This is a genomic window from Bradyrhizobium sp. F1.4.3 (assembly GCF_040548375.1).
Taxonomy (GTDB): Bacteria; Pseudomonadota; Alphaproteobacteria; order Rhizobiales; family Xanthobacteraceae; genus Bradyrhizobium.
The window spans coordinates 1-110,035 of the sequence record NZ_JBEPRN010000005.1 but is presented as its reverse complement, the minus strand read 5'-3'; the positions used below and the strand labels follow the sequence as shown (position 1 = coordinate 110,035).

At 63.7% G+C, this 110,035-nt stretch carries 112 protein-coding genes, 2 pseudogenes and 1 riboswitch (1 of these 115 cut by a window edge); of the genes and pseudogenes, 55 read left to right on the top strand and 59 right to left on the bottom strand.

Annotated elements, in window-relative coordinates; all coding sequences use genetic code 11:
* Both egtB and egtD read left to right on the top strand, forming a co-directional pair.
* Positions 1–1,274 carry the 3' portion of an ergothioneine biosynthesis protein EgtB gene (gene egtB / locus ABIB73_RS16965; protein WP_354225475.1) on the top strand. 25 nt of this gene lie to the left of the window's left edge, so 1,274 of the gene's 1,299 nt are visible here — the last part of the coding sequence; the start codon falls outside the window, past its left edge; the stop codon is at positions 1,272–1,274.
* Between the two features lie 50 nt (positions 1,275–1,324).
* The gene (egtD, locus tag ABIB73_RS16960) at positions 1,325–2,296 is read left to right on the top strand and encodes an L-histidine N(alpha)-methyltransferase (RefSeq protein WP_354225474.1); all 972 of its coding nucleotides are present in this window, start codon (positions 1,325–1,327) and stop codon (positions 2,294–2,296) included.
* A gap of 34 nt (positions 2,297–2,330) precedes the next feature.
* Here egtD and ABIB73_RS16955 read toward each other — a convergent pair whose 3' ends face one another.
* Entirely contained in the window at positions 2,331–3,524 is a 1,194-nt protein-coding gene (locus ABIB73_RS16955; RefSeq protein ID WP_354225473.1) for a low temperature requirement protein A, read from the bottom strand.
* Between the two features lie 41 nt (positions 3,525–3,565).
* Positions 3,566–3,802, bottom strand: coding sequence for a BolA family protein (locus tag ABIB73_RS16950; RefSeq protein ID WP_011088461.1), 237 nt, complete (start codon positions 3,800–3,802; stop codon positions 3,566–3,568).
* 194 nt (positions 3,803–3,996) lie between these two features.
* On the opposite strand from ABIB73_RS16950, the gene ABIB73_RS16945 reads away from it, so the two are divergent.
* Together ABIB73_RS16945 and ABIB73_RS16940 are read left to right on the top strand one after the other, a co-directional pair.
* Positions 3,997–4,356, top strand: a complete 360-nt coding sequence (locus ABIB73_RS16945; RefSeq protein WP_354225472.1) for a DUF427 domain-containing protein — start codon at positions 3,997–3,999, stop codon at positions 4,354–4,356.
* A 61-nt stretch (positions 4,357–4,417) separates the two neighbouring features.
* Positions 4,418–5,530, top strand: coding sequence for an alpha/beta fold hydrolase (locus tag ABIB73_RS16940; protein WP_354225471.1), 1,113 nt, complete (start codon positions 4,418–4,420; stop codon positions 5,528–5,530).
* A gap of 36 nt (positions 5,531–5,566) precedes the next feature.
* On the opposite strand, the gene ABIB73_RS16935 is transcribed toward ABIB73_RS16940, so the two are convergent.
* Positions 5,567–5,740 carry a DUF1328 domain-containing protein gene (locus ABIB73_RS16935; protein WP_083514194.1) on the bottom strand — a complete coding sequence of 58 codons (174 nt, stop codon included), beginning with the start codon at positions 5,738–5,740 and terminating at the stop codon, positions 5,567–5,569.
* Positions 5,741–5,925: 185 nt separating this feature from the next.
* On the opposite strand from ABIB73_RS16935, the gene ABIB73_RS16930 reads away from it, so the two are divergent.
* Complete coding sequence (locus ABIB73_RS16930; RefSeq protein WP_354225470.1) at positions 5,926–7,113, top strand: acyltransferase family protein; 1,188 nt, start codon at positions 5,926–5,928, stop codon at positions 7,111–7,113.
* Between the two features lie 231 nt (positions 7,114–7,344).
* Here ABIB73_RS16930 and purL read toward each other — a convergent pair whose 3' ends face one another.
* The gene (gene purL / locus ABIB73_RS16925; RefSeq protein ID WP_354225469.1) at positions 7,345–9,555 is read right to left on the bottom strand and encodes a phosphoribosylformylglycinamidine synthase subunit PurL; all 2,211 of its coding nucleotides are present in this window, start codon (positions 9,553–9,555) and stop codon (positions 7,345–7,347) included.
* A 183-nt stretch (positions 9,556–9,738) separates the two neighbouring features.
* Between purL and ABIB73_RS16920 the strand changes: the two genes are divergently transcribed.
* Together ABIB73_RS16920 and ABIB73_RS16915 are read left to right on the top strand one after the other, a co-directional pair.
* On the top strand, positions 9,739–10,218 hold the full coding sequence (locus ABIB73_RS16920; protein ID WP_354225468.1) for a PaaI family thioesterase: 480 nt from the start codon (positions 9,739–9,741) through the stop codon (positions 10,216–10,218).
* A gap of 74 nt (positions 10,219–10,292) precedes the next feature.
* Positions 10,293–11,258, top strand: a complete 966-nt coding sequence (locus ABIB73_RS16915) for a DMT family transporter (protein WP_354225467.1) — start codon at positions 10,293–10,295, stop codon at positions 11,256–11,258.
* Positions 11,259–11,261: 3 nt separating this feature from the next.
* Here ABIB73_RS16915 and ABIB73_RS16910 read toward each other — a convergent pair whose 3' ends face one another.
* Positions 11,262–12,233 carry a tripartite tricarboxylate transporter substrate binding protein BugD gene (locus ABIB73_RS16910; protein ID WP_354225466.1) on the bottom strand — a complete coding sequence of 324 codons (972 nt, stop codon included), beginning with the start codon at positions 12,231–12,233 and terminating at the stop codon, positions 11,262–11,264.
* On the bottom strand, positions 12,230–12,931 hold the full coding sequence (gene purQ / locus ABIB73_RS16905) for a phosphoribosylformylglycinamidine synthase subunit PurQ (protein WP_354225465.1): 702 nt from the start codon (positions 12,929–12,931) through the stop codon (positions 12,230–12,232). The genes ABIB73_RS16910 and purQ overlap by 4 nt, the downstream gene beginning before the upstream one ends.
* Before the next feature lie 166 nt (positions 12,932–13,097).
* On the opposite strand from purQ, the gene corA reads away from it, so the two are divergent.
* The gene (gene corA / locus ABIB73_RS16900; protein WP_354225464.1) at positions 13,098–14,114 is read left to right on the top strand and encodes a magnesium/cobalt transporter CorA; all 1,017 of its coding nucleotides are present in this window, start codon (positions 13,098–13,100) and stop codon (positions 14,112–14,114) included.
* Between the two features lie 14 nt (positions 14,115–14,128).
* On the opposite strand, the gene purS is transcribed toward corA, so the two are convergent.
* Positions 14,129–14,368: a phosphoribosylformylglycinamidine synthase subunit PurS gene (gene purS, locus ABIB73_RS16895; protein WP_148773046.1), complete on the bottom strand. Its 240-nt coding sequence runs from the start codon at positions 14,366–14,368 to the stop codon at positions 14,129–14,131.
* 13 nt (positions 14,369–14,381) lie between these two features.
* Positions 14,382–15,149: a phosphoribosylaminoimidazolesuccinocarboxamide synthase gene (gene purC / locus ABIB73_RS16890; RefSeq protein WP_008974302.1), complete on the bottom strand. Its 768-nt coding sequence runs from the start codon at positions 15,147–15,149 to the stop codon at positions 14,382–14,384.
* Positions 15,150–15,458: 309 nt separating this feature from the next.
* On the opposite strand from purC, the gene ABIB73_RS16885 reads away from it, so the two are divergent.
* A complete protein-coding gene (locus ABIB73_RS16885) occupies positions 15,459–15,782 on the top strand; it encodes a DUF1476 domain-containing protein (RefSeq protein ID WP_354225463.1) in 324 nt (107 codons plus the stop codon).
* An 81-nt stretch (positions 15,783–15,863) separates the two neighbouring features.
* Here the strand turns inward: ABIB73_RS16885 and cynS are convergent, their stop codons facing one another.
* The 7 genes from cynS to ABIB73_RS16850 form a co-directional block, all read right to left on the bottom strand.
* Positions 15,864–16,346: a cyanase gene (cynS, locus tag ABIB73_RS16880; protein ID WP_354225462.1), complete on the bottom strand. Its 483-nt coding sequence runs from the start codon at positions 16,344–16,346 to the stop codon at positions 15,864–15,866.
* A 98-nt stretch (positions 16,347–16,444) separates the two neighbouring features.
* A complete protein-coding gene (locus tag ABIB73_RS16875) occupies positions 16,445–17,377 on the bottom strand; it encodes an ABC transporter ATP-binding protein (RefSeq protein WP_354225461.1) in 933 nt (310 codons plus the stop codon).
* A 210-nt stretch (positions 17,378–17,587) separates the two neighbouring features.
* On the bottom strand, positions 17,588–18,430 hold the full coding sequence (ntrB, locus tag ABIB73_RS16870) for a nitrate ABC transporter permease (protein ID WP_354225460.1): 843 nt from the start codon (positions 18,428–18,430) through the stop codon (positions 17,588–17,590).
* A gap of 166 nt (positions 18,431–18,596) precedes the next feature.
* Positions 18,597–19,979, bottom strand: coding sequence for a CmpA/NrtA family ABC transporter substrate-binding protein (locus ABIB73_RS16865; RefSeq protein WP_354225459.1), 1,383 nt, complete (start codon positions 19,977–19,979; stop codon positions 18,597–18,599).
* Between the two features lie 120 nt (positions 19,980–20,099).
* Complete coding sequence (locus ABIB73_RS16860; RefSeq protein WP_354225458.1) at positions 20,100–20,978, bottom strand: sulfurtransferase; 879 nt, start codon at positions 20,976–20,978, stop codon at positions 20,100–20,102.
* Between the two features lie 50 nt (positions 20,979–21,028).
* Positions 21,029–22,141 (bottom strand): acyl-CoA dehydrogenase family protein, encoded by a 1,113-nt coding sequence (locus tag ABIB73_RS16855; protein WP_354225457.1) that lies wholly within the window; start codon positions 22,139–22,141, stop codon positions 21,029–21,031.
* A 36-nt stretch (positions 22,142–22,177) separates the two neighbouring features.
* Complete coding sequence (locus ABIB73_RS16850) at positions 22,178–22,720, bottom strand: OsmC family protein (RefSeq protein ID WP_354225456.1); 543 nt, start codon at positions 22,718–22,720, stop codon at positions 22,178–22,180.
* Positions 22,721–22,967: 247 nt separating this feature from the next.
* On the opposite strand from ABIB73_RS16850, the gene ABIB73_RS16845 reads away from it, so the two are divergent.
* From ABIB73_RS16845 to ABIB73_RS16825, 5 genes are all read left to right on the top strand, one after another.
* A complete protein-coding gene (locus tag ABIB73_RS16845) occupies positions 22,968–23,636 on the top strand; it encodes a TetR/AcrR family transcriptional regulator (protein WP_354225455.1) in 669 nt (222 codons plus the stop codon).
* 482 nt (positions 23,637–24,118) lie between these two features.
* A complete protein-coding gene (gene aspT, locus ABIB73_RS16840; RefSeq protein ID WP_354225928.1) occupies positions 24,119–25,801 on the top strand; it encodes an aspartate-alanine antiporter in 1,683 nt (560 codons plus the stop codon).
* A 79-nt stretch (positions 25,802–25,880) separates the two neighbouring features.
* A complete protein-coding gene (locus ABIB73_RS16835) occupies positions 25,881–27,512 on the top strand; it encodes a bifunctional aspartate transaminase/aspartate 4-decarboxylase (RefSeq protein ID WP_354225454.1) in 1,632 nt (543 codons plus the stop codon).
* Positions 27,513–27,536: 24 nt separating this feature from the next.
* Positions 27,537–29,219, top strand: a complete 1,683-nt coding sequence (aspT, locus tag ABIB73_RS16830) for an aspartate-alanine antiporter (protein ID WP_354225453.1) — start codon at positions 27,537–27,539, stop codon at positions 29,217–29,219.
* A gap of 149 nt (positions 29,220–29,368) precedes the next feature.
* Positions 29,369–30,724, top strand: coding sequence for an OprD family outer membrane porin (locus ABIB73_RS16825; protein WP_354225452.1), 1,356 nt, complete (start codon positions 29,369–29,371; stop codon positions 30,722–30,724).
* A gap of 32 nt (positions 30,725–30,756) precedes the next feature.
* Here ABIB73_RS16825 and ABIB73_RS16820 read toward each other — a convergent pair whose 3' ends face one another.
* Complete coding sequence (locus tag ABIB73_RS16820; RefSeq protein WP_354225451.1) at positions 30,757–31,965, bottom strand: TrmJ/YjtD family RNA methyltransferase; 1,209 nt, start codon at positions 31,963–31,965, stop codon at positions 30,757–30,759.
* Between the two features lie 336 nt (positions 31,966–32,301).
* Between ABIB73_RS16820 and ABIB73_RS16815 the strand changes: the two genes are divergently transcribed.
* Together ABIB73_RS16815 and ABIB73_RS16810 are read left to right on the top strand one after the other, a co-directional pair.
* Positions 32,302–33,513, top strand: a complete 1,212-nt coding sequence (locus ABIB73_RS16815; RefSeq protein WP_354225450.1) for an NADP-dependent isocitrate dehydrogenase — start codon at positions 32,302–32,304, stop codon at positions 33,511–33,513.
* A gap of 99 nt (positions 33,514–33,612) precedes the next feature.
* A complete protein-coding gene (locus tag ABIB73_RS16810; protein WP_354225449.1) occupies positions 33,613–34,143 on the top strand; it encodes a DUF3455 domain-containing protein in 531 nt (176 codons plus the stop codon).
* A gap of 18 nt (positions 34,144–34,161) precedes the next feature.
* On the opposite strand, the gene alaS is transcribed toward ABIB73_RS16810, so the two are convergent.
* Entirely contained in the window at positions 34,162–36,840 is a 2,679-nt protein-coding gene (gene alaS / locus ABIB73_RS16805) for an alanine--tRNA ligase (protein ID WP_354225448.1), read from the bottom strand.
* A gap of 222 nt (positions 36,841–37,062) precedes the next feature.
* Positions 37,063–37,151: riboswitch (glycine riboswitch) on the top strand.
* Between the two features lie 159 nt (positions 37,152–37,310).
* Between alaS and gcvT the strand changes: the two genes are divergently transcribed.
* The 3 genes from gcvT to gcvP are packed head-to-tail and all read left to right on the top strand — an operon-like array spanning position 37,311 to position 41,738.
* Positions 37,311–38,459 (top strand): glycine cleavage system aminomethyltransferase GcvT, encoded by a 1,149-nt coding sequence (gene gcvT / locus ABIB73_RS16800; RefSeq protein WP_354225447.1) that lies wholly within the window; start codon positions 37,311–37,313, stop codon positions 38,457–38,459.
* A gap of 9 nt (positions 38,460–38,468) precedes the next feature.
* Complete coding sequence (gene gcvH, locus ABIB73_RS16795) at positions 38,469–38,837, top strand: glycine cleavage system protein GcvH (protein ID WP_354225446.1); 369 nt, start codon at positions 38,469–38,471, stop codon at positions 38,835–38,837.
* An 18-nt stretch (positions 38,838–38,855) separates the two neighbouring features.
* Entirely contained in the window at positions 38,856–41,738 is a 2,883-nt protein-coding gene (gene gcvP, locus ABIB73_RS16790; RefSeq protein ID WP_354225445.1) for an aminomethyl-transferring glycine dehydrogenase, read from the top strand.
* Positions 41,739–41,868: 130 nt separating this feature from the next.
* Here gcvP and ABIB73_RS16785 read toward each other — a convergent pair whose 3' ends face one another.
* Both ABIB73_RS16785 and recA read right to left on the bottom strand, forming a co-directional pair.
* The gene (locus ABIB73_RS16785; protein ID WP_354225444.1) at positions 41,869–42,864 is read right to left on the bottom strand and encodes a hypothetical protein; all 996 of its coding nucleotides are present in this window, start codon (positions 42,862–42,864) and stop codon (positions 41,869–41,871) included.
* Between the two features lie 99 nt (positions 42,865–42,963).
* Entirely contained in the window at positions 42,964–44,052 is a 1,089-nt protein-coding gene (gene recA, locus ABIB73_RS16780; protein ID WP_354225443.1) for a recombinase RecA, read from the bottom strand.
* Positions 44,053–44,449: 397 nt separating this feature from the next.
* Here recA and ABIB73_RS16775 point away from each other — a divergent pair, with 397 nt between their 5' ends.
* Entirely contained in the window at positions 44,450–44,905 is a 456-nt protein-coding gene (locus ABIB73_RS16775; protein ID WP_354225442.1) for a hypothetical protein, read from the top strand.
* 161 nt (positions 44,906–45,066) lie between these two features.
* Here the strand turns inward: ABIB73_RS16775 and ABIB73_RS16770 are convergent.
* Positions 45,067–45,970 (bottom strand): annotated as a pseudogene (locus tag ABIB73_RS16770) (IS1 family transposase).
* Between the two features lie 378 nt (positions 45,971–46,348).
* Complete coding sequence (locus tag ABIB73_RS16765; protein ID WP_354225440.1) at positions 46,349–47,050, bottom strand: DUF5343 domain-containing protein; 702 nt, start codon at positions 47,048–47,050, stop codon at positions 46,349–46,351.
* Between the two features lie 78 nt (positions 47,051–47,128).
* Between ABIB73_RS16765 and ABIB73_RS16760 the strand changes: the two genes are divergently transcribed.
* Positions 47,129–47,326: a hypothetical protein gene (locus ABIB73_RS16760; RefSeq protein WP_354225439.1), complete on the top strand. Its 198-nt coding sequence runs from the start codon at positions 47,129–47,131 to the stop codon at positions 47,324–47,326.
* A gap of 1,749 nt (positions 47,327–49,075) precedes the next feature.
* Here the strand turns inward: ABIB73_RS16760 and ABIB73_RS16755 are convergent.
* Positions 49,076–49,306, bottom strand: coding sequence for a hypothetical protein (locus ABIB73_RS16755; RefSeq protein ID WP_354225438.1), 231 nt, complete (start codon positions 49,304–49,306; stop codon positions 49,076–49,078).
* Between the two features lie 640 nt (positions 49,307–49,946).
* Positions 49,947–50,186, bottom strand: a complete 240-nt coding sequence (locus tag ABIB73_RS16750) for a DUF2798 domain-containing protein (protein WP_354225437.1) — start codon at positions 50,184–50,186, stop codon at positions 49,947–49,949.
* Positions 50,187–51,190: 1,004 nt separating this feature from the next.
* On the opposite strand from ABIB73_RS16750, the gene ABIB73_RS16745 reads away from it, so the two are divergent.
* Entirely contained in the window at positions 51,191–51,379 is a 189-nt protein-coding gene (locus ABIB73_RS16745) for a hypothetical protein (RefSeq protein ID WP_354225436.1), read from the top strand.
* A gap of 183 nt (positions 51,380–51,562) precedes the next feature.
* Entirely contained in the window at positions 51,563–51,796 is a 234-nt protein-coding gene (locus tag ABIB73_RS16740) for a DUF6894 family protein (protein ID WP_354225435.1), read from the top strand.
* Between the two features lie 21 nt (positions 51,797–51,817).
* Here the strand turns inward: ABIB73_RS16740 and ABIB73_RS16735 are convergent, their stop codons facing one another.
* Both ABIB73_RS16735 and ABIB73_RS16730 read right to left on the bottom strand, forming a co-directional pair.
* The gene (locus tag ABIB73_RS16735; protein ID WP_354225434.1) at positions 51,818–52,072 is read right to left on the bottom strand and encodes a hypothetical protein; all 255 of its coding nucleotides are present in this window, start codon (positions 52,070–52,072) and stop codon (positions 51,818–51,820) included.
* A 100-nt stretch (positions 52,073–52,172) separates the two neighbouring features.
* The gene (locus tag ABIB73_RS16730) at positions 52,173–52,466 is read right to left on the bottom strand and encodes a hypothetical protein (RefSeq protein WP_354225433.1); all 294 of its coding nucleotides are present in this window, start codon (positions 52,464–52,466) and stop codon (positions 52,173–52,175) included.
* A 374-nt stretch (positions 52,467–52,840) separates the two neighbouring features.
* On the opposite strand from ABIB73_RS16730, the gene ABIB73_RS16725 reads away from it, so the two are divergent.
* A complete protein-coding gene (locus ABIB73_RS16725; protein WP_354225432.1) occupies positions 52,841–53,305 on the top strand; it encodes a PaaI family thioesterase in 465 nt (154 codons plus the stop codon).
* Positions 53,306–53,642: 337 nt separating this feature from the next.
* Positions 53,643–53,885, top strand: a complete 243-nt coding sequence (locus ABIB73_RS16720; RefSeq protein WP_354225431.1) for a PilZ domain-containing protein — start codon at positions 53,643–53,645, stop codon at positions 53,883–53,885.
* Positions 53,886–53,922: 37 nt separating this feature from the next.
* Here the strand turns inward: ABIB73_RS16720 and ABIB73_RS16715 are convergent, their stop codons facing one another.
* Together ABIB73_RS16715 and ABIB73_RS16710 are read right to left on the bottom strand one after the other, a co-directional pair.
* Positions 53,923–55,938 (bottom strand): pyrroloquinoline quinone-dependent dehydrogenase, encoded by a 2,016-nt coding sequence (locus ABIB73_RS16715; protein WP_354225927.1) that lies wholly within the window; start codon positions 55,936–55,938, stop codon positions 53,923–53,925.
* 33 nt (positions 55,939–55,971) lie between these two features.
* Positions 55,972–56,205: a hypothetical protein gene (locus tag ABIB73_RS16710; protein WP_354225430.1), complete on the bottom strand. Its 234-nt coding sequence runs from the start codon at positions 56,203–56,205 to the stop codon at positions 55,972–55,974.
* Between the two features lie 152 nt (positions 56,206–56,357).
* On the opposite strand from ABIB73_RS16710, the gene ABIB73_RS16705 reads away from it, so the two are divergent.
* Positions 56,358–56,762: a hypothetical protein gene (locus ABIB73_RS16705; protein ID WP_354225429.1), complete on the top strand. Its 405-nt coding sequence runs from the start codon at positions 56,358–56,360 to the stop codon at positions 56,760–56,762.
* A 114-nt stretch (positions 56,763–56,876) separates the two neighbouring features.
* Complete coding sequence (locus ABIB73_RS16700) at positions 56,877–57,206, top strand: hypothetical protein (RefSeq protein ID WP_354225428.1); 330 nt, start codon at positions 56,877–56,879, stop codon at positions 57,204–57,206.
* 56 nt (positions 57,207–57,262) lie between these two features.
* Here ABIB73_RS16700 and ABIB73_RS16695 read toward each other — a convergent pair whose 3' ends face one another.
* Both ABIB73_RS16695 and ABIB73_RS16690 read right to left on the bottom strand, forming a co-directional pair.
* The gene (locus tag ABIB73_RS16695) at positions 57,263–57,730 is read right to left on the bottom strand and encodes a DUF6691 family protein (RefSeq protein ID WP_354225427.1); all 468 of its coding nucleotides are present in this window, start codon (positions 57,728–57,730) and stop codon (positions 57,263–57,265) included.
* A 5-nt stretch (positions 57,731–57,735) separates the two neighbouring features.
* Positions 57,736–58,164, bottom strand: coding sequence for a YeeE/YedE family protein (locus tag ABIB73_RS16690; RefSeq protein WP_354225426.1), 429 nt, complete (start codon positions 58,162–58,164; stop codon positions 57,736–57,738).
* A gap of 180 nt (positions 58,165–58,344) precedes the next feature.
* Here ABIB73_RS16690 and ABIB73_RS16685 point away from each other — a divergent pair, with 180 nt between their 5' ends.
* Positions 58,345–59,544, top strand: a complete 1,200-nt coding sequence (locus ABIB73_RS16685) for a GNAT family N-acetyltransferase (protein WP_354225425.1) — start codon at positions 58,345–58,347, stop codon at positions 59,542–59,544.
* On the opposite strand, the gene ABIB73_RS16680 is transcribed toward ABIB73_RS16685, so the two are convergent.
* Positions 59,522–60,187, bottom strand: a complete 666-nt coding sequence (locus tag ABIB73_RS16680; protein WP_354225925.1) for a DsbA family oxidoreductase — start codon at positions 60,185–60,187, stop codon at positions 59,522–59,524. The two genes, ABIB73_RS16685 and ABIB73_RS16680, sit on opposite strands and share 23 nt — an antisense overlap.
* An 82-nt stretch (positions 60,188–60,269) precedes the next feature.
* The gene (locus ABIB73_RS16675) at positions 60,270–61,091 is read right to left on the bottom strand and encodes a helix-turn-helix domain-containing protein (RefSeq protein WP_354225424.1); all 822 of its coding nucleotides are present in this window, start codon (positions 61,089–61,091) and stop codon (positions 60,270–60,272) included.
* Positions 61,092–61,192: 101 nt separating this feature from the next.
* On the opposite strand from ABIB73_RS16675, the gene ABIB73_RS16670 reads away from it, so the two are divergent.
* Together ABIB73_RS16670 and ABIB73_RS16665 are read left to right on the top strand one after the other, a co-directional pair.
* The gene (locus tag ABIB73_RS16670) at positions 61,193–61,423 is read left to right on the top strand and encodes a hypothetical protein (protein ID WP_354225423.1); all 231 of its coding nucleotides are present in this window, start codon (positions 61,193–61,195) and stop codon (positions 61,421–61,423) included.
* A 36-nt stretch (positions 61,424–61,459) separates the two neighbouring features.
* The gene (locus ABIB73_RS16665; RefSeq protein WP_354225422.1) at positions 61,460–61,858 is read left to right on the top strand and encodes a hypothetical protein; all 399 of its coding nucleotides are present in this window, start codon (positions 61,460–61,462) and stop codon (positions 61,856–61,858) included.
* A 160-nt stretch (positions 61,859–62,018) separates the two neighbouring features.
* Here the strand turns inward: ABIB73_RS16665 and ABIB73_RS16660 are convergent, their stop codons facing one another.
* Together ABIB73_RS16660 and ABIB73_RS16655 are read right to left on the bottom strand one after the other, a co-directional pair.
* The gene (locus ABIB73_RS16660; RefSeq protein WP_354225421.1) at positions 62,019–62,585 is read right to left on the bottom strand and encodes an SET domain-containing protein; all 567 of its coding nucleotides are present in this window, start codon (positions 62,583–62,585) and stop codon (positions 62,019–62,021) included.
* 228 nt (positions 62,586–62,813) lie between these two features.
* Positions 62,814–63,536 carry a TetR/AcrR family transcriptional regulator gene (locus ABIB73_RS16655; RefSeq protein WP_354225420.1) on the bottom strand — a complete coding sequence of 241 codons (723 nt, stop codon included), beginning with the start codon at positions 63,534–63,536 and terminating at the stop codon, positions 62,814–62,816.
* Between the two features lie 106 nt (positions 63,537–63,642).
* On the opposite strand from ABIB73_RS16655, the gene ABIB73_RS16650 reads away from it, so the two are divergent.
* The 5 genes from ABIB73_RS16650 (at position 63,643) to ABIB73_RS16630 (ending at position 67,305) form a co-directional block, all read left to right on the top strand.
* Positions 63,643–65,040, top strand: coding sequence for a carotenoid oxygenase family protein (locus ABIB73_RS16650; protein WP_354225419.1), 1,398 nt, complete (start codon positions 63,643–63,645; stop codon positions 65,038–65,040).
* Between the two features lie 156 nt (positions 65,041–65,196).
* Entirely contained in the window at positions 65,197–65,679 is a 483-nt protein-coding gene (locus tag ABIB73_RS16645) for an MAPEG family protein (RefSeq protein ID WP_354225418.1), read from the top strand.
* A 76-nt stretch (positions 65,680–65,755) separates the two neighbouring features.
* Positions 65,756–66,331: a hypothetical protein gene (locus ABIB73_RS16640; protein WP_354225417.1), complete on the top strand. Its 576-nt coding sequence runs from the start codon at positions 65,756–65,758 to the stop codon at positions 66,329–66,331.
* Between the two features lie 13 nt (positions 66,332–66,344).
* Positions 66,345–66,902, top strand: a complete 558-nt coding sequence (locus ABIB73_RS16635; RefSeq protein ID WP_354225416.1) for an inner membrane-spanning protein YciB — start codon at positions 66,345–66,347, stop codon at positions 66,900–66,902.
* 106 nt (positions 66,903–67,008) lie between these two features.
* Positions 67,009–67,305, top strand: coding sequence for a hypothetical protein (locus ABIB73_RS16630; RefSeq protein WP_354225415.1), 297 nt, complete (start codon positions 67,009–67,011; stop codon positions 67,303–67,305).
* Between the two features lie 66 nt (positions 67,306–67,371).
* Here the strand turns inward: ABIB73_RS16630 and ABIB73_RS16625 are convergent, their stop codons facing one another.
* Positions 67,372–69,027, bottom strand: a complete 1,656-nt coding sequence (locus ABIB73_RS16625; RefSeq protein WP_354225414.1) for a fumarate hydratase — start codon at positions 69,025–69,027, stop codon at positions 67,372–67,374.
* Between the two features lie 249 nt (positions 69,028–69,276).
* Between ABIB73_RS16625 and ABIB73_RS16620 the strand changes: the two genes are divergently transcribed.
* From ABIB73_RS16620 to ABIB73_RS16610, 3 genes are all read left to right on the top strand, one after another.
* Complete coding sequence (locus ABIB73_RS16620; RefSeq protein WP_354225413.1) at positions 69,277–69,756, top strand: hypothetical protein; 480 nt, start codon at positions 69,277–69,279, stop codon at positions 69,754–69,756.
* A 133-nt stretch (positions 69,757–69,889) separates the two neighbouring features.
* Positions 69,890–70,063: a hypothetical protein gene (locus ABIB73_RS16615; protein WP_354225412.1), complete on the top strand. Its 174-nt coding sequence runs from the start codon at positions 69,890–69,892 to the stop codon at positions 70,061–70,063.
* 116 nt (positions 70,064–70,179) lie between these two features.
* Entirely contained in the window at positions 70,180–70,854 is a 675-nt protein-coding gene (locus ABIB73_RS16610; protein WP_354225411.1) for a methyltransferase family protein, read from the top strand.
* 1 nt (position 70,855) lies between these two features.
* Here the strand turns inward: ABIB73_RS16610 and ABIB73_RS16605 are convergent, their stop codons facing one another.
* Both ABIB73_RS16605 and ABIB73_RS37605 read right to left on the bottom strand, forming a co-directional pair.
* Complete coding sequence (locus ABIB73_RS16605; RefSeq protein ID WP_354225410.1) at positions 70,856–71,563, bottom strand: glutathione S-transferase; 708 nt, start codon at positions 71,561–71,563, stop codon at positions 70,856–70,858.
* A 117-nt stretch (positions 71,564–71,680) separates the two neighbouring features.
* Positions 71,681–71,886 (bottom strand): annotated as a pseudogene (locus tag ABIB73_RS37605) (lectin); the annotation flags it as partial.
* A 91-nt stretch (positions 71,887–71,977) separates the two neighbouring features.
* Between ABIB73_RS37605 and ABIB73_RS16595 the strand changes: the two are divergent.
* The 4 genes from ABIB73_RS16595 to ABIB73_RS16580 all read left to right on the top strand — a co-directional run bounded on the left by ABIB73_RS16595 (position 71,978) and on the right by ABIB73_RS16580 (position 75,665).
* Positions 71,978–73,150, top strand: a complete 1,173-nt coding sequence (locus ABIB73_RS16595) for an NrtA/SsuA/CpmA family ABC transporter substrate-binding protein (protein ID WP_354225923.1) — start codon at positions 71,978–71,980, stop codon at positions 73,148–73,150.
* 14 nt (positions 73,151–73,164) lie between these two features.
* A complete protein-coding gene (locus tag ABIB73_RS16590) occupies positions 73,165–73,989 on the top strand; it encodes an ABC transporter permease (protein WP_354225921.1) in 825 nt (274 codons plus the stop codon).
* A 20-nt stretch (positions 73,990–74,009) separates the two neighbouring features.
* On the top strand, positions 74,010–74,849 hold the full coding sequence (locus ABIB73_RS16585) for an ABC transporter ATP-binding protein (protein WP_354225409.1): 840 nt from the start codon (positions 74,010–74,012) through the stop codon (positions 74,847–74,849).
* 90 nt (positions 74,850–74,939) lie between these two features.
* Positions 74,940–75,665, top strand: coding sequence for a Crp/Fnr family transcriptional regulator (locus ABIB73_RS16580; protein WP_354225408.1), 726 nt, complete (start codon positions 74,940–74,942; stop codon positions 75,663–75,665).
* A 10-nt stretch (positions 75,666–75,675) separates the two neighbouring features.
* Here the strand turns inward: ABIB73_RS16580 and atzF are convergent, their stop codons facing one another.
* The 9 genes from atzF to flgB all read right to left on the bottom strand — a co-directional run bounded on the left by atzF (position 75,676) and on the right by flgB (position 84,695).
* Positions 75,676–77,061: an allophanate hydrolase gene (atzF, locus tag ABIB73_RS16575; RefSeq protein WP_354225407.1), complete on the bottom strand. Its 1,386-nt coding sequence runs from the start codon at positions 77,059–77,061 to the stop codon at positions 75,676–75,678.
* A gap of 167 nt (positions 77,062–77,228) precedes the next feature.
* Complete coding sequence (locus tag ABIB73_RS16570) at positions 77,229–78,221, bottom strand: Tim44 domain-containing protein (protein WP_354225406.1); 993 nt, start codon at positions 78,219–78,221, stop codon at positions 77,229–77,231.
* 273 nt (positions 78,222–78,494) lie between these two features.
* Positions 78,495–81,068 carry a cell cycle histidine kinase CckA gene (cckA, locus tag ABIB73_RS16565; protein ID WP_354225405.1) on the bottom strand — a complete coding sequence of 858 codons (2,574 nt, stop codon included), beginning with the start codon at positions 81,066–81,068 and terminating at the stop codon, positions 78,495–78,497.
* A 153-nt stretch (positions 81,069–81,221) separates the two neighbouring features.
* Positions 81,222–82,301, bottom strand: coding sequence for a flagellar biosynthesis protein FlhB (flhB, locus tag ABIB73_RS16560; RefSeq protein WP_354225404.1), 1,080 nt, complete (start codon positions 82,299–82,301; stop codon positions 81,222–81,224).
* 10 nt (positions 82,302–82,311) lie between these two features.
* A complete protein-coding gene (gene fliR / locus ABIB73_RS16555; protein WP_354225403.1) occupies positions 82,312–83,082 on the bottom strand; it encodes a flagellar biosynthetic protein FliR in 771 nt (256 codons plus the stop codon).
* A gap of 17 nt (positions 83,083–83,099) precedes the next feature.
* On the bottom strand, positions 83,100–83,363 hold the full coding sequence (gene fliQ / locus ABIB73_RS16550; RefSeq protein ID WP_007612284.1) for a flagellar biosynthesis protein FliQ: 264 nt from the start codon (positions 83,361–83,363) through the stop codon (positions 83,100–83,102).
* A 158-nt stretch (positions 83,364–83,521) separates the two neighbouring features.
* Positions 83,522–83,830 carry a flagellar hook-basal body complex protein FliE gene (fliE, locus tag ABIB73_RS16545; protein WP_354225402.1) on the bottom strand — a complete coding sequence of 103 codons (309 nt, stop codon included), beginning with the start codon at positions 83,828–83,830 and terminating at the stop codon, positions 83,522–83,524.
* 16 nt (positions 83,831–83,846) lie between these two features.
* Positions 83,847–84,272 (bottom strand): flagellar basal body rod protein FlgC, encoded by a 426-nt coding sequence (gene flgC / locus ABIB73_RS16540; protein ID WP_354225401.1) that lies wholly within the window; start codon positions 84,270–84,272, stop codon positions 83,847–83,849.
* A gap of 18 nt (positions 84,273–84,290) precedes the next feature.
* Positions 84,291–84,695: a flagellar basal body rod protein FlgB gene (gene flgB / locus ABIB73_RS16535; protein WP_354225400.1), complete on the bottom strand. Its 405-nt coding sequence runs from the start codon at positions 84,693–84,695 to the stop codon at positions 84,291–84,293.
* A gap of 349 nt (positions 84,696–85,044) precedes the next feature.
* Between flgB and ABIB73_RS16530 the strand changes: the two genes are divergently transcribed.
* Both ABIB73_RS16530 and fliP read left to right on the top strand, forming a co-directional pair.
* A complete protein-coding gene (locus ABIB73_RS16530; protein WP_354225399.1) occupies positions 85,045–86,010 on the top strand; it encodes a flagellar biosynthetic protein FliO in 966 nt (321 codons plus the stop codon).
* The gene (gene fliP / locus ABIB73_RS16525; protein ID WP_354225398.1) at positions 86,007–86,759 is read left to right on the top strand and encodes a flagellar type III secretion system pore protein FliP; all 753 of its coding nucleotides are present in this window, start codon (positions 86,007–86,009) and stop codon (positions 86,757–86,759) included. Before ABIB73_RS16530 ends, fliP begins: the two co-directional genes overlap by 4 nt.
* 63 nt (positions 86,760–86,822) lie before the next feature.
* Here fliP and ABIB73_RS16520 read toward each other — a convergent pair whose 3' ends face one another.
* The 5 genes from ABIB73_RS16520 to fliL all read right to left on the bottom strand — a co-directional run bounded on the left by ABIB73_RS16520 (position 86,823) and on the right by fliL (position 93,581).
* Positions 86,823–90,545: a tetratricopeptide repeat protein gene (locus ABIB73_RS16520; protein WP_354225397.1), complete on the bottom strand. Its 3,723-nt coding sequence runs from the start codon at positions 90,543–90,545 to the stop codon at positions 86,823–86,825.
* A 102-nt stretch (positions 90,546–90,647) separates the two neighbouring features.
* Entirely contained in the window at positions 90,648–91,406 is a 759-nt protein-coding gene (locus tag ABIB73_RS16515) for a MotE family protein (RefSeq protein WP_354225396.1), read from the bottom strand.
* Between the two features lie 9 nt (positions 91,407–91,415).
* Positions 91,416–91,862, bottom strand: coding sequence for a DUF6468 domain-containing protein (locus tag ABIB73_RS16510; RefSeq protein ID WP_354225395.1), 447 nt, complete (start codon positions 91,860–91,862; stop codon positions 91,416–91,418).
* Complete coding sequence (gene fliM, locus ABIB73_RS16505; RefSeq protein WP_354225394.1) at positions 91,859–93,061, bottom strand: flagellar motor switch protein FliM; 1,203 nt, start codon at positions 93,059–93,061, stop codon at positions 91,859–91,861. Before fliM ends, ABIB73_RS16510 begins: the two co-directional genes overlap by 4 nt.
* Positions 93,062–93,080: 19 nt before the next feature.
* Positions 93,081–93,581 (bottom strand): flagellar basal body-associated protein FliL, encoded by a 501-nt coding sequence (gene fliL / locus ABIB73_RS16500; protein ID WP_354225393.1) that lies wholly within the window; start codon positions 93,579–93,581, stop codon positions 93,081–93,083.
* 383 nt (positions 93,582–93,964) lie between these two features.
* Between fliL and flgF the strand changes: the two genes are divergently transcribed.
* From flgF to flgH, 4 genes are read left to right on the top strand one after another with little or no spacing between them, the layout of a single operon-like run.
* Entirely contained in the window at positions 93,965–94,726 is a 762-nt protein-coding gene (gene flgF / locus ABIB73_RS16495) for a flagellar basal-body rod protein FlgF (protein ID WP_354225392.1), read from the top strand.
* A gap of 16 nt (positions 94,727–94,742) precedes the next feature.
* Positions 94,743–95,531 (top strand): flagellar basal-body rod protein FlgG, encoded by a 789-nt coding sequence (gene flgG, locus ABIB73_RS16490; RefSeq protein ID WP_354225391.1) that lies wholly within the window; start codon positions 94,743–94,745, stop codon positions 95,529–95,531.
* A gap of 10 nt (positions 95,532–95,541) precedes the next feature.
* On the top strand, positions 95,542–96,681 hold the full coding sequence (flgA, locus tag ABIB73_RS16485; RefSeq protein ID WP_354225390.1) for a flagellar basal body P-ring formation chaperone FlgA: 1,140 nt from the start codon (positions 95,542–95,544) through the stop codon (positions 96,679–96,681).
* A 3-nt stretch (positions 96,682–96,684) separates the two neighbouring features.
* Complete coding sequence (gene flgH / locus ABIB73_RS16480) at positions 96,685–97,452, top strand: flagellar basal body L-ring protein FlgH (protein ID WP_354225389.1); 768 nt, start codon at positions 96,685–96,687, stop codon at positions 97,450–97,452.
* Positions 97,453–97,628: 176 nt separating this feature from the next.
* Here the strand turns inward: flgH and ABIB73_RS16475 are convergent, their stop codons facing one another.
* Positions 97,629–98,408, bottom strand: a complete 780-nt coding sequence (locus ABIB73_RS16475) for a 2-keto-4-pentenoate hydratase (protein WP_354225388.1) — start codon at positions 98,406–98,408, stop codon at positions 97,629–97,631.
* A gap of 84 nt (positions 98,409–98,492) precedes the next feature.
* Positions 98,493–99,521 (bottom strand): SDR family oxidoreductase, encoded by a 1,029-nt coding sequence (locus ABIB73_RS16470; RefSeq protein WP_354225387.1) that lies wholly within the window; start codon positions 99,519–99,521, stop codon positions 98,493–98,495.
* A gap of 95 nt (positions 99,522–99,616) precedes the next feature.
* Here ABIB73_RS16470 and ABIB73_RS16465 point away from each other — a divergent pair, with 95 nt between their 5' ends.
* Positions 99,617–100,024 (top strand): winged helix-turn-helix transcriptional regulator, encoded by a 408-nt coding sequence (locus ABIB73_RS16465; RefSeq protein ID WP_354225386.1) that lies wholly within the window; start codon positions 99,617–99,619, stop codon positions 100,022–100,024.
* A 278-nt stretch (positions 100,025–100,302) separates the two neighbouring features.
* Here the strand turns inward: ABIB73_RS16465 and dksA are convergent, their stop codons facing one another.
* Both dksA and ABIB73_RS16455 read right to left on the bottom strand, forming a co-directional pair.
* Positions 100,303–100,668 carry an RNA polymerase-binding protein DksA gene (gene dksA, locus ABIB73_RS16460; RefSeq protein ID WP_008554760.1) on the bottom strand — a complete coding sequence of 122 codons (366 nt, stop codon included), beginning with the start codon at positions 100,666–100,668 and terminating at the stop codon, positions 100,303–100,305.
* Positions 100,669–100,882: 214 nt separating this feature from the next.
* The gene (locus ABIB73_RS16455) at positions 100,883–101,494 is read right to left on the bottom strand and encodes an NAD(P)-dependent oxidoreductase (RefSeq protein ID WP_354225385.1); all 612 of its coding nucleotides are present in this window, start codon (positions 101,492–101,494) and stop codon (positions 100,883–100,885) included.
* A gap of 147 nt (positions 101,495–101,641) precedes the next feature.
* Here ABIB73_RS16455 and ABIB73_RS16450 point away from each other — a divergent pair, with 147 nt between their 5' ends.
* Positions 101,642–102,013, top strand: a complete 372-nt coding sequence (locus tag ABIB73_RS16450; protein ID WP_354225384.1) for a winged helix-turn-helix transcriptional regulator — start codon at positions 101,642–101,644, stop codon at positions 102,011–102,013.
* 62 nt (positions 102,014–102,075) lie between these two features.
* Here ABIB73_RS16450 and ABIB73_RS16445 read toward each other — a convergent pair whose 3' ends face one another.
* Positions 102,076–102,489 (bottom strand): flagellar assembly protein FliX, encoded by a 414-nt coding sequence (locus ABIB73_RS16445; RefSeq protein WP_354225383.1) that lies wholly within the window; start codon positions 102,487–102,489, stop codon positions 102,076–102,078.
* Between ABIB73_RS16445 and ABIB73_RS16440 the strand changes: the two genes are divergently transcribed.
* The 5 genes from ABIB73_RS16440 to ABIB73_RS16420 all read left to right on the top strand — a co-directional run bounded on the left by ABIB73_RS16440 (position 102,482) and on the right by ABIB73_RS16420 (position 105,285).
* A complete protein-coding gene (locus ABIB73_RS16440) occupies positions 102,482–102,652 on the top strand; it encodes a hypothetical protein (RefSeq protein ID WP_354225382.1) in 171 nt (56 codons plus the stop codon). The two genes, ABIB73_RS16445 and ABIB73_RS16440, sit on opposite strands and share 8 nt — an antisense overlap.
* Positions 102,653–102,758: 106 nt before the next feature.
* Positions 102,759–103,895: a flagellar basal body P-ring protein FlgI gene (locus tag ABIB73_RS16435; RefSeq protein WP_354225381.1), complete on the top strand. Its 1,137-nt coding sequence runs from the start codon at positions 102,759–102,761 to the stop codon at positions 103,893–103,895.
* The gene (flgJ, locus tag ABIB73_RS16430) at positions 103,895–104,257 is read left to right on the top strand and encodes a flagellar assembly peptidoglycan hydrolase FlgJ (RefSeq protein WP_354225380.1); all 363 of its coding nucleotides are present in this window, start codon (positions 103,895–103,897) and stop codon (positions 104,255–104,257) included. Before ABIB73_RS16435 ends, flgJ begins: the two co-directional genes overlap by 1 nt.
* A gap of 11 nt (positions 104,258–104,268) precedes the next feature.
* The gene (locus tag ABIB73_RS16425) at positions 104,269–104,766 is read left to right on the top strand and encodes a hypothetical protein (RefSeq protein ID WP_354225379.1); all 498 of its coding nucleotides are present in this window, start codon (positions 104,269–104,271) and stop codon (positions 104,764–104,766) included.
* 159 nt (positions 104,767–104,925) lie between these two features.
* Entirely contained in the window at positions 104,926–105,285 is a 360-nt protein-coding gene (locus ABIB73_RS16420) for a hypothetical protein (protein WP_354225378.1), read from the top strand.
* A 3-nt stretch (positions 105,286–105,288) separates the two neighbouring features.
* Here ABIB73_RS16420 and ABIB73_RS16415 read toward each other — a convergent pair whose 3' ends face one another.
* The 4 genes from ABIB73_RS16415 to ABIB73_RS16400 all read right to left on the bottom strand — a co-directional run.
* Positions 105,289–105,657, bottom strand: coding sequence for a hypothetical protein (locus ABIB73_RS16415; protein WP_354225377.1), 369 nt, complete (start codon positions 105,655–105,657; stop codon positions 105,289–105,291).
* A 12-nt stretch (positions 105,658–105,669) separates the two neighbouring features.
* On the bottom strand, positions 105,670–106,038 hold the full coding sequence (flaF, locus tag ABIB73_RS16410; RefSeq protein ID WP_354225376.1) for a flagellar biosynthesis regulator FlaF: 369 nt from the start codon (positions 106,036–106,038) through the stop codon (positions 105,670–105,672).
* Between the two features lie 293 nt (positions 106,039–106,331).
* Positions 106,332–108,572, bottom strand: a complete 2,241-nt coding sequence (locus ABIB73_RS16405; protein WP_354225375.1) for a DUF1522 domain-containing protein — start codon at positions 108,570–108,572, stop codon at positions 106,332–106,334.
* 244 nt (positions 108,573–108,816) lie between these two features.
* A partial coding sequence (locus tag ABIB73_RS16400; protein WP_354225374.1) for a DUF1522 domain-containing protein occupies positions 108,817–110,035 on the bottom strand: 1,219 nt, incomplete at its 5' end.

Genomic DNA, 110,035 nt, shown 5'->3' with positions numbered 1-110,035 from the left:
TTCTCTTGTCCTGTCTGGAGAAAAACGTGACGAAACAAGCCTCCGCCACGGCCGTTCCCCCGCTTTCATCACCGTCCTCCGACCCGGGCAACCGCGCCCAACGGCTGGAAGACGCGTTTCTCTTGGTCCGCAACGAGACCGAACGCCGGGCCGCGCCGCTGTCGCCCGAGGACCAGCAGATCCAGTCCATGCCGGATGCGAGCCCGGCGAAATGGCACCGGGCCCACACCACCTGGTTTTGGGAGCAATTCCTGCTCGGCGAGCACTGTCCGAGCTACCAGCCCTTCCACCCCGATTTCGCGTTTCTGTTCAATTCCTATTACGTCAGCGCCGGCCCACGTCATTCCCGGAATCATCGCGGTGACATCACCCGGCCGAGTGCCGATCAGGTCGGCGCCTATCGTCGACACGTCGACGCGGCGGTCGTGAAATTCTTCCGCGAGGCCGGCGCGGACAAGCTCGGAGCCATCGCGCCACTGGTCGAGGTCGGGCTCAACCATGAGCAGCAGCATCAGGAATTGATGTTTACCGACATCCTGCATGCGTTTGCGCAAAATCCGATCCCGCCGGCCTACGATCCGGACTGGCGTTTCCCGGCCTCGACGCGAACAGCTGAGGACTGGCTGACGCTGAACGAGGGCATTCATACCGTCGGCCATGTCGACGACAGCTTTCATTTCGACAACGAGAAGCCCGCGCATCGTGCTCTCATCGGCCCGGTCGGGCTTGCACGCAATCTCGTCACCAACGGCGAATGGCTCGCTTTCATGCGCGACGGCGGCTACCGGACCGCAACTCTGTGGCTGATGGACGGCTTTGCCACCGTGAACAACGAGGGCTGGGATGCTCCGGGCCATTGGCGCGAGATCGATGGCCAGTGGCACGTGATGACGCTCGCCGGCCTCAAGCCGGTCGATCCCGATGCACCGGTCTGCCACGTCAGCTACTACGAGGCCGACGCGTTCGCGCGCTGGGCCGGAAAACATCTGCCGACGGAGATGGAATGGGAGGTCGCCGCGCGCGCCGGACAGCTCAACGACGCCTTCGGCATCGTCTGGCAGTGGACCCGCAGCTCATACTCGCCCTATCCCGGCTACCGCGCGATCGAGGGCGCGCTCGGCGAGTACAACGGCAAGTTCATGGTCAACCAGCTGGTGCTGCGCGGCTCCTCGCTGGCGACGCCGGACGGTCACAGCCGCGTCACATATCGCAACTTCTTCTATCCGCACCATCGTTGGCAATTCACGGGCTTGCGGCTCGCCGATTATTACTAGTTCTCATCCGACGACAAATGCGCGCCGGACAGCGCGTTCAGGAGAGTATCATGAATGTGCACGCTAGCGCTTTGGCCGAAGCCCATCTTCCCGACGAGCAGACCACCGCCTTTGCCCGCGAGGCCATCGAGGACCTGTCGCAGCAGCCGAAAAAGCTGTCGCCGAAATATTTCTACGACGCGACCGGATCTGAGCTGTTCGAGGCGATCACGCGCCTGCCGGAATATTATCCGACACGCACCGAGCTTGCGATCCTGAAGGAGCGCGGCAGCGAGATCGCAAAAATCATTCCGGCGCATGCGGCGCTGGTCGAATTCGGCGCCGGCGCGACAACGAAGGTCCGCCTGCTGCTGAGCCATTGCAAATTCGCAGCCTATGTCCCCGTCGACATCTCCGGCGATTTCCTCAAGGCGCAGGCGAGCGGGCTCAAGCGGGACTTCTCCTCGCTCGGCATCTATCCGGTCGCAGCCGACTTCACCACGCCGTTCGAGCTGCCTAAGGCGGTCGCCTCACAGCCCAAGGTCGGCTTCTTCCCCGGCTCGACCATCGGCAATTTCGAGCCGGAGCAGGCCCAGGCCTTCCTGAAGAGCGCTCGCGCGATTCTAGGACGGGGAGCGCAAATGATCATCGGCGCCGACCTCGAAAAGGAGGAGCGCGTTCTGCACGATGCCTACAACGATACGGCCGGCGTCACCGCCCGCTTCAACCTCAACGTGCTCGTCCGCATCAACCGCGAGCTCGGCGGCAATTTCGACCTCTCCGCCTTCACCCATCGCGCGATCTACAATCGCGAGCGGCACCGCATCGAGATGCATCTGATCAGCAAGAAGAGCCAGACGGTTCGCATGCTGGGCACGAGCTTCTCATTCCGGGCCGGCGAGAGCATCCACACCGAGAACAGCTATAAATACAGCCTCGAGCGTTTCGCCGCGCTGGCGCAAGGCGCCGGCTGGCGGATGCGGGAAAGCTGGACGGATGCGGCGAAGATGTTTTCGGTGCACGCGCTGGAGGTTGCGGAGTAAGCACTCCGGCGGGCCGGCTCATTCGGCCGGCGGTTCAATGGTCTTCCGCCTCTTCCGGCTTCGATCCCAGCGACATCGACTCCCACACCGCGACCATGATCATGATCACGGTCGTCGCGATCGAGAGCCACAGCGGCGAAAGATCCGCCGCAAACCAGCTCAGCGCCAGAAGCAGGATGATGCCGATGCCGTGCGAGAGCTGGAGGAAGCCGCGGATCGAGTGCTTGAACAGGATGGTGCCGACCAGGAACACCAGCGGTCCGCCGATCGTGCTCACGATCGTCCTGACATCGGAATGTCCCGTTGGATGCTTCAGCACCAACTCGTCCGAGACCGCGGTCAGGATGATGCCGGCGACGATCGGCATGTGCAGATAGGTGTAGGCGAGCCGCGCCACCCGGCCGGACTCGGCGGCCCTCGAGATCACCTCCGAGCCGGCCTCCGCGCCCTTGTGGAAATAGATCCACCACATCGCGATGCTGCCGACCAGCGCCGAGAGGAAGGCGAGGATGTTGTTGGCGGTCCAGTCCAGCTCGGCGAAGGTCGCGCCATTGACGACGACGGCCTCACCGAGCGCGATGATGATGAAGCCGGCGCAGCGCTCGGCCATGTGGCCGCCTTCGACGGCCCAGGCCTCGACCGACGAGAACCCCAGCTTCGGCACCCAGAAGCGAACCGCCGGCGAAACGTATTCGATCGTCAACGCCACGATCCAGAACCACAGCCTCTCCTCCCCGTGCGCCAGACCGCCGAGGATCCAGAAGATTGCGGAGCCGCAGAGCCAGACCAGGATACGGATCGCGTTGTGCCGCACCTCCGTGCGCTGGCGCGGGGTTGCGAACAGCCAGAAGGCGGTGCGTCCGACCTGCATGGCCGCATAGGCGATGGCAAACCACAGGCCTCGGCCATCAAAAGCGGTCGGAATCGTCGTCGACAGCACGAGGCCGCCCAGCATCATCAGGAAGATCAGGATGCGGACCGGCGTCAGGTCGGGATTGAGCCAGTTCGTGACCCAGGCGGTGTAGACCCACACCCACCACACCGCGAGAAACAGCAGTGTGACCTCGATCGCGCCGAGCGGCGTGAAGTGGTGCAGCAACGCGTGCGAAACCTGGGTGACCGCAAAGACGATGACGAGGTCGAAGAACAGCTCGGCATTGGTGACGCGGCTGTGCTGGTTCGGCAGGATGACGCGAAACATCGCGCCGCGAGGATTGTCCGCAGCCATCGTTGTCCCCCGTCGCGCGATCAGATCAGGTGCTCGTCAGATCAGGTGCCCGGCACCCCGGTTTGCAGCGCCAGCGCGTGCAGCACGCCGCCCATCTGGCCGCGCAGCGACTGGTAGACGATCTGGTGCTGCTGGACGCGGGACTTGCCGCGGAAGGATTCCGAGATCACGGTCGCGGCATAGTGGTCGCCATCGCCGGCAAGGTCACGGATCGTCACCTCGGCATCGGGGATCGCTGCCTTGATCATCGCCTCGATATCGTGGGCGTCCATTGGCATTCGGGTCTCGCTCCTTCTCGGCTTCGAACCAGCCTCGTCGTCGAATCGCTGCCGGGGTCCCCGGACCGGCAGGGCCAAACTTAGCGTGAACGGCCTTCTACGTCACGCCTTGAGGCACTATATCCCTGATCCCATCAGGATAAAGGCACGACAAAGTGCCGCGCGCGGCAGATCGATCGAAAAGGCGTGAAATCATGAAGCTTCCAGGGCCCGACCACCCCATCACCATCACCCAAAACCCCCGCCGCGTCCGCGTCACGGCCGGCGATATCGTGCTCGCCGAGACCAGCAAGGCGCTGACCCTGAAGGAGGCCAAATATCCGGCGGTGCAATATGTGCCGCGGGAAGATGCCAATATGGCGCTGCTGGAGCGCACCGAGCGCACCACCCATTGCCCCTACAAGGGGGACGCCAGCTATTACAGCATCAAGGCCGACGGCAAGACACTCGACAACGCGATCTGGACCTACGAGACACCCTTCCCCGCGATGACGGAGATTTCCGGGCACCTCGCGTTTTATCCGGACAAGGTGAAAATCGAGGAAATGGGGTAGGCTCACGGGGTTAATGGCGCCGGGGCGATCGCGGATCGCCTCAGCCGACACAAGGCCCAAGATGCCGCGCAAGGCCGCAAGACTGATTGGGGTCTCGTTGCTGGGCGTAGCCGGCGTCCTCGTTGTGGCGGCCGCCGCCGGACTGAGTTTTCGTGCCTATCGCCAACATCTTGCTGTGGACATTCTCGCCATCCGCTCACCCAGGGGGGTGCAGGAGGGAGAGTTCGTCGACATCGGCGGCATCAAGCAATGGATTCAAATCCGCGGCGAGGATCGGGACAACCCGGTTCTCCTGTTCGTTCACGGCGGGCCCGGAGGCTCCACCTTGCCGATCTCGTCGGGCTGGCGCCCCTGGGAAAAGCATTTCACCGTCGTGCAGTGGGATCAGCGCGGCACCGGTCGCACTTATGGCGCGGCTGGAGACACGCTCGCGCCAACCATGACGTTGGAGCGGATGGCACAGGATGGCGTCGAGCTGGTCGAGTATCTGCGAACCCATCTGCACAAGGACAAAATTGTTCTGGTCGGGCATTCCTGGGGCTCGTTTCTGGGCATTCACATCGTCAAGCAGCGCCCCGATCTGTTTTATGCTTATGTCGGCACTGGACAAGTGGTCGGCAGGGTGACGTTCGAGAAGCAATTCGAGATCACGATCGCGCATCTGCAAGCGTTGGCGCAGTCCGCTGGCAACAGCGAGGCCCAAGCGGAATTGGCGCCAATCGTCGCGCGACCTCTGATCAGTCCACAAAATCGACTGGTTGCGGACAAGTGGAGCAAAGCTCTGGGGCTACCCTCCATAGAGAGCGTCCAGTTGGCGGGTCCCGTCCCACCCCCGTTCATGCCGGATTTCTCGCTGCTGGACTGGTACAACTGGCGTAAAGGCATGGCCTTCTCCGCAAAATATCTGCGCGGACGAGAGGGCCCCATGTTTAAGCGCGACGTCGCCTCGCTGGGACTCGCGTTTCCGATGCCGGTGATCTTCATCGAGGGCGATGCGGACTACAACACACCGAGTGGGCCGGCCGAACAACTCTTCAATCAGATCACGGCCCCGCATAAGGAATTTGTCTGGGTGCGCGGGGGGAGTCATTTCATTCCGTTCGATCGTCCCGACGAGTTCTTGGCGGAGCTGGTCACCCACGTGAGACCGTTCGCACGTGACCGGCCAGTCTGAGAGCCAGCACGTCATTTCAAATCTCCCGTCTGCCTGCTACGCCCTGAAGACCGTGAGCCCAAGTATCAGCAGTACCAGGAAGATCACGACGAAGACGTAGAACAGGAAGCGGGCGATGTCGGCGGAGGCGGCCGAGATGCCGGTGAACCCGAGCACACCTGCCACGATCGAGATCAGCAGGAAGATCAGCGCCCATTTCAAGATCGTCATCGTCAGCTCCGCGACAATGGCGACCGCGATCCGCGGTCCCTCACCCATTTCCGGAACGCTAACTGCGTTGTGTGGAACTGGTTCCTAAACGCACGACAGAAGGTTTTCGCGGCACAAACTGCCCTTGCTGAATCGGGTTCCCGGCGGCAGAGTCCCGCCGGGAGAGAAACGCGACCGGGGCGGCCATGATCACGATGTCACATTCTGCAACGCTGGGTGCAGAGGCTCACGCCGCGCCAAAAGCTAAGGCGCGCAATCTGTCGCTCGACCGTGCCCGCACCTTCCTGACGCTGGTGGTGCTGCTGCACCACTCTGTCATTCCCTACACCTATTTCGGCCACACCGATCCGGCGTCCTGGATCGGCTTCGACATCGTCGTGCTTGCCACCGACAGCTTCTTCATGGCGATGTTCTTCTTCCTGTCGGGCCTGTTCACCTGGCCCGGCATCGCGCGCAAGGCGCCGTCGGTCTTCCTGCGCGATCGCCTCTTGCGGCTCGGATTGCCGTTCGCGATCGCGGCCTTCACCGTCATTCCGCTCGCCTATTACGCGATCGCGCTGCGGCAGGATCCCGAACTGACCTTCGCGGCATTCTGGTGGAAGACGATCACCGTTGGCCCGTGGCCAAGCGGTCCGATCTGGTTCGTGTGGGTGCTGCTGGCATTCGACCTCACCGCCAGCTTGCTCTACCGGGTCTCCGCGCATCTGGTCGATCCGGTCAACCGCGTTTCGCTGCGCGGGTTTGACCAGCCGGCGGCATTCTGGCTGCTGCTCGTCGTCGTCACGGCCATCGTCTACGTACCGGCACTGCTCTATTTCGGCGGCAACCGATGGTTCGAGTTCGGGCCGTTCTCGGTGCAGGCAAGCCGCATCCTGCTCTACTTCGCCTATTTCTTTATCGGCGTCAGCGTCGGTGCGGCGAATTTCGATCGCGGTATCCTCAGCGCCGACGGCCAATTGCCGAAGAGCCGCTGGCTATGGCTGATCGCAACGCTGATCCCCTACTGCCTGATGTGGGGCATGATCTACGTCAAGCGCGAAATCCTCGGCAATCCCGACGTGCAGCCGCACTGGTATCAGGCAATCTACGGCACGTTCTTCGTACTGTTCTCAGGCTCGATCCTGCTCGCGATCCTCGCCTTCTTCCTGCATTCGAAGGCGCCGGCGCCGACCCTGCTCGACCGCATGCAGGCGGATGCCTATGGCATGTTCCTGGTGCATTATCCGATCGCGCTGTGGATCCAGTACGCGCTGTTCGACTACGGGTGGCCTGCGATCGTGAAGGCCGCGATCGGCTTCGTGCTCACGGTGATCCTCAGTTGGGGCCTGACGGCGGCGTTACGGAAGATTCCGGGCGCCTCGCACGTGCTGTGAGGGCGTGAACTCTCGAAGCCCGGATGGAGCCTGCCACATTCACCGCCGTCATCCTGAGCTGCGAACCTTGCGATGCATTTGCATCGCAAGGTGAAGCCTCGAAGGATGGGCCGCACGCGCTTGCAGCCCATCCTTCGAGGCGCGCAAGGGCGCGCAGCTCAGGATGACGGTTGAGCTTGCGGCAACGAAGAATCGTAGTCCGCATGGAGCCAACGGATCTGAGAAAGCGACCTACGCCGCCTTCCCGCCCATATACTCCGGCAGCCAGCGTTCAAAAGAAGCCCGCAGCGTATCGATCGCAACCGGCGCCTCGGCGGCAATCGCAATCGCATCACCGCCTGTGGTGCCGATACGCACGCAAGGCACCTCGCAGCCGCGCATCTTGGCGAGCACGCGGCCGGCTTCCGTTTCTGGCACGGTGACGAGATAGCGCGCCTGGTCCTCGCCGAACCAATAGGCCTGCGAGACGAGCGCGCCAGGTGCAGCGAGCAGCTTCGCGCCGATGCCGCTGGCCATCGCCATCTCGGCCAATGCGACCAGCAGGCCGCCATCGGAGAGATCGTGCGCGGCGGTGGCGGTGCCCGCATGGATCATGCCGCGCACACAATCGCCGTTGCGCTTCTCGGCGGCGAGATCGACCGGCGGCGGGGCGCCCTCCTCGCGACCGCAGATGTCGCGCAAATAGACGGACTGGCCGAGCCAGCCATGGGTCTCGCCGATCAGCAGGATCGCCTCGCCCTCGGCCTTGAAGGCGAGCGAGGCCGACTTGGTGAAGTCGTCGAGCAGGCCGACACCGCCGATCGAGGGCGTCGGCAAAATCGCTCGGCCGTTGGTCTCGTTGTAGAGCGAGACATTGCCGGACACGACCGGGAAGTCGAGCGTGCGGCAGGCGTCCGAAATGCCCTTCAGGCAACCGACGAACTGGCCCATGATCTCGGGCCGCTCCGGATTGCCGAAGTTGAGATTGTCGGTGATCGCGAGCGGCTTGCCGCCGACGGCCGTGATGTTGCGCCAGGCTTCCGCCACGGCCTGCATTCCGCCTTGATAGGGATCAGCCTCGCAATAGCGCGGCGTGACGTCGACGGTCAGCGCCAGTCCCTTCGGCCCGTCCTGCACACGCACGACGGCGGCATCGCCGCCGGGGCGCTGCATGGTGTTGCCGAGGATGACGTGGTCATACTGCTCCCAGACCCAGCGCTTGCTGCACATGTCGGGCGTGCCGATCAGCTTCTCCAGTGCTGCACCGACGCCCATCGGCGCCGGCACCTCGCGGGCGTGCACGATCGGCAGCGCGGCGGAGGGGACGTGCGGCCGGTCATAGAGCGGCGCCTCGTCGCCGAGCTCCTTGATCGGCAGGTCGGCCATGACGTCGCCGCCATGCTTGACCACGAAACGCTTGCTCGGCGTGGTGTAGCCGACGACGGCGAAATCGAGCCCCCACTTCTTGAAGATCGCCTCGGCTTCCTTCTCCTTCTCGGGCTTGAGCACCATGAGCATGCGCTCCTGGCTTTCCGAGAGCATCATCTCGTAGGCGCTCATGCCGGTCTCACGGGTCGGCACCGCATCGAGATCGAGGTCGACGCCGAGGTCGCCCTTGGCGCCCATCTCGACCGCCGAGCAGGTCAGGCCGGCCGCGCCCATGTCCTGGATCGCGATGACGCAGCCCTTCTCCATGATCTCGAGGCAGGCCTCGAGCAGCAGCTTCTCGGCGAAGGGATCGCCGACCTGCACGGTCGGGCGCTTCTCCTCGGACTTGTCGTCGAACTCGGCCGAGGCCATCGAGGCGCCGTGAATGCCGTCGCGGCCCGTCTTGGAGCCGAGATAGACGATCGGCATGTTCACGCCGGAGGCGGCGGCATAGAAGATCTTGTCGGTACCCGCGAGGCCGACGGCCATCGCGTTGACGAGGATGTTGCCGTCATAGCGGGTGTGGAAGCGCATCTGGCCGCCGACCGTCGGCACGCCGAAGGAATTGCCGTAGCCGCCGACGCCTGCGACCACGCCGGAGACGAGATGCCGCGTCCTGGCATGCTCCGGCGCGCCAAAACTCAGCGCGTTCAGACAGGCGATCGGACGCGCGCCCATGGTGAAGACGTCGCGCAAAATGCCGCCGACGCCGGTAGTCGCGCCCTGGTACGGCTCGATGTAGCTCGGGTGGTTGTGGCTCTCCATCTTGAAGACCACGGCCTGGCCGTCGCCGATGTCGATCACCCCGGCGTTCTCGCCCGGGCCCTGGATCACCCAGGGCGCCTTGGTCGGCAGGCCGCGCAAATGGATGCGCGAGGATTTGTACGAGCAGTGCTCGTTCCACATCGCCGAGAAGATGCCGAGCTCGGTGAAGGTCGGCTCCCGCCCGATCAGCTTCAGGATGCGCTCATACTCATCGGGCTTGAGCCCGTGGGCGGCAACCAGCTCGGGTGTGATCTTGGGTTCGTTCTTCATGGATTCGGGGCTTTCGGCGGCGGTTGGCCGTTCTTAGGAACATCGGGCGGCTTGGAAAAGCCCTTTATGGCGCATTTTCCCGCTGTCCCACGTTTTGCGGCCGAGGCGTGCGGGAACGGGAATTGCACGGCGCGGACGGATCGGATTTAAGGGCTCAAGACCCGCAATTGAAGGCCCATTTCCTTGCACGAATTGACCAAAACGGCCCCTTCCCAGCGCCCTGACCTGCATGTTGCCACCGAAGGGGAATTCAAGGGGTGGCAGACCTGGATCCGCGACAGCTTTGAGAACCATATCGGCCCCTTCTGGCACCGCCTGGAGACGGACGGCAGCGTCCGCTGCGCCTTCCGGGTCGAGAAAAAGCACCTGAACGGCTCGGGGAACGTCCATGGCGGCTGCTTCATGGCCTTCGCCGACTACTGCCTGTTCGCGATCGGCCGCAATGCGCTGAACAGCCGGGGCGTGACCGTCAATTTCGCCTGCGAATTCCTCGATGCGGGGCAAGAGGGCGATTTGATCGAGTGCACCGGCGAGGTCACCCGCGCCGGCGGCTCGCTGATCTTCCTGCGCGGGCAGATGGCCTCCGGCGAGCGCCGGCTGTTCACCTTCTCCGGCACGATCAAGCGGGTGAAGCGGAAGCCGCTCTCTCAGCCAAACGCATAGCTCGGCGCCTTCCCTTTTGGCGTCCCCTCGCCCAGAGTTGGGCAAGCGCTGTCGCGCCGGGGAGCAAGACCAAGGTGCCGCAGAGCACATCGCCGACGGGTCGCACGGCGGCTGACGTACCGACGCCGCTATCGTCCATCGCCGCCACCGGCGCGCGCAACTGGCGCGACTATGCGCTCTTGTTCGCGCTCGCCTGCTGCTGGAGCTCCACCTATCCGCTGGCCAAGCTCGCTTTGGACACGATCCCGCCGATCACCTTCATCTCGGCACGCTCGCTGATCGCGGCCGCCTTCCTGTTCGCGATCCTGTGGATGCGCGGCGTCAGGATCCCGACCGACGCAAAGGCCTGGAAGCTGTTCGCGGTCCAGCAATTGATCAACTCGACCTTTCCGTTCCTGATCATCACCTGGTCGCAGCAATATGTGCCGGCGTCGAACACGGTGGTGCTGGCCTCGACCACGCCGATCTTCGCCTTCCTGATCACCTCGCTGATCACCCGGCATGAGCCGGCGACGCTGTTGAAGCTCGCCGGCGCGACCCTCGGCCTCGCCGGCACAATCGTCATCGTCGGCCTCGATGCGCTGCGCGGCTTCGGTAGCGAGATCGTGGCCGAGATCGCGATCCTGCTTGCCACCGTCTCCTTTGCCTGCGCCACGATCTTCGGCCTGCGGCTGTCGGAGTACGACCCGATGGTGGTGGCGGCCGGCTCTCTGTTGTTCGGCGGCCTCGTGCTGCTGCCACCTTCGCTGATCATCGACCAGCCCTGGACGCTGCACCCGACGCCAACGGCGATCACAGCCACCATCGTGATGGGGATTGTCTCCAGCGCCTTGGGGCTAATGCTGTTCTACATGTGCCTGGGACGGCTAGGCACGCTGACCACCAACGCACAAGGGTACTTGCGCATCCCGATCGGCGTCGGCCTCTCCATACTGCTGCTCGGCGAGAGTGTGCCGTCGAACCTGGCGCTGGGCCTGCTGCTGGTCATGGCCGGCGTCGCCGCGATGACGGTGCCGGCGGAACGGTTGAAGCTGCGATAGCAATTACTTGGCGTCGTCCGCGAGCAGTTTCCGGTATTTCTCGACGTCGCGCGTCACGAGCTGCTGAAGCAACTCGGGCGTGTGCTCGTTGTCGTCGGGGGCAACGGTCGAGAGCTCGGCAAAACGCTTCTTCACAGCGTCGGTTTCCACCGCGGTGCGCGCGGCGGCATTCAGCTTGGCGATCACCGCCGGCGGTGTGCCCCTGGGCCCGAACAGACCATTCCAGCCCTGCGCCTCGAATTCGGGCAGGCCAGCTTCCGCCGAGGTGGGCAAATCGGGCAACGAGGCGAGCCGCACGGTCGAGCCGACCACGAGGCCCCTCACCAGCTTCTCGTTGATCGACTGCGAGACGGAGGCAGCCGCATCGCAGACGCCGTCGATTTGGCTGCCGATCGCGTCCGTCAGCGCAGGCGAAGCGCCACGATAGCCGACCAGCGTCGCGTCGATGCCCGCGGCCGTCACGAAGCTTTTGCAAATCAGGTAGTTCGACGAGCCGACGCCGGCGTGACCCAGATTGATCTTGCCGGGGTTGGCCTTGGCGTAGGCAATGAACTCTTTCAGATCCTTCGCCGGAAAATCCTTGCGTAACGCGATGATGCCGAATGTCTTCGCAACCATTCCGATCGGCGCGAAGGAGTCCGGCGTGAACGGCAGCTTTGGATAGATCGTGTAGGTCGCGGCATTCGTGCCGGCATTGCCGATCGCGATCGTATAGCCGTCAGGCTCGGCGCGGGAGGCGCGCGCGAGCGCAGTCGAGCCGCCGGCGCCCGCGACGTTCTCGATCACGATGGTCTGGCCGAGCGCCACGCCCATCTGCTCGGCGACCGTGCGCGCGATCACATCCGACGTGCCGCCGGCCGCGAACGGCACGATCATCGTGATCGGACGCTTGGGAAAATCCTGCGCGAACGCGGCGGTCGCGAACGAAAGCGCCGCGATCGCGGTGAGAGACCGCTTCAACACGAAAGAAATCACGCGGCCTTTTCCAGATGCTGGACGAGGCCGGCGAACAGGCCGCGGCCGTCGGTGCAGCCCATGATGTCTTCGACGTGGTTTTCCGGGTGCGGCATCATGCCGAGCACGTTACCCTTGTCGTTGACGAGGCCGGCGATGGAATGCGCTGCGCCGTTGATATTATGACCCTCGTCGACCACGCCATCGGCGGAACAGTAGCGATAGAGCACCCGCCCCTCGCCCTCGAGCCGCTTGATGGTCTCTTCATCCGCTTCGTAATTGCCCTCGCCATGCGCGACCGGAACACGGATCACCTGGCCGGCATTGTAGCCGCGGGTGAACGGCGTGTCGGAGCGTTCGACGCGCAGATGCACGTCGCGGCAGATGAACTTCAGCCGCGCGTTGCGCATCAGCACGCCCGGCAGCAGGCCGGATTCGCAGAGGATCTGAAAACCGTTGCAGACGCCGAGCACGAGGCCGCCCTTGGCCGCATAGTCACGCACCGCATCCATCACCGGCGCCCGCGCCGCGATCGCGCCACAGCGAAGATAATCGCCGTAGGAGAAGCCGCCGGGCACCACGACGAGATCGGTGCCGGCAGGCAGCGACGTCTCGGCGTGCCACACCATCGCCGGTTCGTTGCCCGAGATCAGCCTCAGCGCGCGCGCCATGTCGCGCTCGCGGTTGATTCCGGGAAAGACGAGGATGGCGGCTTTCATGGTTCAGGTTCCAACGGTGGCGGGAATCGGGTGGGCCAGCGGGCCAAATCGTGACGAGACATAGCCATTTGACGGGGATTTTACCAGTGCTAGCCTCGCCGGACGGCCTTGTACACAGGCCATAGCCACGGCGCTTCTGCCAACGATTTTGCCCGGGATTGAAGCCATGAATGTCCCGTCGCTGCCCACATCCCAATCCGAACCGGTGTCCGCCGAGGGCGTCGTCGCCGCCGGCGCCTATGTCGACGGCCGGCGCGTCGCTAATATCGCCATCAGCGAGGCTTCGAGCTGGCGGGCCAAGCCCGGCCATGTGGTCTGGATCGGCCTACACGAACCCGACATGGAGCTGCTCGGCGCGGTGCAGAAGCAGTTCGACCTGCACGAGCTCGCCATCGAGGACGCCAATAACGCCCATCAGCGGCCCAAGATCGAGCAGTATGGCGAGGCCCTGTTCATCGTTGCGCGCACGTCGCAATTGATCGAAGGCCGGATCGCCTTCGGCGAGACCCACATCTTCATCGGCGACGGCTATCTCGTGACGGTCCGTCACGGCGCCTCGACCTCCTACACGGCGGTGCGCGAGCGCTGCGAGAGCTGCCCGCGCGCGCTCGCCCGCGGCGAGGACTACATCCTCTATGCGATCCTCGATTTCATCGTCGACAACTACTCTCCCGTGCTCGAGAGCATTCACGAGGAAGTCGAGGAGATCGAGGACTACGTGCTCTCGAACGCCATTACCAAGGCGCAGATCGAGCGGCTGTACATGCTGCGCCGCGACCTGCTGCGGCTCCGCAACGCCATCGGCCCCCTGGTCGAAGTCTGCCGCCGGCTGGAGCATGACGAGCTGTCGATGGTGCGCCCGGCCATGCAGACCCTGTTTCGCGACGTCACCGACCACGTCCGCAACATCCAGGAGCGCATCGATTCCATGCGCGAGGTGCTGGCCTTCGCCTTCGAAGCGAGCCTGCTGGTCGGCCAGGCGCAGGAGACCGCTGTCTCCAAGAAGCTCGCCTCGTGGCTCGCGATCCTGGCCGTCCCTACCGCAGTCGCCGGCATCTACGGAATGAACTTCAAGTACATCCCGGAGCTACAGCTGGAATACGGCTACTTCATAGTGTTGGGATTGATGGCGCTCGCCTGCCTCGGATTGTACTGGCGCTTCCGCCGCGTCGGATGGCTGTGAAGCCCCCGCGCGAGTTACACGATCTCGACCCGATAATTCTCGATCACGGTGTTCGCCAGCAGCTTGTCGGCCGCGTCTTTCAACGCGGCCTCCGCCTTGGCCTTGTCGGCGCCGGCGAGCTCGATGTCGAACACCTTGCCCTGGCGGACGCTGGCGACGCCGTCGACGCCGAGCGACTTCAGCGCGCCTTCGATGGCCTTGCCCTGCGGATCGAGGATGCCCGTCTTCAAGGTAACGGTGACACGTGCCTTCACGTCGAAATCCCCTTTAGCTCTTCACCAGCACCGGGCCGGAGCCCGCCGGACGCTCGTTCTCCATGAGGATACCGAGGCGCTTGGCGACTTCGGTATAGGCTTCCAGGAGGCCGCCGAGATCCCTGCGGAAACGATCCTTGTCGAGCTTCTCGTTCGACTTGATGTCCCAGAGACGGCAGGAGTCCGGCGAGATCTCGTCGGCGACGATGATCCGCATCATCTCGTTTTCGAACAATCGCCCGCATTCCATCTTGAAGTCGACGAGGCGGATGCCGATGCCGAGGAAGAGGCCGGTGAGGAAATCGTTGACGCGGATGGCGAGCGCCATGATGTCGTCGATTTCCTGCGGCGTCGCCCAGCCGAAGGCGGTGATGTGCTCTTCCGACACCATGGGGTCGTTGAGCTGGTCGTTCTTGTAGTAGAATTCGATGATCGAGCGCGGCAGCTGCGTGCCCTCCTCGATGCCGAGCCGCTGCGACAGCGAGCCCGCGGCGACATTCCGCACCACCACTTCCAGCGGCACGATTTCGACTTCGCGAATCAACTGCTCGCGCATGTTGAGGCGGCGGATGAAATGGGTCGGCACCCCGATGTCGTTGAGGTGCTGAAACAGGTACTCCGAGATCCGGTTGTTGAGGACACCCTTGCCCTCGATCACCTGATGCTTTTTCGCATTGAACGCGGTGGCGTCATCCTTGAAGTGCTGGATCAGGGTACCGGGCTCCGGGCCTTCGTAAAGAACCTTTGCCTTGCCTTCATAAATGCGACGCCGACGGCTCATGGGGATGTACCGTGTTTTGTTGAAATCCATGTGTCTGGTGTGCTCCGGTTGACGAGAACTACGACCCACAGCGGAGCTGCCGTGAACGGCCCGGAACCCATAGAAACAGAACAGGAACCAAGCCTCAGGCAACCTATCCGATTGGCTGTCCCAGCACAATCGATCCGACCCATCCGGCGCTGAATTATACCGTCTTGCCTGCGGCTTAACGGCTCGTTGTTTTGCCGATTCGTGCCCCCTATCTAGGCATGCGCCGGGGCCGTCGCAACGAGGGCCGCCGGGTCCAGTCAGCAGGGAATTGGAACAGGCATGACCACGTTCGACAAGCGCGAGGAAGGCTTTGAGAAGAAGTTCGCCCTCGACGAGGAGCAGAAGTTCAAGGCAGAAGCCCGCCGCAACCGGCTGCTTGGCCTGTGGGCGGCCGAAAAGCTCGGCATCACCGGCGAGGCGGCCACAGCTTACGCCAAGGAGGTTGTCGCGGCCGATTTCGAGGAAGCCGGCGACGGTGACGTCCTGCGCAAGGTCGCGGCCGATTTCGCCGCCAAGAACGTCGCCGTCACCGAGCAGGCGATTCGCGCCAAGATGAACGAGCTCGCCGCGGTGGCGGTGGCCGAGGTGAAGGCGGGGAAATAGGCGAATAAATGGGCGAATAGGGAGTGGCGAATAGCGAATGGAGAACCCCATTCGCTACTCGCAATTCGCCATTCGCCCCGCTCAGCCTTCCTTGAACCCGTATTCCGGCACGTTGCCGCTGGCGCCATAGTATTTGTACGGCAGGAATTTGCCGCTCATCGTGATCTTGACGCGGTCGCCCTTCGGGTTGGGCAGGCGCTCCATCACCATGTCGAAGTCGATCGCCGACATGATGCCGTCGCCGTACTCCTCCTCGATCAGCGCCTTCCACGCTGGGCCGTTAACCATGACCAACTCGTAGAAGCGATAGATCAGCGGATCGGTCGGCGGCATCGACATGCCGCGCATCGGCGTCTCGTTGAGCATGGTGGTCTCGGACTTCGACAGGCCGAACAGTTCAGCGGCGTTCGCGGCTTGCGGCTTTGTCAATTTCATCTGGCCGAGGATCGCGCCGACGATCAGCACCTCGGAATAGCCGCCGATCTGCTCGCAGATGTGTTTCCAACTCCAGCCCTTCTCGCGCTTGATGTCGAGCAGCTTTTCAGTGAGGTCTTCGCGTTTCATGTCAGGGTCTCCTCTTGTTAAGTCTCGTCATGCCAGGGGCAGAAGTGCGAAGCACATCTACCTGCAAAATGTCCCGGGCATCCACGTTCTTGGCCGCACTAAGAAGACGTGGATGGCCGGGACAAGTCCGGCCATGACGTCTCTCTGGGCGGCACCGCCTTGGCGTCAGCCGCAATCGTGAGCCCGGGCTTGCCGATGTGAACCACGGGCACATTGCGCGGATCATGGCCCGGCTTCTCGGCCGCAAAATTCTTGCTGCGGCTGACCAGGAAATCGATGATGTGGTTGCGCAGCGCATAGTAAAGCGGATGGCGATGCAGATCGGTGCGGCCTCGATCTTTTGGTAGCGGATTTTCGACAACCTCCGCCAGCACCGCGCCGGGACCGTTGGTCATCAGGAAAATCTTGTCGGCCAGATAGATCGCCTCGTCGACGTCATGCGTGATCATGAACGCGGTCTGCCCGGTCTCCAGACAAATCCGTCGCACCTCGTCCTGCAGCGTGCCGCGCGTCAGTGCATCGAGCGCCGAGAACGGCTCGTCCATCAGCATCATCTTCGGCGTGATCGAGAGCGCACGCGCGATGCCGACGCGCTGCTTCATGCCGCCGGACAGTTCTGACGGACGCTTGTGCTCCGACCCTGTCAGGCCGACGAGATCGATGAAGGTCTGCGCATGCGCCTTGACCTTGGCGCGATCCCAACTGCGCCATTTCGAGGTCACGGCATAGGCGACGTTGCCGAGCACGGTGCGCCAAGGCAACAGCGCATGGCTCTGGAAGATCACGGCGCGGTCGAGGCTCGTGCCTGAAATCGCCTGCCCGTCGACGATGACGGCCCCCTCGCTCGGCGCATCGAGGCCGGCGAGGATGTTGAGTACGGTGGTCTTGCCGCAGCCGGAATGGCCGATCACGCAGCAAAACTCGCCACGCGCCATCGACAGCCACAAATTCTCGAACACGGCGGTCGTGCCGCCGCTTGCGCCGGGATAGCGCTTCGCGATGCCTTCGATGGAGATGAATTTGTCGATCATGGGCAGCGGCTCCGCAAGCCTGCTGCGCCCCCTCGCCCCGCTTGCGGGGAGAGGGTTGGGGTGAGGGGGAGTCTCCGCGAGGACGGCGAGAGTTGGACTCGCGGAGAGTCCCCCTCACCCGGATCGCATCTAACGATGCGATCCGACCTCTCCCCGCAAGCGGGGCGAGGTGAACTTGCGGCTGCGCCGGTGAACATCATCAGCACCACCCTACTCCGGAAACGTGACCATGCGCGTGAAGCGCGCGAGGATCTGGTCGAGCAGCATGCCGACGACCCCGATCAGCAGGATCGCGATGATGACATTGGTGATCGAGAGGTTGTTCCACTCGTTCCAGACGAAGTAGCCGATGCCGGTGCCGCCGACGAGCATTTCGGCGGCGACGATCACGAGCCAGGCGATGCCGATGGAGATGCGCATGCCGGTCAAAATCGTCGGCGCCGCCGCCGGCAGGATCACCGTGAAGGCGCGCCGGAACGTTCCGACCTCGAGCGTGCGCGCGACGTTGATCCATTCCCTGCGAACGCTGGCGACGCCAAAGACGGTGTTGAGCAGCATCGGCCAGATCGAGCAGATGAAGATCACGAAGATCGCGGAGATCGAGGAATCCTTGATGGTGTAGAGCGCGAGCGGCATCCAGGCCAGCGGCGAGATCGGCTTCAAGACCTGGATGAAGGGATCGAGCGCTTGGCTTAGCAGCGGCGACATGCCGATCAGGAAGCCGAGCGGGATGGCGACGAGCACGGCCAGGAAGTAGCCGGCGCCGACACGCGCGATCGAATAGCCGAGCTGGATGCCGAGCCCCTTGTCGTTCGGCCCGTTGTCATAGAACGGCCGCTCAAGGTGCTCCCAGAGCTTGGCGCCGACATCGAGCGGGCCGGGCATGGCGGATTTGCCCTGCGTCGCAGTGAGGCCCATCAACTTGGCGTATTCCGGGCTCATCGTGGCGATGGCGCCGGTCGAACGCGTGGCGAGATGCCAGACGCCGAGGAATGCGGCGAGCAGCACGATCGAGACGAGGCCGGCGCGGAGACGGAGGGAGGTGGTGGTCATTATGCAAGACCTCTCCGCATGTCGTCCCGGCGAAGGCCGGGACCCATAACCCCAGGGAGAAGTTTGGCGAAGACTAGTTGTTCGGTACTGCCACTTTCCGCAATCGATGAATCACGCGGTATGGGTCCCGGCCTTCGCGGGGACGACAGTGGTGAGAGAAATTCGCTCACGACGCCTTCCTGATCTTGAAGCTGGCGACGTAATCGTCCGGCTTCGCCGGATCAAAAGTCTTGCCCATCACCGCGAACGATTTGTACGCACTGGCGGGCGGCGTGAGGCCCATCTCGGTCATCAGCTTCCTGGTGTCGGTTGCGAGATACACCTGCTCGGCGACCGCCTTGTAATCGACGTCGCCCTTAATCTGGCCCCAGCGCTTCATCTGCGTCAGCATCCACACCGCAAACGACTGCCAGGGGAACGGATCGAAATCGACGCGCTTGGCATCGGTCTTCACGCCGCCGAGTCCGTCGGCATAGGTGCCAGTCAGGACCTGCTCCAGCACCGTGACCGGAGCGTTGATATAATTCGCCGGCGCGATCGCTTCCGCGATCTGCTTGCGGTTCTCCGTTTTCGACGCATAAGCGGTTGCATCGACGATGGCGCGCGTCAGCGCGGCAAAGCTGTTCGGCGCCGTCGTGATGAATTCGCGGCTCGCGGCAAAGCTACAGCAGGGATGGCCGTCCCAGATCTCCTTTGACAAGAGATGCATGAAGCCGACGCCGTCATAGATCGCGCGCTGGCAGATATTGTCCGGCGCGAGGAAGCCATCGATGTTGTCGGCACGCAGGTTCGCGACCATTTCCGGCGGCGGCACCGAGCGCAGCTGCACGTCGGTATCGGGATCGATGCCGTGCTCCGCGAGATAGTAGCGCAGCAGATAGTTGTGCATGGAGTAGTCGAAGGGGATCGCGAACTTCATGCCCTTCCAGTCCTTCGGATCGCGCTTGTCCTTGTGCTTCATCGCAAGCGTGATGCCCTGCCCGTTGATGTTTTCGATCGCGGGCACGGCAAAGGGAATCGCGTTAGCGCCGAGGCCGAGGGAGATCGCGATCGGCATCGGCGCCAGCATGTGGGCGGCGTCGTATTCCTTGTTGATGGTCTTGTCGCGGATCACGGCCCAGCCGGCGGTCTTGACCACGTCAACGTTGAGACCGTGCTTGGAATAGAACCCCAGCGGCGCCGCCATGATGATCGGCGTCGCGCAGGTGATCGGGATGAAGCCGACCTTGAGATCTTTCTTCTCGGGTGTGCCAGTCTCGGCGAACACTTCGGTCGCCGTCTTGATCGGGAAGAACTGCGACAGCGCAGCAAGTGCGGTGGACGCACCGACCGATTTCAGGAACGCGCGGCGCGCCGCGTCCTGCGGAAACATCGCCCGCATGACGGCGGAGGCAACCACGCCCTCGTAACGCTTCTCCTCGCTCTCGACCGGCTCGCAGCGCAACGACAATTCCGCATGCTCATGCTCCGCCGCCGAGCGATGCTGCCCGCACGCACAGCCAGCTTGAAGATTGCGGTCGGCATCGAACGGATCGTCGAACGTGGACATGTTGCTGCGCCCCTTTGTCACACCTCTCGCGACGGGCTTCGCTGCCCGTCGCGACAGGTCAAAATTCCTTCGTGGCCCGGCTACACCTTGCGCAGCTGGACTACGGGAAGCATGCAGATTCTATGCCGCCTTGCCTGTTACCTGGGCAGCCACCGGCAGCCCCTGCTCAATCGGCAGCGAGGGATCGCGTGACCATTCGTTCCAGGAGCCGAAATACATCCGGACGTCCTTCACGCCGGCGTTCTTGAGCGCCAGGAACGTGTTCGAGGCACGCGCCCCCTTGAAGCAGTAGAGATAGACCGGCGTGGTCGTCGAGATGCCGACGGTGGCGCATTCCGCCAAGATCTCGTCCTTGGACTTGAAGCGCGGGCCTTCGGCGGTCGGCTTCATCATGCGGTACCATTCCAGCCAGACAGCGCCGGGGATGCGGCCTTTGCGCGGGCAGAAATCCTTGCCGTAGGGCGACGAGCTGTCGCCGATCCACTCGTCGACGTCGCGCACGTCGAGGATCGCGATGCCGGGCTTGCCGACGGCGCCTAACATGGTTTTCGCGTCGATCAGGATGTCGCCGGCTTCCGGCACGATCGAGAAAGAGGCCTTGGCCGGCGCCGGGACATCCTTCGTCACCGGGAAGCCCGCGGCCGACCACGCATCGAACCCGCCATGCAGCACCTTGATCTTGGGATAGCCGAGCATGGTGAGCAGGTAGTAGCCGCGGCAGGACTGCCCGAAGCCGGAGTTCATCGACTGTTCGTAAATCACAGCCGTTTCCTTGCCGGAAAGGCCGGCACCGCCGAAGGCGTCGGCGAACTTGGTCTTCAGCTCGGCCATTCCTTCGGGCGTCGAGGTCGCGAGAAACGTGAAAATCTCATGGACGTTGACGGCGTTGGGGAGATGCCCGGCGGCGTAGGCGTCGGGGTTGCGGGTGTCGACGATGACACACGGTTCGGTCTTCAAGAGATCGGCAAGTTCGACGGCAGTAATCAGGACGTCAGTCATGGCAGCCTCTCCGTTGAGGTTTGGGGTCTTCGGGGTGGACTCGCAAAAACTCAGGCGTCGGCGAGCATCTTGCGCAACTGCTTGGTGGCAGGCGTGACGATCGCGACGAAATAGGCCTCGCGCAGGCGCCGCTGCACGCGGTGACTCTTGAGGTAGCCGCGCGCGCCACAATGCAGCATCGCCGCATGCGCCGCCGCGACGCCGGCTTCGCCCGCGCGCAAGCGCAGCGCGATCACCTTGCGCCAGTAGGTCTCCTCTTCATTGTAGGGATCGCGCGCCAGCGCCATGGTCTCCGCCTCGAGCTCGGCGGCGAGGTCGCGGAAATGCACCGGCTGCTGCGGCAGATAGCGGTTGACGTGGCCGAGGGAACCATCGACCTCGTCCATGATGTTGATGCAGTCCCGGATGAGGCCAAGCGCCATGCCGGCCTGGAGCAGGATGAAGCCCGCGCGGATCTTCTTCACGAACGGACCGGCGGGATCGGCGAGGATCAGCTCATCCGGCACGAAGACATCGCGGAACTGCACGCCATACGTGCCGGTGCCGTCCATGGCGAGGAACGGCTTGCACGGCGTCAGCGTGATCGCGGGGTCGGAGCAGTCGGCCAGGAACATCACCAGGCCAGGCTCATCTTCCCTCTCGAAGATGGTGCCGAAATAATGGTCGGGGCCGAGATTGGAGACCCAGGGCAGCGCGCCGCGAACGATGTAGCCGCCATCGACCTTGCGTCCCTTCAATTTGAGCTTCTCGATGCCGAAAAAGCTCTTCATCGGATTGGACAGTCCGGTGCCGCCGAGCAGCCTGCCGGTCGAGAAAGCATCGCCAAAACGCTTTGCCAGTTTCATATTGGTCGAGTTGGCGGCGTACCAGACCAGCGTGTTCTGGCACCAGGCCATGAAGGCCGTGGCGCCACAGACCTCGCCGATCGCCGCCATCGCCTGGATCGCGCAGCGCAGATCCGCAGGCCCTTCATGGGGCATGTGACTGCCCCAGGCGCCGACCTCGCCGAATTTTCGCAACACCTCGGCCGGATAGACCGAGCCGGCATCGATGCCGGCGGCGAGCGGCGCGAGCTGCTCCCGCGCGATCCGCGCCACCTCGCCTGCAATGGACGGTGCGGTCTGATCTAAAGCTTCGACCCGCGATAAAGCCAGTGAACCCATGATCGTCTCCCGCACCCTTGTCCTGATTGCCGTCTGCTAGATGCCGACCTCGAGATTGATCGGGCGGGTGAAGGTGTTGGCGACCGGCGACCATTTCTTCACATGGGCGACCAGCGCGTTGATGTCGTCCTGCGAGACCCCCTCGCACGCCATGTCGACCTTGACGCGCACGTCGGTGAAGCCGACCGGCTTGTCGGAGACATCGCCGGTGCCCCAGACCGCGGTGATGTTGAGGTCGCCTTCGAGCTCGAGCTCGAGCTTGTTGACGATCCAGCCACGATGCACGGCGTTGGCGTGCAGTCCGACCGCAAGGCAGGAGCCGAGCGCGGCGAGCGAGGCTTCCGACGGATTGGGCGCGGTGTCGTCGCCCAGAAGGCCCGGCGGCTCGTCGACGATATACGGCTGTAGGTTGCGGATGTAGTTGGCGTGGCGGAATTTTCCTTCCGCGACCGTCTTGCACTTCAAGGTCTTGACGACCTTCGGATTGGCCTTGCCGTTGGCGATCAGTTGCTCGAGGCCATTCTTGTCGATGGGTGCAAGGCAACCCGTCAGCACCGTTTTTTGAACGACGGCAGTCATCAGTTTTCTCCCTGGCAGCCGAGGAAATCGGCAGGATACCGAACGGTCTGTTTCCTTGCACGGAGCATGCCAGATGAGGCCAAAATCAAAATGCGAAGCATTGGAGCCGCTTAGCCGGCGCTGCCTGCGGATTGCTCAGCCGCCTCCTGCTCAAAGGCGATGCAGATGCGCTTTGCCGTGCGAATCTTTTCAGCGCGGAACAGATGCGGCTTGCTGATGCGGCGCGGCTGCGGGTAAGTTTGGACTCATGGCCAAGTCCTTACTCAACAAGACGTCGTCAAAGAAGAACTCTCATTCGCCGCACGCCGGCATGGGCGAAGACGAATCCGCGCGAGGGCGTTTGCTCAACGCCGCGACGCATCTGTTCTGCAAGAACGGAATCAACGCCACCGGTATCGATGCGATCATCGAGGAAGCCGGCACCGCGAAGACCACGCTCTACAAATTGTTCGGCTCCAAAACCAATCTCGTCAATGCTGTGCTGGAGAGCGAAGGCAAGCAGTGGCGCGAATGGTTCATCGGCGCGATGGAAGCAGGCGGCGGCGACGCGCAAACGAAACTGACGCGCATCTTTCCGGCGCTGAAGAGCTGGTTTGCGGAGGAGCGCTTCTACGGCTGCCCCTTCATCAATGCGGTCGGCGAGCACGACAAGGACGCGAAGCAATTCCGCAACATCGCGATGAAGCACAAGAAGATCGTGCTCGGCCACATCGAGAAGCTCGCCGGCGAGTTGGGCTCGGCGGAGCCCGTGGTGCTCGCGCATCAGCTCGGTCTCTTGATCGACGGGGCGATCGTCGCGGCGATGGTCTCGCGCGATCCGGGCGTGGCCGATACGGCGGCGCTCGCGGCAACTCCCCTGCTCAGCCAGTCGAAGGCGAAGAAGAAGCGCGCGGCGGATCAGCTTGAGGCGGTGTGATCTCGTCTCGATTGTCCCACCGGCTATGCCTGCAATTGCGATCAGCAAAGTGGCGCCTTCGACCAGGCACCGCTCCTCTTGCCCCCAATCGAACAAAGCGAACTGGATCTGGGCTGGCACAAACTGCACATTACAACCATTCGCGTTGATCTATGGTCAGCAGGAGCGACCTACGTGAAAGCGCGCTGAAGGCAAGGGTGGCGCTTTGATCCGTAGCGGACTGAGGGAACCGGTCCGGATACAAAAGCCATCCGCTCGTTGACGCGGCAAAAGCGCGTTCATCCGCGGATGAGGCCCTTGCCACGGCTCGGCAACTGGAGGATGCTTTAGTCGAAGTAGAAATACCGAACTGTTGCATTCGATAAAAATGGAACAGTCTGCGGCGAAAGTCGTGGCCAGACAAGAAAGTCTGGTTCGGCGCGAGGTGAGATCAGGCGACACGTCGACAAGCAAGTGGCGAAACAGCAACTGCTCGGGAGGCGATAGTGGACTGGCTTGTGAGCACGTTGCGGGCCTACCCTGAACTGGCGATTTTCTTTGCGCTCGCCATCGGATTCTGGATCGGACCGGTAAAGGTTGCCGGCTTTAGTCTGGGAAACGTCACCGCGACACTCCTTGCCGCTGTTGTCATCGGGCAGTTGGCGATCACGATATCGCCCAACGTCAAATCAGTCTTCTTCCTGCTGTTTCTGTTTGCGGTGGGTTACGGAGTGGGTCCGCAGTTCTTTCAGGGGCTTGCCCGGGAAGGGCCGAGGCAAATCGGCTTTGCCGTCATCGTGCTGGCGTTTTGCCTGGTTGTGCCGCTGATCTGCGCAAAGCTCGCCGGGCTGGATCTCGGCTATGCCGCCGGTCTTTACGCAGGCTCGCAGACGATCTCGGCCTCGATCGGTGTCGCTACAGATCAGATCATGCGGCTCGGGCTGCCAGCCGAGCAGGCCAAGGCGTTCGCGGACAAGATTCCGATCGGTTACGCCGTGACTTACATCTATGGAACGATCGGTTCCGCGCTCGTGCTCGCAAAACTCGGCCCGTGGCTGCTTGGCATCGATCTCCCCAAAGCCTGCGCCGACTATGAGAAGCAACTGGGCGCCGGCGGCACCGGCGAAGATGTCATGTCGGCGCGGCGAAACTGGGAAGTGCGCGCCTATCTGCTGGAGCCGGATATGCCCGTCGTGGGCAAGACGGTGGCGCAAGCCGAAGCAAGCGAGACCAAGGGACGACTTCTTGTCGAGCGCATCCGCCGCGGCAACGAGATCCTGGAATGGAAACCCGATCTGGTTTTGCAGGCCGGCGATATTGTCGCTGTCGCAGGACGGCGCGACCTGCTCGTCAACCTGATCACGGAGCGCGCCCGGGAGGTCGACGACAAGGCTCTGCTCGACGTTCCCGTTGAAGTGACCGACGTGTTCGTGACGAATAAGGAGGTCAACGGCAGGACACTCGCGGAGCTGAGCACGCGGCCGTCGGCCCACGGCGTGTTCCTGCGCAAGATCATGCGCAACATGATCGAGATCCCGATCCTTCCCGGCACCGAAATCCACCGCGGCGATATTCTCACCCTGGTCGGCAGCAGATCCGGTGTGGATGCCGCTGCGAAAGACATCGGTTACGCCGACCGGCAGGTCGAAGCCACCGACATTGCCTTCCTCGGCGCCGGCATCCTCGTCGGCGGCCTGATCGGCGCTCTCAACTATAAATGGGGCAGCGTTCCGATTGGACTTTCGACCAGCGGCGGTGCGCTGCTCTCCGGGTTGATCCTCGGCTGGCTGCGTACCATCCATCCGACATTCGGTCGCATCCCGGGTCCCGCGCTTGCGCTGATGAACACGCTCGGGCTCAACATTTTCATTGCCGTGGTGGGCATCTCGTCCGGGCCAGGCTTCGTTGCCGGCCTGAAAGAGGTCGGCCTCAGCCTCTTTGTCTGGGGCATCGTGGCGACCTCCGTTCCGCTCATCATCGCCGTCTATCTGGGGCATTACGTCTTCAAGTTCCATCCGGCCATCCTGTTCGGCGCCTGCGCCGGGGTGCGCACAACCACGGCGGCACTCGGCATGATTCAGGAAGCCGCGAAAAGCAAGGTACCGGCGCTGGGCTACGGCATGCCCTACGCCATAGGCAATACGCTGCTGACCATCTTCGGCATGGCCATCGTGCTGATGATGTGACGGCACACTGACGTCGGCCGCCTGTCGCGGCCTCTTCAACACCGCGGCGGTGGTCGCCAGCGGAGCGGCGGAGAATGTCATGACGAATGTCGATTACGCCCAATTCGACAAGATGAGCCCGTTCGAGATCAAGGATGGCTTGATCAAGTTCGCAAAGGCGACGTCCGCCAAATCCGCCCAGGCCCTGCTCAACGCCGGCCGAGGCAATCCGAACTGGATCGCGACGGCACCACGCGAGGCGTTCTTCCTGTTTGGCCAATTTGCACTCACCGAAGCGCGCCGGGCGATGGACGATCCCCAGGCCGGCCTCGCCGGCATGCCGCAACCAGGCGGCGCGGCGGGACGGCTCACAGCCTGGCTGTCAAAGCATCCGGATGCGCCGGGAGCCGAGTTCCTCGGCCGCGCCGTCGATTTCAGCGTCAAGACTTTCGGGTTCGACGCGGACGCCTTTGTCTATGAAATGACCGACTCGATCATCGGCGACAACTATCCGGTACCCGACCGGATGCTGGTTCACGCCGAGCAGGTTGTTCACCGCTACCTGATGTGGGCGATGTGCGGCGACAAGCCGCCGCCGGGCGAGTTCAAGCTCTACGCGGTCGAGGGCGGAACTGCCGCCATGTGTTACATTTTCAAATCGATGATGGCGAACCGGATTCTCAAGAAGGGCGATACGATCGCCTTGGGCACGCCGATCTTCACGCCCTACATGGAAATCGCCGAACTCGAGGACTACGCCTTCAAGGCCGTGCATGTGAAGGCGGTCCAGGAGAATCGCTTCCAATATCCCGACGAGGAACTCAAGAAGCTCGAAGACCCCGCGATCAAGGCCTTCTTCGTCTGCAATCCCGGAAACCCGACCTCGATGGCGATGGATGCGGACACGCGCAAGAAGCTGGTCGACCTGATCAAGAACAAGCGGCCCGACCTGATCCTTCTGACCGACGACGTCTACGGAACGTTCGTGCCGGGATTCCGCTCGCTGATGGCGGACCTGCCGCACAACACCATCGGCGTCTATTCCTATTCGAAATATTTCGGCTGCACCGGCTGGCGGCTGGGGGTCATCGCGCTGCACGAGAATCATCTGCTCGACGAGATGATCGCAAAATTGCCCGAGAAGGATTTGGCGGCCCTCGATAAGCGCTACGGCTCGATCACGCTCACGCCCCGCGAACTCAAGATGATCGATCGGATCGTCGCCGACAGCCGCGACGTTGCACTGAACCACACCGCAGGCCTCTCGCTGCCGCAGCAGGTGATGATGACGTTCTTCTCGCTCAGCGAATTGATGGACGCCAAGAAGGTCTATCAAAAGGCCTGCATGGAGATCTGTCACCACCGGGTAGCGGCGCTGCTGGAGGGACTGCCACTGGATGTCCAGCCGAATCCCAACTTCGCTTATTATTACGGCACGATCGATTTCGAGTTCTGGCTGCGCAAATATGTCGGCGAAGAGATGGTGCAATGGCTGAAGAAGAACGTTCACCCGCTCGATCTCGTCTACAAGCTGGCCGAGGACCACGCCGTGGTGCTGCTCAACGGCGGCGGCTTCGATGCGCCAAACTGGAGCGTGCGGGTGTCGTTCGCCAACCTGGCCGACGATACCTATGACGACATCGGCAGGGCCGTACGCGCGGTCGCGCGCGGCTATGTCGAGTCCTACCGGGCACAGGGTGGAAAAGTAGGCGGGATCAAGTTCGGCCGCTGACGGCAAGGCACTGGGGGGGACATAATGGACTGGTTCATCGCGCAACTGCGTGAGCGTCCCGAGCTTGCGTTTTTCGTGACGATCACGCTCGGCTACGCGATCGGCCGCCTGCGCATCGGCTCCTTCACACTCGGCGCCGTGACAGGTGTGCTGCTTGCCGGAGTCCTGGTCGGACAGCTTGGGATTACGCTGCCCGGCGCGATCAAGCAGATCTTCTTCCTGCTGTTCCTGTTCTCGATCGGATATCGCACCGGTCCGCAATTCTTCCAGGGCCTGAAGAAGGACGGTCTCGCGCAGGCGGGGCTGGCGGCCATCTTTTCCTGCGTCGCGCTGGGTTTGACATACGCCGCGGCGCGGATCCTGGGCTACGATGCGGGCACCGCAGTCGGTCTGCTCGCAGGCACCTTCACGGAGTCTGCGACGCTCGGTACGGGAACGGACGCCATATCGCACCTGGCCATGGACGAGGCCGCCCGCACGGCGCTCGCCAACAAGATCCCCGTTGCGTTCGCGGTCACCTATCTCGTCGGCGTCATCGCGGCGACCTGGTTCCTGTCGCAGATGGGACCACGCATTCTCGGTGTCGATCTTGCGGCCGAGTGCCGGACCTATGAAGCGGCCATGGCCGGCGGTGCAACCCCTGCGAACCAGATCGATGCGTGGCGCCAATTCGAGGTGAGGACATTCGAGATTGCAGCCGACTCGAAGGTTGCCGGCCGTACGGTGGGTGACGTGGAGGGCATGTTCGCCGGTGCACGCTTCTACATCGACCGCGTCCGCCGTGATGAAAGAACCGAGAATCCCTCTCCGGATTTCGTGCTGCGCGCGAATGACAGGATCGCGGTAGCGGCGCGGCACGAGCCACTGATCGAGAACGCCGGCGCGTTTGGGGTCGAGATCGCCGAGCCATCTCTCGTTCCCGGCGTCGCCGACGTGGTCGACGTGATCGTCACCGACAAGCGGCTCGATGGTCGGACAATAGGCGAGCTCGCGAGTTTGCCGGTCGCCCGCGGCGTCTTCCTGCGAAACCTCAGCCGCAGCGGGCTTCCGCTTCCGCTCGCCCCGGGAACGGTGATCCATCTCGGCGACGTCGTTACACTGGTCGGGCCCCCGGAACGCACGAAAGATGCGATTGCCGCGGTAGGCGTTCCTGACCGCGTTACGGATGCGACCGACATGGTCTTCGTCGGTCTCGGCATCCTGCTCGGTGCGATCGTGGGCATTCCCGCCGTCCACATCGCAGCGATGGAGATCGGCATCAGCGAAAGCGTGGGTGTGCTGCTCGGAGGACTGGTGTTCGGCTGGCTTCGATCCGTGCGTCCCGTCCTGGGACGGATACCTACGCCTACATTGTGGTTGTTCGAATCACTGGGGCTGACCGGCTTCATAGCAGTCGTCGGGCTCTCTGCCGGCACCGACTTCGTGCGCGGCATCAGGGAATCCGGCCTAAGTCTGATCATTGCCGCCGTTGTCGTCATGCTGGCCGCTCAAACCGTCACGCTGATCGCCGGCAAGCATCTGTTTCGCATGCATCCCGGGATCCTGCTCGGCGTCGTCGCGGGCGCGGGGACTGCGACGCCGGCGCTCGCCGCGATTCAGGAAGTTGCAAAGAGTACCGTCCCGACGCTCGGCTACGGCGTGAGCTACGCTGTCGGCAATGTTCTGCTGGCGCTCTGGGGAACGGTGGTGGTGCTTTTGGTTCGCTAGCCAGCTTCGGCCCACTGGCGATTTACGAGGGCAGCATGAGCAACTTTAAGATCCGGGGCCGAACGATATTCTATCTGGGTCGATCAAGCGGCGCTGATAGAGCATTTGTGGCGACGATCGGCATTGCCACTTGCATCGGAGCCGGCATCGTGACGACGCCCTCCCTGGCGCAGACGGCAAGCGCCAGTCCGTCCGGCGAGACCTCGGGACTTTTGCCTGCCGATCGGCAGGAGCTCGCGGATCAAGAGCGTCTCGCGTCCTGGACCGTCGCAAAAATACGGCCGCAGCCGTATATGAACGAGATCTATTGGCAGCTTCCCGACGATACGCCCGCCTTCTTCCGCGATTCCCTGGTCCAGTTTGTCGCCCGCACCTACGACCTGACACGCGACAATTCCAACGGGACGAAATCGCAAGCATGGGCCGCCGGCGGCTGGGTGGCGTTTCGCTCCGGTCTGGTCGGCGACATTTTCGGCGTGCATGCCGCGTACTACACCTCGCAAAAGCTGTTCGGTCCGCTCGATGAGGACGGAACGAAGCTGCTGGCGCCAGGACAGAACTCGATCGGCACGCTCGGCCAGATCTACGGGCGGGCGCAGTTCGGCGACCAGGAATTTCGCGGTGGCTATCAACTGGTCGACACCCCGCTCATCAATCCGCAGGACAATCGCATGGTGCCGAACACGTTCGGGGGCATCACACTGGATTCGCTTCCGGACAAGGACCGCAACTACGATTACGCGTTGGGCTATCTCTGGAACGTGAAGCAGCGCGATTCCAACGACTTCATTCCGATGTCGGATGCGCTTGCGGGGGACGCCATCAATCACGGTGCGGCGTTCGGGATGGTCAAGTACCGGCCCTTCACCGGCCTCTCGACCGTAGTCATGGATTACTACATCCAGGACTACATCAATTCGGGCTTCGTGCAGGCCGAGTACGATTTCAAGCAGCCCAAGAATGTCCCGAACTGGATTGTCGGGGCCAATCTGATCACCCAGCAGAGTGTCGGAGCAAACCTGCTCACGGGCAACTCCTTCCAGACCGGCCAGTTCTCTGCGAAGCTGCAGATGGTCTACGCCGGATGGACCTTGTTCGCCGCAGGCTCGGCGACCGACAGCGCCTCGGCGATCTTTTCGCCGTTCGGCACCAAACCCAACTACACCGACATGCAGCAGGTGTCGTTCGACAGCGCCGGCGAGAAAGCCATCGGCGGAAGCGTCGCCTACGATTTCGGCTACGCGGCGGGTCTTCCCGGTGTTTCCACCGGCGTGTGGTACACGCGCGGCTGGGACGCCATCGACCCGGCGACCCAGTTGGCGATACCAAATCGCAGCGAACTCGACGTCTGGCTTCAGTACCGCCCGACCGAGGGGCCGCTAAAGGGCTTTCGACTGAAGACGCAATATTCGAGCCTTTGGCAGCAAGGCAACGCGCGCGACGTTCAGCCGGAATTCCGGTTTATCGTCGACTATACCGTGCTGTTCCGACCGCCATCAAAATGAGGCGCGACGAGGATCCTAACTACTAACTCACCCTACGAGATCTGCGATCCTTCCGCGACCATCCCCTCAAGCCGCTCCAGCTCCGCGGCCAGATCGCGCTCCACATCCGCCGCCCGCATCTCCATCACCCGATAGTCGCGCGCCTCGAGCCACGCCCGCCGCGCCGCGCGGTCGGCGGCGATGGTCTCGCCCTCACCCGGGTTCACAAGCTCGATCGCGATCCGGTGCGGGAACGAGACGAAGTCCGGGATGTGGCGGCCGACCGGGGTCTGGCGCTTGAACCCTCCGGCGAAGCGACGATCGCGGGTCAGCGCCTGCCAGAGCAGGCGCTCGGCGTCGGTCGGGTTACGCCGGAGCAGACGGGCGAGACCGCGCACAGTGCTGCCGCTGTCGGGCACGCCGCCGCCCTGCCCGTGCTCGGCGAGCAGCGCGCGCAGCCGCGTCGCCTGCTCGCCGTCGAGCACGCCCCCCTTGGCGGGTCCCTTGCGGCCCTCGGCGATCGCCATCACCACGCCGTGCAGGGTGTGCATGTCCTGCTTGGTCGGATCCATACGGGTAAAGATGTTGCGCAGGTTCACCAGCATGGTGTCGCGCTTCTCGGCCGGGCGCAAAAACTCGACCTTGTCGAGCTCCCGGATCAGGTTCTCGAAGAAGGCCTGGATCTGGTGCTGCGAGGCCCGCTCGGACCGCTCCGGCATGGCGTGCGGCAGTTCGCCGGACGTCGCCCGCTTGAACAATTCATAGCCGACCAAGAGCACCGCCTGGGCGAGGTTGAGCGACGCAAAGCCCGGATTGACCGGGAAGGTGATGATGCGGTTGGAGAGCCCCACCTCCTCGTTGGTCAGACCCCAGCGCTCCCGGCCAAACAGGATGCCGGCCTTGCCCCCTGTGGCGATGTGCCCTGAGATCTCGCTTGCTGCGGCTTCCGGCCCCACCACCGGTTTGGCCTGGTCATGGGGGCGCGCGGTGGTGGCGAACAGCAGGTCGAGATCGGCGACGGCCTCACCCACCGTGTCGAACAATTCCACCTTCTCCAGAATATAGTCGGCACCGGCTGCCGCGCGCTGGGCGGCAATGTTGGGCCAACCGTCGCGGGGATTGACGATGCGCAAGGCGTGAAGCGCAAAGTTGCCCATGGCGCGCGCGGCCATGCCGATGTTCTCACCAAGCTGCGGCTCGACCAGGATCACGATGGGACCGTCGAGGGCGAGGCCCGCCTTGCTCTTGTCAGTCCCCGACATCTCGCTTTGCTTTCACGCTGGTTCTCAAGGCCTTGGAGAGGCCGCCTGAGGAATTGATTCAAGCCGGCCGCCGGCCGGTTCTGCCCGTTCGCCTGTCGTTTGCCTGTCCTGACAGAATTCTCAAGGGAAATAACGGGTTGGATTCGACTTTTGAATCTCGCCTGAAACTTCAGGGCGGCCCCTGCCGAAGGGCCGCTCCCGCCCCCCATCTGGAGAAGCTGGATGAGCTAAAAGTGCATAATCCCTTGGCTTTCGCCCGCCGCGTCCGGGTGCTAAGAGGCGGCGGATATTCCCGTGGCGCACCGAAAGCGCCGTTCCCAAGAGGCTTCCCCGATCATGGCAAAAATCAAGGTGACCAACCCCGTCGTCGAACTCGATGGCGACGAGATGACCCGGATCATCTGGCAGTACATCAAGGACAAGCTGATCAACCCGTTCCTTGACGTCGAACTGATGTATTTCGACCTGGGGATGGAGTACCGCGACCAGACCAACGATCAGGTGACCATCGACGCCGCCGAAGCCATCAAGAAGGTCGGCGTCGGCGTCAAGTGCGCCACCATCACCCCGGACGAGGCCCGGGTGAAGGAGTTCAACCTCAAGCAGATGTGGAAGTCGCCGAACGGCACCATCCGCAACATCCTCGGCGGCTGCATCTTCCGCGAGCCGATCATCTGCAAGAACGTGCCGCGCCTGGTTCCCGGCTGGACCAAGCCGATCATCATCGGCCGCCACGCCTATGGCGACCAGTACCGCGCCACCGACATCAAGTTCCCGGGCAAGGGCACGCTGTCGATGAAGTTCGTCGGCGAGGACGGCACCGTGATCGAGAAGGAAGTGTTCAAGGCGCCCGGCGCCGGCGTCGCCATGGAGATGTACAATCTCGACGATTCCATCATCGACTTCGCCCGCGCCTCGCTGAACTACGGCCTGCTGCGCAACTACCCGGTCTATCTCTCGACCAAGAACACGATTCTGAAGGTCTATGACGGCCGCTTCAAGGACATCTTCCAGGACATCTACGACCGCGAGTTCAAGAAGGAATTCGAGGCCAAGGGCCTGACCTACGAGCACCGCCTGATCGACGACATGGTGGCCTCGGCGCTGAAATGGTCCGGCGGCTACGTCTGGGCCTGCAAGAACTACGACGGCGACGTGCAGTCCGACACGGTCGCGCAGGGCTACGGCTCGCTCGGCCTGATGACCTCGGTGCTGCTCACCCCCGACGGCAAGACGGTGGAAGCCGAGGCCGCCCACGGCACGGTGACCCGCCACTACCGCGAGCACCAGAAGGGCAAGGAGACCTCGACCAACTCGATCGCGTCGATCTTCGCCTGGACCCGCGGCCTGTCGCACCGCGCCAAGCTCGACAACAATGCCGAGCTCGCCAAGTTCGCGAACATCCTGGAGAAGGTCTGCGTCGACACGGTCGAAGAGGGCTACATGACCAAGGACCTCGCGCTGCTGGTCGGCGCCGACCAGCGCTGGCTCTCGACCACCGGCTTCCTCGACAAGGTCGCCGAGAACCTCACGAAGGCGTTGGCTTAAGCAGCCGTCCGCAATTTCGCCCGACTGGGTCGGACATCATCACGGGCCGCGTCGCAAGCGCGGCCCGTTGGTTTTTTGAGCCTCCCGCGGAGACCGACCATGCCCATCAAGCTAGCTGCCCCCTGCCTACTGTTGCTAGCCGCAACGGCCGGACCGGCCACCGCCGCTGAGCCCGGCCCGGCCCAGCCCCCGCGTGGGGGCATTAGGCTCGTCGGCAATCCGGACGCCGTTGAGCATCCAGTCATGACCCTGAACGCTCAAGGGGCTCAGGTCTATGAATGCAAGGCAGCCGCAGACGGTAAGCTCGCCTGGGCCTTCCGCGAGCCGATCGCAACGCTTATCGACAACGGCAAAACCGTCGGACGACATTTCGCCGGGCCGAACTGGGAACTCCAGGATGGAAGTGCGGTGACAGCCAAGGTCCTTGGCAGCACTGCTGGGACGGAAAACGACATCCCCTGGCTGAAGCTTGAGGTCACTGCACACCGCGGCAGCGGCGCGCTTTCCGATGTCACCACAGTCCAGCGCATCAATACCCATGGCGGCAAGCTCGACGGCGCTTGCGACAAGGCCGGCGAATTCAAAAGCGCGCCCTACTCGGCGGAGTATGTCTTCCTGCGCAAGGGCTGAGGAACGCGGCGCGGGGCTTTAAGCGCCCGCCATCGCTTTTTCGATCGCCGTCAGCGCCTCAGACGCCTTGGCGCCATCGGGGCCGCCGGCCTGCGCCATATCGGGCCGGCCGCCGCCGCCCTTGCCGCCGAGCGCTTCGGAGGCGACGCGCACCAGATTGACGGCATTGAAGCGCGAGGTGAGGTCCGCGGTGACGCCGACCACGATTCCGGCCTTGCCGTCCTCGGTGACGCCGACGATGGCGACCACGCCGGAGCCGATCTGCTTCTTGCCGTCATCCGCAAGGCTCTTGAGATCCTTCATCTCGATGCCCTCGACCGCGCGCGCCATCAGCTTGACGTCGCCGACTTCGCGCACGCCCGTGGCCGCGCCGTTGCTGGCGGAGCCGCCGCCGCCCATAGCGAGCTTCTTGCGCGCGTCGGAGAGCTCGCGCTCGAGCTTCTTGCGCTCCTCCATCAGCGCGGCGATGCGCGCCGGGACGTCGTCGATCGAGGTGCGCAACTCGTTGGCCGCGGTCTTCGCAAGCGCCATGGTCTCGTTGGCATGCCGGCGCGCGTAGTTTCCGGTCAGCGCCTCGATGCGGCGGACGCCGGAAGCAACCGCGCTCTCGCCGGTCAGCGTGATCAGGCCGATGTCGCCGGTGCGCTTGACGTGGGTGCCGCCGCAAAGCTCGACCGACCAGCCGAGCGCATTGGCGCCGCGCTCGCGCGCGGTCCGGCCCATCGAGACCACGCGGACCTCGTCGCCATATTTCTCGCCGAACAACGCGCGTGCACCGGCTTCGCGGGCCTCGTCCACGCCCATGACGCGGGTGGTGACCTCGTCGTTCTCCAGCACCACGTCGTTGGCGATGTCCTCGACGCGAGCAAGCTCCTCGGCCGTGATCGGCTTCGGATGCACGAAGTCGAAGCGCAGACGGTCGGGCGCGACCATCGAGCCGCGCTGGGCGATGTGGTCGCCGAGCACCTGGCGCAGCGCCTCGTGGATGAGATGGGTCGCCGAGTGGTGGGCGCGGATCGAGGAGCGGCGTCCGTGATCGACCTCGAGCTGGAGCGCGGTGCCGAGCTTCAGCTCGCCACTCTCCATTGTGCCGATATGGACGAAGAGATCGCCGAGCTTCTTCTGCGTGTCGGTGACCCGGAACCTGATCCCGCCCTCGCCGCTCAGCACGCCGGTATCGCCGACCTGGCCGCCGGACTCCGCATAGAACGGCGTCTGGTTCAGCAGCAGCGCGCCGGTTTCGCCCGCCTTGAGGCTGTCAGCTTCCTTGCCGTCCTTGACCAGCGCGGAGACCACGCCTTCGGCACTCTCGGTCTCGTAGCCCAAAAATTCGGTGGCCCCGAGTTTTTCGCGCAGCGGGAACCAGATCGCCTCGGAAGCCGCTTCGCCCGAACCCTTCCACGATTCGCGCGCCTTGGCTTTCTGACGCTCCATCGCGTCGGTGAAGGCGGACTGGTCGACGCCGATGCCGCGCGACTTCAGCGCGTCCTGCGTCAGATCCAGCGGGAAGCCGTAGGTGTCGTACAGCGTGAAGGCGACGTCGCCGTCGAACATATCGCCCTTCTTCAGGGACGCCGACTTCTCGTCGAGGATGGCAAGTCCGCGCACCAGCGTCCTGCGGAAGCGGGTCTCTTCCAGCCGCAGCGTCTCCTCGATCAGGTTTTCCGCGCGCATCAATTCCGGATAGGCTTGGCCCATCTCGCGGACGAGTGCCCAGACCAGGCGATGCATCAGCGGGTCCTTGGCGCCGAGCAGCTGCGCATGGCGCATCGCGCGGCGCATGATCCGGCGCAGCACATAGCCGCGGCCCTCGTTCGAGGGCAGCACGCCGTCGGAGACCAGGAACGCCGAGGAGCGCAGATGGTCGGCGATGACGCGGAACGAGGCAACCGTCTGCTCGTTCGGCCCGTGGCCCAGCGCCGACGCGGTCGCATCGATCAGGTGGCGGAACAGATCGGTCTCGAACACGCTGTCGACGCCCTGCATGATGCTGGCCATGCGCTCCAGCCCCATGCCGGTGTCGATCGAGGGACGCGGCAGCGGCACGCGCTCCTCCTTCGTCACCTGCTCGTACTGCATGAACACCAGGTTCCAGAATTCGAGGAAGCGGTCGCCGTCCTCTTCCGGCGAGCCCGGAGGCCCGCCCCAGATGTGATCGCCGCGATCGATGAAGATCTCCGAGCACGGGCCACACGGACCGGTGTCGCCCATCGCCCAGAAATTGTCCGAGGTCTGGATGCGAATGATGCGATCGTCGGAGAAGCCCGCGATCTTCTTCCAGAGCCCGGCCGCCTCGTCGTCGGTGTGATAGACGGTGACGAGCAGCTTGTCCTTGTTCAGGCCGAAATCCCTGGTGATCAGCGTCCAGGCAAGCTCGATCGCGCGCTCCTTGAAATAGTCGCCGAACGAGAAGTTGCCGAGCATCTCGAAGAAGGTGAGATGGCGCGCGGTGTAGCCGACATTGTCGAGGTCGTTGTGCTTGCCGCCGGCGCGCACGCATTTCTGCGAGGTGGTGGCGCGCTGATAGGGCCGCTTCTCGACGCCGGTGAAGACGTTCTTGAACTGCACCATGCCGGCATTGGTGAACATCAACGTGGGGTCGTTGCGCGGCACCAATGGCGAGGACGACACGATCTCGTGGCCGTTCTCGGCAAAGAAGTTCAGAAAGGTCGACCTGATCTCGTTGACGCCGCTCATGTTCATCCAATCGGGTGTGCTTGGACCCGCTATACGCCATCCAAACCTTGAGATTCAGGCTGATATCTGCGGGCCAAAGCGCTTTTAGACAAGGCCAGCTTCGCTGTCCAGAAACTGTGCAGGGAGATCAGAGGGTTGCCGCAGGCGCGCAATCCCGTTGAAAGCCGCAAAGCCCGCGTTGACAGGCTTGGCCGGGCTGTGGTCTGTACCCATCTGTATCGTACGGCCACGTCGGGAGAGACCGACTTTGGTGCCGGCGCCGAAGGAGCAACCGCCCCGGAAACTCTCAGGCAAAAGGACCGCGTGGCTTTGACAGCATCTGGAAAGAGACGCCGGCGGGCATGTCCTTCTAAGAAGGGTTGGCCCGGACAGCGTCCGCCGACGGGATAATACTCTCAGGCACAGCGACAGATGGGGCTTCGGGTGGTGTCCGCGGGGAATTGTCCTCGGGAACCGCCGAGGGCCCTGTGATGCTTTCGCGCGACGACCAAGATTCCCTGAAACATACGTCCCTTCACGGGCTTCATGTGTCCCTTGGCGGCAAGATGGTGCCGTTCGCGGGCTATGACATGCCCGTGCAATATCCGGCAGGCGTGCTGAAGGAGCATCTCCATACCCGCACCTCCGCCGGCCTGTTCGACGTCTCCCACATGGGCCAGATCGCGCTCCGGCCGAAGTCGGGCAAGGTCGAGGACGCCGCCCGCGCGCTGGAGCGGCTGGTGCCGCAGGACATCGTCGCGGTTGCGCCGGGACGGCAGCGCTACGCCCAGTTCACCAATGCGGATGGCGGCATCCTGGACGATCTGATGGTCGCCAATTTCGGCGACCATTTGTTCCTGGTGGTCAACGCCGCCTGCAAGGCCGAGGACGAGGCGCATCTGCGCGCGCATTTGTCCGACGACTGCATCATCGAATCGCTCAGCGGCCGCGCGCTGGTCGCGCTCCAGGGTCCGAAGGCGGAATCGGTGTTGGCGAAATTGTGTGCGGAGGCGCCAGCCATGAAGTTCATGGACGCCGGCCCGCACAAGGTCGCGGGCATCGACTGTTTCGTGTCGCGCTCCGGCTATACCGGCGAGGACGGTTTTGAGATTTCGGTTCCCGCTGCGGACGCCGAACGCCTCGCCAAGACGCTGCTGGACAATCCCGACGTGCTGCCGATCGGCCTCGGCGCGCGCGACAGCCTGCGGCTGGAAGCCGGGCTCTGCCTCTACGGCCACGACATCGACACCGAGACCACGCCGGTCGAGGCCGCGCTGGAATGGTCGGTGCAGAAGAGCCGCCGTAGCGGCGGCGCCCGCGCCGGTGGCTTTCCCGGTGCGGAAAAGATTCTCGCGCATTTCGACCAGGGCGCAAGCCGCCGCCGCGTCGGCCTGCGCACCGAGGGCCGCGCGCCGGCGCGCGAGGGCGCGCTGTTGTTTGCGGATGCCGCGGGCGGGGAGCCGATCGGAAAGGTCACGTCGGGCGGCTTCGGCCCGAGCCTGAATGCGCCAGTGGCAATGGGCTACTTGCCCACCGCGTCGAGCGCGCTCGGCACACAACTCTTCGCCGAGGTGCGCGGCCAGCGCTTGGCCGTCACGGTCGCCGCCATGCCCTTCGTGAAAAACACCTACAAACGCTGAGGATCGAAAATGACCACGACGCTGTTTACCTCCGACCATGAATGGCTGGCCATCGACGGCGATGTCGCAACCGTCGGCATCACCGACTATGCGCAGTCGCAGCTCGGCGACGTCGTGTTCGTCGAACTGCCCAAAGTCGGCCGCACGCTGAAGAAGACCGAAGCCGCAGCCGTCGTGGAATCCGTGAAGGCCGCGTCCGACGTCTACGCGCCGATCTCAGGCGAAGTGCTGGAGACGAACGACGCGCTCGCCGCCGAGCCGGCGCTGATCAATTCGGATGCGCAAGGCGCAGCCTGGTTCTTCAAGATCAAAATTGCCGACAAGAGCGAGCTCGGCGGCCTCATGGATGAAGCCGCCTACCAGGCGCACACGGCTTAGAGAGCGATGGAGCAAGCGATGACCGCGCACCGCAAATCCAACGGCGACGCCGCCGCCAGTTTCGTTCGCCGCCATATCGGCCCCTCCGCGCGCGACGTCGCCGCGATGCTGGAGACCGTCGGCGCCAAGAGCGTCGATGCGCTGATGGCGGAAACGCTGCCCGCTTCGATCCGGCAGGCCTCCCCGCTCGATCTCGGCAAGCCGTTGAGCGAGACCGAGGCGATCGCGCATATGGGCGAGCTGGCCGCCCAGAACCAGGTCTTCACCTCGCTGATCGGCCAGGGCTATTCCGGCACGATTTTGCCCGCGGTGATCCAGCGCAACATCCTGGAGAACCCGGCCTGGTACACGGCCTACACGCCCTACCAGCCGGAGATCAGCCAGGGCCGGCTGGAGGCGCTGCTCAACTTCCAGACCATGATCTGCGACCTCACCGGGCTCGACGTCGCGAACGCCTCGCTGCTCGACGAGGCAACTGCGGCCGCCGAAGCGATGGCGCTCGCGGAGCGGCACTCGCGGGTCGAAGCAAAGGCCTTCTTCGTCGACAAGGATGTGCATCCGCAGACGCTCGCAGTGATGCGCACCCGCGCCGAGCCGCTGGGCTGGAAGCTGATCGTCGGCGATCCCCTCACCGATCTCGACAAGGCCGACGTGCTTGGTGCGCTGCTGCAATATCCGGGCAGTTCGGGCACGGTGCGCGACCTCAGGCCGGCGATCACGGCACTGCGCGCCAAGGGCGCACTCGCGATCATGGCCGCCGATCTCTTGGCACTGACGCTGCTCGCCTCGCCCGGCGAGCTCGGGGCCGACATCGCGATCGGTTCGGCGCAGCGCTTTGGCGTGCCGATGGGTTATGGCGGACCGCACGCGGCCTACATGGCGGTGCGCGATGCGCTGAAGCGCTCGCTGCCCGGCCGCATCGTCGGCCTCTCCGTCGACTCGCGCGGCGCGCCCGCCTATCGCCTCGCGCTCCAGACCCGCGAGCAGCACATTCGCCGCGAGAAGGCGACCTCCAACATCTGCACCGCGCAGGTGCTGCTCGCCGTGATCGCCTCGATGTATGCGGTCTATCACGGCCCCGAAGGCCTGGCGCAGATCGCGCGCAATGTGCATCGCCGCGCGGCCGTGCTCGCCGCCGGCCTGCGCAAACTCGGCTTTGCGCCGCTGTCTGAAAGCTTCTTCGACACGCTCAGCGTGGATGCCGGAGGCAAGCGCGCTGAGATCATCGCACGCGCAGCCGCCGAGAAGATCAATCTCGGCATTGGCGAAACCGCGCTGCGGATCGCGCTCGACGAGACCACCACGCCCGCGACGGTCGAGGCGGTCTGGCGCGCCTTCGGCGGCCAGCTCGCTTACGCCGAGATCGACGCCACTACGCGCGAGGCGCTGCCGGAAGCGCTGAAGCGCGCGACCTCCTTCCTCACCCATCCGGTGTTCCATGCGCATCGCTCGGAGACCGAGATGCTGCGCTACATGCGCAAGCTCAGCGATCGCGACCTCGCGCTCGACCGTGCGATGATCCCGCTCGGCTCCTGCACGATGAAGCTGAACGCGACCACCGAGATGATGCCGCTGACCTGGCCGGAATTTTCCAACCTGCATCCCTTCGCCCCGCGCGAGCAGGCAAAGGGCTACCACGCGCTGTTCGCGCGGCTGGAAAAGTGGCTGTGCGACATCACCGGCTATGACGCGATCTCGCTGCAGCCGAATTCAGGCGCGCAAGGCGAATATGCCGGGCTTTTGGCCATCCGCGGCTATCATGCCGCGCGCGGTGAGAGCCACCGCAAGATCTGCCTGATCCCCTCCTCCGCCCACGGCACCAACCCGGCCTCGGCCGCGATGGTCGGCATGGACGTGGTGGTGGTCGCCTGCGAGAAGAACGGCGACGTCGACGTTAACGATCTCCGCGCCAAGGCCGAGAAGCACTCCAACGATCTCGCCGCGGTGATGATCACCTATCCCTCGACGCATGGCGTGTTCGAGGAGCACATTCGCGAGATCTGCGACATCGTGCATGGCCATGGCGGCCAGGTCTATCTCGACGGCGCCAACCTCAACGCGCAGGTCGGCCTGTCCAGGCCCGGCGATTACGGCGCCGATGTCAGCCATCTCAATCTGCACAAGACTTTCTGCATCCCGCATGGCGGCGGAGGACCGGGCATGGGTCCGATCGGCGTGAAGGCGCATCTCGCCCCGTTCCTGCCAAATCATCCAGAGAATCGCCATCCCGCGGCCGACGCGAAGCCGCCGGTCGGCCCGGTGTCGGCCGCGCCGTTCGGGTCGGCGTCGATCCTGACCATCTCCTACATCTACATCCTGATGATGGGCGGCGACGGCCTGAAGCGCGCGACCGAGATCGCTATCCTCAACGCCAACTACGTCGCCGCGCGTCTCGATGTGCATTTCCCGGTGCTCTACAAGAACGAGAAGGGGCGCGTCGCGCACGAATGCATCGTCGACCCTCGCGCGCTGAAGGCAACCAGCGGCGTCACCGTCGACGACATCGCAAAGCGTCTGATCGATTACGGGTTCCATGCGCCGACCATGAGCTTCCCGGTGCCGGGCACGCTGATGATCGAGCCGACCGAATCGGAATCGAAAGCGGAGCTGGATCGCTTCTGCGATGCCATGATCGCGATCCGGAAAGAGATCGCCGAGGTCGAGGGCGGCCGCTTCAAGATCGAAGCGTCGCCTCTGCGCCATGCCCCGCACACCGTGCACGACATCGCGGATGACAATTGGACCCGCGCCTACACCCGCGCCGAAGGCTGCTTCCCATCAGGCACCTCGCGCACCGACAAATACTGGTGCCCGGTCGGCCGCGTCGACAACGTCTATGGCGACCGCAACCTGGTGTGCTCCTGCCCGCCGGTGAGCGATTACGCGGAAGCCGCGGAGTAAGGGATTCGTAGGGAAGGTTAGCGGGCGGCTGCGCGAAGCGCAGTCCGCTGGCGTAACCCACCACTTCAGCTTCCGCGGAGACGAACAGTGGTGGATTACGCCTTCGGCTAATCCACCCTGCGGTTTCGACTTACGGTGCAACCAGCGAACGGCTTTGCGCATCCCACCGCGACAGCCGTTCGTTGGTCAGCAGCGTGCCACCCCACCAGCGTCGGATCGGATTGTGGTGGCGGAAGTCCTCCCGGCCCGCAAGGACGGCTTGGCCAAACTCGGTCAACGACAGCCGGCTCCGGCGATACGCGGCGTTGCGGCCTCGCGCATCATGCGGAGCGAGCGTCGCGAGTTTCGGATCGAGACCAGCGATCGCCGGCATCGGGCCGGATGCGAGCCCTTCGAGCAACGGGCCGAACTCCCACTGGTCGAACACGCGCGTTTCGAGCAGCCCGCCCGGCTGAAACAGCTCCTTGGTGCGGTTGTGGCCCTTCGCAATCAATTCTAGAAGCCGCGCTTCCGTCGCGCCTAATCCCGTGACCGGCGACGGCAGTTCGGCCAGCAATTCTTCCATCGCCGGCTTCAGAAAGGGGAACTTGGGAAACTGCCGACTGAGCAGTCCGAAACAACGCTCCGGCGTTGGCGCCCGATAGGCCTCCCAGGCGATGTGGGCGATCTCGAAGTCGCGCTCCGTGACGTCGAATTCCCGCACGCTACGATCGCGAAGCTCCGCGACATCGGCTCCGATCAAATCGAAATCGACCAGCCGCAGTCGCAGACGCTCGACCATCGATGGGCGAGAACGCAGATAGTCGAGGATCCAGATCAATAGCAATTGACTGTTGGGTTCAGGATCGAACCACAGCTCGATGCGATCGACACCGTAAGCCTCACAGAACCAGACCAGCCAAGTGTTCTTATGCGCAAGACCCGTCTGGGAGGATCGCCTGACGAGGTCGGACCAATGCACCTCGGGATCGCGTGGGTACATGCGACCGTTGAGATATTGATCAAGATGGTACGACGTGGGCAGCGGTCCCGACACGAACCGAAAGATAAGCGGGACGACCATTTCCGCGCGGTGGGCGTGGATGAGACCAACGCCGGACGAACTGGTCAGGATTACACGCCTCATGTCCGAGGTGCCCTCACGCAAAACGAAACGGGCACTGACGACGTCGGCAACTCAACGTCCTCAGCGCCCGCTCCTCGCGAAAACTCTTCGCGTTCAGGCTTACTCGTCCGCCGGCTCCTCGCCGTCGGCGTCGCGCTCGGGGCTGCCGGCGAGAATCTGCTCGGCGATCAGGCCGGAGTTTTGACGGATCGCGGTTTCGATCTTGGCGGTGATGTCGGGATTGGCCTTCAGGAAGGCTTTCGAGTTCTCGCGGCCCTGGCCGAGACGCTGGCTGTCATAGGAGAACCAGGCACCGGACTTTTCGACGAGACCGGCCTTGACGCCGAGGTCGAGGATCTCGCCCATCTTGGAGACGCCCTCGCCGTACATGATGTCGAACTCGACCTGCTTGAACGGCGGTGCCAGCTTGTTCTTCACCACCTTGACGCGCGTGGTGTTGCCGACCACCTCGTCGCGCTCCTTGATCGCGCCGATGCGGCGGATGTCGAGGCGGACGGAGGCATAGAACTTCAGCGCATTGCCGCCGGTGGTGGTTTCCGGCGAGCCGTACATCACACCGATCTTCATGCGGATCTGGTTGATGAAGATCACCATGGTGTTGGACTTGTTGATCGAGGCGGTGAGCTTGCGCAGCGCCTGGCTCATCAGCCGCGCCTGGAGACCCGGCAACGCATCGCCCATCTCGCCCTCGAGCTCGGCCTTCGGCACCAGGGCCGCGACCGAGTCGATCACCAGCACATCGACCGCGCCGGAGCGAACCAGCGTGTCGCAGATTTCCAGCGCCTGCTCGCCGGTGTCGGGCTGCGAGATCAGGAGTTCGTCGATATTGACGCCCAGTTTGCGCGCATAGACCGGGTCGAGCGCATGCTCGGCGTCGATGAAGGCGCAAATACCGCCCTTCTTCTGCCCTTCCGCCACCGTGTGCAGCGCCAGCGTGGTCTTGCCCGAGGATTCCGGCCCGTAGATCTCGACGACGCGCCCCTTCGGCAGACCGCCGATCCCGAGCGCAATATCGAGCCCCAGCGAGCCCGAGGAGACCGACTCGACATCCATCGAACGGTCGTTCTTGCCGAGCTTCATCACCGAGCCCTTGCCGAACTGGCGCTCGATCTGGGAGAGCGCGGCGGCCAGAGCTTTACTCTTGTCCATGGAAGATCCTTCGACGATACGCAGCGCAGTGGTGGACATTGGGTCGTGCTCCTTATGGCGAGGATTCGGGTGCGGGACAAACGATTGGCGAGGCGGGTCGTCGATAAAAGCAATGTACCCTATTTGTTCCAAGTTCGCAATATGTTCTTTTGCGGATTTTGGTACTGGCCGAAATAGGCCACTCGGGATTTCAAAGTAGGCCACGAATCGGTTGACGCCACGCACCCGAATTTGCAGGCGGCGTCGCCTTCTTTGGGTTGGAAATTTTTTCCAAGTCGTTGCTTCGGAGAAGTTATCAACAGATCACGGACAAGTTTAAGGTATATAAATCAACATCTTAAGTCTGACTTCGATTTACGATTTAAACTTTGCGTGGCGAATCAAAAACGGCGCGCTTAAGCTTGAGCACGATCTAAATTGATTCGTGCGGACGGCCATGAACCCGAAAGATGAAATCGCCCGACTGATTGAAGCCGCCGAAGAGGCAGCTTATCGGCGTGGCTGGGAGGACGCCTGCATCGCAATAAAGCGGGCCGCTGACGCCGTGCAGCAATCAGCTAGCCTCGCCACGGCATTCGAGGCCGATGTCGTGATTGAGCCCCGCCACGCCATTGAGCCTCGTAAGACGGGCAGGCCCGCATCTATCGCCATTCAAGTCGTGGAGGATTGCATCAATGCATCTCCCGGCAAGAAAGGCGTTGATGTCGTCAAGGCGGTTCAATTGGTTGATGCCCAGATTCCAGAACGCACCGTGCGGACTTGCCTGCGGCGTTTGAAGATGAGCAAAAAAATCTGGCAGCGGAATGGTCTCTGGTATCCGAAACCGCCGCGCCAAGCAGCGTTCTTTGAAAACGAAAATGGGGAGGCGAATAGCTCACCTCCCCATAATTGAGTTAGACCCGTGTGGTGCAATTGGTAGACACGCCGGACTGATACTCCGGTGTCGGATGAGATAAGCTGACAGTGCTGGTTCGAATCCAGCCACGGGCACCAAATAAATGCAATGATTATAAGTGGCCGATTCATCTTTGTGATGAATTGGCCATTTGTGATTCATGACTTGCCGCCGTGGATTACCGTGAACTTTCGGCGGCGATCTGGCGGGGTCTCAGTGGGCAGCGCAGGGGCCATAGCAAGCGCGGCGTCCACAAGCTGCGGCAACCGTCCAAGCCTTCTCCGCCACGCCCAGCGCCTTCGCTGGCGTTGTGCGCAGGGCCTCGTGGGTGCGGCATAGATTGTAATGCGCGACGTACAGCGCGACGGCCGCAACGTGGTTGTCCAGCTTCCTGCTAAAGCCGTTGGTCAACCGCGTGAACCGACGCGACGCCATGCGCAGCGAAAGGTTCTGGCGTTCGACGTAGCTGGTTGAGACGTACTGCTCGGGATCGCCTGATACTACCTCACGGTTTACCGCTATTACTTGAGCAGGGCTGTAGCGGGTGACGGCATCCTTGGCGAGGTTGGTTACGCTGTAGGTCTTTACGATCACGCCATGGGAAGCATTCGGGCCGAAGGCGTCGCGGATCGCTACGCGGTAAGGGTGGAAGCCGTCCGTTGAGATTTCCGGCTGACCAATGACGCGGCTGCGGAGGTCATGCAGGAAATCCATGGTGCTTTCGGCATTCCGTTTGCCGACGCCCCAGCTAATGATTGCCTTCTGCGTCCCGGCCATGCCGATGAAAACATACTGATCGCCCTTGGCGTTGATCTCGTGGCGCTGGACGTTCTTTTGCTTCTTGCCGACGAAGCTCCACAGCTCGTCAAGCTCAAGGCGTTCGGTGCGCACGCCGACCATGATGCGGTCGTGCAATTCCATGCAGCCAAGGCCAACCCGGAGGGCCAGGTTGGCGACGGTGCCACGGTTGACGCGGGTGAGGCGTGAGGCGGTGCGGATGCCGACGCCTTCACAGAGCGCGGCGATGACTTCGACTTGTTTCTCTCGGGACAGGGCGTTCATGTGGGCGCAATCCTCGTTAGGATTGGCCCCGGGGACTCTAGAAAAGCCCCTCTGCAAAGCGTATATTCTAGTTTGGTCGCTGGCCCGGGGCGCAATCTCGGGTGGGTGACTAGGGATCGCTGAGGCTGCAACCACGGCGGTCCCGCTTATTCGGTAGTTCAGGGAGCCGGACTCGGACCGACATCTCCACACTTGTAGGGGCGGGTGTCCTACCATTAGACGATCCCTGAGAAGCGAGAGCCGATTGCAGGGCCGTTGCGTTCCTCCCCCGAGGTTTGGCGCAGCGGCCCTTCCTTTTTACGCCCCCTAGCTCGGCTAGCGCGTCGGGGGCTCAGTCCCTCCTAGTCAAGACTTGCTCCTCAATTGCGGAGAGGCCCATCAGGCTTCTCCGGATGCCTTCTTGGCCTTTCGCGCAGTGAGATACTGCACAAGCGACCAAATTGAATTTTTCACGTCGCCATCGATATCTGGCTCCGACATCAAGTCGATGAGTTGATATTCAAGCGCCTTTTGTGTCTGCGGAGGGGGCGGATCTGGCTCGCCGTCCTCATTCTCATCGTCTCCGGCATCAGGCCGCTTGCGCTGCTTCACGCTCTTTTTCGCCGCCGTTGAGGTGGCAACCGGCTTGCGCGCCAGCAACAAACCCGAGAGGGGAATGTCAGCCAATTTGGCGCCTGCCACGAAGAACAGGGCCACCTTGTCCACCGTCGAGCCTTGGACGTTGTATTCCTTGCGAAGATGCTCATCGAACTGGCCAGCCGTAATGGTGGTCAGATCGACTTCCCCTGACAAAAGCGAAGGGTAGGCCGCCACCATGATTTTCTTCCACAGTGCCGGCCGCGCATCATCAGACGCCTTGACCAGTGCAATGAAATCCTGCGTGGGGGAACCGTTGTCATTGATTAGCTTGAGATACTTCAGCGAAGCGATTATACTGTAGGCCAAGCTGCCAGATGCGTTACCGAACACCGAAGGATCGACCCGGCTGGGAACGGTCGTGTCGCGCAACTTATTGATAAAGCTTATGAAAGCGCTGAATGTAGCGTATGGCGGCGAGAGAGCCTTGGCTTTATCATTCATGGTGAAATGTCCTGATCGGTTCTGCGTGGCTATTTTAATAAATGCAGCCACGCAGAAAGTCAAGCGGGAGAAATCAGAATGACTCCGAAAAATCATAAAGTCTCTGTGCGGGGCGCGGACGGACAGTTTCACGCGCTCGCTTTGGTGCGGCTAGAGGGTGAAACGGCTTATTGTTGCTCAGAAGCCAAATATGAGGAGGCAATCCGCCACCCCGAGGCGTGTATCGAGGTTGGCTTCCCGTTGGCCGACGTCAAAATGAAAGAGGCCGCCAACTGAGGCGGCCTTAGTGGAGGGGCAAAATGTGGACCCTAATATTGGTGGTTATAGTCGCCGCTAACGCGAATACTGGCGGGGTCAGCACGAGCACGACTTTCCTCGACTTTCCGGACCAAGCAAAGTGTGAGGCCGCTGCGGCTGGAGTAGCTGTCGACGATTACACGACGCTACCAACGAACGCATATAACAACCGTCCTCCGACTTTTTACCGAATTGTCGCGAAGTGTGCAGCCCGCTGAAACCAGTCAGTCAGTTTTCAAACTAGGCCACTGCCAAATTCAAACTAGGCCACTAGGAGTTAAAACAGGCCAGTACCCGGATTTTTGGAAGATGAGAAGACCCACACCCGGGATCAATTCGATGCCCAAGCGCATAAGTTTGAGAATCCGAGTGCTCCCGTCACCAATTCAGGGCAGAGGCCAAAGCGTAATGGCGATCTTCAGCCGTTCTTTGCACGGACAAAAAACGCTTGTCCTAATTCCCTTCCGCGCGGGTGTTCCGAATCAGGAACATTGAACCTTCAATTAGTCCATGTAGACTAATCTTCACCGGGGTTTTGCATCATCCCCCTCGGGGCTGGTAAGCCGCCGCCTGCGCTTAATTTAAGCAGGCGGCGTTTTTAATTCCCGCGAGACGAAAAAGCCCCAGTCCGGGGCTGGCGGGACTGGGGCTCTTCACAGTCGCGCTTACTCAGTACGCGCGCAACTCATTGCCATCCAGTTGTCACAAAACACCGTGTCCTAATTCAGAGTTCCGGGTGTCCTAATTAGGACAGCACGCGGATTTTGGTACTGTCCGTATTCGACCCCAAGTGTCCTAACCCAAGTGTCCTAAATTGAATCTTGGGGTGTCCCAATTCGATTTTGGAGCGTGGCCATCGCTGCCGACAGGCAATCCTATATGATAGGCAACGGACATCGGCAGGAGCCCTCACCCATGCTCGCCTCGATCATGTTCAGCTTAGTCGTTATCGGGTTGATGGTTTGGTGCGGGCGCGTAACCGCCAACTTCGCGGCAGAGAGAGGCCGGTCCAGGCGCATTTGGTTCTTCTGGGGAGCGCTGTTCTTTCCCCTGTTCCCGGCTCAATGGTTCGTCCTGGGACTGCTACCAAAAAAGTAAGGCCGCCTCAGCCCTCCCGGGGCTGGAACAGCGCTGCCGAGCGATCGTTTTCAACGTCAGGCGGCATTTTTATTTCCTGTCGCCGCAAAAAGCGGCCCCAGGCTCGGGGGGCTGGAGGCGAGCGCTGGGGCCGTCCTTATGGCCGCAGCAGTGTCCGGCCACGCATACAGCAAATGACGACTCCAGGATTTTGTCGGTCCGTTTCCGAACACAAACCACAATCTTAGGTGTGCCCATCTGCCGTAGCGGCTGTCCCAATTGGGACAGCCCCCAAATCTGGGGGCGTCCGTATTTGGCCCCGGGTGTCCCAAGTTGAATTTGGGGAATCTCCCAGGCTTGAATTGAACGCTACAATATGTAACGCTTACATTAGTAGCGCTACAGAACGTCTCGTTCGAACAGCCTTGGGGAGAGGAGCGATGAAGTCAGTTGTCAGGATCGCCCTAGCATTCTTCATCTTCGTTGGTCCGGTGGCGGCGCAAGCGCAGACGTCGTGCGCTCCGAAAGCCGGCCCAAAAATTACGAAGAAGTGGCAGTTGCATGACGGCTGCCACAGCAGGTACGCCCAGATGGTGGGGAAGCCTTGCCACTAGGGCGTTGGCCCAGAAATAGACATGACGAGAGGCCGCCTCACCTGGTGGCCTCTCCTCGCCTCGCAACGAGGCGGCGCAAAACATCGAGCGCCGCTTCGCCACCTGCCGCCAACCCAGCTAACGCGAAAAAGGCCTCTCGCCCGCCCGCCGGATGGCTCCCAATCAGGCAGGCGGCAATCGCTGACAGTCCGGCAGCGATGAACAGAAGCATCTCAAAGATGGCCAGGAGTTGAGAGAAGGCTATCAACCTGGAATGCTGCGCGGCCATTCAGATTGCCTCGGGCGAAACCGGCCCCATCCTACTTTGCATGGGGTTGTTTTCCAGATTTTTGGATCAGCCGCCTCTACATCAACGCCAGCAGCACGATGCCGATGATCAACACCACCAAGCCAGCCACCGTCGCGGCGGCAAATGACCGCTCTACGTTGTCCATGATGCCACCCCGCTATCGGCGCGCCACGTTTCCCCCATGGCTTCGCCGTGCGCTCGAAGTGTCGCCAACGGTTGTGTCGTAAGTTGTGCGATCGGATGTCCTAATTGGGACGTGAGAGCGCCGCTAAGAACACCGATCCGATTCGGCCGGCCCGATCTGGTCCGCAAGGGTTGCGCAAGCTCGCGTAAGGCGCCTGTAAGCCGAATAGTCTAGCGTTGTCTTGCCCGGTAGACCAACACCGGGCCTCCATACCCAGTCGACGACCCCGCTCCGCCCCGAGCGGGGTTTTCTGTTTGCTGCGTCTCAACGGCAATGCTGCCGGCCCGTCCGATCCGTCCCGACTTGTCAGGCTGTCGTAAGCCGAGTGGGCTAGGATTGTTTGGCTATGGTGTTGCAGCCCAGCACCTCAGCCTCCAATAGCCTTCTGCCCCGCCCGGCTCTCCCCTGGCGGGGTTTTTTCATGCCGCGGCCGGTTCAGGCGCGGCCTTCCTCGCGCGTCAGCCGCAGCGAGAACGACCGGATCGCGGGCGCCACCAGCAGCACGATCGGCAGCATCGTGGCCCATGCGATCAGCCACGAGACCATCCAGTGCTGAACGAAAAGCAATGCCGACGACGCCGGAAAACTCGCGATCCCCGTCGCGATCAGCGAGGTCAGGCCGGACTGGATGACGCCGAAGACGAAATGACTGTAGCGACGGGGAATGCCGAGCATGAAGCGTCCATGATTCTTGCCGTCGTCAGACCAAGCAAGGCACGTGCCGTCAGTCACGCGAGAAGCGTGTTCGGCGCCTCCACTTCGCCCTGCATCGCTCGCGTGAAATCAGTGTCGTGAATTCGCCAGCGGCTCATGTCTTCGCGCGTCAGCGCAATCGGGGCGGCTCGACAAGCCTTCGAAACGCCAGAAGGTGACGAGGCTGGTCTCGCCGCACTGCTCGCAAGCGAGCTTCTCGTCACCGAGCATGTAGCGACCACGCCGGAATGTAAGACACGACGCGGGCCGTCGACACTGCGGACAGACCAGGGAGAAATTCCGTGCGCCCCAGCGCAGAACGAGATGTCTCAGCCAGTTCACGTCTTCCTCTTCCGCGACGTCGGCTCGTGCCGCCTCCACGCATCACCAGAGCATAGTAGCGGCGCACGCAAAAATGGAAAAGTGTGAGCCACGCATATTCGCTTCGAATGGCCGCGGCGCCGACATCGCGCGCAAAATTGGTTCCACGAAATGCATGACGCTCCGGCATCGCGCCAAGGCCGTCTTCTGCAATCTCGCGATTGGAAGCGCGCTGCTATTTCAGCGAGAACTCATGATTGCGGTCGCAGCCGAGTTGTCGTCGTGAAATGCGCAAATTGATCGTTTCGAATTCAGTCTCCAAAACATAAATCGAATGGTCGCGTCAACCGATGTGCGGCCGCCATTCTTGCGACCGGTCCGGCGGTGGATCCCAAGTGGAAATCGCGGATTTCGATCGAGATTGCCCGTGGTTCTCCGGCTATGAACAGAGTTCCTGGCGAACGGCCAGCAGCGATGTCGCACAAAACGCGCCGAGCGCCGGCGGTTCCACGCGCCCGATGACTTCCGCCGGCTCCCGTCTTTCGAAATCTCATTTCGCTTGTTTCGAACCGCGCGCGCTTTCAGGATTTCCGTGAACTATCCACGACTTAACAGCAAATTTTGCTTGTGGTCGGAATATTGTGACGTCCAGCATGGAGGTGACCATGAACCACAGGGGCGTGGAGTTCACGGTTGCAAAGACGGCGATCCCGGGCATCTGGCAGTGGCAATTCCGGATCGGCGACCAGACCAAGACGGGCAAGATCGAGACGAAGATCGATCTTCTGGCGATCCGTCGCGTGCAACTGCGCATCGATCGGGAGCTGAAGGCCATCGGCCGCAAGACGGCGTGAACAGGCCGGACTGAGATAGCTTAGCGCGCCCTTGTGCGCAGCAACACACCCTGTGTCCGAGGGCAGCCACGCCGTGGCGCCCCACGACGGCGTATTCCGTAGACGACCGGAATTGATCTGCCCGCGGTTTGGGATTGCAGTGGATGGCCTCGGGGCGCGGCCATTACGCGATCGGTGCCACCCATGCCGCTCTATTTCTTTCGAATCCGGAACGGCCGCTATTCCGGCTGCGCGGACCATGCGACGGAGTTTTCCGATCGCGCTTCGGCCTGGAAGGAGATGACCAGCGTCTGCGCCGACATGGCCGCGGGCATCTCCCGCAAGCTCCAGGAGAACTCGGAGTGGCACATGGAGCTCCTGGACGAGGCCAAGGAGCCCGTGTTCCGGATCCGCATCGTGGCCGAATCCCTCGACTAGGCCCTCGCCCAGCCGCCTGCCCTAGTCGGCGCTGGGCAGCCGCCGCATGGTGAATTCGATGTCGCCGCCGGGCAATTCGCGCCAGTTCTCGACTTCGCTCATATAGCCGGCCTTGGGGTAGCGGGCGAAGAAGGCCTGCGCCCTCGCCCGCGCCGCCGCGCGCGGCAAGGTGAAGCTCTCGCGCAGATAGCCGTCGCCGGCCTGCTCGCCCGATTTGGCGGCCGCCTTGCGCCGCCGCGCCATCCGCTCGGCGAGATCCCGCGGACGATCCGCCATATCCTGCCTCCTCACCGCAACACTCCGAGCGAATGTAGGATGCAGGCCCGGCGAAGAGGAGTCCCGCCGGAGACGTTACCGCCCCCGGCCGGGACCACGGTCAGTTGGCGGCCGTGCCGGCCCTGGTCTTCTTGGGCGCGCTGGTCGCGGCCGCTTTCGGCGCGGGCTGCTTCGGCGGGTCGGAGCGCATGCCGCCCCAGGGATCGTTGGACGACTTTGCGTCCGGAATCTTCTTCAGCGTTTCCTTGTAGGCCCTTTCACGCTCGGCATCCGCGGCCTTTTCGTCAGCGGTCTTGCCCGGGGCTTCCTGCAGCAAATTGAGATTGGGCATTTGCGCATAGGCCGGTCCCGCCAGCACGGCCAGCAGCACCGCCGCCATACGGAAAAGCTTCATCATCTACTCCTTGATCATCGATAGAGGGGCGGATCACCCGCGCCATGTTATCCCAGTTGCAGGCCGATCACGACCTTGGGCGCCGTTCCCGGCCCGCTAGAGCCGATCTGATCTGCACGATTTCGGCCCATGCAACCAGTCATCCCAGACCGGGCCGCACCTGGTACACCCGTTCAGCGCCAGACCGAGCGCCGCCAGGCAAAACACAAGGACACATCGGCGCAACATCGTCCACCACGCTCCCAAGCGTGGCATCATATCGGGCGAAGTCGGGCATTTTCAAGCCAACGGGATCGGCCCAGACCGGGTGACTTTGCCGCGCCAAAGCGGGCAGAATGGTTGAAACATCCGGCAACACGGGGGAAACGACAGCAATGCCATCGCAGCCTGAAGCGGAGTTCGGCCTCGCCGACGCCAGACGCGTGCTCGGCGACGTCTTTGCACCCTGGGTCCAGGATCTCAACCTCTCCGTCGAAAGCATCGAGCACACCCCGCGGCCCGACATCCCGGACTGGCAACCGGGCGCGCTCTTGCGCATGGCGTTCTCGGAGCGGCTGTGCCGGCACGGCGGCGTGGTGTGCGGCCAGGCGCTGATGGCGCTCGCCGACACCGCGATGGTGATCGCGATTTTGGCCGCCAATCGCGGCTATCGTCCGATGACCACGGTCGACCAGACCACGCACTTCATGCGCGCGGTCTCCTCGTCGGACGTGCTGGCGGATGCGCGCGTGGTGCGGCTCGGGCGCACCATGAGCTTCGGCCGCGTCACTCTGCTCTCCGCCACCGACAACAAGCCGGTGGCGATGGTGTCGAGCGCGTTCGCGATGCTGCCGGGATGAAGCATGATCCGAAAAGATGAGAGCCGCGTGAGCGCAAAGCGCGTCGCGGCTCTCGATGGAAATCACATGGTCGAGAGATCGAGCTTGGTGGCGTGGGCGGGAACGGACGACAGCGAGAGAGCTGCGACGAACAAAATCGAAAGCGTGCTCTTCATCAGTATCTCCATCGGCGCGTAACGCCATAAAGGAAAGTCTCGTGGGGAAAGTCCGCAGAGGAATTCTCCGCTTCAGTTTCGTAAACGAAGTCTGAAGCGCTGTGCAAGTAGCGCCAGTATTGAGTTTAGTTCAACGTAATTTCCATGCACTAATTTACATTCGGCATTATGGATTAACGCGAATGGTCGAGAAGCGTGCAGCGCAGCGTTACCGTGTTTTCAAGGGTGGAACGATCACCTTTGAAGGCAGCGGCATCGCGTGCACGGTGCGCAATATGTCGGCAAGCGGCGCCGCGATCGATCTCGAAAACCCTGTCACATTGCCGCAATCGTTCACACTGTCGATCTCGCGCGACAATTTCGTGCGGAATTGCCGCACGGTATGGCACAGTGACAAGCGTATCGGCCTTGCCTTCGTGCAATAGCGCACGCGATGTGAACGACCGTTCGCACAACGCGGCTTCATACTCGCCCGATAGGACGCCGGCGACGCCAGCGCAGACCCGCGATCACCAGCGCGAAGATCGCAAGCACGATCGCTGATGACGCCGCAAAAAATCGCCCGCCGGGACGATCGATCGTACGCGACCACAATGACGGCGCCTCGCCCGGCCGCGCCAGCCGGAACGCAACGACGCTGTCGCCGATCGAGGTGCCGGCTTCGGAGTGGCCGCCGGCACCGATCGCGACATACTGCTCGCCCTTCCAGAGATAGGTCATGGGATTGGCGACGCCGGGCACCGGCAGCCGCCCCTGCCACAGCTCCCTCCCGCTTCGCGCATCGAAGGCCCGCAAGTAAGCATCCATCGCGCCGGTGAAGACGAGACCGCCTTCGGTAATGGCGACGCCGCTGAGAAGCGGTGTGCCCCAGGGCAAGGGCATCCCGAGCGGCGCCAGGTCCTCGGTGGTGCCGACGGTCGAGCGCCAAAGCGTTTTGCCGGCCTTGAGGTCGACGGCGACCATCTCGCCCCATGGCGGCTTGACGCAGATCATCCCGAGCCGCGACGTCACGACCGAACGCGACATTGCAAACGGCGCGCCCTGCTGCTGGCCGAAATCGTGCCCCGGTGGCGGATTGAAGCCGGCCGCATCCGCGCGCGGGACCAGCTTGATGAGATGCGCGGCGCGGCTGGTGTTGGCGTAGAGGATCTGGTGGACCGGATCGAAGGCCGCGCTGCCCCAGTTCACGCCGCCGCCCGTGAAGGGAAACTCAAGCGTGCCTTGCGTCGAGGGCGGTGTGAACAGCCCCTCGTTGCGTGCCTCCGCGAACTGCTTTTCGCAAGCAGAGCCGCGCAGGCCAGGCAACAGCGAGAGCGCATCGTCGGTCGATATTTTTTGCGACGTCAGCGCCGGCACATGCGTGGGGAACGGCTGCGTCGGCGACAGCATTTCGCCTTCGGCGCCGCCTTGCGGCACCGCGCGCTCCTCGACCGGCCACACCGGCGTGCCGGTGTCGCGGTCGAGCACGAAGACGAAGCCCTGCTTGGTCGGCTGGATCACGACATCGCGCTGACCCTCGCCGGCATCGATGCGTGCGAGCGTCGGCTGCGCCGGCAGATCGTAGTCCCAGACGTCGTGATGCACGGTCTGGAACGCCCATGCGAGCTCGCCGGTCTCGATGTGCAACGCGACAACCGAATTCGCATGCTCGTTATTGCCCGGCCGCTTGCCGCCCCAAAAATCCGGCGACGGCGAGGACGTCGGCAGAAAGACGAGTCCACGACTTTCGTCGACCGACATCGGCGCCCAGACATTGGCATGACCTGCTTCGATGCCGTCGCGCTTCAGCGGCTCGAAGGTCCAGCGCGGCTCGCCGGTGCGCGCATCGAACGCGCGCACCACGCCGCTCGGCGCATCGACGCGGCGGTTGTCACCGATCGCGGAGCCGACCACGACGACACCACGACCCACCGCAGGTGGCGACGTGATCTGGAATTCGCCGGGCCATTCCAGCATCATGCCGATATCGAGCTTGATCTCACCGTTCTTGCCGAAACCGGCGCAGGGAGCACCTGTCTTCGCATCGAGCGCGATCAGGCGGACATCGTTGGTGCCCATGAATATCCGCGATCTGCAGACGGCGTCGGGAGGTGCGGTGTCGTCGATCCAGTAGGTGACGCCGCGGCAGACATAGCGATTGGCAGGACGCTGATTGATTGGGATTTTCGGATCGTAGCGCCACTTTTGCGTGCCCGTGCCGGGGTCGAGCGCGATCACCTCGTTGAAGGGCGAGCAGAAGATCAGGCTGTCCTCGACGAACAGTGGCGTCGCCTCGAACTTGGTTCGCCGCATCACGCCCGCCGGGCGCGCCGCGAGATCGCCAGTGTGAAATTCGAAGGCGCGGACGAGATTGCCGACATTGTCTGGTGTGATCTCTCGCAACGGCGAAAAGCGCGACCCGCCGGGATCGCCACCCCAGCTCTCCCAGGCGAAGCATGGCCGCGCCGCAAGCAGCAGGATCGCGACCAGTCCCACCATATAGCGCAGGCGGATCGTCACGCCCGCCCCGCTCTATTTCGACTTCTTCGCGGGTTCGCTCGGACGGGCCCCGCTCCACGGATCATACTTTTCCTTGGGCTCGGGAATGCGCTCGAGCGCGGCCTTATAGGCCTTTTCGTCGACCTTGGGCTTGTTGTCCGCCTTGGCTCCGGCCTCGTTGGACTGGCGCCTGCCGCCGCCCATCTGCGCCTGCGCGGAGGCCGCCGTCAGCGCCAGCACCGCGGCCGCCATGACCAAAATCCTCATTGGTGCAATCCCCCTCGTCTGGGATACAAACTAGCCTGCAATCCCGTAATAGCAAATGCCACGGGTTCCACCGCTTCAGCAAATGTTGATCGGCCGGGACTTCGCCGGGTCGTATTCGCGCCTATCTGTTGGCCCGCAGGGGACCTTCACGGATGTTGCGGATTGTTGCTCATGTGGCGCTGATCGCGGCCGCGCTCGCGCTCGGCGGCTGCGGCTTTGCTGACAGCCGCGCGCCGGTGCCTGAATTCATGCGCTTGAAGGAGACCGAGCAGCCGCCGCCCGAGCCGCCCCCCGACGTCAAGCGCGTGGTGCGCGAGCAGATCGACGTGGTGTTCCTCAACACGTCCTATCCGCGCGAGGTGCATGTCGCCGCGCCCCATCACGAGGTGCGCGGACCGGGCTGGACGGCCTGCGTCCGCGCGCAACTGACCTCCGCCACCGGCTCGGCGCTCGGCCTCCAGACCTACATCGTGACGATCAGCGGCGGAAAGGTCGTCGACCGGCGACGCGCGGAAGCTGACGACATCTGCGGGTCGGAAATTTACGAGCCGATCTAGGCTCAGATGACGCTGACGCGGAATCCGGTTCCGGGAAAAACCTGCAGTTCGGCCCGGAACGATCGCCTCCTCTCATTCTTGTCCCCGCAGAGGGCAGTTTCGGAGGAGGACACGATGAGGACATTCACGATTGCACTGCTGGCCGGCGTCAGTGCGCTGGCCGCGGCTGGCGGCGCGAAGGCTGCTGATTTCTACACGACCAGCGAATACACCAGCCCCGATCTCATTCAGGAGGTCCGACTCGTCTGCGATGACGCCGGCAATTGCTATCGCACCCATGGCGGCGCGCGCGTAATCGTGCGCGATTCCTATGGCGCCATGCCGCGTGAACGCTATTACGAGCGCCGCAGCTATCGCGACTGGGACGATGGTCCGCGCGGCGGCGTCGGCATTCGTGCACCCGGCGTCAGCGTGGGCGTCGGTGTCGGCGGCGATCGCTGGTAATCGATCAAGCATGATGGACGGGACCGGACGAGACAGCTCGCCCGGTCCTGTCCATGTCAGGTTTCGAGCGGATGGGCCGGCGTGACGGCACGCGTCGACGACGGCAGACGAGCGATGAAGCGTGCGAGCATCATGCCGGCGCACATTGCGGCGACGAAGATGAAGGCCGACGCCGAGCCAAATCCAAGCGCAGTCAGCACCGGCCCGGGACAAAAGCCTGCCAATCCCCAGCCGATGCCGAAGATGGCGGGACCGATGACAATTCTCGGATCGATGTCGTTGCGCGTCGGAACGTAAAATCGTTCGGCGAGGAACGGTCGCGCAAAACTCAAGACATGTCTGAAGCCAACAAAGGTCACCGCGACTGCGCCGGCCATCACGACAGCCAGGCTCGCGTCCCACGTCCCTGCCGGGATGGCGCCGACGTCCAAAAAGTTCAGCACCTTTGCCGGATTCGACATGCCCGACACGATAAGGCCGAGGCCGAAGATCAGGCCGATCGCGAATTGGACGAAGATGATCATCGCCGTCAGCTCCATTGCCGCATCACGAAAACGGTGGCCATGCCCGCTGCCATGAAGGTGATGGTCGCAACCAGCGAACGCACCGAGAGCCGCGACAGGCCGCAGACGCCGTGGCCGGACGTGCAGCCGCTGCCCCACACTGCGCCGAAGCCTGTAAGCAATCCGGCGACAATGAGGACCGGCGTTCCTGCCACGATCGTCTGCGCCGGCAGGCTTCCGGTGACGAGTCGCACCAGCACCGGTGCGGCAATGAGGCCCGCGACGAAGGCGAGCCGGCCGAAAAATTCGCGGTCCTCGTAGGGCGGAAACAGCCGCGCCGCGATGCCGCTGATCCCGGCAATCCGTCCCGTCGCCCACATCAAGAGCACGGCGGACAGACCGATCAACGCTCCGCCCAGGAGCGAGGCAATCGGCGTGAAAGACGTGGCGACCATTTTGATCCTCCAGAAAGTGGGCACCTCATTGGAGCATCCAGCGGCTTGGCGCCGGATGCTCAATGAGACGTTAACAATACCACTCGAATTGAAGCGGCGTCCCAACGGTATTTTCCAATCTTTGCACTAAGCATGACCGCGTAACGCCAGCCTTGCCGGCGTGAACGGGGACGACGGGACGTGGTCGATATCGCGCACCAGGCAGCGATTAATCCGGCATCTGCAAACGATGCCACGGCGACGCGCGAGCTCGTTATACTCGCCTCCATTGAACCCGGCCAATGGCGCGCGCTCGCGCAGCGAGCGATCGAGCCGAATGGCTATTATCTGCCCGGCTGGGAGCTTGCCGTCAGCGCGACCGCGCGCGACCGCACCGATGCCTCGGCCTTGCCCGCATTCAACGGCCCCTCGACGCGGCTGATCGGCCTGATGCCGGTGATCTCGCTCTGGCGGGCCTGGAAAATCCCACTGCCCGCGCTGGTGAGCGCGCATCCCTATGGCACACTGTGCAGTCCGCTGATCGACCGCGACGCCGTGGTCGAGGCGTCGACGCGTCTGTTGCAGCGGGCGCGCGACGCCGGCGCGCATGCCCTGATCCTGCGCGACGTCGCGCTCGAGGACGCGGCAATGGCATCGCTCAACGAGGCTCTCGGCCGGAGCGGCCTGAAGCCGCGCGTGCTGAGCTCTTACATCCGCGCAAGCCTCGATGCGACACAAGACGGCGACAAGCTCTTGTACGAGGCACTCGGCGCCAAGAAACTTAAAGAGCTGCGCCGCCAGCGTCACCGTCTGGAGGAGCACGGACCGGTCGTATTCGACGTCGCGCGCAAGCCCGACGAGATCAAGTCGGCGCTCGAAACATTCCTGCAACTCGAAGCCAGCGGCTGGAAGGGCAAACGCGGCACCGCACTGATCCAGGACGTCGGCGATGCGACCTTCATCCGCCGCGCCGTGCCGGCGCTTGCGGAGACCGCGCAATGCGAGATCATCACGCTGCGCGCCGGCGCGACACCTCTCGCTGCCGGCATCGTGCTGCGGCATCAGGATCGCGCCTTCTTCTTCAAGCTCGGCATCGACGAGCGCTTCGCAAAATATTCGCCGGGCGTGCAGCTCACGCTCGAGCTGACCCGCCACCTCTGCGCCGATCCGGCCATAGCGAGTGCGGATTCGACCGCAAGCGCCGATCACCCCATGATCAACCCGATCTGGCGCGGGCGCTTTGCAATCGGCGACGTGCTGATTCCGCTACGGCGGAACGATCCTGTCGTGATGCTGATCCACGCGGCGCTCATCGCGCGTGGCTGCGCGCGCGACGCGACGCGGCGCGCGATCCACCTGCTCCGCAAACAAGCGAAGACTACTCCGCCGCCTGCGCGTTGATCTCCGCCGAGACCTCGCGGATAGCACGCGCGAGCAGGTTTGGATCCTGCGCGCCGGAGACCGCGTATTTCTGCGCGAACACGTAGGTTGGCACACCGGAGATACCTTTCTCGGCAGCCTCCTGCGCGTCCGCCGACACGCGCGCGACATCCTCGTCGGTGGCGAGGCGGCGGCGCACGTCGTTGGCGTCGAGCCCGACATCGTCAGCGGCCTGCACCAGCACGTTCACATCGGTGAGATCGCCGCCGTCGCGGAAATAGAGCTCCATCAGGCGCTGCTTCATCTCGGGCGCGTTGCCGATCGCCTCGGCCCAGAGGATCAGGCGATGACAGTCGGTCGTATTGGGCTGACGCGCCACCAGCTCGGGCCGGTAGGTGAGCCCCTCTTCGCTTGCGGCTGCAACGACGCGGCCGGCGATGCCCTTGTAGGCCTCGACCGAGCCGAACTTCTGAGTGAGATATTCCTCACGGCTGATGCCCTCGCGCGGCACCCAGGGATTGAGGAAGAAGGGACGGAAATTGAGCTTGACGGGAACGTCGGGCACGAGCGCAAGCGCACTCTCGATGCGGTGCTTGCCGATATAGCACCAGGGGCACACCACGTCGGAGACGACATCGATCTGGAGCGGTTTCGGCATGCTCATATCAGACGAGCTCATGGGCGCCTCCTTCGGGCACTTGCGGTTTTGTCGGAAGATAAGCCGAACGCCGCCTGAGGCAAGGGCGCTAGGCCATATTTGCCGCCATCTGCTTCAGCCATTCGGCGGTGCGTTCGTCCGCCGGAAAGAACGTCTCCAGCGCCAGCTCCGACAGGGTAATGTCCACAGGAGTGCCGAACACCATGGTGGTGGAGAAGAAACTGAGTATCCCCCCGTCGTGGCGCAGCTTGAAGGGGATCGCGACATTGTCGCGCGACAGCGGCGCCGATCGTGCCGGGATCGGATAGCTCTTCAGGTCGTTGTAGAGCTTGATCAGCTCCGGATCGGCCGTCGCCTCGCATTGCCGGTGCAGCCGCTCCAGCAGGTGCCCGCACCATTCCGCGAGATTGACTGTACGCGGCGCCAACGCTTCGGGGTGAAAGGCAAGTCGCAGCACGTTGAAGGGCTGGCCGAGCAGCCGCTGCGGGATGCCGTCGAGCAGCGGCGCCACCATGCGGTTGGCCGACACCAGATTCCAGTGCCGGTCATAGGCGAGCGCCGGATTGGGCTCGTGTGCCCTCAGCACGAGGTCGATCGCCTGGCGGGCTGATTTCAAGGCAGGATCCTCCAGCGGACGCTGCGGAAAGGCCGGCGCGTAGCCGGCTGAGACCAGCAGCACGTTGCGTTCGCGCAGGGGCACCTCGAGACGCTCGGCGAGCCTCAGCACCATGTCACGCGAGGGTGCGGCGCGGCCGGTCTCGACGAAACTCAGATGGCGCGCGGAGATGTCCGCCTCGCCCGCGAGATCGAGCTGGCTCATGCGACGGCGCTGCCGCCACTCGCGCAAATGGTCGCCGATATGGATCGGCTGGCTTCGCTCAGTGTGTGCCGTGGATGCATGTGCGTTCATGGTCGAAAACCTAGCATGCGGATTTCAGCCCTTCCATTACCCTCGAGGTAATCGAATTGGGTCTCGGACCAGCGCATCTTCGGTCGCAACAGGAGATGACCATGATCGCGCTGCTGCTCTACCGCACCCTTGCAGACCACATCGCACCCTGGGCTATGACGCTTGCAACCCGGATGCTCGCGCGCAGCCTCAACATGCCGGAGCCGCTGGTGCATTCGACCGGCGACTATGTCGTCGCGCAAGTCACGGCCTTCGAGCACAGCGTCGGCAAGAGCCTCTGCCCGTTCCGCCTCGCGCGCCTGCTTCGCGCCTGGTGGCGCGGACCGCGCTGAGTTTCACCCCAAGCCCACCCAACCATGGAGACCACGATGATTGACGCATCCACCTTCCTTCGCCGCGCACTGCTCGCCGATGCAATCTTCAGCGGCATCGCCGCCCTCGGCTTCACCTTCGGCGCAGCCGCGTTTGCAACGTTGTTCAACCTGCCTGAAGCATTGCTGCGCGAGACCGGCCTGTTCCTGATCGCCTATACCGCGCTGGTCGGTTGGCTCGCCTCGCGCGCCTCTGTGCCGAAGCCGCTTGTCCTTCTGGTCGTGGTGGGCAACGCCGCCTGGACCGTCGGCAGCATCGCGCTGCTGTTCTCGGGCGCGGTGGCGCCGAACCTCGGCGGCGAGCTTATGGTGGTGGCGCAGGCGATTGCGACCGGCGTGTTTGCCGAGCTGCAATATGTGGGAATGCGGAAGAGTGGAGACGAAGTGGCGGCGTGACGCTTGGCCTGACAGGCTCACCACTAGCAGTCGTCGCCCGGCTCGGCCGGGCGACCTAGTATTCCAGAGACTGCGTATTCCAGAGACTGCGAGAGGATGCGGATGAGCCGCGGTGTACTGGATGCCCCGCATTCGCGAGGCATGACAGCGGAGTTGATGGCTACGCCTTCGCCCGGCCGACCTTGCCGTTGAAGTGCTTGCCGTTCAGCTTCTTCTTTTTCGACGCGGTGCCCTTCGCGCCCGCCTTCTCGGCCTTGCGCTCCGCGCGGGCCTTCACCTTGGCGCGCTCGGCCCGGGCCTCGGCGCGCAGCTTCTTGCGCTTGTTTTCGCAAGACTCGCACTTGCAGCCGATCGGCTTCAGGTAGGCTTTGAAATAGTCGGTGCCGTAGTCGTAGTTGATCTCGTCGCCCGGCTCGATGTTCCTGATGGCGCGGATATAGACCTTGCGCTCGCGGGGGCGAACGTCGGATTCGGCGTTGGGCCGGCAGGCATGGTTGATGTAGCGCGCGAGGTTCTTGCGCACCGAGCCGTCGATGGTCCAGCGGCCGTTGAGCTCGAACAGGTACTTGTTCTCGATGTCGTCCTGCTCGGGAATCCGCGAATCCAGGATTGGTCCGTAATAACGGATGATCCGGGTGCCCTTCTTGATCGGTTTGGTGGCGAAGAGGCCAAGCCCGGTCTTGGAGCGGCCGACGCGATAAGGTTTGTTCGACGAGATGGCTGGCATGATCAGAAGTAAAGAGGACGCGAACGAGGCTGGAAGAGCCCAAGCGAAGCCGCTCTTCTAGAACGATTCCGCGCCCCTGTCAGGTATCTCCGGGCCGCGTTTGAACCTTGCCCACAGTGAAGATGTCTGAAGCGTGGAGTTCCCGGACATCCGCGCATTTGTCACGTTTGCCCTTGCAGGCGCCCAATCCATGAGCAGCATCCTCGACACAGCCAAAAGACTGCGGCGCTATGCCGGGAATTTCGTCGCCAGGGTCGACTTCAGGATCGCTTCGAGAAGCTGTTCGGCCGTGGTGCCTGCCGGCAGCCGCTCCAGAATATCCTCAAGCCGCCCGTCGAGCAGCAGCATGGTAAAACCGTGCACCATCGACCAGGCCCGTGCGATCGCGGCGCCCTGGTCGAGCGTCAGCGCGTCGCCGCTGATCTGCTCCTGCCGCATCGCGCCGATGGCATTGGCAAGCCCGGCGAAAGAGGATTCGGCCGCCTCGTGCAGCGACGGCCTGGCATAGTCGAGACGCTCGGTGCGGAACATCAGCCCGTACATGCCGGGATGGGCCTGGGCGTAGGCGACATAGGCTTTCGGCCGCGCCAGCGCGCGCGACAGCGGCGTGGTGGCGGAGTCGCAGGCCGACGCCATCGCCGCGTTGAACTGGCGGAAGCCGATCGCGGCGAGCTCGCTGACAAGCCCGGTCAGGTCACCGAAATGATGCGTCGGCGCGGCATGAGAGACGCCTGCCTCGCGCGCCACCGCGCGCAATGTCAGGCCGGCAAGCCCATCACGCTCCAGCACACGTTCAGCCGCCTGGAGCAGTGCCTCGCGCAGGGCGCCGTGGTGGTAGGGCGTCTCGGTCTTCGCGCTCGCCGGGCGGCGCGCCGGACGCGATGCCGACGATGTTCTTTTGGGCACGCGCGGGCTGCGCACGGTTTCGCTCTTGGTGTCGCTCTTGGCCATGGACAAGCTATATGACGCAATATTGACAGTGTAAAGATTTCGCTTGACGGACGCCTTGATCGGCACTATCTCATCTTTACGATGTAAAGATAGGGAGGGATACGCCGTGCAGCAGGACGCCATCGCCGAGCGCCGCAACAACATTGCCCCGATTCCGTTCGAGGCGGATGCGCCCTTCCTCAAAATCATCGGCGAATTGCCGCGCGAGCTCAACGGCACGCTCTATCGCAACGGCCCCAATCCGCAGTTCGAATCCCCCGGCGCGCACTGGTTCGTCGGCGACGGCATGCTGCACGCCTTTCACCTGGAAAACGGCAGCGCCAGCTACCGCAATCGCTGGGTCCGCACCCCGAAATGGCTCGCCGAGCACGATGCCGGCCGCGCACTGTTCGGCGGCTTCGGCCGCAAGCTGCCGGATGCGCCGCAAAACCTCACCGACGGCGGCGTCGCCAACACCAACATCATCTTCCATGCCGGCAAGCTGCTCGCACTGGAAGAAGCGCATCTGCCGACCGCGATCGAGCCGGGCACGCTGGCGACCCGCGGCTATCATAACTACGAGGGCCGCGTCGCCGGCAGTTTTACCGCACATCCGAAGATCGATCCCGCGACCGGCGAACTGGTGTTCTTCGGCTACAACGCGGCGGGTCCGCTGACGCCCGCCCTCTCCTACGGATCGATCGATGCCTCCGGCAAGACCACGCGCTTCGAACGTTTCGAGGCGCCCTATGCCAGCATGGTGCACGACTTCATCGTCACCGAGAACCATGTGTTGTTTCCGATCCTGCCCATCACCGGCAGCATGGAGCGCGCGATGAGCGGACGGCCGCCCTATGCCTGGGAGCCGGACAAGGGCGCCTATGTCGGCGTGATGAAGCGCAACGGCACGGCCAAGGACATCGTCTGGTTCCGCGGTGAAGCCTGCTATGTCTTCCACATCATGAATGCGTGGGAGGACGGCAACCGCATCATCGCCGATGTCATGCAGTTCGAGGAAGCGCCGCTGTTTCCGCATCCAGACGGCCGGCCGACGGATCCGGAAAAGTCGCGCGCCCGCCATTGCCGCTGGACGTTCGATCTTTCAGGAAATACCGACCGCTTCCAGCAGATTTATCTCGATGATCTCACCGGCGAATTCCCGCGCATCGACGATCGCCGCGCCGGACTGAAGAGCCGTCACGGCTGGTACGCCTGCGCCAATCCAAAACTGCCGATGTTCGGCGCGCTGTCCGGCATCGTCCATGTCGACGGCGCGGGAAAGCGGCTCGGTCATTACCTGCTGCCTGTGGGCGACACCATCTCCGAGCCTGTGTTCGTCGAACGGTCGACGGATGCCGCGGAGGGTAACGGCTGGCTGCTCGCCGTGGTCTGGCGTGCGCGGGAAAACCGCAGCGACCTCGCCGTGTTCAACGCCACCGACATCGAGGCCGGCCCCGTTGCGCTGGTGCAGCTCGGCCATCGCGTGCCGGACGGCTTTCACGGCAATTGGGTGGGAGCGGCGTAACTCTCCCTGTCATTCCGGGGCGCGCCACTCGGCGCGAGCCCGGAATCCATTTCGTCGCGTGTCCTGCCGCCCGATGGATTCCGGGCTCATGCTTCGCGTGCCCCGGAATGACGGACGTGTGCTTCGGCAGTGCGGACAAAACCAGGGAGGCCTCGCATGCACACGCCCTTGATCACCGCGAACTATCTCGCAGTCCTCGCCCTGATCTACGCCGCGCTCGCGCTCCAGGTGATCCGGTTGCGGCGGAGCAACGCGGCCGCCTTCAACGACGGCGGCAATGCCAGCCTGCGCAGCGCGATCCGTGCCCATGGCAACTTCATGGAATACGTCCCCATCATCACGCTGATGGTGGCGCTGCTCGAAATGTCCGGCGCCTCGTCGACGCGGATTCATCTGCTGATGGGCGCGCTTGTGCTGTCGCGGCTGCTGCATCCATTCGGCATGTACGCGACGCCGGGTTCGCTGCGGTTTCTGGTCTGCCGCGGCGGCAGCATCTTCCTGACCATCGGCCTTTTGATCAGTTGCGCGCTGTCGATCCTGTCGCGCCTGCCCTGGGCCGCCGTCGCCGACGAAATCTCCGATCAAGCCATTGCAACAGTTCAGTTTTTACAGGTCATTCACATCATTTTGACACTGTAAAGATTTCGCTTGACCCGTTGCCGGCCCTGAACTATCAATCTTGACAACGTAAAGATTGACTCGACCGAGGCGGCCCATGACGATATTCCTGATCCTTGCCCCCTACGGCGCTTACACGCTCCTGATGCTCATGACCTCGGCCACGATCAGCGTGTTCGCGGCCTCCGCAATCTGCCTCGCCACGATCGCGATCGACGTTGCGTGCGGCCGCTCGGTGAAGATCCTGGCTGCAGGCTCGGCGATCCTGTTCGCCGCAATCGGCCTCACCCTCGCGCTGCTCGATCCGAAGCTCGGTACGCTTGGCGTCAAGCTCTCGGTCGACATCGGCATTTTCGTCATCTCGCTCGGCTCGATGCTGCTGCGCCGTCCCTTCACGCTGCAATACGCGCTCGAATCCGTTCCGGCCGAGACCGCGGCAATGCCCGGCTTCCTCACTGCCAATTACATCATCACCGGCGCATGGACCGCAGCCGCCTTGTTGATGATGGCCGCCAACATCGTGCTGCTCTACTTCCCGGGCCTGCCGGTCTGGCTGGGTCTTGCGGTCGCCTTCGCCGCCCGCAACAGCGCGATCTACTTCACAAAATGGTATCCCGAGTATCGCCAGATCAAGTACGGTGCCCCGGCCGGCGCGCTGCCGAACACTCACTGACACAGGATCGACGATGAAGGACGTATTCGCACGCCTCGCCTCCGACTTCCTTTCGGCCATCATCTTCCTGGTGATCTATCTCATCACCGACAACGTCATTCTCGCGACGTCGGTGGCGATTGCCGGCGCCATCGCGCAGGTGATCTATGCTCGCGTCAAGGAGCATCAGCTGAGCTTCATGACCTATGCGAGCCTTGCGCTCGTTATCGTGCTCGGCGCGATCACGCTGTTCACCAACGATCCCCGCTTCATGCTGGCAAAGCCGGCGATCGCGCATTTCGCGATCGGCGTCATCATGCTCAAGCGCGGCTGGATGCTGCGCTACATGCCGCCAATCGTCACTGAGACCGTTCCAGAATATGTAACGGCCGCGGGCTATGCCTGGGCGGTGCTGATGTTCGCAATCGGCGCCGGCACGATCGCGGTCGCCTCCACCGGCGATCTGAAGCTGTGGGCGTTCTACATCTCGGTGGTCGCCGGCGGCGCCAAGATCCTGGCCTTTGCCGTGCAGTATGTCGTGCTTCGGCTCGTCGTGACGAGCCGCCGTCGCGCCGCCGCTGCCCGCGCCTAAATGCCTTACATGGAGCGTTAGGCAGCTGCTGCGAGTTGCGCTATACGCTCGGCCCAGGACTGGCTGCGGATCGTCCCAGCCCGCCAGGATTTTTCGGGAGACGCGAATGGCCGTGGACGGCAACTGGAATCTGACGATGACCACGCCGATGGGCGAGCGCCAGGCGACACTGACCCTGCTGAGCTCTGGCGGCACGCTGACGGGCACGCAGAGCGCGGAAGGCAATACCGCCGAGATCTTCGATGGCGCCATCAGCGGCGACGCCGTCAACTGGAAGGTTTCCATCACCAATCCGATGCCGTTGACGCTCGAGTTCATCGGAAAGGTCTCCGGCGACAGCATGAGCGGCGAAATGGGCATCGGCCCGATGGGCAGCTTCCCGTTCACGGGCACGAAGGCGTAACGAACACTTCCGTGTCCCGGACGCGGTGCAGCGCGTCGCGCTGCGCAGCATCCGGGGAACGCACCATCAGCCCAGATTCAACTCCTTGAAGAAGTCGTTGCCCTTGTCGTCGATGATGATGAACGCCGGGAAGTCGACGACTTCGATGCGCCAGATCGCTTCCATGCCGAGCTCGGGATATTCGAGCACCTCGACCTTCTTGATGCAGTGCTCGGCGAGGTTCGCCGCTGCACCACCGATCGAGCCGAGATAGAAGCCGCCATATTTCTTGCAGGCCTCGCGTACGGCCGGCGCGCGGTTGCCCTTGGCCACCATCACCATCGAGCCGCCGGCGGCCTGGAACTGGTCGACGAAGGAATCCATGCGGCCCGCCGTGGTCGGACCGAACGCGCCGGAGGCATAGCCCTCGGGCGTCTTGGCGGGGCCGGCGTAGTAGACGGGATGGTTCTTGAAGTAGTCCGGCAGCGGCTCGCCCTTCTCCAGCCGCTCGCGCAGCTTGGCGTGCGCGGAGTCACGCGCGACGATCATGGTGCCGGTCATCGACACCCGCGTCTTGATCGGATTCTTCGAGAAGGTCGCCAGAATGTCCTTCATCGGCTGGTTGAGGTCGATCTTGACGACCTCGCCGCCGAGCGACTGCTCGACCTGCGGAAGATATTGCGCCGGGTTGTGCTCGAGCTCCTCGAGATAGACGCCATCCTTGGTGATCTTGCCGAGCACCTGGCGGTCAGCCGAGCACGACACACCAAGCCCGATCGGCAGCGAGGCGCCATGACGCGGCATACGGATCACGCGCACGTCGTGGCAGAAATATTTTCCGCCGAACTGCGCGCCGACCCCGAGCGACTGCGTCATCTCGTGGATTTCCTGCTCCATCTCGACGTCGCGGAAGGCGTTGCCGTCCGGCGAGCCGTGGGTCGGCAGTGCGTCGAGATAGCGCGCGGACGCCAGCTTCACCGTCTTCATGCAGAGCTCGGCCGAGGTGCCGCCGATCACGATGGCGAGGTGATAGGGCGGACACGCCGCGGTGCCGAGCGTCAGGATCTTTTCCTTGAGAAAGGCGAGCAGGCGGTCCTTGGTCAGGACAGAGGGCGTCGCCTGGAACAGAAAACTCTTGTTGGCGCTGCCGCCGCCCTTGGCCATGAACATGAATTTGTAGGCGTCATCACCCTCGGCGTAGATTTCGCACTGCGCCGGCATGTTGTTGGCGGTGTTCTTCTCCTCGTACATCGACAAGGGTGCGACCTGCGAGTAGCGCAAATTGCGGCGGAGATACGCATCGCGCGCGCCTTCCGACAGCGCCGCCTCGTCGTCACCGTCGGTGATGACGTTGCAGCCCTTCTTGCCCATGATGATCGCAGTGCCGGTGTCCTGGCACATCGGCAGCACGCCGCCGGCCGCGATATTGGCGTTCTTGAGGAAATCCAGCGCGACGAACTTGTCGTTCGGGCTCGCCTCGCCGTCTTCCAGGATCGCGCGCAGCTGCTTCAGATGGCCGGGCCGCAAGTAATGGTTGATGTCGCCGAAGGCCGCCTCCGACAGCGCCCGCAGCGCCTCGCGCGACACCACCAGCATGTCTTTCCCCAAAACCTTCTCGACCCGGACACCTTCGGCCGTGATTTTCTTGTAGGGCGCCTCGTCCTTGCCCAGCGGAAACAGCGGGGTGTGCTTGTAGGGCGGAGCGGGCTTTGACGGGTCGGGGATGGCGGTGGGAGCGTTCATGGGGTCGATCTCGGGTTTTTGGAGCCCTCGCGCGGGGCCCTAGCATGGAAGCGTTCTAAGCTTTTTTGCCATAAAGGGAAGGCGCCTGGGCGCGGCCGGGGCATCCCGATTCAGCGCCACGGCGTTCATTTTTTCCGGTCGCCGGCGGCAAGAGACGAGGGTCATGCTCCTGCCCGGTACGGCCTGTTTGCACCCCTTGCGCTCCGCGCCCGCCGACGCTTGAATGCGCCCTCCAAGGGGCTTTTCATCATGATTTTCAAATTGAACGTCCGCGGCGCGATTCTTGTCGCCGCCGCAACCGCCGGCCTTGTCACCCTCGCCGCGCCAGCGCGCGCGGACCAGTGCGACGACATCGCCAAACAGCTCGCGGGCGGCATCGACGGGCTGAAGGTCAACTTCAAGGCCGCCAACATCATCTATCTCACCCATCCGGCGGCCAAGGAGCTTTCGCTCGGCTGCCGCGCCCAGGGGCAAAACTATTCCAACGAGCTCTATGCCAAGGGCGACCGCAAGCCGACGCCGAAGTTCTATGAGCTGGTCGCATCCGCAGCCGCGATCACCTTCACGCTGCCGAAGGACGACGCCACGACCGGCGCCACGCGCTGCCTGAAGCGCATGGGCCTGTTGCGCGGCGACAAGGTGTCGATGCGCTACAAGCGCCTCAACATGGAATGCACCCGCACCAAGACGGACGCGTCGATCGCAATCACGCGGCCGAAGGACGAGTAGGCGGACGTCGCGCGCTTACACGAGAACTGCTCATTTCACCGCACCAGATCCCTCGCATTTTAACGATTGGCTTGACGGACCTTTCGTCCCTCACAGGGCAGGGTCAATTGTTTCAATCTGTGAGGATTTGTGGATGAGCGTTTCAACCGTTGCGCCGCCGCCGATCGCGATCGTGGTGCCGAGCTACGACACGACCAAGCAGCAGGACGACCAGGCCAAGACCAAGGACAACGACCCGACCTATCAGCCGACGCCGCCCGCGCCGCTGCCGCCGGGCCAGGGCACGCGGATCGATCAGCTCGCCTGATCGGGCTGGCCTGCGATAGATCGCCCGATCCGCTCGATCGGGCCTTTCGTGCGCCCGGCCGTATCTTTGCCGAATAGCGCGGCCAATATCGTGCGAAATTGCCCGGGGAACCGCGCATGATCGCACGCCTGCTGTTGCAGAACACGATCTTCGTCGTCGCGATGGGCGCGCTGCTGTTCGCGTCCGCCGGCACGCTGCATTGGCCCGCGGCCTGGGTGTTCCTCGTCACCTCTGTCCTGCTCGGCCCGCTGTGCGGCTGGTGGCTTTACCGGATCGATCCGGCGCTCTTGGCCGAACGTCTGCGACCGGTTCTTCAGAAAGATCAACCGGCCGCCGACAAGGCTTTCATGATCGTGTTCATCGTGGTGATACTGGCCTGGCTCATCGCGATGGGGCTCGACCGACGCCATCTTGCGTCCGGCATGCCGCCTGCATTGCAAGCGCTCGGCCTAGTGCTGTACCTCACCTCGACGCTGTTCACGCTGTGGGTGTTCCGAGAAAACTCGTTCGCCGCGCCGGTGGTGAAGCTGCAAGCCGAGCGCGCGCAACGCGTGATCTCGACCGGGCCCTACGCCCATGTCCGCCATCCCATGTACAGCGGCATGATCCTGTTCTTCACAGGCGTGCCGCTACTCCTGGGCTCGTGGTGGGGACTTGCGATGACGCCTCTCCTCCTCGCGCTGCTCGCTGTCCGCATCCGCATCGAGGAGCGCACACTCGTCGCGGGCCTGCCCGGCTATGCCGACTATGCGACGCGGGTGCGCTATCGCCTGCTGCCGGGCGTGTGGTGACTCACGCATCCAGCTCCTTGTAGCGGCGGAAGATGCCCTGTTCGTTGAAGGGAATCCGGCGCTCGCTTTCGAGATAGGCCTTGATGTTCGGCCGCGCCGCGACGCGGCCGTGCAGGCCGACAAGGCCGGGGATCTCGTCTTCGAACGCCTTCATGCGTTTCGGGAAGGCATAGCGCAGCCCGTCGACGATCTGGAACAGCGAGAGGTCGACGTAACTCAGCCTGCGTCCGGTGACGTAAGTGCCGCCATTGTCAGCGAGAAGTTGTTCGAAATAGCCGAGATATTTCGGCACCCGCTCGCCCCAGAAGTCCGCGGTGCGCTTCTTCGCCGGGGCCTTCTGGTCTTCGTAATACAGCGAAGGACCGAGCGGATGATGCGTATCGTGGATCTCCAGCACGAGATCGGTGATGGTGAGCTGGAGCTGGTGCAACCAGAGTTTTCCAGCTTCCGTCTTCGGCGCAAGGGCGTGGCGGGCGCCGAGATAGAGCAGGATGTTGGCGGTCTGGCCGATCACAAGCTTGCCGGCCTTCAGGAACGGCGGCGCAAAGGGCGGCATGCTCTTATGCGCATCCATCATCGTCATCATCGCGCCGCTGCCGCGCGGGCCTCGCGCGACGTCGACGTAAGCCGCACCTGCCTCCTCCAGTGCCAGCCGCACATATTCGCCGCGGCCCTGGATCTCGGGCCAGTAATAGAGTTCGTATTTCATGGGAGGGTCCGTGAGCATGAACGCGTCCGGACCAATCTAGCACGCGGCCCTGGGTTCGTCAGTGCGGGACGGAGCCCTGCCGTAACACGCTCCGTCATTGCGAAGGCTGAGCGCGCCTCAATTCGCCGCGAAGCAATAGAGCAGCCCGTCGCCGCTGGTACTCTTCAGATCGGCCTGCGAGCAGCCGCCATCCGGGCAGCGCGAGGGATGCGAGCTATTCCACGATTTCGAGGGCCCATCGTCCCGCAAGCCCTGTCGATCGGCATGGCCGACCACCGCCGCCCCTGCGTGCTCGACGTCCAGTTCTTGCATGTCTTGTCGTCGCTCCGTCACGACGGGGACAGTATTCGGGCGGCCACCCACCGCACGCGCGTCACCTCGAGCGGCGGCGCGGGACCGGTCGCCCCGAAGGCCATGTCGATTAATTGCTTCCCGAGACCGGAGTGCCGGGCGAGCATACCAATGTGGGCCGATCCTCAAGCGATCGCCCAGGGGAGGACGCGGGAGTCTGTTGCGGAACCGTTCAGGGCGGTATCCGCGATCACATCGGGGCTGCCGCCGGGCGCGGCGCGAGGGGAGATCGTCATGCACTGGAACACCGTCCGCCCAATCGCGGCAATTGCCAGCTATGCCGCGCTTTGCTGCCTTGCCATCAGTCCGGACTGTGCCTCGGCCGCGGAATTGCTCAAAGCCCGGCTTGCGCAAAACCTCGGACCGATCTCCGGCCTTGCGATCGTCGCCAAATCGAAGGGAATCTTCGAAAAGAACGGACTGGACATCACGGTCTCGAACTTCACGTCCGGCAAGCAGTGCCTGGACACCGTGATCGGGGGCGGCGCCGACATCGCGACGACGGCCGAGGCGCCGGTCACCGCTTCGGCGATGGCAAACCAGCCCATCGCCTTCGTCGCCGGCATGGAATATTCCGACCTCAAGACGGTCGTCGCGGCCAAGGCCGGCGTCAAGACCAAGGCAGATCTTCGCGGCAAGCGAATCGCATTCACGGCCGGCACGGGCAGCGAGGTTTACACGGCGACTTTGCTGAAGTCGGCGGGATTGACTCCCAAGGATGTCACCCTCGTCAACCTGCGGCCGCAGGAAATGCTGCCGGCACTTGCAGCAGGAAGCATCGACGCGATCGATACTTGGGAGCCCCACATCGCCAACGCGAAGAAGGCCCTGGGCGAAGCCGTCGCTGAGCTCGATACAACGGGCACTTACTCCGAGACGTTCAACATCGTCGTCATGAGGCCCTATCTGGATGCCAACCCTGCGCTGGTCGAGAAATTCATCGCCGCACTGATCGATGCCGAGGTCTGGATGAAGGCACACCCGGATGAAGCGATCACGGTCGTGGCGGACGCGGTCGGCATGAAGCGGGACGAACTCGCCCCCATCTGGGCCGACTATGTTTACCGGGTGCGTCTCGACGACCGGCTGATGGAGATTCTCAAGACCCACTCCGCATGGCGCCTCGAGAGCGGCAACCATCCTCCGGGAGCGGCGATGCCCGACTTCGGCAAGGTCGTCGTCACCGAGCCGCTGAAGAAGGTCGCTCCCGCACGCGTCACCCTTTCGTGGAAATAGGCACCCGCACCGCCATGCAGGATGGCACTTCAGCACGACAAGAGATTGCTCTCCGCACCGACGGTCGCGGTCGGCGGCCGGATTCAGCTCGTCTTCGCCGCCTCAATATTCTGGTCGGGGCGCTTTCGCTTCCCTTGTTCGTCGGCCTCTGGGAACTGGTCTCCCGCTCCGGGACCGTCAACATGGTGCTGTTTCCGCCGCCGACGGTGGTTGCTGCGGCCGTCCTTGAGTGGATACGAAGCGGACAGTTCCTTGGCGATCTGCTGGCCAGCCTCTTTCGCGTCACCACGGGATTCATCGTGGGCGGCGCGCTCGGCATCCTGCTCGGTATCCTCACCGGCCAGTTCCCTGTTATTTCGAGCTTGCTGTCCCCGCTATTCCATATCCTGCGGCCAATTCCGCCGATTGCTTTCGTGCCGATCGTCATCCTCTGGTTCGGCCTGTCGGAGGCAGGAAAACTGTTCCTCGTCGTATGGGGCGTGTTCTTCACGGTTTGGCTTTCGACCCACATCGGCGTGCAGAAGGTCGACCGCGGCCTGATTCGGGCGGCGTTGATGCTCGGCACGCCCCGGCGGCAGATGCTCCAGGAGATCGTGCTGCTGGGCGCGCTTCCCTACATCGTGGTCGGGTTGCGCACCGCCGTCAGCATCTCCTTTTACACGCTTGTCGCGGCCGAACTTGCGGGCGCTTTCGCCGGCATTGTCTACAGGATCGAGATTGCGCAGCAGAATATGCAAACCGGCCAGGTCATGGGCGGGCTCGCAGCGCTCGGGTTGATTTCGTTCATTGCCGACCGGCTGTTTTCGGCTGTTGCGGAACGGACTGTCTGGTGGCGTTGATGTCGGGACCTCGATCGATCATGAAACTGGCTCTGGCAAGTTCGCCAGCCTCCGTCGAATCGGCGCGGAAACAACCGGCCATTCAAGTCTCAAACCTGAGCATCGCTTTTGATACCAACCGCGGGCAGACCTTCGCGGTGGATCGCGTTTCCTTTGACGTGGCACCTGGCGAGTTCGTTTGCATCGTCGGGCCCTCCGGCTGCGGCAAGTCGACGGTGCTCAATACGATCGCCGGACTGGAAGTGCCATTTGAAGGCGACATCCTGGTAGAGGGCTCGCGTGTCTACAGCCCGCGACCCGATGTCGGCATGGTGTTTCAGCAGCCGCATCTTTTCCCCTGGAAGTCCGTCCGCAGGAACATCGCCCACGGCCCCAGGATGCTTGGGAAGTCCACGACGGAAGCGAATGCCATCGCAGACGATCTAATCGCGATGGTCGGTCTCAAGCGTTTCGCTGACGCCTATCCGAACACGCTGTCCGGCGGCATGCAACAGCGCGTGGCGATCGCGCGAGCGTTGGCCAATCAGCCCCGGGTGCTGCTGATGGACGAGCCCTTCGGGGCCCTCGACGCGCAGACCCGGGCGGTGATGCAAGACAATCTGCTGGAGCTGCGCGACCGGATCAAGGCGACAATCGTGTTCGTCACGCATGACATCGATGAAGCCATCGTGCTGGCCGACCGCGTCCTCATCATGAGCGCGGGACCCGGCCGCATCCTGCGCGAAGTCGCGGTCAAGCTGCCGCGCCCGCGGTCGAGTTCTATCTTGGTCGAGCCAACTTATCTTTCCCTCAAGAAGGATTGTCTCGACGTCATCCGCGCAGAAGGGCTGCGGGCGTTCAATCAGTCGGACGCGAGCTGATCGCCCAGAACTCGCAGATCGAGAAGCGGACCGCAGCGCGCTGGCATGGTTCTTGTATGACCGATGCCAGGTCTCACTGCGGAGCCGGCGATGCACAGGGCGAACAGCGCGGTAGCGGCAGGTGTGATGCTGGCCGAGTCGGACGATCTCGTTAGGCCGCTGCCCGGCTTGCTGGACGGACTCAACCGGGCTGATTGCAATCGCTTGCGTGCGATCGGACGCGAGAAGGCCCTGGAAGCCGGCCAGCTGGTTTGGTCGCAGGGCGACGCACAGGCCGGGATCTACCTGATCAGCGAGGGGCGCATACGCAGCTACTATGCGGCGCCGTCGGGGCGCGAGGTCACGCTCGCCTACTGGTTTCCCGGCAACTTCGTCGGCGGACCCGATATATTCGGAACGGGCCCGCACATGTGGTCATCGGTTGCGGCCGAACGCAGCCGGTTGACGTTCATGCCCGGACCGGCGCTGCGGCGGCTTGCGCTGGAATCGCCGGCAATCGCCGTCGCCTTGCTGGATGCCCTGGCATTCAAGGCACGATGCTATTCGGCGATGGCCCAGATGCTCGGAACGCGCTCGGTGACCGAGCGGCTGCATAGCCTGCTGATCTTCCTGTCGCACGTCTACGGCGTGAAGCGCGACAGCGAGATCGTCGTCGGCATGCCGTTTACCCACGGCGATCTCGCCAATCTCATCGGATCCACCCGCCAATGGGTGACAGTGCAACTCGCGCGGCTCCAGGAGGAAGGCGTGATCAGGTACGACAGATCCGTGATTTCGATCCTGGATCTTTCGACGCTCGGGCAGGAGGCGGAATAATATCCGCCTTTCAGCCGCCGGACTTCAATTCGAACGCCGCTCGGCCTGCACTGGCCTCGAACCGCCGCGCCAGTCCGATCAGCGCGCGATCATGCCAGGCCGGCGCCAGCAGGGTCACGCCCATGGGCATGCCGTTCGGCAATGTCGCGTTCGGAACCGCCACGCCGCAGAGATCGAGCAGATTGGCAAAGTACGAGTAGTAGCCGAGGCGATTGTTGAGGGTGATTGGATCGCGATACATCTCCTCCAGTGTGAACGGCCGCGGTGCGGTCGGGACCACCAGCGCATCTATCCCCGCAAAGATCGCCTCGGCGTCGCGGCGAAGCCGGTGCAACCGGTGAATGGCACCAAACGTGTCAGTCGCCGAATAGCCGGCGGCTGAGCCCAGTACGGTCCTCGTGACATCAAGCAGGGAGCCGGAATCGATGTCCATCAGCGAAGCGATGGCCGAGTGCCGCTCTGCCACCCAGGGTCCGCTGAACATCAACTCGCCGGCTTGGCGGAACGGGGCGAAGTCAACCTCAATCGCCGTTCCTCCGATCTGCGTGAAACGCTCGCAGGCGCGCTCATAGAGCTCCCCGCATTGCGGCATGCCGAAGCATTCGAGATCGGCGGACGCAATGCGGCCGAACCGGAACGATGGCACCGCCCCGCTGGCAAAAGAAAAGGCTCTGGGCAGGCGGCTGTAGGGATCTTCGAAATCGAACCCTTCGATAATTTCGAGGATCGCCTCGCCATCGCTGACAGTATTGCAGAACACCGCAACGCAATCGATCGTCGGGCAATTCGGCACCAGCCCGCGTGATGACACCAGCCCAACGGTCGGCTTGATTCCGACGATGTTGTTGAAGCCGGCAGGTATGCGGCCGGATCCGCCGGTATCGGTGCCGAGCGCGAACGCAATGTGCCCGGCCGCCACGGCGACCGCGGACCCGGAACTGGAGCCGCCCGCAATATAGCGCGCATCGGCAACCGACGCGCAGGGACCATAGGGCGAACGCGCGCCGGACAGGCCTGTGGCGAACTGATCGAGATTGGTCTTTCCGAGGCAAATTGCGCCGGCTGCGGTGAGGCGTTCGACGCTGTGCGCGGAATGCCAGGGCGTGTAGCTGAACGCCGGGCATGCGGCAGTGGTCGGCATTCCCTCGACATCGATATTGTCCTTCACACCAAAGGGAATGCCGAGCAGCGGAAAATTTTCGCCTGTCCGCGCGCGCGCCACGAGCTTACGGCATGCTTCGAGCGCCTCCTCCCGCGGGCGGAGATAAATCCAGCAATTGCGGTCGCGCTCGGCTTCGATCCGGTCATACGCCGTTTCGATCGCTTCCAGCGGCAGGGACGAATTCCTGACGATGGCTTCGTGATTTGTCCTGGAGCGCGCGACAGACTGACTCACCGAATATCTCCTTCTCTAACCGGCAGGCGCGAAATTGCGGGAGCTCCGCGCGGGCAACAAGCAATTAAGTGCTTCGCGCAAATGCACGGCCGGATCGGATATACGCGGCTCAAAGAAAAAGGCGCCGTGCCGAAGCACGACGCCCTCGTTCCTCGCTATGCGAGCGATCAGTTGGTCTGCTGGATCGCCGACAATTCCCAAGCCGCACCGGGACGGCGGGCAAAGGTCCAGACTTCGGTGACCTCGCTTGGCTGCTCGCTGCCGGCAACGATCGCGCCGGTGTTGCGGTCGACCGTCTTGTCGGTGAGCGCGAAGCGCAGCGCCACCGTCGCATAGTCGGTCTCGCCTTCGCGCCAGGCTTCCGCGAGGTCGCCCTGCAACAGCTTGACGTTGGTCACCTTGTTGACGGCATTCCGCGCGCGGTTCTCTGCGAGATCCTTCTCGAAATAGGAGACCATTTCCGGCGTCGCGAGCGTGTGCAGTTTTGCAACGTCCTCGTTCGACCAGGCGGCCTGGATGTCGCCGAGCAGGCGCTCGAACGCCTCGTAATCGGCCGGCTTGATTTCGAGCGGCGCATTGTTGGCGCCGAAGCCGAAGCCGCCACCAAGACCACTGCGATAGCTCGTCTGCGGTCCGGGACCGGCGCCAGCATCGGCACCGGCATAGGCCGCCTGCGGCGCGTTGCGGCGCTGCCACCAGGACATCGCCAGCCGCACCACGAACACGACGAGCACGATCTGGATGATCAGGCCCAGGATCGACGACAGGCCGCCGAGACCGCCGAACAGGCCGCCACCGAACAGCATGCCGAGGAGGCCGGCGCCGAGGAAGCCGGCCGCAAGGCCGCCCAGGAAGCCGCCGCCGCGGCCGAACAGGCCGCCGCGCGCAGGCGCCGACGCGGCCGAGTTCATGCCTGCGCCCGGCTGGGTGAAGGTGCGGTTGAACTGCGAGGTCGACCCCGGGGCGGTCGTGGTCGACGGCGGGGCCGAGAACGTCCGCGAACCGCGCGAACCCGACGAGAAGCCGCCGCCGACGCGGGCATCAGCGGACGAGATCGCCAGCACCGCCGGCAGCGCGAGCGCCAGCACGACGGCAATCGTCTTCACGAGACGGCGGGACCATTGCGAGAAATTCATGTTCGTTTCCCAAATCCCCGGCATGGGGATGTGCCACTAAGATGGGTAGACTTCCCAAAAAGGGAAGCCGGTTTCGGAACCCCCGGCTGCGGCCCTCAGTCGCGGGGATGAGCAAAAACCCAGATTTGGCGGGGGTTTGGCGGGAATGCACGGCGGAACTGTGGTCGCCGGTTACCGGCGAGTTTGCACCCCCGTCATTGCAAGCAAAGCGAAGCAATCCAGGCTACCGCCGCGGACGCACTCTGGATTGCTCCGCTGCGCTCGCAATGACGATGGAGAGGCACTTGAGCGAGACCCTCACCCTGCCTTCGCCATCGTCTCCTTCACCGCCGCCACGAGCTGGCTGAGCGTGAACGGCTTTGGCAGGAAGTCGAACTGCTGGCCCTCGGGCAGGCTCTTCTCGAAGGCGTCCTCGGCGTAGCCGGAGACGAAGATGAACTTGATGTCGGGATTCTTCTCGCGCATGGCCTTGAGCAAGGTCGGTCCGTCCATCTCAGGCATGACGACGTCGGAGACGACGAGATCGATCCCGCCGCTCTGCTCTTCCAGCATCTCCATCGCCTCGACGCCGTTCTCGGCCTCGACCACGGTGTAGCCGCGCGAGCGCAGGCCGCGTGCGTTCAGCGCGCGCAAGCCCTCTTCGTCCTCTACCAGCAGGATGGTGCCCTGCCCCGTGAGATCTGTGCGCGGCTTGGCTTCCGCCGCAGGCGCGGCGTCCTTCGCGGCGCCATTGGTAATTACCGCCGGCTGCTCGACCTGCTCTTCCGGCTCGGCATGATGGCGTGGCAGGAAGATGTGGAACGAGGTGCCCTGCCCCGGCTCGGAATCCACATAGATGAAGCCGCCGGTCTGCTTGACGATGCCATAGACGGTGGAGAGGCCAAGGCCGGTGCCCTTGCCGACCTCCTTGGTCGAGAAGAACGGCTCAAAGATCTTGTCGCGGATGTCGGCCGGAATACCGGTGCCGGTGTCGGCGACTTCGATCCGCACATAATCCGCGGCCGGCATGCCCTTGTAGGCAAGCTTGCCCGCATCCTCGGTATTGACGTTGGCCGTGCGGATGATCAGCTTGCCGCCGTCGGGCATCGCATCGCGCGCGTTGACCGCGAGATTGACGACCACCTGCTCGAACTGGGAGACGTCGACCTTCACCGGCCAGAGATCGCGGCCGTGGATGGTCTCCTGCTTGACCTTCTCGCCGATCAGCCGCCGCAGCAGCATGGCGAGGTCGCTGAGCGCATCGCCGAGATCGAGCACCTGCGGCCGCAGCGTCTGCCTGCGCGAGAACGCAAGCAACTGCCGCACCAGGGTCGCGGCGCGCGTCGCGTTCTGCTTGATCTGCATGATGTCCTGGAACGACGGATCGGTCGGCTTGTGCGCGTTCAGCAGGAAGTCGTTCGCCATCATGATGGCGGAGAGCACGTTGTTGAAGTCGTGGGCGATGCCGCCGGCGAGCTGGCCGACCGTCTCCATCTTCTGCGACTGGTTGATCTGGTTCTCCAGCGCGCGCCGCTCGGTGGTCTCGAGCATGTGCACGATCGCAGCTTCGGCGTCGTTCTCGGCCGCATCGACCGGCGTCACGAAGAACTGGCCCCAGCGCTCCTTGGTTCCTTCCAGCGCAACCTCGACCGGCGCGATGTCGGCCCGGTTTTCGGCGGCCTGGTTGATGGCCGCGATCAAGAGGTGCCGGTCGCGCGAATTGACCGCGCGGAAGATCGACTTGCTGGCGCTGTCGAGCCCGAGGGCCTGCCCGAGCTTGGCGTAGCGCGCGTTCGCGCGCACGACATTGCCGCTGCGGTCGACCGTGGCGATCGCCATCGGCGTGTGATCGAAGAAGCGCATGAAGCGCACTTCCGCGGCACGGTCGGGATCGCTGCGCTCGTCACGGGCGCGGCTGATGACGAGCGTGCGCGACGGCCCGGGCGCGCCGTCGGCGCCAAACGCGAGCTTGTGATAAAGCCGGACCGGCATAGTCTTGCCGGTACGCATGCGCAGGTCGATGTCGAAGACTTCGGTCTTGACCTCGCCCGGCACCGCCACGATCGAGCTGAGCAGCGAGGCGCCGTCGCCCGAGACGATGTCGGCGAGCTTCAGTCCGCCCGAACCGATCTCCGCGAGGTCGTAGTCGAGCCAGTTCGCCAGCGTTGCGTTGACATAGGCGAGCTCGCCGGCGGGATTGACCGAGAAGAAGCCGCAAGGCGCGTGATCGAGATATTCGATCGCGTGTTGGAGCTCCTGGAACACGTCCTCCTGGCGTTCGCGGTCGCGCGTGATGTCGGCGATCGACCACACCGCATATTTGGCCTCGCGCCTGCCGGTACCGAGCTGACGCACCCTCATGCGCAGCCAACGGCCCTGGCTGCCGTCATGGCCGGAGATGCGGACCTCTTCCTGCTGGCGCTTGCCTTCGCGCGCCGCCTTGAGCAGGCGGAACACAGCTTCGGAGACGTCGGGATTGCCGATGAAGACACGCTCGACCGGCCGCACGTCCTGCGGGCCGGAGGCACTGGTCAGCGTCAAATAGGCCGCGTTGGAATAGACCACATGGCCGCGGGGATCGGTGACCGCGAGGCCATCGAAGGCGTGGTCGGCGATGCGCCCCATCACGGGATCGTCGAGATTGCGGTCGACGAAGCGGATGATGCCGGCGGCGAAGGCGAACAGGTTGAACAGGCCGGTCATCGCCAGCACGGCGAGGATGCCGAGGATATAGGGCTGCGCCTGCGCGCGCCCGAGCGTCATCAGCCCGATGGCGACCGCGACAAGCCCGGTGGCCACCAGCAGCACCAGCGCAATGCTCCCCGAGCGCGGCGAAGGCTCATGCGCCGCAACGGGCTCGCGGGACAGATCGTGGTCGGTCTCGGCAGTCATTTCACGCTGGCACAACCTGTCGGCAGAGAATCAACGCGCTACGCAGCACGCGGGGTCCTCCCTGCCTGAATTGGCCCCGCAGACGCAAGGGCGGCAGGAGCGAAACGTACGCTGATTCCCAGTTTACAGCCATTTCCGGTACTTTCAGGGCTTTTATTGCCGTGCGGCACTAAATCCGCGCTTCATCCGCATGACGTAGCCGATGACTTCGGCAACCGCATGGTAGTGCTCCATCGGGATTTCCTGGTCGATATCGACGGTCGCGTACAGCGCGCGGGCCAGCGGCACGTTCTCGACGATCGGAATGTCGTGCTCGCGCGCGATCTCCCGGATCTTGAAGGCGAGATTGTCGACGCCCTTGGCGACGCAGATCGGCGCCGACATGCCGCGCTCGTAGGACAGCGCCACCGAATAGTGGGTCGGGTTGGTGATGATCACGGAGGCCTTTGGAACCGCCGACATCATGCGCTTCTTGGCGCGCTGCTGCCGCAACTGCCTGATCTTGCCCTTGATGTGCGGGTCGCCTTCGGACTGCTTGAACTCTTCCTTGATCTCCTGAAGCGACATCTTCTGCCGCTGGAACCAGCTGCGATACTGGAAGAGATAGTCGGCGATGGCGACGATCGCGAGTGCAGCGACCACCGCACCGAGCAGATGGATGGTCATGCTGGTGGTAGTGCCCAGCATGGCGGACGGATCGAGCTTGACCATCGCCTCCATGCGGTGCCGCTCCGGCCACAGGACCATGGTCATGACCGCGCCGAGCCCGATCAGCTTGCCGATGCCTTTGAGAAAATTCGCCGCCGCCTGCTTGCCGAAAATGCGCTTGAAGCCGGCGGCGGGCGAGAGCTTGCTGAATTTGGGCTTGAGGGATTCGGCCGACCACACCAGCCGATGCTGGAGCATGTTGCCGGCGATGGCGGCCAGCACCAGCATCAATAGCGGCACGCCGACCGCAGCTAACACCGCGACTTCGATCTGCTGCATCAGGACGAGCAGGTTCCCGGGGTCGGTCTTGATCATCCAGGAATTGGCGAGCAGATTGCGCATCGGCGTCAACAGCCCGCTGCCGATCGAGCCCGAGAACGTCGAGACCACGAGCGTGCCGCCCGCGATCATGAACCAGGTGTTGATCTCCTGGCTCTTGGCGACGTCGCCGCGTTCGAGCGCCTCTTCGAGCCGTTTTTGCGTCGGGTCTTCTGTTTGACTCTCTGGATCGTTGTCTTCCGCCATCGATCACCCGTTACTTGAGCGGCATCATCTGGTGCATGACACCGATGAAGTAGTCGAGGTAGGTGCCCATCATCGCCGTGAGCACCATGGCCAGCACCAGGAAGCCCGCGAAGATCGACAGTGGCACACCGACGAAATAGACCTGCATCTGCGGCATCAGCCGCGCCAGCACGCCAAGCCCGATATTGAAGACGAGGCCGAACACCAGGAACGGCCCGGAAAGCTGCAAGCCGAGCAGAAACGCGGCGGAAAAAGCCCGAGTGGCAAGTGAGGCGACGTCGCCGCTCGATACGGTCTCGCCCGGCGCGAAGATCGCGTAGCTGTCGTTCAGTGCCGCGATAACCAGGTGATGGCTGTCGGTGGCAAACAGCAGTGTCACGCCGAGCATGGTCAGGAAATTGCCGACCAGCACGCCCTGCTGCCCCTGCGTCGGATCGACCGAGGTGACGAAGCCGAGCCCCATCTGCTGCGCGATCACGGCGCCTGCGACCTGGAGGGCCGCGAGCGTCACGCGCGCAGTCGCGCCCAGCACGATGCCGATCACGATCTCATGCAGCATCAAGACCAGCATCGGTGCGAGCGAGCCCATCTCGACATGGTAGGCGTTGCGATGCAGCGGCAGGATGATCAGCGTGAGCAGAAGCGCGATCGACAGCTTCACCCGTGTCGGGATGTTGGTCTCGCCCAGCCCCGGCAGCAGCATCACCATCGCACCGACCCGGGCGAAGGCGAGCATGAAGGCCGCGGCGAGCGCCGGCAGCAGCGAGACGTCGATGCGCATGACCCGCGCATTGTGCCTCAGCCGCCGATGATTCGCGACGAGATCCGCAACATGTGGGAATGGAGTGCGTCGGCCATGAAGGGTAATGCCAGCAGCATCGTGGCGAAGATGGCCAAAATCTTCGGCACATAGATCAGCGTCTGTTCCTGGATCTGGGTCAGCGCCTGGAACAGCGACACCACCACGCCGACCACGAGCCCCACCACCATCAGCGGCGAAGACACGATCACAATGGTCCAGATCGCATCGCGCGCGACGTCGAGGGTTTCAGGTCCGGTCATTTTCTGTTTCTCCTTCAATTGATTTTCGTCATTCCAGGGCTCGCGAAGCGAGAGCCCTGAATCCATTCAGCAGCAGCGTCGGTGGCACGATGGATTCTCAGATGCGCAATTGCGCATCATAGCTCGCGACTTCGTCGCGCCCCGGAATGACAAGCAAATCAGATCGGCATCTTCATGATGTCCTCGTAGGCTGCGATCACGCGGTCGCGGACCGAGACCAGCGTGGACACCGCAACATCGGTGTCGGCGACCGCCGTCACCACATCCATCACGTTGGCCTTGCCGGCGGCCATCGCCACCGTCTGCGCATCGGACTTGCGGCCGGACTCCATGACGCTGCCGACAGCGTCTTTCAGGAGCGAAGCAAAGGACTGCCCGCTCGCCTCGCTGCCCTTGCCGACGCCGCCGTTTTCCAGCACGCGGGCAAGGTTGGCGTAAGCATTGGCGGCGATTGTCGGTGTTGCCATGGCTTAGGATTCCCGTTCAGCTCTTGAGGATGTCGAGCGTGCGCTGGATCATCCGGCGCGTCGCACTGATGATATTGACATTGGCCTCGTAGGACCGCTGCGCGTCGCGCATATCGGTCATCTCGACCACCGAATTCACGTTGGGATATTTGACGTTGCCGCTGGCATCCGCCGCCGGATTGCTCGGCTCGTATTTGACGCGGAAGTTGGACTGGTCGGGCTTGATCTTGCCGAGGGTGACGACCTGCGCATCCAGCGTGCGGTCGAGCGCCGAGGAGAACGTCGGCACCTTGCGCCGGTAGGGATCGCCGCCGGCGGTCGGCGACGTCGAATCCGCATTCGCGATGTTTTCCGAGATCACCCGCATGCGCCCGGCCTGCGCCCGCAGCCCGGAGGTTGCGATCGCCATCGAACGGGCAAAGTCGCTGCTGTCATTGGCCATGATACGGCTCCTTTAGCTCTAGCCCTTGCCGATCGCCGTCTTCAGAAGATGCAGGCTCTTGGAATAGAGCGAGGTCACCGCGGCATAATCCATCTGGTTGCTGGCGGACTTCATCATCTCTTCCTCGAGATTGACGGCGTTGCCCGCAGGGCGAGTCTCGAAGCCTGCATTCTTGTTCTGGTCGAAGCCTGAGGCCGCGCCCGACGGCGTCATGTGGGAAGCGCTGGTGACGGTCATTGCCAGGGGGCCCATCGAGCCCGCCGGAACGCCGGTCTTGTCGAATTTCGGCTCGACCAGATCACGTGGCCGGAAACTGGGCGTGTCGGAATTGGAAACGTTCTCGGACAGGACGCGCTGGCGTTCCTGGTGCCACTGCATCTTGGTGCGAAGCGCCGACAGCACCGGGAGGTCATTGATGGACATCGTTGCGGCTCCTTCCGCCTCGCAGGGCCCAAGGCCCGAAGCTAGGCAGAATTTGCCGCGTGTATGGTTAACAGGTGGTTAAGGCGCGGCGGATGCATGTATCCGGCTGGGACATGCATTGCGCGCCCCGTGATTCTACGCATTCCAAAAGCCGCATTAACCCAACCGTTTGGCGGCGCGTGCACAGGCCAAGAAGTCGTTTTGGATCGGGCGATTCATGGGTTATTAAGAGTTGGGGACGGCAAAACTTGCCGTGGGACGTTAAGAGATCGCAGTTTGGGGCATCGCAGCCGGTGGTCGGCACATCCGACCATAGGCACGAGAGAAGCGCCATTTACCGGGGACAGGTATGAACGGTAGCCCTATCACTTTCATTGTCGCGTTCATCGTCGTTCTGGCGTTGATCGGCGTCGCCGCGTGGCTGGTCCGCCGATTCGCCGCCACCCGGCTCGGCGCCAACACCCAGCGCGGCAGAATGCCCCGGCTTGCCGTGATCGACGCGGCCGCGGTCGACGGCCGCCGGCGTCTGGTGCTGGTCCGGCGTGATAATGTCGAGCATCTCCTGATGATCGGCGGCCCCACCGACATCGTCGTCGAGCCCAACATCGTGCGTGCTGCGCCCGGCCGCGACCAGCTTCCGCAGCGCCCCAATGTGGCCGAATCGCCGCGCCTCGCCCCGATGCCTGACACCAGCGGCTGGGCCGACGAAGCGCCGCGGCCCGAAGTGCTCGACCATCCCGAACCGCAAATGCCGGAGCCGCCGCCGCGGCCCGCACGCCCTTCCTTCGCCGACGAGGTCCGCCGGCCGGCACCCGCTCTGGCCGAGCGCCGCAGCGACCCCCTGGCCGGCTTTACGCCTGAGCCGATCGCACCGCGTCCCGAGCGTGAACTTCGTCCCGAGCCCGTGCCGCCGCGCGTTGCCCGCAACGAGCCGCCGTTGATGCCGCGCCCGCCGCGCCAGAGCGAGCCGGTGAAGGTGCCGCCGGTGCGCGCCGAACGCGCGGCCGCGCCACCGCCGCCGCCCGTGCCGCAGACTCCGCCCGTTCCTCCGCCGGCCGCTGCCGCGCCGTCAAACGCTGAACAAAATCTCGCCGAAATGGCCCAGCGCCTCGAAGCCGCCTTGCGCCGTCCGGCCGGCGAGACGGTCGCGCCTCCGGTTGAGCCCGAGCCGCCGGCACCTCCGCCGCGCGCGGCACGCAGCGAGCCGCCGCCTCCGCCCGCCCCGCCGGGCAGGCCGGCCCCGGAGAAGACCAGCTTTGAGAATCTCGAAGACGAGATGGCCTCGCTGCTCGGCCGTCCGAAGCCGTCTTCGTGAGGCTGCCAGCCCTCCCGCGTAGAGTTTTCTTTTTTTCTGTCCTTATCGCCGCGGCTTCGCTCGCGATGCCTGCGCATGCGCAGGACATCAGCATCAATCTCGGTAGCCAGGGCGGCGGCGTCACCGAGCGCGCGATCCAGCTGATCGCGCTGCTCACGGTGCTGTCGATCGCGCCGTCGATCCTGATCATGATGACGTCGTTCACGCGCATCGTGGTGGTGCTGTCGCTGTTGCGCACCGCGATGGGCACGGCAACCGCACCGCCCAACTCGGTGATCCTCGCGCTTGCAATGTTCCTCACCTTCTTCGTGATGGGACCGGTACTGCAAAAATCCTACGACGATGGTATCCGCCCGCTCGTCGCCAACCAGATCAGTGTCGAGGACGCGCTCCAGCGCGCCTCCGTGCCCTTGCGCGGCTTCATGCAGAAGAACGTGCGCGAGAAGGACCTGAAGCTCTTCCTGGATCTCTCGGGCGAGCCGCCGCCCGCTACGCCCGACGAACTCGCGCTGCGCATCCTCGTCCCCGCCTTCATGATTTCCGAGCTGAAGCGCGCTTTCGAGATCGGCTTCCTGCTGTTCCTCCCCTTCCTGATCATCGACCTCGTCGTCGCCTCGGTGCTGATGTCGATGGGCATGATGATGCTGCCGCCCGCGACGATCTCGCTGCCGTTCAAGCTGATCTTCTTCGTGCTGGTGGACGGCTGGTCGCTGGTGGCGGGGAGTCTTGTGCAGAGTTACGGGGGGTAGGAACCACCGGTTGAATCCACCCTGGAACGCCCGATCAATGATAGAGTGCGGCTGGAACGGATCTTACCGCGTCATCTTGATCTGCCGCACGACGGGGATCGAGGGCAGCGAGCCGGTGTGCTCGGTTTCGTCCTTGGCCTGCGGGGCCGCCGGGGCGCGCGCGGTGGCGTCGGGGAAACGCTGCTTCATCTCGCGCAGGAAGCCGTCGAGCGTGTCGACGCTTGCGGCGAGCTTGGCGATCTCGGCGAATTCGGCGCTGGAAGCAGCTGCCGGCTTGCTGGCGATGTCGAAGGCGATCCGGTCGGCGCTCTCGCTCATCAGCGGCGCGTATTTTTCGCGGAAGCGCGACAGCCCGATCGTGTCATCGGCGAGCGCGTAGCCGACGGCGGCGCGGATGATGTCGCTCTTCTCCACCGCGTTGAGCGGCTTGAAATCGCGGAAACGCTCGCCGCAATAGAGCTCGATCTGCTCGGCGGACTCGCGCCAGCGCCGCGCCGCCCAGAAGATGTCGGAACGCAGCCTCAGCACCTCGCGCCCCGAGACGTTGGAGACGATGTCGAGTGCGAGATCGTGGCGGCCGACGTCGCTCTGCGCGCGCGCCTCCAACAGCAGGCGCTGCTGCCGCAGCTCGCCGGAGAGATCGCTGATGCGGCTCGCGCGCAGCGCCGTGATCGCCATGTCAGGCTTGCGATTGGCCAGATAGATCATGGAAAGGCGCGCGGCGACTTGCGCGCGCGCTGCGCCTTCGAGGCGATGGTCGACCTGGTATTGCAACAGTTCGGCAGCCTGGTCGAGCAGATCGATCGAGGCGAGGCGATCAGCCAGGCGGCGGATCAGCTCGTCGCCGCGGCGGCCGATCGGCGTCAGCTCGCGGAACTCATAAAACATCCCGAGCGCCTCGACCGGCGGCAGCTCGTCGCCCTTCGGACCTAAGAAGATCTGCGTGAACAGGTCGGAGGCCAGATCTTGCGCCTGACGCGAGGCCTCGGCGTTCGGCTGGAGCTTGGTCGCGGTGCGCGCCGCCGTGAGCGCGTCGCGATAGCGCCCGTTCTCCGAGTACATCTGCGACAGCATCTGGAGCGTCCTGACCTCGATCGCGTCGCCGCGCCAGGTCATCGACAGCGTCTCGAGCTCGCGCAGCGCATCTTCCTTGCTGATCTCGTCGCGCTTCTGCCGCAGCGCGATTTCGAGCTGCTTGGCCTCCGCCGCCGCCGGCCGGTCGTCCGAGACGACCGCGAATTTATAGTCGTCGAGCGCATCCTTGTCGTGGCCGAGCGCCTCGGCGAGCCGGCCGCGCAAAACGGCAAAGCCGGGCGCCGCCTCCGGCGATACGCCGACCACCTCGATCTCGCCGCGGCGCTTGGAGGCGCCGGCATAGTCCTTCACCTCGAGCGAGGCGCGCATCGCGTCCATCGTCACGATGCGCTGGATGTCGAGCGGCAGCGAGGCGATGGCGAATTCGACGTTCTTGAACTTCTCGCGCGCATCCGCCCATTTGCCCTGGCGCGCATAGGCGAGCGCCTTCCAGAGCTGGGAATCGTGGCTGTTGCCGATCACGGGATTGGCGAGATCCTTCAGGCCCTGCGCCGGCCGGCCGATCAGGATGCTCGCGATCGCATGCATGATCAGCGCGCCGCTCTCCTCCTTGTTGAGGGGGTCGGTCAGCATCACGTCGGTGACGGACTTGGCCTCGTGATACATCGCGCGCGACATGTAGAACTGCGCAAGGTCAAGTCGCGGCAGCGAGCGCTGCGGCGGCTCGACCGCGGAGATCGCCGTGATCAGCTCGCTCTGGCGCGTCCAGAAATCTTCCGACTGGCCCTTGCGCCAGCCTTCGGGATTGAAGACCGGCCGCACCGCAGTCGGCGCCCGCTCGGCCGAGACGTCGACCGGCGACAGCGTCAGGCCGCCCTTCTTGCCGAGAATGACCTTGTCGGATCCGACCTCGATGCCGACCTCGTCGGAGTTCGGCCGGATCGCGATGCCATGTGCGGATTCCAGCAGCGAGAGATCGACGAGGTCCTGCCGCTTGATGAAGCCGCGGACCGGCCGGGCTCCGGTGACGACGTAGAGCGTGTCGCCGGCGTCGGGGTCGGTGAGCTTGTGCAGGAGGCCCGGATTGGCAAAGGGGATAGCGATGTTGGCGAGCGCAGGATCGGTGATGTTGCGCGACATCATCAGCGGCAGCGGCGTCGCCTGGATCTTGTCGGCGAGCGTGAGCAGCCAGTTTGTCTCCTTGCCGACCTCCTCACTGGTCAAGGAATAGACCAGTGGACGGGTGAGACGGATGCGCACCGCCTGCCCCTTGTCGAGCGGCATGCGGCTGACCTCGCCGATCATCGCGCCGCCTCTGGCGCGGATCGCTTCGACGTCGATCGGCTTCTGCGAATCGAACACCAGCCACACGGTGTCGCCGCGACGGAACGCCGCCGCGGGCGTTGCGACCTGAAGCGGGAACGTCACGCGCAGGCCGTCGCTGTCGCGGCGCGCATCGACGCTGGCAGTGGGCGGCGGCGCGGCCTGAGCCGGCGTCTCGGCAGGCGCCTCCTTTGCAGCTTCCTTCACGACCTCCTTGGGCGCCTCGGCCACCGCAGGCGCCACCGGCCTGGCGGGAGCGACAGGCGCGGCTGCCTCCATCGCAGGCAACGCGGGCTTGGGCGCTTCAGCGGCGGGCGGACCTTCGGTCACGGATGCTGCGGGAGCCGGCGCCGATTTCAGCGCTTCAACCGCCGGCATCGCGGCGGGAGCTTCCGGCTTCGCCTCGGGCTTGATATCGATTTTGGCTTCGCGCGCGATCGCCTCCGAGGTCGGCGGCGTGATCTCGCGATGGGCGTCCTTCGGCTTCTCGGCCGCCGGCTTTTCCGCGGCCGGTGCCGGTCCGTGTCCCCCGGACTTGGCTTGCGCAATCGCGGCCTCTGGCGTCGCGGCGACCTTGCCCTTGTCAGGCTGGAAGGCGATGTCGACGACGTAATTCTTCTCGTCACGGAAGGAGTGCACGTCGGAATCGCCGATCAGCGCGATCTCGACACTGGTCTGGTCGATATCCCCCTTCTGCTTGATCGAGGCGACATTCGGGGGCGCGGCAACGACTGCATCCGCCAGGTCGAAACTGAGATTGGCGTTGAAGGCGAGCGTGAGCTTCTGCTCGTTGAGCACCGAGGAGACGCCGACGCCGTCGGGCATCTCGAACACGAAGCGCACGAAGGTCGGCTGCACCGAAGCGCGCACGCGGATCTGCGGCCGCTTCTTGCTCTCGGCGGCGGCTCGCTGGGCACGCAGCGCGCGCTCGGCCACACGTGCGCGCTCGGCGAGTTCTTTCACCACGTCCATCGGCAAGCTCGGTGGCGGCCCCTTCCACCCCTCCGGCAGCAGGTCGACGAAGGTGCGCTCGCCGGCATTCATGGTGTTGACGGTGACGCGCCGCGCCAGCGACAGCCGGATCGCGCCGCCGTCGGGATCGCGTCGGGCAGAATTGACGTAATCGGGCGCACCTTCCGGGACGCGATCGACGGGAACGTCGACGGTCCGGTCGAAGCGGATGATGAGGATGGAGCCGGCGGTCGTCACCTCGGAGGGAACGTCCTCGCCGAGCTTGATCACGAGGCGGGCAAAGCCGCCGGCCGCCGAAAAACTCGCCTCGCCGCGGACCGGATCGGCGGCGCGGGCAGCCCCGAGGCCGATCAGGAGGCAGGCAGCCAGCGCAGGCACCGTGCGGACATGACGCAACAGCCCCTGCGCCAGGGCGCGGGCTCGCGACATAAATCCGGCGGCAGCCTCGCGCGCCATTGGCGACATTTCTTCCGGTTCGGCGGTCCATGCCGGCACTGGCGCCGGCCCGTGCCGTCGACTGTAAATTTTGCCAATTAAGGACTTCTTAAGTATGAGCCCTCAATTCGGCTTTTGCGTCGGCTTGCCGTCGATCTTCGGGAGATCGCCGGCGGAAGCGGACTGATCCCCGCCGCCATTGGCACGGCGTGCCATTTCGACCGTCAGCCGCTCGGCGGCCTCCGGTGACATCAGGCCGAGGATGTCGGACATCTTTCGCGGCGCGATCGCGCTGGCGATCTCGATCAGCACGCCCATCTCGAGCCGGTCGAACACCCGCGCGGCGTCCTTGGGCTTCATGCCCTCATACGTGGTGATGAGGCCCTTCATGCGCTGGGCTTCGGCGGCCTTCTGCTCGGCCTGCGTCGCGGAGATGCGGGACTCCACCGCCTTCATCTCCTCGACCTTGCTCTCGATGCGCTTCTCGGCCGACTTCAACAGGCTCTCGCGGATGTCGATCTCGCGCTGGCGGGCCTCGATCTCCTGGCGGCGCGACTGCAACCGTTCCAGGATCGCCCGCTCCGAGGCCGAGACCTGCGGCTGGGTGTCCTCCACCTTGACCACGGTGCCCTCGGGCTTGGATTCGGGGGCGGCAGGCTTCGGTGCCTCCGGCGTGCCATGGGTCGAACCCGTGATGTCAGGGTCTTCCCGTCCTGTCGGGAAGTTCAGATTTTCCTGCGCCCACGACTTCTTCACCGTGTTCGGCTGGTAGTCGAACACGTAGCCGCCATTGAGCACGAGGCCCGCGACCTTCAGCGTGGCGAGACCTGCAACCGCAACCAGGACGACCGGAATGACGCGGATGTTACGAAAAGACTTCATACCATGGCTTTATGCGGCAAGACCGTTGGACCTTCGACGTTCGGAAAAGGCTTCCGCCGCCGCAGCCACCGCCTTCGCGGCCGACGGCTTGGCCGCGGGCGCGGCAGCGGCTTCTGGATTAGTCACCGGCCGCGCAGCGATCGCGATCTTGGAGAGGCGGCGCACCACGCTGTCGGCTTCACCGAGCTGCTTGTAGAGTTGATCCGACATCTGGGTCGCGGCGGCAAGCTGGCTGCCGAGATTCTCGTTGACGTCGCGCACGGCGAGCTTCAGCCCGCCGATCGCGCGCTCGGCGATCTCGGTCGCGGTGATCAGTTCGCCGATCACCGCTTTCAGCGAATGTTCGTCCGCCTTCAGCCGTGTCAGCCGCTTGTTGAGCAGGATGCAGTAGCCGATCGTGAGCATCAGCAGGATGGCCACCAGCGTCTCGATCGCCATTCCTAGAGAGTGGTTCATGGGGCCTCCATCATCTTGTTCTGTTCGTCCACCTTCTCGAACATCGCAAGTGTCGTACTTGGCTTGCGCAGGGGTTTCGTCACGCGGATCGCGACGCGGTCGCCGACCCGGCCCATGCGTCCTTCGGTGATGGTGACGTCGCCGCAGCGCACCGTGACGTTGGCATCCGCGCGCATATCCAGCGGCAGCGTGTCGCCGACCTTGAGCCGCATCAGCTGCTTGAGCGGAATGTCAGCCTCGTAGAGCACGGCGTCGACGGCGATCTCGGCCTGGACGATCTCGGTGGCGAAATGGCCTTCCCAGATCGGGTCGCGGCCGAACTTTTCGCCCATGAACATCTGGAGCAGGACAGCCCGGATCGGTTCGATGGTCGCGTAGGGCAGCAAGAGCTCGATGTTGCCGCCGCGATCTTCCATGTCGATGCGCAGGCGCACCAGGATCGCGGCGTTAGCGGGACGGCTGATCGCGGCGAAACGCGGATTGGTCTCGAGCCGGTCGATCGTGAAGGTCACCGGCGACAGCGGCCGGAACGCCTGCTCGGCATCGGCCAGGACCACTTCGACCAGACGCTTGACCAGCTCGGTCTCGATCGTGGTGTAGGGCCGGCCCTCGATGCGGAGCTGGCTGGAGCCGCGGCGGCCGCCGAGCAGCACGTCGATCATCGAGTAGATCAGGTTGGAATCGACCGTCGCCATGCCGAAATTGTCCCACTCTTCGGCCTTGAACACCGAGAGCACGGCCGGCAGCGGGATCGAGTTCATGTAATCGCCGAAGCGCACCGAGGTGATGCGGTCGAGCGAGACTTCGACGTTGTCGGAGGTGAAATTGCGCAAGCTTGTCGTCAGCAACCGCACCAGGCGGTCGAAGACGATTTCGAGCATCGGCAGACGCTCGTAGGAGACCATCGCCGAATCGATGATCGCGCGGATGCCGGAATGGTCGTCGAGCGTGACGTCGCCGACGGTGAAGCCGAGGAGATTGTCGATCTCCTCCTGCGACAGCACCCGCTCGCCGGAATTCTTGCCGGTGCCGAGATCGCGGCTGCCGTCCTCGACCATGGCCGCCCATTGCAGGGCCATGGTCTCCGATAATTCGTTTTCGGCAGCAGCTTTTGCGGCCTCGGCGGGATCCTCGGAATCGAGCGAGGCCTCCCATTGGGCGGCAATTGCATCCTGGTCGGGTTGGTCGTTGCCTGCCATGATCCCTAGCCCACCATGCTCACTGGATCACGACTTCCTTGAACAGCACCGCGCTGACCTGGACCGGCGCGACCGCCGCGTTGACACGCTTGGTCAGCTCTTCCTTGAGGCGGAAGATGCCGGCGGAGCCGTTGAGGTCGGAGGAGCGAAGCTCGCGCACATAGGTCTGGAAGATGTCGGTGATGCGCGGCATCGTCGGCTTGATCGCCTCGATCTGCTTCTCTTCCTTCAGTTCCAGCACGATCTTCAGCTTCAGATATTGCACACGCTCGCCGGGCGCGCCGGCGAGGTTGACCATCATGTCGGGCACGTCGACGAAGGCCGGTGGCTTCGGCGGCGGGGCGGCCTCGGCATGATGCTCGTCGTCGCCGTGACGGAAGAAGAAGAACCAGGTCGCGGCGCCGCCGCCGAGGACGGCGAGCAGGCCGACGGCCATGACGATGATCTTGAGCTTGTTCTTCGGCGCAGCGGTTTCAGCGCCTTCGGCGGCTGTGCCGCCTTCCGCTTCATTCTCTGCCATGGTCGCCGGGCTCGCTCATCTCAAAAAGGGTCGAAAGAGCGAAGCCTTCTGGCAGACAGTGACGCGATACAAATGCCCCAGCGCGGTGCGCCCCTCTTACATGCAAACGCTACGGTAATAATGGTTAACGGAACCTTTCGATTGGGCTTCCACTAGGAAAAATCTGCCGGGCAAACATGGCTAACAGAACCTTTCTGCCCCCCGCCGGCACCCCCAAGAAATAACCAAATCGTTGTAATCATGTGACTTTTTATGTTGGCACGGCTTTCGCTGAGAGAGGGTCGAGACCGAAGGGTTTGGGAGAACCTGACGGCCTCGTTCACGGGGTCGGCCAAGTCGCTTGGGAGAGCGAGGTGGCAGATCTCACTCAGGGGAGATCTCCGATGCAGAACGCGCTTCTGATCGGCTTGTCACGGCAGATGACGTTGGAGCGGCAGATGGATGTCATCGCCAACAACGTCGCCAATGCCAACACCAACGGCTTCAAGGCCGACCATTCGCTGTTCGAGGAGTACCTCAACTCGAACGCGCATGAGGACAATTTCGTCAGCTCCGACCGCAGGGTCTCCTATGTGCAGGACCGCGGCACCTTCCGCGACATCGGCCAGGGGCCGTTGGAGGCGACCAACAATCCGCTCGACATGGCCATCAACGGCAACGCCTATTTCGCCGTGCAGGCCAATGGCGGCGAGCGCTACACCCGCGACGGCAAGTTCTCGCTCAACAGCACCGGCCAACTCGTCACCTCCGACGGCAATTTGGTGCTCGGCACCGGCGGCCCGATCACCTTCCAGCCGACCGACCACGACATCAACGTTGCGCCGGATGGCACCGTCACGGTGCTCGAGGGCACGGCAAAGACCGACTCGATCCGCGGCAAGATCCGCATGGTGTCGTTCGACGATCCGACCAAGCTGACCAAGCTCGGTGCCAACCTCTACGGCGCCGGCTCCGCAAACCAGCAGGCCGACACCAAGTCCACCGTGCAGCAGGGTTACATCGAGAAGTCGAACGTGAATGCGGTCGGCGAGATGAGCCACATGGTCGAGGTGATGCGCAGCTACACCGCCGTCGCCAACCTGCTCCAGCAGCAGAGCGACCTCCACAAATCGGCGATCGAAAAACTCGCCGACGTTCCGGCCTGATTGAGGGAGAACTGACATGCAGGCGCTTCACACCGCAGCGACCGGAATGGCGGCACAGGAACTCAACGTTCAGGTGATCTCCAACAACATCGCCAACCTGCGCACCACGGGCTTCAAGAAGCAGACCGCGGCGTTCCAGGACCTGATCTACGAGCACATCCGCCGCGTCGGCGCCCAGTCGTCCGACCAGGGCACCATCCTGCCCGTCGGCGTCGACATCGGCGGCGGCGTCAAGACCGTCGGCACGCCGCGCAGCATGACGCAAGGCACGCTGTCGCAGACCGGCAACGACCTCGATCTCGCGATCTCGGGCGAGGGCATGTTCAAGATCCTGATGCCGGACGGTACCTACCAGTACACCCGCGACGGCACCTTCCAGATGGACAATCAGGGCCGCATCGTCACTGCGCAAGGCAACCCGGTGCAGCCGACGATCACGATCCCGAACAATGCCTCGGGCATTTCCGTCAGCGTACAGGGCCAGGTCTCGGTGACGCTGCCGGGCTCGTCGACCTCGACCATCATCGGCCAGATCGGCCTGACCCGCTTCATCAACAAGGCGGGCCTGCAGCCCGTCGGCAGCAATCAGTTCACCGAGACGCCCTCCTCCGGCCCACCGCAGGACGGCACGGCGACCGCCGAAGGTTACGGCACCATCACGCAAGGCAGCCTCGAGCAGGCCAATGTCGACGTCGTCTCGGAGATGAGCGACCTGATCGCCGCGCAGCGCGCCTACGAGATGAACGCCAAGGTGATCAGCGCCGCCGACCAGATGATGCAATCGACCACGGCGCTGTTCCGCTGAGGTGATGACGATGATCCGCACCACGCTCGCCACCATCTCTGCCCTGCTCGCGCTGGCACTGCCGGCCCAGGCCGCCGACGACGGAATCGCCACGCCGACGCTGCGCGCCAGCATCACCGTCACCTCCGATGTGGTGCGGGTCGGCGATCTCATCGACAATGCCGGCTCGGCTGCGCTAATCCCGGTCTATCGCTCGCCCGATCTCGGCACCACCGGCGCGCTGCCGGTCGCCCAGGTCCTGAGCGTGCTGCGCGCCAAGCAGGTAATCGGCGTGATGACCGGCGACATCAAGGAGGTGTCGGTCACCCGCCTCGCCCGCACGCTCGCCAACAAGGACCTCGAGAACGCGGTCGCGTCCGCGCTCGAGCGCCGCTTCGGGCTCGGCGAGGCCGCCAACATCACTGTCACCTTCGACCGCGGCGTCTCCGACATGCGCCTCGACGCTTCCAACACCGGCGCGCTCCAGCCGGTCGCAACCCGCTACGACGCGCGCAGCGGCCGCTTCGACATCGCCTTCGAGGTCAGTAACGACAACAATCCGGCGCCGACCAGGCTGCGCTTCGCCGGCACCGCGATCGAGACCGTCGAGGTCGCCGTCCTGACGCGCGACATCGAACGCACCGAGATGCTGAAATCCTCCGACGTCGCGCAGGAGCGCAGGCCCCGGGCGGAAGTGACCGGCGAGCCCGCCACGCGCGAGCGCGCGGTCGGCATGCAGCTTCGCCGGCCGATGCGGGCGGGCACGCCGATCCGCGTCGCCGACATCGCCAAGCCCGAATTCGTGCAGCGCGACCAGAGCGTCACCATCATCTACCAGGTGCCCGGCCTCTACCTCACCACGCGCGGCAAGGCGGTCGAGAGCGGCGCCGAAGGCGACACCGTCACCGTGCTCAACGTGCAGACCAAGCGCACGCTGACCGGAACTGTCACCGGCCGCGGCCAGATCACGGTGCAGGGCGCGAGCCAGGCCGCGCCGATGGCGCCTGCGGTCGAGCCGGCCGACCAGACCTCGTCGCTTCAGCGCGAAACGCCGGCACCAGCGCCGGCGGCTCCAGCAGCGGTGTCGCCGACCAAAGTTTCGCAAGCCCAGATCCCGCCAGCCCAGTTCCCGCCGGCCCAGTTCCTGCAAGCTCAAGCAAAGTCAGAGTAAGTCATGTCCGCTTTCAGTTCGGCTTCCCGTCTCCGTCGCGTTGCGCTTTCCGGCCTGCTGCTGGCAACCTCAGCATTCGCGAGCGGCTGCTCCTCGATCGACCGCCTGTCGCAGATCGGCGAGCAACCGAAGCTGTCGGCGATCGACAATCCGACGACCCAGCCCGGCTACAAGCCGGTGCAGATGCCAATGCCGAAGCCGGAAGTCGCCTCCTACAATCCGAACTCGCTGTGGCGCAACGGCAGCCGCGCCTTCTTCAAGGACCAGCGCGCGACCCATGTCGGCGACCTCCTGACCGTGACCGTGAACATCACCGACAAGGCCAACATCGCCAACGAGACCCAGCGCAGCCGCACCAATTCGGAAGATTCGGGCATCACCGACTTCATCGGCGCCAAGACGCTCGGCGTCCAGGCGCAGAAGGTGCTGCCCGGCCGCATCCTCACCGCCGACTCCACCGCCTCCAGCGATGGCAAGGGCTCGGTCAATCGCCAGGAAGCGTTGCAAACCAATGTCGCCGCAGTCGTGACGCAGGTGCTGCCGAACGGCAACCTCGTGGTCGAGGGCAAGCAGGAGATCCGCGTCAACTACGAGATCCGCGAGCTCGTGGTCGCCGGCATCGTTCGCCCCGAAGACATCCAGAGCGACAACACCATCGATTCCAGCAAGATCGCGCAGGCCCGCATCGCCTACGGCGGCCGCGGCCAGATCATGGACGTGCAGCAACCGCGCTACGGCCAGCAAGTCATGGATGTGCTGCTGCCCTTCTAGCCTTCTGCAAGAGCTCCCACATCGTGTTCGCGAACCTAGGCGCGAACGACGATGTACGACGCGGCCCTCGCCAGCTCCCCTGGCGAGGGCCGCATGTATTTTGCGAAGGCGCGTGCCGCGCTCAGTCGTTACACTCCGGCGCGACCACAAGCTCCGTCATTGCGACCGCAGCACCGTCACTTGAACTCCGCCTCCACCACCCCCAGCCCCTCCAAATCCATCCGCACCTTGTCGCCGGCCTTCAGCCACAGCGTCTTCACCAGGCTTCCGGTCAGCACGAGCTGCCCCGCGTGCAGACCCTTGCCGTCGGCGGCGAGGTGATTGGCGAGCCAGGCGAGCGCGTTGTGGGGATGGCCGAGCACATCGGCGCCGGTGCCGTGGCTCACCTCTTCGCCGTTGACGATGGCGCGCCCCTTGACGGCCTTCAGGTCCGGCACCGACGAGCGCGGGACCGAGGGACCCAGCACGCAGCCGGCGGCGAAGAAATCGTCGGCGATCAGCGTCGGGGCGCCCATCGTCTGCCATTTCACGTAGCGGTCGTCGACGATCTCGATCGCGGGATGATAGGCCTCGACGGCCTCGCCGACCCATTCGGCCGTGAACGGCGCTTCGCCGGCGGCGAGATCCCGCTTCAACCGCACCGCGATCTCGCATTCGACGCCGACGCGGACATAGTCGGCAGCGGCGAGCTTGACGCCGCTGTCGTGCACACCCTTCTGGAACACGCCACCGCCGCAGGGGTGCGAGATGCCGATGTACTCCTGCATCACCTGGCTGGTGCAGCCGATCTTGTAGCCGACGAGCGGCCCGACATTCTTCAGCAGCAGATCATGCAGCGCGCGCTGGACCTGGTAGCCCTCGGCCTCGTCGGCCGGGGGAACCTCAAGCGCCGCAAGCGGCGCATGGTTGCGGCGCGCCAGCGCGATCGCCTTTGCGGCTTCGAGAATTTTGTCCATCGGCGCCGGCTCCCACGCTACGCGATCATGTGCGGCAGTGGAGCATTCCGGCCCGGGCCTGACAAGCGCGGGTGGCGGGTGGCTTTACGCCCTGACCAGGCCGAGCCGGATCAGGCTCTCGGCCGTCGAAAGGATCGCCTCGTCGTTGGATCGCGCCTGCCAGCCGAGCAGCGACCTTGCCTTGGCGCTGGTGGAGTGACGCACCTTTCCAAGCATCGGCACGACCGCGCGCAACAGCGGTATCCGGTTCGCGGCCAGGCGCACCACCCAATCCGGCGCCTGCAAGCGCGGAACCCGGCGCGCCTTCGGCCCGAGTTCCCGCCGCAGCACCCTGGCGATGTCGAGGATCGACAGCGTCTCACCGGAGACCGCGATGAAGCGCTCGCCCTTCGCCTCCGGCGCGGTCATCGCCCGCAAATGCAGGTCGGCGACGTCGCGCACGTCGACAAGGCCGAAATAGACCCGCGGCACCGCCGGCATGGCGCCGTCGAGCAGCGATTTGATGATCTCGATCGAGCCGGAAAAGTCCGGACCCAGTACGGGACCGAAAATGCCGACCGGGTTGATGACCGACAACTCCAGCCCAACACCTTCGCGCGCGACAAAGTCCCAGGCCGCCCGCTCGGCCAGAGTCTTGGACTTGACGTAGGGCTGCACGTCGGCGCCGCCGAGATTGGTCCAGTCGGTCTCGTCGAATGGCTTTTCCCGCGGCTTGTGGCCGTAGCCGATCGCCCCCATCGACGAGGTGATGACGACGCGCTTCACCCCGGCCTCCCGTGCGGCGCGCAGCACCCGCAGCGTGCCGTCGCGAGCCGGGATGATCATCTCGTTCTCGTCCTTCGGGACGCTGGTCGACAGCGGCGAGGCGACGTGGAGCACGTAGTCGCAGCCCGCGATCGCTTCGGGCCAGCCGTCGTCCCGGGTGAGGTCGGCGGTGAAGAAGGACAGGCTTTCGGGCGAAACCACCCCGCCCTCGCGCAGCATCGCCAGCACGTCGTCCCGGCGCTCCGGCCGGCGCACCGTCGTTCGCACCGCGTGGCCGGCGGCCAGAAGTTGCAGCACGACGTGAACTCCGACGAAGCCCGAGCCGCCGGTGACCAGAACAGTGCTCATTGCCAAATCCCCTCATTGCGCGGGCCAGCAAATTGGTTCCGCCAACACCCTGCTCAGGGCCGCATCTGGTCACTATCTCCAATGGCACAAGTAGAATGAATTTCGAGACCGGTATGGAAAACCTGACCAGTGCTTGCGAGGACGACTGCGATTGCAGTCCCGATCCCACCCTGCTCGCCGACTTCAAGCGCGCCATCCATGCCCTCGGCGGCAAGTGGAAGCTGGAGATCCTGTTAGCGCTGATGAACGGGGCACTGCGCTTCGGCGCGCTGCGGCGGTCGATCGGCGGCATCACCCAGCACGTGCTGGCCACGCAGCTGCGCGAGCTCGAGCAGGACGGGCTGGTGTGGCGGACCGCCTTCGCCGAGAGGACGTTGCGGGTCGAGTACGAGCTGACGGATGCAGCTTACGGGCTGTTGCCGGCGTTTAAGGAAATATTGAGCTGGTCGAGGCTCTATGGAGGTGCGCGCCTTGCGACCTCGGAACTGACGCGAGAGACGTGATGCAGCGATGCTTGATGCTGCTGGATCGATGTCTCAGCATTCGAGACGATGTCGTTGATGCGACTCGCAAAACCTCCCGCACCTGAAGTGAAGGCTGTTTCTCATCCGAACTCACGTGAGCTCAGAGGAATCGACTCTAGCTCATTGATCGCGATTCATTTTTCGCGATCGCATGCGCCAGCTGACGCGCCGCGACACGCAGCAGACAACAGGCCAATCACGGCGCGAAGCGGCGCCTTGCCTGCAAAAACAAAGAGCCGCACGCGGCGGCTCGTACTTTATTCGTCGCGATAGACCTTCTCGCGTTTCTCGTGGCGCTCCTGCGCTTCCACCGAGAGCGTTGCGATGGGCCGGGCCTCGAGCCGCTTCAACGAGATCGGCTCGCCGGTATCCTCGCAATAGCCGTAGGTGTTGTCCTCGATGCGCTGGAGCGCGGCGTCGATCTTGGCGATCAACTTGCGCTGGCGGTCGCGGGCGCGGAGTTCGATGGCACGGTCGGTTTCGGACGAAGCCCGATCGGCGAGATCGGGGTGGTTCACGTTCTCCTCCTGCAAGGCTTGCAGGGTGAGCTTGGACTCTTTGAGGATCTCATCCTTCCAGGCGAGGAGCTTCAAACGGAAGTACTCCTTCTGCCGGTCGTTCATGAAAGGCTCTTTTTCGGTCGGTCGGTAGTTTTTCAACTTTTCCAAGGGCGGCCTATCTTCTTAAGCAACGACTCGCGAACGGAACGGGGTCCGCTGAGCCGGGCGTTATATAGCGGCCTCCTGTGACAGACAATGTTTCCTTAATGCCTCGGTTACCGCCCCAAGCCCTTGCACAGGAAGCTTTATCCGGAAGAGCCCGGGGACGGCCAAGAACTCAGTAGCCGACCGTGAAGCGCTGCCTCAAATGGGACGGCCGCTCGATCTCGTCGGCCAGTGCAATGGCGTAGTCGGCGAAGGTGATCCAGCTCTTGCCATTCGCATCTGCGAGAAGCTGGTCGGTCCCGAGCCGGAACTTGCCCGTCCGTTCGCCCTCGACGAACAGCGCCGATGGCGAAATGAAGGTCCAGTTCAGGTCCGTTTCCTGCCGCAACAGGTCCAGGAAGGCCGACCCCGCCTCCGCCTCGGCCTTGTATTGGGCCGGAAAGCCGGGAGTTGTGACCAGTTTCACGCCGGGAGCGACCTCCAGGCTGCCGGCCCCGCCGACGACGAGGTAGCGTCCGACCCCCGACGCTTTGGCAGCTCCGAGCAGCTTGTGCGGATCGCTGGCCAGGAAGTGTACGGAACTGACCGCAACGTCATGCCCAGTCCAGAGCTTGGCCAGGCCGGCCTGGTCGAGCACATCCCCATGGGTCGGCACGACATTGGGCAGCGCGGCGATCTTGTCGGGGTTCCGCGCGATGGCGGTGACGCTATGGCCGCGGCGGGACAGTTCCTTGGTGATCTCCGAACCGGCCCGGCCCGAGGCGCCGGCAACTGCGATTTTCATGGAAGGCTCCTTTGCTCCTGTAGTAACTAACAGTGACTAGATATCGTAAAGGATGCTGGTGTTAAGAGAGCACTTTGTGCTTACCTGATTACGCAGGAGTAACCGGCGGGAGCGGCCGGCAACCGGAGCGGAGCACGAGGAACGGAGATGAAACCCAACGTCTATGCAGCAGACTGCCCGACCCGCCAGATCCTCGACCGCGTCGGCGACAAATGGGCGGTGCTGATCCTGTTGCTGCTGCGCGAGGAGCCGATGCGCTTCAATCAGTTGCGCCGCACGATTGAAGGCATCTCGCAGAAGATGCTGAGCCAGGTTCTCAAGTCGCTTGAACGCGACGGCCTGCTCAAGCGCCGCGCCATCGCAACCGTGCCGGTTACGGTGGAATACTCGATCACGCCGCTCGGCGTGACACTAGCCGGCGCCGTCGATCCCCTGCGCGATTGGGCCGAGGAGAATCTCAAAGACGTGCTCGCCGCCCAGCGCCGCTACGATGCGCAGCAGAAGGAAGAAGCGGCTTAAGGCTCAAGTAGGCTTATCGAAAGACCCGTTATCCTGAGGCGCGCGGGGGTGACGGATAACGACTACGCCTGCCCGGCCTTGGCGAGCTCGACCTCGACACGCAGCTCGATCTCGGAGAGGACGGAATCGAGGCCGGGATCGCCGGAGGACGACTTCAGGTTCGCCGCGGCATCCCGCAGCCGCATCACGGTCGACGCGTCGAGATTGCCTGACAAAAGTCCCATCTTGAGATCGTCGAGCACGTCGAGCGCGGTCTTGCCGCGTGTGACCGAGCGCTTGCGGCGCTCGACCGGATCTTCCTCGATGCCTTGCAGCGCGAGCAGTGCGTCAATGTTCGCGGCGGCCTTCGGCGCCCCGGCGGCCCGTGTCTCCTGTGCCGACGAAGTGTCGGGCAGCACGAAGGTGCCGGAGCTTGTCCGCTTGGCCTGGCTGGCCGGCGTTCCAAGCGTGGTGCCGTTCGGTCCGTAGATGCGCATCGCAGCAATCCGGGTGATCGATGCCGTCACCATCGCTGTTTTATGGTTAACGGCGCGTAAACAGCCCGGCAAAATCTGCCGACAGGCGGCAGTTTCGCTCCTCAAGGCGAACGGCGACTGGCATCGATCAAAAGAGATTTATTCAACCTATTCAATCGTCTAGCCCCATTGCCCCGGGTTGGCACAGCGATCGCAAGGTAAGCGCTGGACCAGCTCGTCATGGGAGTGTCGAGAAGGTCCGAGATTTGAGGAGCCTCGGGGAGCAGAGGATGCCAGGCGTTCGTTGGGTGAGGATTCTTAGCGGGGTTTTGGGGGTGGCCTGCGCCGCGCTGTCAGCGCTGGCGCTCTCGGTCGCGTCCGCAAGCGCGACCTCGCGCATCAAGGATCTCGCCAATATCGAAGGCGTGCGGCAGAACCAGCTCATCGGCTACGGCCTCGTCGTCGGCCTCAACGGCACCGGCGATACCCTCAACAACATCCCCTTCACCAAGCAGTCGCTGCAAGCGATGCTCGAGCGCATGGGCGTCAACATCCGCGGCGCCACCATCCGCACCGGCAACGTCGCCGCCGTGATGGTGACCGGCAATCTGCCGGCCTTCGCCACCCAAGGCACGCGCATGGACGTCACCGTCTCCGCGCTCGGCGACGCCAAGGACCTGCGCGGCGGCACCCTGCTCGTCACCCCCCTCCTCGGCGCCGACGGCAACGTCTATTCGGTGGCGCAGGGCTCGCTCGCGATCTCCGGCTTCCAGGCCGAAGGCGATGCGGCCAAGATCGTGCGCGGCGTGCCGACGGTCGGCCGCATCGCCAACGGCGCCATCATCGAGCGCGAGATTGAATTCGCGCTGAACCGGCTGCCGAACGTGCGGCTCGCGCTGCGCAACGCCGACTTCACCACCGCCAAGCGCATTGCGGCTGCGATCAACGACTATCTGGGCGTCAAGAGCGCCGAGCCGATCGACCCCTCGACGGTGCAGCTGACGATCCCGCCGGAGTTCAAGGGCAACGTGGTCGCCTTCCTGACCGAGATCGAGCAGCTCCAGGTCGATCCGGATCTCGCCGCCAAGATCATCATCGACGAACGCTCGGGCATCATCGTGATGGGCCGCGACGTCCGCGTCGCCACCGTTGCGGTCGCGCAGGGCAACCTCACGGTCACGATCTCCGAGAGCCCGCAAGTGAGCCAGCCCAACCCGCTGTCGCGGGGCCGGACCGTGGTCACGCCGCGCTCCAGCGTCGGCGTCACAGAGGACGGCAAGAAGTTGGCCGTCGTCAAGGACGGCGTCTCGCTCCAGCAGCTCGTTGACGGCCTCAACGGCCTCGGCATCGGCCCGCGCGACCTCATCAGCATCCTCCAGGCGATCAAGGCCGCCGGCGCGATCGAAGCCGACATCGAGGTGATGTGATGCAGATAGGCACCACCACCAGCGCCGTCACCAACCCGGCCTTCTCGGTGGAGAGCCGCAACGGCCGGCCCGATTTCGAGCTCGCCGCCGCGCTTCAGAAGGTCCCGCCGCAGCAGCAGGCCAAGGCACAGAAGACCTCGACCGACTTCGAGGCGATGTTCCTCAACAGCATGTTCTCGCAGATGACCTCGGGCCTGAAGGGCGAAGGCCCGTTCGGCGACACGCCGGGTACCGGCGTGTGGCGCTCGATGCTGACCGAGCAATATTCCAAGAACTTCGCCAAGGCCGGTGGCGTCGGCGTCGCGACCGAAGTCTACCGCACCCTGATCATGCAGCAGGCGAAAACCATCCGCACGGCATAAGGTCAAACGACATGAACCAATTCAACGCGTCACATCAGCCGATGCAAGCGCAGCGCCCGAACAACACGCCCGGCAGCGCCGAGGCGCGCAAGCTCGCCGAGGACCTGATGGACGCGATGAGCGCCCTGCTCGGCCTGATCGAGCGCGAGACCGAACTCGTCCGCGCCGGCAAGGTCCGTGAAGCGATGATGCTCGAAAGCCAGAAGCAGGAGCTGTCGCGGCGTTACGTCGTGGCCGTCAGCCAGTTGAAGGCGAGCCAGGCTCAGCTGTCAAAATCCGCGCCCGAACTGCTCTCGACGCTGCACCGGCATCACGACGCCTTCCGCGCGATGCTTCAGGTCAACCTCACCGTGCTCGCGACCGCGCATGCGGTCTCCGAAAGCGTCGTGCGCGGCGTCAACGCCGAGATCCAGAAGCGCAACGTGCCGAACACCTATACGGCGGCGGGACGTCGCGCCACTCCGGGCCCGCGCCACATCACGCCGCTCGCGGTCAGCCGCTCGCTCTGAGCGCTCGCCAAAACACCCGACAATTTTACGAAAAACCGCGCGGCGATAGCGTCGCGCGGTTAGGCACGTTTCCTTACCGGGTCTTCAAACCTGGTGTTCCATGGTTGCGTATTGAGAGGGGTTGGGATTTGACTCACGTGAGGCAACCAGGAGGCTGCCATGAGTACAGATTTCAGCATCAGGCCGGTGGGGATACCGGCGCCTGCGCAGATCGTAACGACGTCGCATCCCGCGGCGAACGATGCCGTGCAGACCGATTTGCCGGTGAGCCAGACGGTGGCCGCAGGCGATGCGGCCGCGGCCGCGCGCAATGATCCGCCGAGCAACGAAAACGTCTCGCGCCAGGTCGTGTTCGACCAGGCGGCCGCATCCTTCGTCTTCCAGGTCGTCAACGACAGGACCGACGCGGTGGTCAATCAATTCCCCGACGAGGCGATGCTGCGCCGGCGGGCCTATTTCCATGCGCAGGATCTGAAGTCCGAGCCCTCGCGCCCGCTCAATACGGACCTCAGCGCCTGACGATCACGTGTCGAGCGTGGCCTGGGCCGTGTCGAGATAGGTCGAGCCGGTCGCGGGATCGGTGACGACGTTCTTGATCTGAGCCTGACCGGTGTCAGTCAGCGTGAACTTCGTGTTACCGAAGCGGAACGAGGAATCCTTGATCAGTACCTGCTGGTACTGAGACGTCCCGTCGCTCTGATAGTGGACCTGCGCGCGAAACCCGTTGACCTGCGAGACGCTCAGCGAGAACTTCTTGCCGTCGGGATAAGTACCGGTCCAATTGCCCTGGTACAGAGACGAGTCGACCGGGACGTATTTGGACGAGCCGGTCGTGCTCGAAAGGACGTTCGACTTATACGCGGTCGACAAGATGCTCATGATGTCGGCCATGAAAAGTCTCCGTCACGGCCGGCCGGACAGACCGGCAGCGATATTGCGGTTGATCTCGATCAGCGGGCGGAAGTGATCGAACTGGGGGCTCATCTGGAGCGCCGCGGTCTGGCTCAGCACGAACACGCTGATGTTGGCGATCTTCTGCCGGACGTCGATCGGCTGCGGGTTGTTGTCGCGCATCGCCTCGCTGAGGAAAATCGTCCAGAGCTTGCGATTGAACATCAGGGCATGCGTGGTCTGCTCGCTGAACGGATCAGCGCTGTTGATCGCGTCCTGGAGCTTGTTGGCGGCCTTCAGCAAGGTTTGCGCCTCGATGTCGCGAGGAGATGCGGTGGTCGTTGCAACACGCGCGTAGGCCGAGGCCGCGGAATTCGACATCAATCATACCCTGGAGGTTTCCTAGCCCATTGAATGGGCTTAAGGATTTCTTTCCCAACCCTAGGCAGCAGCGCTTAAGATTTGCTTACGTGAGCGCTTGGAAGCACTCCGGATTATTACGGGTTACTGCGTCTTCCGTTATCGCAAGGCTAGTCGTGCGCGCGCACGCTGTAAACTTGCTTCGCATGAGACAAGATGATCTGAGCTAATCTTGTCTTAGCGATCTCAATCAAAAAAACGGCGGGGCATTAGCCCCGCCGCGACGTTTCGGGTAGCGATCCTGCGCTGCGAAATTAGCGGAGCAGCTGCAACACGCTCTGCTGCGACTGGTTGGCCAGCGACAGCGCGGAGACCGCGATCGACTGGCGGGTCGACAGCGCCTGGCTGTTCGCCGCCTCCTCGTTGGTGTCGGCGAGCGTCAGGTTCGACGAGCCGGTTTGCAGCACGTTGATCAGGTTCTTGGAGAAGTCCTGGCGAACCTGCACGATCGACAGGTTCGAGCCGAGCGCCGAACCTTCCGACCGCAGCGTGCTCGAGGCCGCGTTCAGGCTGGTCAGCACCTTGTTGGTGGCACCGTTGTCGATGAAGTCGACGCCGGTGACGAGGTTGCTCAGGCCGAGGCCCGCTGCGTTGAACACGACGCCGTTGATGCCGAGCGTCGAGCTGCCCGTCTCGTTGAAGATGAGCTTCAACGTATCGCCGTTGAGCAGGTTGACGCCATTGAACGACGAGTCCTGCGACGTGGTATCGATCTGTGCCAGGATGTTGTTGAACTGGCTGACCAGGTTGGAGCGCGCCGTCTGCGCCACGGGATCCTGGATCGGCGGCTGCGCGGTCGTGAAGGCAACCGTGCCAGTGATTGTGCCACCGACGACGCCGCCGGCGGTCACGGAGCCGAGCGTCGAGGACGCGTATTCATTGACGGTGGTGATCGTGAGTACGCCGTTGGCGTCGATCGTCGCCGTCAGATGGTTGGCCTGAAGCTGGTTGTTTAGCTGATCGAGCGTCTTGACCGTGCCGTTGGTGCCGTCGCCGAAGGTGACGTTCACGGGCGTGCCGCCGTTGAAGGAGGTGAAGGTCAGGGTCTTGCCGGAGATGCTGCCCGCACCCGGCGAGCGACCCGCGGTGAAAGCCGTGCCGGTGCCGGTCGGCCCGGTCAGACCGAACGAGGACAGCGCGTTGCCGGTTCCGGTGATCGACAAATCCGCCGTCGTGCCGGTGCTGAGCTTGAGCGCGCCGTTGACGACCGAGGATAGCGACGAACCGCTCGCCGCAACCACGGCGCCGCCGCTGACGATGCCGGCACCCGACGCTAGATCGATCGCGTTCAGCGAATCCTGAACGTTTCCGCCCTGGAGATAGACGACGGAGTTGCCGTTATTGTCCGTGACGATGTTGCCGATCTTGGTGGACCCCGTCGGAGCGGCAGTAGGGGCGGCCGCGTTCTTGAAGGTGACCGTCTTGCCGTCGACGTTCAGCGTGGAGCCGTCATCAACGAGTGTGCCCAGCGTCGCCGGGCTCGTCAGACGCGCCTTGGTGACAGTGACATTGCCGGAGCCGGTCGAGGTCGTCAGACCAAGCGCCTTCAGCAAGTCGGACTTGCCGGTGATGCTGAGGTCAGCGCCCGTTCCGGTGGTGAGGGTGAGAGCGCCACCAGCGATGGCTGCGTTGGTGCCCGACGAGTTCGAGAACGTGGCAACGCCGGCCGAGATCGCGGCCTTCTGCACGCCACTTGCCAGGTCGATCGCGTTCAGAACGTCCTGAACCTGGCCGGTCGGGACCGCGGTGGTGCCGATGTAGACGGTCGAATTGCCGTTGCCGTCGGTGACGACGTTGCCGCTGAAGCCGGAGCCGGCGGGAACGCTGGCTGCTGCAGGCACGGTGCCGGCCCTGAAGGTGATGGTCTTGCCGTTGACAACGAGCACGTCCCCATCCGATGGCGCGCCGTTCGCGGCGATGGTGGACGCGCTGGGCGCACCGGCCAAAGTGAGGTTCAGAGCAAGGCTAGCCGGCGTACCTGCACCGTCGGGAGCAGCCGATCCTGCCAGCGGTTGCGAGGTGCCACCGAGTGTGGTCGCGCCGGTGACCGGAGTCGTACCACCAGCAGTACCGTTGGTGACGACATTGCCGGTCGCTGTTGCATAGGTATAGCTCGTGGTGCCGCGCAGATCCGCCGGCGTCGCGCCGGGGATCGTGGTCGTGATGTTCGACTTGGTCGAGTAGCCGACTGTGGTCTGGAGCGCCTGGTTCGCGATCGATTTGGCGCTGTCGATCAGCTTTTGCAGCGAGGTGATGCCGGTGTTGGCGGCCTGGAGCACCTGCACCCCGTTGTTGATGCCGTCGAGGAGATTGCTGATGTCGCTCGCCCGGTTGTCCAACCCTTGCGCGGTGAAGAAGTTGGTCGGGTTGTCGAGCGCCGTGTTGACCTTCTTGCCGGTCGAGAGGCGCTGCTGCGTCGTGGCCAGCAGGTCGGCCGTCGACTGCAGCGACAACAGGTTCTGGCGAACCGACGCCGAGAGAACGATGTTGGACATTGGCTGGTCTTCCTCTTGAACCGGGTACGAATCGGGGCTCGCCGATCTGGAAAGCGGGCTTTTGTCCAGTTTTAGGGGCTGTCCTTTAAAGTATGGTTAACGGCGGTTTAAGGGATAGGGTTAATGCCGGGTTAGCGCCCCTCCTCCGCCTGGAGCCGCGGGATCTGCACGGTCGCTGCGCACGCAAAAAAACGGCGGGGCCGAAGCCCCGCCACCGTATTTATCTTGTGATTTCCGTCGCTTGTTAGCGAAGCAGCTGGAGGACGCTCTGCTGCGACTGGTTGGCCAGCGACAGCGCGGAGACCGCGATCGACTGGCGGGTCGACAGCGCCTGGCTGTTGGCCGCTTCCTCGTTGGTGTCGGCCAGGGTCAGGTTGGAGGACCCGGTCTGGAGCACGTTGATCAGGTTCTTGTTGAAGTCCTGACGCACCTGTACGACCGAAAGGTTCGAACCGAGGGTCGACGCTTCCGACCGCAAGGTGCTCGACGCCGCGTTCAGGCTGACGAGCACCTTGTTGGTCGCGGAGTTGTCGATGAAGTCGGTGCCCTGCACCAGGCCGGCCAGACCCAGACCCTTCGAGTTGAAGGTCACGCCGGTGATGCTCAGGTTGGACTTGCCGGTCTCATCGAACACCAGCTTGAGCTGGTCGCCGTTGAGCAGGTTCACGCCGTTGAACGAGGAGTCGACCGAGGTGGTGTCGATCTGCGACAGGATGTTGTTGTACTGGGCGACCAGGTTGGAGCGCGTCGCTTGGGCAACGGGGTCGACGGTCGGCGTGGTCGCATTCGTCCAGGTTAAAGCCGAAGTGATCGTGCCACCGATCACACCACCGGCGACAGCCGAGCCAATCGTCGATGATGCGTAGTCGTTGGTCGCCGAGATCGTGAGCAGGCCGTTGGCGTCGATGGTCGCAGCGAGGTTGTTGGCCTGAAGCTGCGTGTTGAGCTGGTCGAGCGTCTTGACCGTGCCGTTGGTGCCGTCGCCGAAGGTAACGTTGACCGCCGTGCCGCCGTTGAAGGAGGCGAAGGTCAAGGTCTTGCCCGAGATGCTGCCGGACGCAGGTGAGCGGCTTGCATTGAAGGCGGTGCCGGTGCCAGTCGAACCGGTCAGGCCGAGCGCCGACAGTGCGTTGCCAGAGCCGGTGACCGACAGATCCGCGTTTGCACCGGTCGAGAGGTTGAGCGCGCCGGCCACGATCGACGAGTTCTTGGCTCCGCTGGTGGTCTGCAAGGCACCAGAGGCGCCGGCAGTCTTGACGGTCTGCACACCGGTCGCGAGATCGATAGCGTTCAGAATGTCAGCCACCGAACCGGCCCGAAGGTAAACGGTCGAATTGCCGTTTCCATCCGTGACCAGATTGCCGACCTGGGTGGAACCCGTTGCGACTGCGGCGGGCGTCGCCGCGTTCGAGAACGTGATCGTCTTGCCGTCCACGTTCAGCGTCGACCCATCCTGAATCAGG

Excerpts from the sequence above, each read along its gene's own strand:
- egtD (WP_354225474.1), top strand. The coding sequence starts at position 1,325 with ATGAATGTGCACGCTAGCGCTTTGGCCGAAGCCCATCTTCCCGACGAG.
- ABIB73_RS16955 (WP_354225473.1), bottom strand. The coding sequence starts at position 3,524 with ATGGCTGCGGACAATCCTCGCGGCGCGATGTTTCGCGTCATCCTGCCG.
- ABIB73_RS16950 (WP_011088461.1), bottom strand. The coding sequence starts at position 3,802 with ATGCCAATGGACGCCCACGATATCGAGGCGATGATCAAGGCAGCGATC.
- ABIB73_RS16945 (WP_354225472.1), top strand. The coding sequence starts at position 3,997 with ATGAAGCTTCCAGGGCCCGACCACCCCATCACCATCACCCAAAACCCC.
- ABIB73_RS16940 (WP_354225471.1), top strand. The coding sequence starts at position 4,418 with ATGCCGCGCAAGGCCGCAAGACTGATTGGGGTCTCGTTGCTGGGCGTA.
- ABIB73_RS16935 (WP_083514194.1), bottom strand. The coding sequence starts at position 5,740 with ATGACGATCTTGAAATGGGCGCTGATCTTCCTGCTGATCTCGATCGTG.
- ABIB73_RS16930 (WP_354225470.1), top strand. The coding sequence starts at position 5,926 with ATGATCACGATGTCACATTCTGCAACGCTGGGTGCAGAGGCTCACGCC.
- purL (WP_354225469.1), bottom strand. The coding sequence starts at position 9,555 with ATGAAGAACGAACCCAAGATCACACCCGAGCTGGTTGCCGCCCACGGG.
- purQ (WP_354225465.1), bottom strand. The coding sequence starts at position 12,931 with ATGAAAGCCGCCATCCTCGTCTTTCCCGGAATCAACCGCGAGCGCGAC.
- corA (WP_354225464.1), top strand. The coding sequence starts at position 13,098 with ATGAATGTCCCGTCGCTGCCCACATCCCAATCCGAACCGGTGTCCGCC.
- purC (WP_008974302.1), bottom strand. The coding sequence starts at position 15,149 with ATGAGCCGTCGGCGTCGCATTTATGAAGGCAAGGCAAAGGTTCTTTAC.
- ABIB73_RS16885 (WP_354225463.1), top strand. The coding sequence starts at position 15,459 with ATGACCACGTTCGACAAGCGCGAGGAAGGCTTTGAGAAGAAGTTCGCC.
- cynS (WP_354225462.1), bottom strand. The coding sequence starts at position 16,346 with ATGAAACGCGAAGACCTCACTGAAAAGCTGCTCGACATCAAGCGCGAG.
- ABIB73_RS16875 (WP_354225461.1), bottom strand. The coding sequence starts at position 17,377 with ATGATCGACAAATTCATCTCCATCGAAGGCATCGCGAAGCGCTATCCC.
- ntrB (WP_354225460.1), bottom strand. The coding sequence starts at position 18,430 with ATGACCACCACCTCCCTCCGTCTCCGCGCCGGCCTCGTCTCGATCGTG.
- ABIB73_RS16865 (WP_354225459.1), bottom strand. The coding sequence starts at position 19,979 with ATGTCCACGTTCGACGATCCGTTCGATGCCGACCGCAATCTTCAAGCT.
- ABIB73_RS16860 (WP_354225458.1), bottom strand. The coding sequence starts at position 20,978 with ATGACTGACGTCCTGATTACTGCCGTCGAACTTGCCGATCTCTTGAAG.
- ABIB73_RS16855 (WP_354225457.1), bottom strand. The coding sequence starts at position 22,141 with ATGGGTTCACTGGCTTTATCGCGGGTCGAAGCTTTAGATCAGACCGCA.
- ABIB73_RS16850 (WP_354225456.1), bottom strand. The coding sequence starts at position 22,720 with ATGACTGCCGTCGTTCAAAAAACGGTGCTGACGGGTTGCCTTGCACCC.
- ABIB73_RS16845 (WP_354225455.1), top strand. The coding sequence starts at position 22,968 with ATGGCCAAGTCCTTACTCAACAAGACGTCGTCAAAGAAGAACTCTCAT.
- ABIB73_RS16835 (WP_354225454.1), top strand. The coding sequence starts at position 25,881 with ATGACGAATGTCGATTACGCCCAATTCGACAAGATGAGCCCGTTCGAG.
- aspT (WP_354225453.1), top strand. The coding sequence starts at position 27,537 with ATGGACTGGTTCATCGCGCAACTGCGTGAGCGTCCCGAGCTTGCGTTT.
- ABIB73_RS16820 (WP_354225451.1), bottom strand. The coding sequence starts at position 31,965 with ATGTCGGGGACTGACAAGAGCAAGGCGGGCCTCGCCCTCGACGGTCCC.
- ABIB73_RS16815 (WP_354225450.1), top strand. The coding sequence starts at position 32,302 with ATGGCAAAAATCAAGGTGACCAACCCCGTCGTCGAACTCGATGGCGAC.
- ABIB73_RS16810 (WP_354225449.1), top strand. The coding sequence starts at position 33,613 with ATGCCCATCAAGCTAGCTGCCCCCTGCCTACTGTTGCTAGCCGCAACG.
- alaS (WP_354225448.1), bottom strand. The coding sequence starts at position 36,840 with ATGAGCGGCGTCAACGAGATCAGGTCGACCTTTCTGAACTTCTTTGCC.
- gcvT (WP_354225447.1), top strand. The coding sequence starts at position 37,311 with ATGCTTTCGCGCGACGACCAAGATTCCCTGAAACATACGTCCCTTCAC.
- gcvH (WP_354225446.1), top strand. The coding sequence starts at position 38,469 with ATGACCACGACGCTGTTTACCTCCGACCATGAATGGCTGGCCATCGAC.
- gcvP (WP_354225445.1), top strand. The coding sequence starts at position 38,856 with ATGACCGCGCACCGCAAATCCAACGGCGACGCCGCCGCCAGTTTCGTT.
- ABIB73_RS16785 (WP_354225444.1), bottom strand. The coding sequence starts at position 42,864 with ATGAGGCGTGTAATCCTGACCAGTTCGTCCGGCGTTGGTCTCATCCAC.
- recA (WP_354225443.1), bottom strand. The coding sequence starts at position 44,052 with ATGTCCACCACTGCGCTGCGTATCGTCGAAGGATCTTCCATGGACAAG.
- ABIB73_RS16775 (WP_354225442.1), top strand. The coding sequence starts at position 44,450 with ATGAACCCGAAAGATGAAATCGCCCGACTGATTGAAGCCGCCGAAGAG.
- ABIB73_RS16765 (WP_354225440.1), bottom strand. The coding sequence starts at position 47,050 with ATGAATGATAAAGCCAAGGCTCTCTCGCCGCCATACGCTACATTCAGC.
- ABIB73_RS16760 (WP_354225439.1), top strand. The coding sequence starts at position 47,129 with ATGACTCCGAAAAATCATAAAGTCTCTGTGCGGGGCGCGGACGGACAG.
- ABIB73_RS16755 (WP_354225438.1), bottom strand. The coding sequence starts at position 49,306 with ATGGCCGCGCAGCATTCCAGGTTGATAGCCTTCTCTCAACTCCTGGCC.
- ABIB73_RS16750 (WP_354225437.1), bottom strand. The coding sequence starts at position 50,186 with ATGCTCGGCATTCCCCGTCGCTACAGTCATTTCGTCTTCGGCGTCATC.
- ABIB73_RS16745 (WP_354225436.1), top strand. The coding sequence starts at position 51,191 with ATGAACCACAGGGGCGTGGAGTTCACGGTTGCAAAGACGGCGATCCCG.
- ABIB73_RS16740 (WP_354225435.1), top strand. The coding sequence starts at position 51,563 with ATGCCGCTCTATTTCTTTCGAATCCGGAACGGCCGCTATTCCGGCTGC.
- ABIB73_RS16735 (WP_354225434.1), bottom strand. The coding sequence starts at position 52,072 with ATGGCGGATCGTCCGCGGGATCTCGCCGAGCGGATGGCGCGGCGGCGC.
- ABIB73_RS16730 (WP_354225433.1), bottom strand. The coding sequence starts at position 52,466 with ATGAAGCTTTTCCGTATGGCGGCGGTGCTGCTGGCCGTGCTGGCGGGA.
- ABIB73_RS16725 (WP_354225432.1), top strand. The coding sequence starts at position 52,841 with ATGCCATCGCAGCCTGAAGCGGAGTTCGGCCTCGCCGACGCCAGACGC.
- ABIB73_RS16720 (WP_354225431.1), top strand. The coding sequence starts at position 53,643 with ATGGTCGAGAAGCGTGCAGCGCAGCGTTACCGTGTTTTCAAGGGTGGA.
- ABIB73_RS16715 (WP_354225927.1), bottom strand. The coding sequence starts at position 55,938 with ATGGTGGGACTGGTCGCGATCCTGCTGCTTGCGGCGCGGCCATGCTTC.
- ABIB73_RS16710 (WP_354225430.1), bottom strand. The coding sequence starts at position 56,205 with ATGAGGATTTTGGTCATGGCGGCCGCGGTGCTGGCGCTGACGGCGGCC.
- ABIB73_RS16705 (WP_354225429.1), top strand. The coding sequence starts at position 56,358 with ATGTTGCGGATTGTTGCTCATGTGGCGCTGATCGCGGCCGCGCTCGCG.
- ABIB73_RS16700 (WP_354225428.1), top strand. The coding sequence starts at position 56,877 with ATGAGGACATTCACGATTGCACTGCTGGCCGGCGTCAGTGCGCTGGCC.
- ABIB73_RS16695 (WP_354225427.1), bottom strand. The coding sequence starts at position 57,730 with ATGATCATCTTCGTCCAATTCGCGATCGGCCTGATCTTCGGCCTCGGC.
- ABIB73_RS16690 (WP_354225426.1), bottom strand. The coding sequence starts at position 58,164 with ATGGTCGCCACGTCTTTCACGCCGATTGCCTCGCTCCTGGGCGGAGCG.
- ABIB73_RS16680 (WP_354225925.1), bottom strand. The coding sequence starts at position 60,187 with ATGAGCATGCCGAAACCGCTCCAGATCGATGTCGTCTCCGACGTGGTG.
- ABIB73_RS16675 (WP_354225424.1), bottom strand. The coding sequence starts at position 61,091 with ATGAACGCACATGCATCCACGGCACACACTGAGCGAAGCCAGCCGATC.
- ABIB73_RS16670 (WP_354225423.1), top strand. The coding sequence starts at position 61,193 with ATGATCGCGCTGCTGCTCTACCGCACCCTTGCAGACCACATCGCACCC.
- ABIB73_RS16665 (WP_354225422.1), top strand. The coding sequence starts at position 61,460 with ATGATTGACGCATCCACCTTCCTTCGCCGCGCACTGCTCGCCGATGCA.
- ABIB73_RS16660 (WP_354225421.1), bottom strand. The coding sequence starts at position 62,585 with ATGCCAGCCATCTCGTCGAACAAACCTTATCGCGTCGGCCGCTCCAAG.
- ABIB73_RS16655 (WP_354225420.1), bottom strand. The coding sequence starts at position 63,536 with ATGGCCAAGAGCGACACCAAGAGCGAAACCGTGCGCAGCCCGCGCGTG.
- ABIB73_RS16645 (WP_354225418.1), top strand. The coding sequence starts at position 65,197 with ATGCACACGCCCTTGATCACCGCGAACTATCTCGCAGTCCTCGCCCTG.
- ABIB73_RS16640 (WP_354225417.1), top strand. The coding sequence starts at position 65,756 with ATGACGATATTCCTGATCCTTGCCCCCTACGGCGCTTACACGCTCCTG.
- ABIB73_RS16635 (WP_354225416.1), top strand. The coding sequence starts at position 66,345 with ATGAAGGACGTATTCGCACGCCTCGCCTCCGACTTCCTTTCGGCCATC.
- ABIB73_RS16630 (WP_354225415.1), top strand. The coding sequence starts at position 67,009 with ATGGCCGTGGACGGCAACTGGAATCTGACGATGACCACGCCGATGGGC.
- ABIB73_RS16625 (WP_354225414.1), bottom strand. The coding sequence starts at position 69,027 with ATGAACGCTCCCACCGCCATCCCCGACCCGTCAAAGCCCGCTCCGCCC.
- ABIB73_RS16620 (WP_354225413.1), top strand. The coding sequence starts at position 69,277 with ATGATTTTCAAATTGAACGTCCGCGGCGCGATTCTTGTCGCCGCCGCA.
- ABIB73_RS16615 (WP_354225412.1), top strand. The coding sequence starts at position 69,890 with ATGAGCGTTTCAACCGTTGCGCCGCCGCCGATCGCGATCGTGGTGCCG.
- ABIB73_RS16610 (WP_354225411.1), top strand. The coding sequence starts at position 70,180 with ATGATCGCACGCCTGCTGTTGCAGAACACGATCTTCGTCGTCGCGATG.
- ABIB73_RS16605 (WP_354225410.1), bottom strand. The coding sequence starts at position 71,563 with ATGAAATACGAACTCTATTACTGGCCCGAGATCCAGGGCCGCGGCGAA.
- ABIB73_RS16595 (WP_354225923.1), top strand. The coding sequence starts at position 71,978 with ATGTCGATTAATTGCTTCCCGAGACCGGAGTGCCGGGCGAGCATACCA.
- ABIB73_RS16590 (WP_354225921.1), top strand. The coding sequence starts at position 73,165 with ATGCAGGATGGCACTTCAGCACGACAAGAGATTGCTCTCCGCACCGAC.
- ABIB73_RS16585 (WP_354225409.1), top strand. The coding sequence starts at position 74,010 with ATGAAACTGGCTCTGGCAAGTTCGCCAGCCTCCGTCGAATCGGCGCGG.
- ABIB73_RS16580 (WP_354225408.1), top strand. The coding sequence starts at position 74,940 with ATGCACAGGGCGAACAGCGCGGTAGCGGCAGGTGTGATGCTGGCCGAG.
- ABIB73_RS16570 (WP_354225406.1), bottom strand. The coding sequence starts at position 78,221 with ATGCCGGGGATTTGGGAAACGAACATGAATTTCTCGCAATGGTCCCGC.
- cckA (WP_354225405.1), bottom strand. The coding sequence starts at position 81,068 with ATGACTGCCGAGACCGACCACGATCTGTCCCGCGAGCCCGTTGCGGCG.
- flhB (WP_354225404.1), bottom strand. The coding sequence starts at position 82,301 with ATGGCGGAAGACAACGATCCAGAGAGTCAAACAGAAGACCCGACGCAA.
- fliR (WP_354225403.1), bottom strand. The coding sequence starts at position 83,082 with ATGCGCATCGACGTCTCGCTGCTGCCGGCGCTCGCCGCGGCCTTCATG.
- fliQ (WP_007612284.1), bottom strand. The coding sequence starts at position 83,363 with ATGACCGGACCTGAAACCCTCGACGTCGCGCGCGATGCGATCTGGACC.
- fliE (WP_354225402.1), bottom strand. The coding sequence starts at position 83,830 with ATGGCAACACCGACAATCGCCGCCAATGCTTACGCCAACCTTGCCCGC.
- flgC (WP_354225401.1), bottom strand. The coding sequence starts at position 84,272 with ATGGCCAATGACAGCAGCGACTTTGCCCGTTCGATGGCGATCGCAACC.
- flgB (WP_354225400.1), bottom strand. The coding sequence starts at position 84,695 with ATGTCCATCAATGACCTCCCGGTGCTGTCGGCGCTTCGCACCAAGATG.
- ABIB73_RS16530 (WP_354225399.1), top strand. The coding sequence starts at position 85,045 with ATGAACGGTAGCCCTATCACTTTCATTGTCGCGTTCATCGTCGTTCTG.
- ABIB73_RS16520 (WP_354225397.1), bottom strand. The coding sequence starts at position 90,545 with ATGGCGCGCGAGGCTGCCGCCGGATTTATGTCGCGAGCCCGCGCCCTG.
- ABIB73_RS16515 (WP_354225396.1), bottom strand. The coding sequence starts at position 91,406 with ATGAAGTCTTTTCGTAACATCCGCGTCATTCCGGTCGTCCTGGTTGCG.
- ABIB73_RS16510 (WP_354225395.1), bottom strand. The coding sequence starts at position 91,862 with ATGAACCACTCTCTAGGAATGGCGATCGAGACGCTGGTGGCCATCCTG.
- fliM (WP_354225394.1), bottom strand. The coding sequence starts at position 93,061 with ATGGCAGGCAACGACCAACCCGACCAGGATGCAATTGCCGCCCAATGG.
- fliL (WP_354225393.1), bottom strand. The coding sequence starts at position 93,581 with ATGGCAGAGAATGAAGCGGAAGGCGGCACAGCCGCCGAAGGCGCTGAA.
- flgF (WP_354225392.1), top strand. The coding sequence starts at position 93,965 with ATGCAGAACGCGCTTCTGATCGGCTTGTCACGGCAGATGACGTTGGAG.
- flgG (WP_354225391.1), top strand. The coding sequence starts at position 94,743 with ATGCAGGCGCTTCACACCGCAGCGACCGGAATGGCGGCACAGGAACTC.
- flgA (WP_354225390.1), top strand. The coding sequence starts at position 95,542 with ATGATCCGCACCACGCTCGCCACCATCTCTGCCCTGCTCGCGCTGGCA.
- flgH (WP_354225389.1), top strand. The coding sequence starts at position 96,685 with ATGTCCGCTTTCAGTTCGGCTTCCCGTCTCCGTCGCGTTGCGCTTTCC.
- ABIB73_RS16475 (WP_354225388.1), bottom strand. The coding sequence starts at position 98,408 with ATGGACAAAATTCTCGAAGCCGCAAAGGCGATCGCGCTGGCGCGCCGC.
- ABIB73_RS16470 (WP_354225387.1), bottom strand. The coding sequence starts at position 99,521 with ATGAGCACTGTTCTGGTCACCGGCGGCTCGGGCTTCGTCGGAGTTCAC.
- ABIB73_RS16465 (WP_354225386.1), top strand. The coding sequence starts at position 99,617 with ATGAATTTCGAGACCGGTATGGAAAACCTGACCAGTGCTTGCGAGGAC.
- dksA (WP_008554760.1), bottom strand. The coding sequence starts at position 100,668 with ATGAACGACCGGCAGAAGGAGTACTTCCGTTTGAAGCTCCTCGCCTGG.
- ABIB73_RS16455 (WP_354225385.1), bottom strand. The coding sequence starts at position 101,494 with ATGAAAATCGCAGTTGCCGGCGCCTCGGGCCGGGCCGGTTCGGAGATC.
- ABIB73_RS16450 (WP_354225384.1), top strand. The coding sequence starts at position 101,642 with ATGAAACCCAACGTCTATGCAGCAGACTGCCCGACCCGCCAGATCCTC.
- ABIB73_RS16440 (WP_354225382.1), top strand. The coding sequence starts at position 102,482 with ATGCGCATCGCAGCAATCCGGGTGATCGATGCCGTCACCATCGCTGTT.
- ABIB73_RS16445 (WP_354225383.1), bottom strand. The coding sequence starts at position 102,489 with ATGCGCATCTACGGACCGAACGGCACCACGCTTGGAACGCCGGCCAGC.
- ABIB73_RS16435 (WP_354225381.1), top strand. The coding sequence starts at position 102,759 with ATGCCAGGCGTTCGTTGGGTGAGGATTCTTAGCGGGGTTTTGGGGGTG.
- flgJ (WP_354225380.1), top strand. The coding sequence starts at position 103,895 with ATGCAGATAGGCACCACCACCAGCGCCGTCACCAACCCGGCCTTCTCG.
- ABIB73_RS16425 (WP_354225379.1), top strand. The coding sequence starts at position 104,269 with ATGAACCAATTCAACGCGTCACATCAGCCGATGCAAGCGCAGCGCCCG.
- ABIB73_RS16420 (WP_354225378.1), top strand. The coding sequence starts at position 104,926 with ATGAGTACAGATTTCAGCATCAGGCCGGTGGGGATACCGGCGCCTGCG.
- ABIB73_RS16415 (WP_354225377.1), bottom strand. The coding sequence starts at position 105,657 with ATGGCCGACATCATGAGCATCTTGTCGACCGCGTATAAGTCGAACGTC.
- flaF (WP_354225376.1), bottom strand. The coding sequence starts at position 106,038 with ATGTCGAATTCCGCGGCCTCGGCCTACGCGCGTGTTGCAACGACCACC.
- ABIB73_RS16405 (WP_354225375.1), bottom strand. The coding sequence starts at position 108,572 with ATGTCCAACATCGTTCTCTCGGCGTCGGTTCGCCAGAACCTGTTGTCG.